The organism is Bradyrhizobium sp. FW305-F6, from assembly GCF_058782905.1.
In genome coordinates, this window is record NZ_JBYSYD010000002.1 from 1504628 (window position 1) to 1614935 (window position 110308).

A 110308-nucleotide genomic window follows, 5' to 3' on the forward strand; every position below is an offset into this window, starting at 1 on the left:
GTCATGATCACGCACGATCTCGACGAGGCGGTCACGCTCGCCAGCCGCGTCATCGTTCTGTCGTCGCCCCCCAGCCACATCCTGCTCGAAGAAGTGATCGACATTCCCTATCCGCGCGACGTCTTCGAGCTGCGGCAATCGAGCCAATTCACCGCTCACATCCAGCGCGTCTGGAAGGTGCTCGGCAACCAGTTCAGGGCGGCAGCATGAGCAGCGACCAGGTGCAGATCGCCGGCCCGGAGATTTCCGCAGGCCGCGCGTCCAGGACGCAGCCGCGGCGGCGTTCGGCCGGCGGCTTGCGGATCACGCTCACGCAAGTGCTGATCCTGGCGGTAGCGCTCGGATTGTGGGAAGCGCTGACGCGCATCACCTGGTTCCAGCAGAATACGATCTTTGACCCGTTCTTCATCAGCCGACCTTCGCTGATCGGCGCACGCATCTGGCAGTGGATGCAGCCGGGCAAGAACGCCATCTGGCCCCATCTGGCGTCGACGCTCTATGCCACCGGCTTGGGTCTGCTGGTCGGCACGGCGTCCGGCTTCGCCGTCGGCGTGATGCTCGCCCAGAGCCGGTTCTGGGCCAAGGTGCTCAACCCCTTCATCGTCTCGATGAACTCGATGCCGCGCATCGCCTTCGTGCCGTTGATCACGATGCTGTTTGGCCTCGGTCTTGCCTCGAAGGTCGTGACCGCGTGGTTCATGGTGTTCTTCCTCGTCTTCTTCAACACCTACAAGGGCGCGAACAGCGTCGAGCAGGAACTGGTGAATTTCTGCCGGACGCTCGGCGGCCGGCGGTCGCAGATCCTGTGGCGCGTGCGCATTCCGACGGCTGCGGCATGGACCTTCGCAGCGCTGCCCAACGCGATCAGCTTTGCGCTGATCGGCGTGGTGCTTGCCGAGTTCGTGGGTTCGACGACCGGCGTCGGCTATCTCCTGACGACGGCGCTGGCGACGCTCAATGCGACCGACATGTTCGCCTCGATCGTCATCCTGAGCCTGGTCGGCGTGGGTCTCGTATATCTGATCAGCGCGATCGAGCGACGACTGCTGCATTGGTCCTCCGAATTCCGCAACGATTGAGGCGCGCATGCCGAGCAGCAATTTCGTCAAGACGGCTTGCCCGCACGACTGTCCGAGCGCCTGCGCGCTGGAAGTGGAGCGCTTGTCCCCGACCCGCATCGGACGCGTCCGCGGCAGCGCCGAGAACAGCTATACGTCGGCCGTCTGCTGCACCAAGGTGTCGCGCTATGCCGACCGCGTGCATCATCCCGACCGGCTGGCGCAGCCGATGCGGCGCGTGGGCGCCAAGGGATCGGGTGATTTTGCGCCGATCAGCTGGGATGACGCGCTCGACGAGATTGCGGACCGGTTCACCCGCGCGACACAGAGCCATGGATCCGAATCCGTCTGGCCCTATCATTCGGGTGGCAATATGGGCGTCATCCAGCGCTGGGGGCTCGACCGGCTGCGGCACGCCTTCCGCTATTCGCGTCAGCAGACCACCATCTGCGTGACGCCGGCGGAGTCGGGCTGGAAGGCCGGCATCGGCGAATTGCGCGGCTGCGACCCGCGCGAGATGGTCGATGCCGATCTGATCCTGATGTGGGGCGGCAATCCCGTCTCCACCCAGGTCAATGCGATGACTCACATCGCGCGCGCACGCAAGCGCGGTGCGAAGCTGATCGTGGTGGACGTCTATCGGACGCCGACCATCGCTGCGGCGGATATCGCCGTCATCGTCCGCCCCGGCACCGATGCCGCCCTCGCGCTCGGCATGATGCACGTCCTCTTGAAGGAAGGATTTGCTGATGAGGCCTATCTCGCGGGGCTGACAGATTTCGACGAGGACGTGAGGCGTCACATCGAGAGCTGGCCGCCGGAGCGGGCGGCGCAGGTGACGGGCGTCGACGTCGCGCAGATCGTCGAGATCGCACGGCTTTACGGACAGACCAAGCGCAGCTTCCTGCGCCTCGGCTTCGGCTTCACCCGCTCGCGCAACGGCGCCGCCAGCATGCACGCGGTGTCCTGCCTGCCGGCGATCACGGGTGCCTGGCAGCACAAGGGCGGCGGCGCGTTCTTTCTCGCGCTCGACAATTGGCGCCTCGACACGACGTTGGCGCATGGTCTCGACATGCGCGATCCCGACACGCGCATTCTCGACCAATCGCGCATCGGCGCCATCCTGACCGGCGACCCGGTCGCCCTCAAGGGCGGGCCGCCGGTCGCCGCGATGATCATGCAGAATGCCAACTCGGCCAATGTGGCCCCGGATAGCCGCAAGGTGGCCCAGGGGCTCGGCCGGGAAGACCTGTTCCTTTGCGTGCACGAGCAGTTCATGACGCCGACGGCGCGCTATGCCGATATCCTGCTGCCTGCGGCGATGTTTCTCGAAGCGGACGACATCTACTACGGCCTCGGGCACACCTACATCACCGCGGGCCCCCGCGTTCTCGACCGCTATCGCGAGAGCTGGACCAATCACGAGGTGGTCTGTGGCATCGCGCGGCGGCTGGGATCCGATCATCCGAGCTTTCGCATGAGCGCGTTCGAGCTGATCGACAAGACGCTCACTGCGTCGGGACGGGGAACGGCGGCGGAGGCCTTCGGCACCGGCTGGGTGGAATGCGCCGAACCGTTCGACGACGCTCATTTCACCCATCGTTTCGCGACCGCGGACGGCAAATTCCATTTCAAGCCGGATTGGGCCGGGATCGGCCCGTACGGTCACGGCATGCGACCCTTGCCCGACTTCATGGAGAACTATGAAGTTGCCGACAGCGAGCACCCGTTCCGTCTCGTTGCTCCGCCGGCGCGGACCTTCCTCAACACCACCTTCACGGAAATCGAGAGCTCACGGAAGCGCGAAGGCGCGCCTCACGTGATCATCCATCCCGAAGACGCCGCGCGCCAAGGCGTGGCCGATGCCGACATCGTGCAGATCGGCAATCGCCGCGGCCGGCTCGAACTGCCGGCGAAGATCGACCAAAGCGCTCGTCCCGGCGTCGTGATCGTCGAGGGAATCTGGCCGAATGCGGATTTCTCGGGAGGCCTTGGCGTCAACCAGCTGATTGGCGACGATCCGGTCCCGCCAAACGGCGGCAGCGCCTTCCATGACACCGCGGTCTGGATGCGTCGGCCGGGTCAGGATGCGGTGATCGGAAATAGCTGAAGAACCGCGCCGCGGACATCCGGGCCGAAACCTGAGCTGCACACCGGCCTGCGTTCCACCGGCGGCTTGGCTACGCAGCTCGGTTGTGAGAGCCGTGGTGCCCAGGGGCGGGCAACGAAAACTTATTAATTTCTGACACGTAGCATAAAGTCGGACACCTGCTCGTCACATTGATCTTCATAGCATTTTTGGGCCGTTGTCCCACCAGCACACTATCGCGAGATCAAAACTGGCGGGGGCCAAATCGTCTCCAAAATTTCCACCAATTTCACCGCCTAGCCCACTGCTACAATGGCGATTTTGCGCTGCAAGTTAAAGATAATTTGCCGGGCAACAGATGTGCCCGCGATGCGCCACGAACGCTGACATCCCGCTCATTCGCCTCCAGATTGCTGCATTGACAATATACATCTTTTTAAAGCAGATTACCATACTCGCGCAAAACGGGAGGCATAAATGGCCGACAACAAAAAGTCTCTGAAAATCGCTAACACCCAAGAACTAACTAAAGAGAAGATTGCGGAAATCAGTAAGATACTTGCGGACATTGAAGCAGGAAAAATCAAACCATCCCTGTTCAGCTTGCACGTCAAGGTTTGATATGCCGAACGCAGGCGCGAGGGACTGGTCAAGCCACATCGACTACACCTCGCGCTTGTTTATTTTCAAGGTTGCGAACTTTTGCAATATCAATTGCTCATATTGTTACATGTACAATATGGGAGACCGATCATTCGAAAATCGACCTCCTACAATGTCAAGGGCGGTTGCAGAAGCCGCAATACATCGAATTTACGAATACTGCCTAGCGCACAACATTTCTGAAGTCGTAATTACGCTGCATGGCGGCGAACCTCTTTTGGTGAAGCGGTCCTGGTATCTCTGGTTTTTTGCTATGGCCAAAGAAACGTTCGGGGACCTCGTGAATGTCGATTTTGCGTTGCAGACGAATGGGCTTTTGCTCACGGATGAGTGGATAGATTTCCTCATTGAGCATGAAGTCGGCTTCGGGATCAGCATTGATGGCCCAGCGCACATCAACGATAAATTCCGCGTCGATCATAAGGGTAGAGGGACCTATGAGCGAGCCGAAGGCGGAATTAAACGTTGCGCGGGTCGGCGTGATTTAGCGGGAAAGTGGGGAATTCTCGCAGTGGCAAACCCAGCCTATTCGTCAGTCGAAATTTTCGATCATTTACGACAACTAGGTGTAAGTAGGTTTGATTTTCTGCTGCCAGATTACAATCACGACGCTCCCCCGCCGTGGAATGCTCAACAACTGACTGACTTTTATACCCGGCTATTCGATCATTGGTATCGTCAGAACGACCCCGGTGTTCGAGTGAGATTTTTCGAAGCCATCATCAAAGGCCTGCTTGGTCAACCGCCGGGCATAGATGCCCTTGGCGTTCATCCAGTTTCAGAAATTGTGATCGAAACGGATGGGGGATTAGAACCCCTAGACGTGCTCCGCACCTGCGCGAATGGTTTCACTAATCAGGGGCTTAATGTTTTGAGCAATACAATAGACGACCTCCGCAACACTGAGGTTTTCCGGCTCGGTCTGCTCAACCAGAATGATTTGCCTCAGACCTGCAAGGATTGTGAAGCTTATGAAACTTGCGGAGGAGGGTATTTACCTCATCGATATGGCCGTCACACGCAATTCAAGAATGAGAGTATCCACTGCGAGACACTTTTGAGCCTCATTCGATATATTCACGCAGTGGTCTCAGACGATTTCGCGCGCGCAAACTTGCTGTAAGGGAGCAAAGATGGATGTGCATTTGTGCGCAAAAAAAAACGGCAATCTAGTCTCAGTTTGGGACGTTGAAACCCTGAGAGTTGCAGCGGCCAATCTTCCTATCAGCCATCGCAACATTGAGGAATTTGACCTCCAAACAATGAACTTCTTCGCATCGTACGACGATGCTAACTTGAAATCTTTTATCGATCATATGTGTCGTATTGATGCCGCAGACGTCAGGACCCCCCTCATACTTTCTTCGAACGGCGACATCTTTGACGGTATGCATAGATTGGTAAAAGCGTGCCGATTGCAAATGGCGGAAATTGCGATCGTACAATTTAGAACCGATCCTCCCCCGCTTCGAATTATCGAGGTGTAATCGCAAAAATGGCTGCAGATTTCCGGCGTGCACAGCGGCATGCATTTCAAGGTTACGGTGACAGTGCACTCAACTGTGATTTTGCGGCCGCTCGAGCTGAAGCCAAGGCTGCGACCCATCACTATAATTTGCCTGCCCTCGCCGCGCTCGGCCGCTACCTTCGATTCTCGGGCAAGCGGCCGAGCCGGCCGATCGAACTGGCCAACGAGAGAGAGGGGACCCAAGGGCGGAATCGAACCATCCGGCTTCGCCCTTCGGGCTACGCCGGGACGAGCTCTCGCTCGGGGGGTCTTTGGGTTACGGAAGCACCGAAATTAAATGGTGCCCAGGGGCGGAATCGAACCACCGACACTGCGATTTTCAGTCGCATGCTCTACCAACTGAGCTACCTGGGCGTGCTCCAACAGAGGGGCCAAAGCCCATCGAGCGGGCGGTTTATAGTGGGCTCGGGGCGGCCTGTCCACCCGGCTTCGCCAAGAGGCTTCGCCGGGCGCGGCCCGGCTGTGCACAAGGTGGGGTGGCCCGGGTGCGACTGGCCGATTTGGCCTGCAAACGATTGGAATTATTTGTCTATTCTACGTCGTCGGTGTCGTCGTCGCGGCCGGGGATGACGTAGGAGCCCTTCAGCCAGCGGTTCAGGTCGACGTCGCGGCAGCGGGACGAGCAGAACGGGCGGGTCTTTTCCGACTGCGGCTTGCCGCAAATCGGGCATGCCTTCGGCGGGCCGGCGGACTTTTCGACTTGGTCATTCATGAGGTCGGCAGCTTACACGGGGTGAACGGCTTCAAGCGCCTGTCGGCTAACGGGTTCCCGGAGCGGCGGCGTAGGGAGCCGGTGGGGCCGCTTCTACTATGCATGGGGTTGTTTTCGCGGTTTTGTTCGGGCCGCGGCCTTCGGCTCACACGGTGGTGGTGTTGAGCCAGCCGAAGCGGATCGGGAAGCCCTCGCCGCCGAGCAGCGTCGTGGTCTCGTAGAGCGGCAGGCCGACGACGTTGGTGTAGGAGCCCACCATCTTCACCACGAACGAGCCGGCGATGCCCTGCACGGCGTAGCCCCCGGCTTTGCCGCGCCATTCGCCGGAGCCGATATAGGCCTGGATGTCGTCCTCCGAGAGGCGCTTGAAGCGGACGCGGGTCTCGACCAGGCGCTGGCGGAAGGCCTCGCGCGGCGTGACCAGGCAGATCGCGGTGTAGACGCGGTGGTTGCGGCCCGACAGCAACCGCAGGCACTGCGCGGCCTCGTCCACGAGGTTGGCCTTGGGCAGGATGCGGCGGCCCACCGCCACCACCGTGTCGGCAGCGAGGATGAAGGCGCCGCGCAGCTCGTCGTCGAGCTGCACCGATTTGAGCGCGGCATCCGCCTTGGCCCGCGCGAGGCGGTTGGCGCAGGCGCGCGGCAGCTCGCCCCGTCGCGGCGTCTCGTCGACGTCGGCCGGCCGGAGCGCATCCGGCTCGATGCCGGCCTGGTTGAGCAGCGAAAGGCGCCGCGGCGAACCGGAGGCAAGTACGAATTTGGGGCGGCCGAGCATCAGGTGATTTGGGGGATGGCAGCAGGGGTGAATTGCGCGCGGAACCTATCGGAAGGGGGCTGATTTCACAACCCGGGAACCCGAGGTTTGGTGATTCGAGGCTTCGGCATGGAAGTGCCTGCATCCTGTGACGCCGGTGTAACGGGCGCCGCATGCTACCCGCTCGCCGCGCCCGTCTTGGCGAACCGACGGCGGATGCGCATCAACAGCTGGTCGCAGACCTCGCGGTAAGCGGCGAGCTTCTGGTCGCGGCTGCCTTCGATGGTGGTGGGATCCTGCGTCGGCCAATATTCGACGTCGGCGGCGAGCGTGCGGGTCAGCTCCAGAGCCTTGTGATGCGCCTCGGGCGAGAGCGTGATGATGAGGTCGAAGTTCAGTCCCTCCCAGTCCTCCAGCTCCTCGAAGGTCTGCGGCTTGTGGCCCGAGATGTCCTGGCCGAGCTCGGCCATCACGGCGACTGCGAACGGATCGAGCTCGCCCTTCCTGTTGCCGGCCGACTTCACGTAGAGGCCCTGCGGAAACATGTGCAGCAACAGGCTCTCGGCCATCGGCGAGCGCACGCTGTTCATCGCACAGGCGAACAGCACCGATTGTGGATCGCGTGCGCGTGGCGGACCCGCCATCGCGCTCAGCCTCTTTTGATAGAGGGCATGGCCTTGTCGGAAAACCGCTGCACACTTTTCCGGGCCATGCCCTAACCCTTCCAATGCAGGACGGTGATGAGCGTGAACAGCCGGCGCGAGGTCTCGAAATCGACCCGCACCTTGCCCTTCAGCCGCTCCTGCAGCGTGCGCGATCCCTCGTCGTGGATGCCGCGGCGGCCCATGTCGATGGCCTCGATCTTGTCCGGCGTCGCGGTGCGGATCGCCTGGTAATAGCTGTCGCAGATCATGAAATAGTCCTTCACGATCCGCCGGAACGGCGTCAGCGACAGCAGATGCGCGACGACCGGCGTGCCGTCCTCGCGGCGGATGTCGAACATCAGCCGGTTGCCGGTGATGCCGATATGCAGCGTGAACGGGCCCTTCCCCTCCGCGCCCTCGGGCGCGAACAGGTTTTGCTCGATCAGATCGTAGATCGCGATCGCCCGCTCGTGCTCGATATCGGGACCGGAACGGCCGATCGATTCCTCGTCGAGCGTGATGCCGACGATGCGGTTGGCCGTGTCGTCCTGAGCGGGCGGCTTTGTCATGACAGGTTGAGGCGCAATCCAATCGAGCGCGAATGGGCGTCCAGCCCCTCCGCCTTGCCGAGCGTCATCGCGGCAGGTCCCAGCGCACGCAATTGCTCGGGGCCGCATTTCAGGATCGAGGTACGCTTGATGAAGTCGTGCACCGACAGGCCTGAGGAGAACCGCGCCGAGCGCGCCGTCGGCAGCACGTGGTTGGAGCCGCCGACATAATCGCCGATCGCCTCGGGCGTATGAGGGCCAAGGAAAACCGCGCCGGCATTGCGTATCTTCGCGGCGAGTGCGTCGGGATCGCCGGTCATGATCTCGAGATGCTCGGCCGCGATGGAATCCGCCAGCGGGATCGCCTCGTCGAGGTTTTTCACCATGATAATGGCGCCGAAATCGGCCCAGGAGCTGCCTGCGATCGCCGCGCGCGGCAGCGTCTTCAGCTGCGCTTCGACCGCCTTCTCGACGTCGGCGGCAAGGCGCGCCGAGTCCGTGATCAGGATCGACTGCGCGCTGGAATCGTGCTCGGCCTGCGCCAAGAGGTCGGCGGCGATCCAGTCGGCGTTGCCGGTGTCGTCGGCGATGACGAGCACCTCGGAGGGGCCGGCGATCATGTCGATCCCGACCTTGCCGAACACCAGCCTCTTCGCCGCGGCGACATAGGCGTTGCCAGGCCCGACGATCTTGGCGACCGGCGCGATCGTCGCGGTGCCGTGCGCCAGCGCGGCGATCGCCTGCGCGCCGCCGACCCGGTAGATCTCGGTGACGCCACCGAGATGCGCGGCGGCCAGCACCAGCGGATTGAGCTTGCCGTCCGGCGAGGGGACCACCATCACGAGCCGCGACACGCCGGCGACTCTTGCCGGCACGGCGTTCATCAGCACCGAGGATGGATAGGCGGCCGTGCCGCCGGGCACATAGAGGCCGGCGGATTCGATCGCGGTGTAGCGCCAGCCGAGCTCGACGCCGAGCGGGTCGGTGAAGCGCTCGTCCTTCGGCAGCTGGCGGCGGTGATAGGTCTCGATCCGGTCGCGCGCGAACGCGAGCGCATCGAGCGTCGCAGGCTCGCAGGCCTTGACCGCAGCTTCGATCTCGGCGGCGGTGACGCGCAAGGAGGATGCGCTCAACGTCAGCCGGTCGAACTTGGCCGTCGCCTCGAGCAGGGCGGCATCGCCGCGCCTGGCGACGTCATCGACGATCGCGCGTGCGGCCGCCTCGACGTCGGCCGAAGCCTCGCGCTTGGCTGCGAGGAAGGCGGCGAATCGCTGGTCGAAATCGGCGCTGCTGCGGTCGAGGCGAACGGGCATGTTTCGCTTGGCTTCCGGCTGGTCTTGAGGGGCGGATCGGCGCACCCGGTCCCCTGCTCAATGGCGCGGCGGGGAAGCGGCGTCAACCCTCGGAAGGTGCCGGTCCAGCGACGGCCAGGCCGGATTTGGATCGGCATACCGGCCACTTCACCCCTCCGCCTCAAGTCCCGTTCCCAGCGCGTCGGCCCCGAGGTCGGTCAGCTCGCACTCCAGGCACTCCACATCCAGGCGGATGGCACCGCCCTGGGCGAACAAAAGCAGGGCGCTGCCGCCGGGCTCCTCGTGGCGCCCTTCCTGGGGGTGAAACTCAATGCCGACGAGGTCCAGCACCTTGTCCGGCGCATCAAGATCGATGTTGCGCGCCTTGCAGGCGAGCACACGGTCGAAACGAAGCGCGGCGACCAGCCGCCGTGGCTCTGCCTCGCCCTCCAATGTCTGCTCCCAGTCCAGCCGGCTCATGCCGACCACGAGCCGCTTCTCGCTCTGCCGCCAGATGATGTCCGACGCCACGACTCGGGCGTCCTGGACATGGGTCGAGATCACGGCGAGATCGTCGGCATCGAGCGCGATCAGTTTGAGCTGGGGCGACATCGCCGGCGCTTCTCCTGGTGGGGACGGGACTCAACGCGCGCGAGCCCCGAAATTTCCACCAAGTTAAGCCCTGGCCCATCTTGCCGCTACGCTGCGAGCGACCCTTTCCCACAACAAGGGAGGTTCAGGCCTGAAGCGCTCACTCCTTGAAGAACGCCAGGAGATCGGCATTGATGGTCTCGGCGTGCGTGGTCGGCATGCCGTGCGGAAAACCCTTGTAGGTCTTCAGGACGCCTTTCTTGAGCAGCTTGGCCGAGAGCGGGGCGGAATCGGCGTAAGGCACGATCTGGTCGTCGTCGCCGTGCATCACCAGCACGGGCACGTTGATCTTCTTGAGATCCTCGGTGAAATCGGTTTGCGAGAACGCGACGATGCCGTCGTAATGCGCTTTCGCACCGCCCATCATGCCCTGGCGCCACCAGTTCTGGATCACCGCTTCCGACGGCGTCGCGCCGGGGCGGTTGTAGCCGTAGAACGGGCCGGCGGGGAGGTCGCGATAGAACTGCGTGCGGCTGGCCGCAAGCTGCTTCTGGAGATCGTCGAACACGCTCTTCGGCAAGCCGCCGGGATTGGCCGCGGTCTGCACCATCAGCGGCGGCACCGCCGAAAGGATCGCGGCCTTGGCGACCCGGCTCTCGCCGTGACGGGCGATGTAGTGCACGACCTCGCCGCCACCGGTGGAATGGCCGACATGAATCGCGTTCTTGAGGTCGAGATGCGCGGTGAGCGCGGCGAGATCGTCGGCGTAATGATCCATGTCGTGGCCGTCGGCGACCTGCGCCGAGCGGCCGTGGCCGCGGCGGTCATGGGCGATGACGCGGTAGCCGCGCGTGACGAAGAACAACATCTGCGCGTCCCAGTCGTCCGCCGACAGCGGCCAGCCATGGCTGAAAACGATCGGCTGGCCGGCGCCCCAGTCTTTGTAGAAGATATCGACGCCGTCTTTGGTGGTGATGGTGGGCATTGGGGGGCTCCTCTTCAAGTTCGAGTCATTCCGGGGCGCGCGTTGGCGCGGACCCGGAATCTGGGGATTGCTAAATCGAGATTCCGGGCTGCCCCGGAATGACGAGGGGGTGCCGATCAGGCAAACGCCATGGGCTTGTACCTGCGCCAGGCGCCGATGGTGAGCACGACGAAGAACACCAGCACGACGCCCTGCACGACCGCGAACACCGGGCCCGACGGCGGCGCCGGCGGCACGGCGGGCGCGAGCGCGGCGAGCGCCGGCACTTTCAGGAACGACTGGATCACCAGCACGAAGACGTTGAAATACAGCGAGATCATCGCGGTCACGATGTAGACCGGGCGCCAGACGCCTTTGAGCTTCATGCCATAGAGCGCAAGGCAGGCGACCGCGAGCAGCACCAGCGAGATGATGCCGATGATGTGCGAGGGCAGCAGCTCCTTGAATGGAAACAGGAAGCCGGTGGCGCTGGTGAGAATGGTGAACAGCAGGAAGATCGCAGTGAGGCCGGGCATGGGCTTCGAGCCGAGCAGGCCAAACATCACGACGAGGCCGGCAACGATGGCAATCAGGCTGATGATGACATGGATCAGCGTAAGAGCAGGCAGGCTCAATCCAAGGACCACGACATTTCTCCTCGTCTCTCCATCAGATGCGAAGGATGGTATTACGGTCCTCATCGGATTGCCACATGCGTTGTCGTCACATGCACGAGCAAAGCCATGCGCCATCGTGCAAATCGACAACGCGCATGGCTGAATCTTTTGCACCGCTGTCACAAACGACGGCAGGTTTTCGACGAAAGTTGAATCGAACCTCACACGTTCTTGGTGTCGAAGATCAGGATGTCGGCGCCGCCGCTGGCGAATTTCGGCACGTCCGCGCCGGTCGCCTTGCCTTCCTCGCTGCCAAAGGCGGCCTGAATGTCCGCCACGCTGTCGAAGGTGAGAATGGCGACGAGGTGGATGCCGGAAGGACCTGCGGGAGATGCGACCGGCCCCTTGCTGACGGCGTAGTTCTTCAAGCCGGGAAGTTTCTTCGCGAGCGGAATGTGCGTCTCGGCATAGTGCTTGTCGAATGCGGCAGCGTCCTTGGGTGTCTTGTAGAGCACGACGATTTCGGCCATTTGGTCCTCCCGTGAAAATTTGTTGTGTTTGGATCCTCATGGTGAGGAGGCGCGTGAGCGCCCCTGCGGACGACGCTTGCGCATCGCCGCGCGAACCATGAAGGCCCGGGTCGTCGGTCCGGGCCTTTATCCTTCGAGGCACGCGCCAAGGCGCGCTCCTCAGGATGAGGGGATAGTCTGCAGGATATGGCGCAATGGCAAGTCCCATTCGACTTGCCTTTCTCTTGTCTTGTCCTTGACTAAAGCGCCGGTTTTGCGGCGTCGCCGAGGTAGCCGTGCAGGGCGGCCACCACCTGCGCGCCCTCGCCGATGGCGCCCCCGACGCGCTTGACCGAGCCGGAGCGGACGTCGCCGACGGCGTAGACGCCGGGCACGGAGGTTTCCAGCGGCGCCACCAGCTTGCCCTGGTTCTGCTCGGACTGCGCGCCCGTCACGACGAAGCCGCCGCGATCGAGCGTGACGCCGCAACCGTCGAGCCAGGAGGTGGCGGGATCGGCGCCCACGAACAGAAAGAGATTGCGGATGTCGGCGCAATCCACATCGTCCGACAGCCGGCTCTTCCAGTGGATACGGCGCAGCAGCGAAGCCTCGTCGCCTTCGAGCGCCGTGATCTCGGTGTTGAACATCAATTCGATGTTCGGCGTCGCTTCGATGCGCTCGATGAGATAGCGCGACATGCTGGCGCCCAAGCCGCCGCCGCGGATGATCATCAGCACGCGCTTCGCGTGCCCCGACAGGAACACGGCCGCCTGCCCTGCCGAATTGCCGGCACCGACCAGCGCGACTTCCTCGCCGGCGCAGAGCCGCGCCTCGACGGGCGAAGCCCAGTACCAGACGCCGCGTCCCTCGAACTTGTCGAGGTTGGCGATATCAGGCCGCCGATAGCGCGCGCCGCTCGCGACCACCACTGCGCGCGAGCGCAGGGCATCGCAGCCATCGAGCGCCACCGAAAACGCGCCGTCCTTGCGCGTGCAGTCGAGCGCCTTCACCGTCACCGGAATCATGATGTCGGCACCGAATTTCTGCGCCTGGGTGAAGGCGCGCGCGGTGAGCGCCTGGCCGGAAATGCCGGTTGGGAAGCCCAGATAGTTCTCGATGCGCGCGCTGGCGCCGGCCTGGCCGCCGAAAGCGCGGGTGTCGAGCACGGCGACGGAAAGCCCTTCGGACGCCGCATACACCGCGGTCGCGAGCCCGGCGGGACCACAGCCGACGACGGCGACGTCGTAAATGCGCCCATCCTTGGTGCCGCCGATCATGCCGATGGCGCGTGCCAGCTCGGTCTCGTTCGGATTGCGCAGCACCGACCCGTCGGTGGTGACGACCAGCGGCCAGTCTTCGGGCTTCGGCGAATAGCGCGCGATCAATTCGGCCCCGTCGCGCTCGCGATCGGGATCGAGCAGATGGTACGGCTGTCCGTTGCGGGTGAGGAACCCCTGCAAGCGCACCACGCCGGCGGAGTTCGACGGTCCGATCAGCACGGGGCCGCCGGCGCCGTCCTGGATCAGATTGACCCGGCGCAGGATCAGCGCCCTCATGATGCGCTCGCCGAGCTCGGCCTCGGCAACCAGCAGCGCGCGCAGCCGGTCCGGCGGCAGCAGCAGCGTCTCGACATCGCCCTCGGCGCGCCCGTCGACCAGCGCCGGCCGGCCGGAGAGCTGGCTGAGTTCGGCCAGGAATTGCCCCGGCCCCTGGTCGATCACCGGGGTGACGTGACCAAGCCCGTCGCGCTGGGTGATGGCGACGTGCCCCTTCAGCACGACGAACATGCCGGGCCCGGGCTTGCCGGTCTCGAACAGCAGCTCGCCATCCCGAAAGGTGCGGATTTCGCCGAAGTGCCTGATCCGCTCGATCTCGGCGGGGGTCAGCGCCGGAAAGGTCTGTTCGGGTCGGGTGAACCGCAGCATCTGTGCGTCACGGTCTGTTCGTTGCGTTTCGTCCTGCCCGATTGCCACTGCATGCACTCCAAATTCCTGGCCGCCGTCCCTCAACCAGAGGTCTTGCCGGCGGCCCCCTCATTTAGGGAACCATCGTCGTTCTGCGAGGGGTCGGTGATCGCGGCGCGTTCCCGCGCCTGCACCTTCCGCCGCTTCAGGTTCTCGCGCAGCGCCGATTTCAGGCGGTCGTCCCGGGACGCCTTCGCTGGCCTCGCACTCTTGTCGGTCTCGTCAGCCATCCCGGCTCCATCACGGCAATCGGCAGCAGAATGCCATCGAACTGTGGCAGCTCAAGAGGGGGACGCGACGCGATCGTGCGAAACGCGAAATCGCGCAAGTCGGGCGTCGCGCACAACTGGCCAGCTGGCCGGGGATACTGGCCCCCGAATCCGCAGAAACTCGGTACGCGCGAAAACCGGCATTTTGGCCCCGATATCGACCCAAATTTCTGGTTTTGACACGGCTTGCAAGCTTGCACCGGAGGGGGGCTTGTGGCAGATATCGGCCCGCTTGGTACGCCCTCGGGCGCCCGATTCTTCACCAGCACATGCTGCCGTAGCTCAGTGGTAGAGCACTCCATTGGTAATGGAGAGGTCGACAGTTCAATCCTGTCTGGCAGCACCAGCCCTCCCCTAATGTAGCGAGCCCTCCACCCGGCAGCGAGCCCGCAACATCCACGGATGCGATCGTGATCACACGTTCCCTGCCCTATGAAGGACTGCTCCACGAGATCGTCGAGCATCATGGCGTGCTCTATCTTGGCGGCATCGTCCCTGAGAATACCGGGCTCGACATGGCCGGGCAGGCCGAGGATGTGCTGCGCCAATTGAAGACCCTGCTCGAGGGAGCCGGCTCCGATCTCTCTTGCGTTCTGCAGGTGACCATCTTCATGGCCGATCTCGCCGACAAGCCCGCGTTCAACCAGGTGTGGAAGCGCACCTTCACCGCAGACAATCTGCCGGCGCGTGCCGCGATTGGCGTTGCGGATCTCGGCCCGGGCGTCAAGCTGGAGCTGACGGCGATCGCCGCACGCCGCTGATAAGGGCGACATCGGGAAGGCGAGAAAGCTCGGTCGGTTTGGGTCGCGAGACTGCGCGGTCATTCCTGTGTTCACACATGAAACAGCGTTCCCGCGGCGCAAAGCGTCCGGGTTTTGCTGTTTTCCTTGACTCTCTTTCTGTGAAGAGAGCGCAGGGAAGGCCGGGTGCCGGCTGGCACCCACGATCCGCTGCGCTCAGGTATTTGCACACGCAAATGCGCAGGCGGACAACAGGTGGGCCGGAGAACACCCGACCTTCCCTGCGCGATGGGTTGACGGCTTATGCGCGCTCTCCCCGGAGCCGAGTTCGTTCTGGCCTCCGTCGCCTCGCGAATTGGCGATGTTCCGAGACCCGGTTGGGCCCCGACGCATCTCCGCAAGGCTTGACCGTAGCAACGACGGTCAGGACGACGCGCTTTCGCCGTACGCAGCTTCCGGCTCTGCCAAGAGGCCTCGCCGGATGTTGGCGCCGTCCGTCCGCACGCTGTTGGACCTCACGAGGTTCATCTCGCCCTGGTCCCGCCTCGCATGCCCGACGCAGCCGCGTCCACCGCACCCCCGCCCACGTTCGTTGCGACGTACGATCGCCCCTCTCCTTGGGCCGGGATGCGCGACAGGTACCGCAATTCCGAATTTCGGTAAAGTGGAATATTTCCGCGGGCGGGGATTGACAGGGGAGCCGCGCGGAGGGGGTGTTTTGCCCGACAGGCCAGTAGCGTTGCGGCCGACATCAGCTTGCGGTCCGCGCCTTCTTGAAAATTGCGCTCACACGGCACGTTGACCCCGCATTTCTTGGTGATAGTCTTTTCGCTCGCGACATGTCCGGGAGGACACAATGGGATGGTTCGACCGCCTGTTTGGAAGGATGTCGGAGCCGACGACCCCTTTCCTTGCGAGATTTCGGCGCAAATCAAAAGCACCCACCGATCCTGATCTTCTGAAAATCGCCAAGGACCGGAAGGGGAGTGTGTCCCGCAGAGCCGTCAGGGACGAGTATAACCGGCTGGTCCTCGAGAAGTACGCGCACGACAAGTCGTGATCGCCAGGGTCCGTCGAGGGATCTCGACTAGCCCGTAGGATCAGTAGAGAGAAGCGAAACCCATCGGCTCCCTTCGAGCCACGCACATGATGGGTTTCGCTACTGAGCGCGCGCCTCGTCCTTCGAGACGCCCGCCATTGGCGGGCGTCTCGAAGGATGCCACAGGCGAGATCGCTCCCATATGCGATTGCGCGGCTATCATACGCGATCAATTGTCGTTATCCGCCGCGTGTCTCGCGAAGCGATCGTCTGCCCGGCGCAGCCGGCGGCACAGTTCGCGATTGATGTTCTGCAGGACGATCACGTAGGCGTGGATGTCGGCCTTGTAGCAGGCATAGAGCTTTTGGGCCGTCAGCTCGTACAGCACCGTCGGCGCCTCCGCGACGACCGTGGCCGAACGGTTCTGCATTTCGATCAGCGTCATCTCGCCGAAGAAGTCCCCCGGCTGCAGAACGGAAATCGGGATGACGCCGCCTGCCTTGGTCCGTTTGCTCACCGCGAGCCGGCCGGACTTGACGATGAACATCGAGCGCCCCGGCTCGCCCTCGGCCACGACGGTCGCGTTGGCATCGAAGCCGCGCTCGACCAGCATCGAGATCAAGAGGTCGAGGCTCGCCTCCGAAAGACCGCCGAAGAACGGCGTCGCGAGCAGGAACGCTTTCAGATCGGGAGCCGTGACCGTCATGATGCGAAATTACGCGCCGTCGCGGACTGCGGCAAGCAGCTCGTGGCCACCAGGCTACTGCTGCGCTGGACTCTCCCCGCGCAGCGTCCTTCGCTTTCGCCAAACCTGCAGATCGACCATGGCCTTCACGGTCGCCGCGAGGGCGGCTGCGCACAGCACGGCTTTCGAAACTGTCTCCATCGTCCCCTCGATCAGGAGGCAATGGACCACGCTACCGACCACGATGACGATCGCCAACGGCATGTGAATGATGCGCCAGGTTCGCAGGCGCAGTCCCAACCGCCGACGCAGCAGAGCCAGCAGCGCGACGATGAAGAGGGCCCACATCGCCGTCACCCCGTAGGGAGTGAACGGCGTCGGCGAGGCGTAAGTCAGGGCGTCGATCATGTCGGGCGGGCTGGTGAACCAGAGGCCGGCGACGTGGATCACCACCGCCGCCACCAGCGCGCCGCCGATCCAGTGATGGACACGCCTGCCGCGATAGGCCGACAGGCCCGGCAGGTAGCCGCCGACCAGCAAAGGCTGAACCAGCACGAGGCCGAGCGCGACGATCCCGGCAAAACCGGCGAGGATGTAGACCGGACCGCGCCATGCGAGCTGCTCGCTCGTCGCCGCAAGCGCGACCGGCACGCCAATGGCCAAAGCCAGGGCGACCCAGATCAGGATCACCCGCGCCGATCTCCACCCCGTCATTCGCAGGTCCGGTCAGGCCGGCTGAAGCACGAAGTGCGCTTCGAGACTGGTTTCCTTGGCGCTCCGCATCACCGGCCGCAGGAACACGGTCTTGAACTCACCGCTGTCATAGGCGAGGTGGCCGTGCGGCTGGCCGAAGATGGGAATGATCTGCGGCATCTCGAGCCGGAACTTGCCGTCCTTGTCGGTGAGGGTGGCGCCATGACTGTGCGGCTCGTGCTCCTGCCCTTCAACCGTGTGCGCCCAGATCTGGATGCGCTGCCCGGCGAGCGGAGCGCCGTCGCCGGCGCGGCGGACGGTGCCGCTCATCCAGAAGCCGCCCTTGCCGATCCGCTCCACGACCGCCGCGCCCTTGCGGTAATTGTTCGCCCCGCCCGACATCGTTTCGGTCGGCGCGAGGCCAGCCGCACGCGCCGGCACCAGCAATCCGGACACGCCCGATGCCAGGACCCCGGTTGCGAGGACGGAGCCGCCAGCGGCGAGCAGGCTCCGGCGGTTGATTTCGACCCTGCTCATCTCGGTTCCTCCTGGCGGCCATGCCGTTCGTCCGCAAACTACAACAACACATGCGGAACGCCCAATTGGAAGGAAGGGCGCCAGAGGCCGCAATAACAGTGTTGTGACCGTGGTGGTGCCAATCGAGCAACCCCGGACGGTGCGCTGCGCCGCCAATATCCCGATTACGCGGCGGGTCGTGCAGCGCTCCCGCCATTGACATCCTATATGTGAGGCACCGCGCGCCGTGCGCCCCTCTCGGATGCCCTCACATGATCCCCTTCTCCCTCCTCGACCTCGCACCCATCCGCCAGGGCGGCGATGCGGCTGAGGCGTTTCGCAACTCGCTCGATCTCGCGCAGCATGCGGAGACATGGGGCTACAAACGGTTCTGGCTCGCCGAGCATCACAACATGACGGGAATCGCCAGCGCGGCGACGGCGGTGGTGATCGGTCATATCGCGGGCGGGACGAAGACGATCCGGGTCGGGTCCGGCGGGATCATGCTGCCGAACCATTCGCCGCTCGTCATCGCCGAGCAGTTCGGCACGCTGGAATCACTTTATCCGGGACGGATCGATCTCGGGCTCGGCCGCGCGCCGGGCACCGACCAGTTCACCGCGCGGGCGTTGCGGCGCGACCTCGCCACCAGTTCCGAGAACTTCCCGCACGACGTCCTGGAATTGCAGGCTCTGCTCGGCGACGTGCAGCCGAACCAGGCGATCCGCGCCGTGCCCGGCATGGGCACCAAGGTGCCGCTGTGGATTTTGGGATCGAGCACCTTCGGCGCGCAGCTCGCGGCGATGCTGGGGCTGCCGTTCGCTTTCGCCTCGCATTTCGCGCCGCAGATGATGCTGCCGGCGCTGCGCGAATACCGCGCCCGGTTCGAGCCTTCTGCGCAGCTCGACAAGCCCCATGCGATGGTCGGCGTCAACGTGTTCGCGGCCGACAGCGATGAGGAGGCGCGAAGGATGTTTTCCTCGCTGCAGCAACAGTTCATCAACCTGCGCCGCGGCACGCCGGGTCCGCTGCCGCCGCCGACTGGCGACATGGACGCGCTGTGGTCGCCGGCAGAGAAGGCCGGCGTCGCCCAGTCGCTGTCCTGCTCAGCGGTGGGGACGCCCGATATGGTGGAAGCGAAGCTGAAGGCGCTGATTGCAGAGACCGGCGCGGACGAATTGATGACGACCGGGCAGATCTACGACCACGCCGCGCGGCTGCGCTCGTTCGAGATCGCAGCCGAGGTGCGGGAGAGGCTGGCGAAGCAGCCGGTGGTGTGAGGCACAATCGTTGCGGCGAAGGAGGTGCGCTCCCTCCCCCGCTTGCGGGGGAGGGCTGGGGAGAGGGTGTCTCCGCAATGAGACAGTCCCCAAGAGGAGAGAGCCCTCACCCCGACCCTCTCCCGCAAGCGCTATCGGATTCACACATCTCGAAAAGAGAATCTTCTTCAATGAGTTAGCTGAAGGCCGATATTGGGCACTCACATGCGACGGAACCGAAGCGAGTGACTCGAATGACTCGCATTTCCGGATTGGCGGGCAGAAGGCTCCGACAGAGATGTGTGAACATAGTAGCCCGCAAGCGGGAGAGGGAGCGCACTGTGCGCTTGGCGAGGAGCTCAGCCCAATTCTTTCATGGCCTAATCCGCAAAGCCGAACAGCTTGGCGGGATTGTGCACCAGGATCTTCTCGAGCTCGGCCTGATCGGGCGCGTAGCGGTACATCAGTTCCAGCAGGTCGGCATCGTTCGGCGGCTGCTTGACCGAGACCGGATGCGGCCAGTCGCTGGCCCAGACACAACGGTCGACAGCGGCCTCGATATAGGCGCGCGCGATCGGGATGACGTCGTCATAGGGCGCGCCGGTCTTCGAGGTCTTCTCGCCGAGCGAGAGCATGACCCAGAAATTACCCTTAGCCAGCAGCTCCAGCATCTTGCGCAGGTTCGGATCGGCCTTGCCGGCTTCGGGATCGGGGCGCGCCATGTGGTCGATCAGCACGGGGACGTCGAGGTTTTCGTACTTGGCGACGCTCGACATGATGCCGTCCTTCTCCGGCTGGATCTTGACGTACCAGCCGAGCTCGCGGATGCGGGCGATGGCACGGGCGAAATCGGCGTCGGACAGCACGGCGCCGAGCTCCTGGCGGAAGCTGAAGCGCGCACCGCGCACGCCTGCGTCGTGCAGCGTGGCGAGATAGGAATCGCTGGCTTCGGCAAACACCAGCGCGTTGGCGCAGCCGCGATAGTTCGGGCCCATGGCTTTGAGCCCGTCGAGCACGACGGCGTGGTCGGCGCCGTAGGTGGTGGTCTGCACGATGATGCCACGCTCGATGCCGAGCGCCTTGTGCATGCGCAGTGCCGCTTCCCAGGTCGCGGTCGGCATCCGATAGGCCGCGCCGGGACGCTCCGGATATTTCTCGATCGGACCCAGCACGTGAAACTGGCTGTCGACGGTCTTGGGCGGCGGTGCCTTGCTCGGCCGGCGCGGATTGGGATCGAACGGCAGATAGGTCGGCATGCGCGAAAACTCCTTTAGTCGATCACGGCGGTGAAATCGCACTGCACCAGCGCGCCGCCATCCATGTTGTCCATCGGCAGCGCGTGGCGCGCGGGGCGCGAATGCTCGTCCGGAAACATCTTCAGCCACTCGACGTTGACGGGGCCGCGATTGCCGCGGTCCTTCAGCCACACCGTCATCTTGATGATGTCGTCAGTCGTGCCCCCGGCAGCCTCCACCGTCGCCTTCATATGCGCGAACATGTTGGCGCATTGCGCATCGAGGCTCTCGGGCATCGCATTGGTCGCGGGGTCGCGGCCGAGGATGACGCCCGACATCACGAGATTTCCGATGCGGCAGGCGTTCGGGATCGGATTGACGTGCTTGAAGCCGCCGATATGGATGCTCTTGCGCCGCGTTTGACCGGTCATGGTTCGCTCCCTGCTTGTTGTTGCTTCAGACGAACTGGCACGACACCGAGCCGAAGGCACCGTAGTCGGCGTGGAAGGTGTCGCCGCGGCGGATGTCGACCGGGCGCGTGAACGAGCCCGCCAGCACGACCTCGCCGGCGGCCAGATGCTCGTCATGCGGCGCGAGGCGGTTGGCGAGCCAGGCGATGCCGTTGGCGGGATGGTTGAGCACGCCGGCGGCAAGCCCGGTTTCCTCGACCTCGCCGTTGCGGAACAGCAGCGCGCCGATCCAGCGCAGGTCCGCATCCATCGGGCGGATCGGCCGGCCGCCGAGCACCAGCGCGGCATTGGCCGCGTTGTCCGAGATCGTGTCCATGACTTTGCGCGCCTTGCCCGTCTCCGGATCGACGCGGTGCATGCGCGTCTCCAGGATTTCTAGCGCGGGCGTGACGTAGTCGGTGGCGTTGAGCACGTCGAAGATGGTGCAGTCGGGACCGCGCAGCGGGGCTTTCAGCACGAAGGCGAGCTCGACCTCGATGCGCGGCGCGTGAAAGCGGTCGAACGGAACGGGCGTCGCGTCGGCATAGAACATGTCGGCGAACAGCACGCCGTAATCGGGCTCGCTGATGCCGACCGCGTTCTGCATCGCCTTCGAGGTCAGGCCGATCTTGTGCCCCTTGATGACACGGCCGCGGCCGAGCTGGAGCCTGGTCCAGGCGCGCTGCACCGCATAGGCGTCCTCGATGCTGAAGTCGGGGTACTCCTTCGTGAACATCGGGATCAGCGATTTCGTGCGCTCGGCTTCGTCGAGGCGCGCGGCAAGGCGTTCGATCGTCGCAGCATCCAGCATGGTCTATTGCTCCGCGGCCACGGTGTTACGGAGCACGCCGATGCGGCTCGACTCGACCTCGACCACGTCGCCGGCTTTCAGCCAGCGCGGCGGGTCGAAGCGCGCGCCCGCCCCGGTCGGCGTGCCGGTCACGATCATGTCGCCGGGCTTCAGGGTCGCGAAGGTGGAGAGATAGGCGATCAGGACATCGAACGGGAACATCAGCCGCTCGGTCGTATCCTGCTGCCGCACCTCGCCGTTGACGCGCGTGACGATGTCGTGCGGGCCACGCGGGTCGAGCTCGTCGGCCGTCACGATCCACGGGCCGATGCTGCCGGAGCGATCGAAATTCTTGCCTTGCGTGACGTTGAACTTGCCGTGGCGCAGCCAGTCGCGGATCGTGCCTTCGTTGCACAGCGTCATGCCGAAGATGTGCGACCACGCCTTCTCCCGCGGGATGTGGCGGCCGCCCTGCCCGATCACGATGACGAGCTCGCCTTCATAGTCGAGCTGGTCCGAAACCTTGGGCTTCTCGATCGGTTGGCCGGAGCCGGTCATCGAGGACATGCTGCGCACGAACAGGCTGGGATATTTGGGCAGGTCCGAACTGTCTTTATATTCGGCGTTGCGCTCGGCGTAGTTGACGCCGATGCACCAGAGCTTTTCCGGCGCCAGCACCGGCGGCAGCAGGACGAGCCGGTCCAGCGCATGGTCCGGCTTCTGCCCGGCGACGGCTTCCTGCGCATCCGCGAGCGCGTTGGCCGCGATCAGCGCCTTCACGTCTGAATAATCACGGCCGATGCGCCTGGTGAGATCGACCACGCCGCCGTCCACGGCCGCGCCATAGCGCGCCTCGCCGTCCAGGAGATAGCTCAGCAGTCGCATTGTATTTCCTCCGATGATCTTGGGCGGCAGCCGGCGAAGAGGCCCGCGCGCTCAGTCTTTCGATTTGGGAGTCTGGAAGACGGTGTTGAGCGTCACGATCTCGCCGAGGCGGGCGTAACGCGGGCCGCCGATGCGCGCGATCGGGTCGAGCGCTTTCGTCTCGACCTTGCCGTCATTGACGAGGCCGTCGCGCAAATGGAACATCACGACCTCGCCGACGATGAGCCGGCTCTTGGCGTCGCCGAATTCGAGGCACTGGCGGAAGCGGCACTCCATCGCGACGGGTGCGGCGGCGAGCCGGCGCACCTTGACGAGATCGCAGGGCAGCGTTTCGAGCCCGAGATGCTCGACCTCGCTGATTTCAGGCGGATGCTCGACAGAGCTGTCGTGCACCGCATTCATCAGCGGCGTATCGGCGATGTGGATCACGTACTCCTCGGTATCGAGGATGTTGTGCGCGGTGTCCTTGTAATCAGCGCCCTTGCGGCCGACGCTGATGGCCAGCATCGGCGGCTTCTGCGAGACGAAGGTGAAGGCGCTGAACGGGGCGAGGTTGAGCACGCCCTTGGCTGACAGGCTCGTGACCCACGCGATCGGGCGCGGCACCACGATGCCGGTCATCAGGCGGTAGATGCGCTCGGCACCGAGTTCGGCGGGATCGATCCGCATCGATCAATCCGCCCTGATGTTGGCCTTGCGCACCACCGGAATCCACTTGGCGTCCTCGCGTTCGAGATATGCCCTGAATTCAGCCGGTGTCATCGGCGTGGCCTCGCCGCCGAGCTTCTCGAACTTCTCGGCAATGGCGGGGTCCTTCAGGATCGCGACCAGCGTCTCGTTAAGCTTGTCGACAATGGGCGCCGGCGTGCCTGCGGGCGCGAACAGGCCGGTGAAGGTCTGGCCGTCGAAATCCTTGTAGCCGAGCTCGGCGAAGGTCGGCACATCAGGCAGCGACTTCAGCCGGTGCGGGCTGGTCACGGCCAGCGCGCGGAACAGGCCGGCCTTGATGTGCTGGAGGCTGACCGTGAGCTGGTCGAAGGCGAACTGCACCTGGCCGCCGAGCAGATCGTTGATCGCGGGCGCATTGCCGCGATAGTGCGCGGTGACCCATTGCAGCCCGAGATTGGACTGCATCAGCTCGCTGAGAAGATGGTTGGTGGTGCCGGGGCCGGGCGAGGCCATGGTCAGCTTGCCGGGCTCGCGCTTGGCGAGATCGAGGAATTCCTTGAGGGTCGTCGCCTGCACCGACGGATGCACCTCGAGCACCAGCGGCGTCATCGAGATGGTCGAGATCGGCAGGAAATCCTTCTTCCAATTATAGGCCTCGCGCTTGTTGATCTCGGTCGCGAACAGCACCGGACCGTTGGCGCCGACGAACAGCGTGTAGCCGTCGGGGGCCGATTTCGCGAAGGCTTCGCCCGCGATCATGCCGCCGGCGCCGGCCTTGTTCTCGATGATGAAGGGCTGGCCGAGCTTTTCCTGCAGCTTGTCGGCGACGATGCGCGCCGCGCTGTCGACATTGCCGCCCGCGGGATAGGGCACGATCAGCTTGACGTTGCGCGCCGGCCATTCCTGGCCCGATGCGGGGCCGGCCAGCATTGCAGTGACGGCAGCTATGGCAATCCAGATTAATCTCATGTTAACCTCCCGGCGACGCTACGAACTCAGTTCGAATGCCCGACGTCTCGCATGGCATTCCGTTTGGGCCGCAATCTCCAGATGCGCGCTTGCCCTGTCGAGGGAATTGTGGCGTTCTTGTCCATAATATGGACAAGAGGCGTTCACCGAAATCCACTCCAGGCGCCGAGGAACCGCGCCCGGGCGCGCAGGCGATCCGGCGCGCGCTGGCGGTGTTGCGCATCCTTGCCGCAGGCCGCGAGGACGGTGTGCCATTGGCCGAGGTGGTCCGCACGACCGGCCTCAAGCGCCCGACCGTGCATCGCATCGTGCACGTGCTGATCGAGGAAGGCATCGTCGAGCGGCACGCGCGGACCGGCCGCTACGCCATCGGCAACCAGGTGCCGGAGCTGGCGCTGGCACGGCCGCGGCCCTCGCGGCTTATGGTCGCCGCAAATCCGTCGCTGCAGCGCGCGTCCGCCGAGATCGGCGACACGCTGTTCCTGACGGTGCGCACCGGCAACGATACGCTGTGTGTCGATCGCCGGATCGGCATCTATCCGATCCAGGTGCTGTCGATCGAGGTCGGCGCGCGCCGGCCGCTCGGCGTCTCCAGCGCCGGCGTTGCCATCCTCGCCGCGATGCCGGCGCAGGAGGCGCGAAAGATCGTTACGGCCAACGAAAAGAGGTTCGAGGCCTACCGGACCGATGTGGCGACGGTGCTGGGCGAGATCAGCGCCGCGCGGCGTCTCGGATACGGCATGAGAGAGATCGGCCTGGTGCAGGGCACCAAATCCATCTCGACCTGGATCAAGACCCCCGACGGGCAGCCGGCCGCAGCGATGACCGTCTCCGCGGTGCGGACGCGGCTCGGACCGAGGCGCGAGCAGGAGGTCGCGGAGATCCTGCTGCGGGAGGCGCGGAATATCGAGCAGGCGATCGGGGGATAAGGCGGGGGCGGCGCCGGTTCTTCGCCTCTCCCGCTTGCGGGAGAGGCCGACGCACCCCGGGCGACGCGAAGCATCGTCCCGAGCGCGGCGGGTGGAGGTGTCTCGCCGCACGGGGGCGTCCTCTGTTCACCTCGATGATCCCAGCGCGGAGACACCCTCTCCCCAACCCTCCCCCGCAAGCGGGGCAGGGAGCGCACCGTCATCGGCGCTGTCAATGGCTGACTTCATGCGCGATCTTATGGCACAACGCGCCATCGTCGATGGACCAACGAGGCCCCGCATGCCCGCGCCGAAACCGCCTGCCTTTGAGACCCTGAGCCTGCATGCCGGCCAGCATCCGGATCCCGCAACAGGCGCTCGCGCCGTGCCGATCTACCAGACCACGTCCTACGTGTTCCAGGATTCCGACCACGCCGCGGCGCTGTTCAACCTGGAGCGCGCCGGCCACATCTATACGCGCATCTCCAACCCCACCACGGGCGTGCTGGAGGAGCGGCTCGCGGCACTGGAAGGCGGCGTCGGTGCGATCTGCACGGCGAGCGGCATGGCGGCGCTGCATCTTGCCATCGCGACGCTGCTCAATGCCGGCGACCACATCGTGGCGTCGAGCTCGCTGTATGGCGGCACCATCAACCTGCTCGCGCATACCCTGCCGCGCTTCGGCATCACCACCAGTTTCGTCAAGCCGCGCGACCTCGACGCGTTCCGCGCAGCGATCCGGCCGAACACGCGGCTGGTGATCGGCGAGACCATCGGCAATCCCGGGCTGGAGGTGCTCGACATCCCGAAGGTCGCGGCGATCGCCCATGACGCGAAGATCCCGCTCTTGATCGACAACACCTTCGCCACTCCCTATCTCAGCCGTCCGATCGAGCTCGGCGCCGACATCGTGATGCATTCGGCGACCAAATGGATCGGCGGCCACGGCATCGCGATCGGCGGCGCCATCGTCGACGGCGGCCGTTTCGACTGGCGTTCATCAGGCAAGTTCGCCGTGCTGACCGAGCCCTATGGCGGCTATCACGGCATCGTTTTCGACGAGCAGTTCGGCACGGCCGCCTTCATCATGCGCGCCCGGACCGAGGGCCTGCGCGATTTCGGGGCTTGCCTGTCACCGACCAACGCATTCCAGCTGCTTCAGGGCATCGAGACGCTGCCCGTGCGCATGGACCGTCACATGCAGAACACGCATCTGTTGCTGGAGGCGCTGAAATCCAACAAGGCGGTCGACTGGGTGCTGCATCCCTCGCTGGAGACGCATACGGACTATCAGCTCGCCAAGCAGCTCTTGCCGCGCGGCGCCGGCTCGATCGTCTCCTTCGGCATCAAGGGCGGGCGGCCTGCGGGCCGCAAGTTCATCGAGAGCTTGCGCATGATCAGCCATCTCGCCAATGTCGGCGATGCCAAGACGCTGGTGATCCACCCGGCCTCGACCACGCATCAGCAGATGGACGCGGAGCAGCTCAAGGCCGCGGGTATCGGCGAGGAGCTGGTGCGGCTATCGGTCGGCATCGAGACGGCAAGCGACATCATCGACGATCTCGCGCAGGCCCTGCGCATCTCGCAAAAGGTCTGACGCCATGAAGCTTTCCGTCAACGGCACTGAAGTGCTCGCCGCAACCGGCGGCCGGGACTTCGACAAGTCTCTGCCCGCGGTCGTCTTCATCCACGGCGCCGGCTTCGACCATTCGACCTGGGCGCTGCACACGCGCTGGTTTGCGCATCACGGCTTTGCAGTCCTGGCGCCCGACCTGCCCGGTCACGGCCGCTCCGCCGGACCCTCGCTCGGCAGCATCGCCGAGATGGCCGACTGGACGGCGGCACTGCTCAATGCGGCAGGCGCCGCGAAGGCGCATTTGATCGGCCACTCCATGGGCTCACTGATCTCGCTGGAGACCGCCGCGCGGCATCCCGACAAGGTCTCCGCGCTGAGCCTGATCGGCACCGCCGCGACCATGACGGTCGGCCCGGATCTGCTCAAAGCAGCAGAGGCCAATTCGCAGGATGCCAACGACATGGTCTCGATCTGGGGCCTCGGCTTCAACGCCGAGCTCGGCGGCAGCCTCGCGCCGGGCCTGTGGATGCATGGCGGCGCCCAGGCCGTGCTGAAGTCGTGCGAGCCGGGCGTGCTGTTCAGGGATCTGTCCGCGTGCAACTCCTATACGAATGCGCTTGCCGCCGCGGCAAGCGTGAAGGTGCCGACGACCCTGATCCTCGGCGAGCGGGACATGATGACGCCGGCCAAGGCCGGCAAGGCGCTCGCCGCCGCGATCCCGCATGCAAAGACTGTCGTGGTGCGAGGGGCCGGCCACATGATCATGGCCGAGCGGCCGGACGAGCTGCTGGCGGCGTTGAGAGCCTGAGGGATTCGGAGGAAGACCGCTTCGACGGCGTTCTTCCTCGCGTTTGCTTCATGAGCCCGGCGTCCACTTCCAGACGATGTCGGAGACGTTGACCGGCTTCGGGATCAAGCCGAGCTTTGCGAAGCGATCGGCGACTGCCTGCTGGTTCCTGACCATCTCGGCGTCGAGCGGCACCACGCGATAGTTGGAGCGGGCGACGAAGCGCCTGATGGCCTCGATGTCGACGCCGGTCGCTGCCGCTTGCGCCTTGGCCACCTCCTCATGGTGCGAGTCGGCCCAGACGCCTTCGGACGCAAAGGCCGCGTTGAGCTTCGCAACGAGCGACGGATACTTGTCCACGAAGTCCGAACCGGCGATGTAGAACGCGTTCGGCTTGTGCACATCCTTGTCGAAGGCGATGACGCGGGCGTTTTCCTTCAACTCGGCGAGCGCGAGGTACGGATCCCAGATCGACCAGGCGTCGACCGAGCCCTTGACGAAGGCCGCCGTCGCGTCCGCCGGCGCGAGCGGTGCCGGCGTAATGTCGGACCAGGACAGGCCGGCCTTCTCGAGCGAGGCGACCAGGAGATTGTGCGCGCTCGATCCCTTGCCGAAGGCGACACGCTTGCCCTTGAGATCGGCCAGCGTCTTGATCGGCGAGTCCTTCGGCACGATGATCGCCTGGGTGTTGCCGTCCGACTTCACCGCGGCGACATAGCGGATCTTGGCACCGCCGGCCTGCGCAAAGATCGGCGGCGTATCGCCAACGAAGCCGAAATCGACGCTGCCGACATTGATGGCCTCGAGCAGCGGCGGGCCGAACTGGAAATCGATCCACTTGATCTCGACCCCCAGCGGCTTGAAGGCGTTTTCGAGCGTCTGGCGCTGGCGTACCGCCGGGAAGAAGCCGCCCTTCTGGGTGCCGATGCGAATCTCTGCGGGCTTGTCCTCGGCGCGCACGGGTGAACCCGCTGCACTTGCCAGCAGCAGAGCGCCGGCGATGACGTGTCGTCGCGTGATCATTTGCGAAGTCCTTTCGGTCTGCTGGTACTCAGATTGAGAGAAGGTGCCGGCGCTCCGCCAACACGGCGCGTGCGGCGCGTTCGGCGTCGCGGGCCGAGCGGAACTGACGGCCTTCGAGGCTGTCGAACAGGCGCTCGGATGAGAAGAAGCGGAAGCCGCGCTCGTCGCTGGCGATGATGCCGGCAGTACGGTCGTGCACTTCGATGATGTAGGCTTTCGGCATGGCTGCTCGTTCGCCGAACGGGTCGGCGCTCCTGTCAAGAGATTGCGATCGGGACTTTTGGCTCGGCAATCAGCAGCAACAACAGGCGCCGGTCGCGGCCGAGACGCAGCGACGCATCATGCGCTTGCGCATGTCGCTTCTCACTCGCTGGTCATTGGATGTCATGCGGCGGCTCTCGGCTCGACGATGCAGTTTCGATGTTTCGAATATCGAGGGATTGGCCTGTTCGGTCAATGAAATGGCTATCCATATTTGGCCCGGTCGCGTGCGCGCACTTCTCCGCGTGCGAGCCGCTGCAGACGAAATCATCTCGCGATGATGTCAACGCGCAGGGAACCATAGCGTGGTACCGTTGCCCCGAGAGACGCAAAAGAAAGTACGGAGGACGGTATGACGGATGTTCTGAAGGGACGCACGGCGCTGGTCACCGGCGGATCGCGCGGAATTGGCGCTGCCGTCTGTCGCGCGCTGGCCGAAGCAGGCGCGGCGGTGGCGATCAATTGCCGCGAGAGAATTGGCCAAGCTGAAGAGCTTGCAGGCGAGATCGTCAAGCAGGGCGGCCGCGCCATCGTGGTCGCCGCCGATGTCTCGCAGCGCGAAGCTGTGGCCGGAATGGTGGAGCGCGTCACGGCCGGGCTCGGGCCGATCGATATCCTGGTCAACAATGCCGGCATTGCGATCACGCGCGGCGTCGACGATCTCACCGAGGACGATTTCGACCGCACCATCCTCGTCAACCTGAAATCGGCGTTCCTGTGCACACAAGCGGTGCTGCCATCGATGCGCGTGCGGACATGGGGCCGCATCGTCAACATCTCCTCCGGCGCCGCGCGCGGGGCGGGTTCGATTGGCCCGCACTACAATGCCTCAAAGGCCGGCATGGAGGGTCTCACGCGAGGTTATGCGGCGCGGTTGGTGAAAGAGGGCATCACCGTCAACGCGGTGGCGCCGTCATTGATCGAGACCGACATGATGAGCGGCCAGCCGGCGCTCGTCAGCCGCATCCCGCTCGGCCGCTTCGGCACGGCGGATGAGGTGGCGAAGGCCGTGATGCTGCTGGTCGACAACGCCTACATGACTGGACAGACCATCGCGCTGAGCGGCGGGATGTCGTTTAATTAGAGCGCGTGGCGCCGCGGCGCACCTTCATCCAAGCTCGGGGAATGCTGTAGGGTGGGCAAAGCGAAGCGTGCCCACCATTGTGTGTGACTGGTGAGAACTCGTGGGCAGGGCGCAAATGCGCCTTTGCCCACCCTACGAATCTTCTCCCTTGTGGGGAGGGGTGGAGTTCACCACATCGTTGCCGCCGCGCGGTCGGGCCAGATGCGATCGTATTCTGCGCCGCCGACCTTGTTGTCGCTCATCTCGGCGAGGATCTGGCCGGGTGTCGGCAGCGTCCTGGGGTCGACGCGCTTTTCGGGATTCCAAAGGTCGGAGCGGACGATGGCGCGGGCGCATTGGAAGTAGATTTCATCGACGTTCATCACCATGACGCTGCGCGGGGCCTTGCCTTCGACCTTGAACGAGGTCAGCAGCGCCGGATCAACCGACAGATGCGCGCGACCATTGGCCCGCACCGCATTGCCCGAACCGGGGATCAGGAACATCAGCGACACACGGGGGTCGCGCACGATGTTGCGCAGGGAATCCACCCGGTTGTTGCCGCGGCGGTCCGGCAGCATCAGCGTCTTGGGATCGTGAATGCGGACGAAGCCGGGCAGGTCGCCGCGCGGCGAGCAATCGATGCCTTCCGGCCCGATGGTGGCGAGCGCGGCGAACGGCGCCTTCTCGATGAAGATGCGATAGAGCGGGGTGACATGGTCGGCGACTTTCACGGTCGAGGCGTCATTGGTGGCGCCATAGATGGCTTCCAGCTGTTCGACCGTCTCGATCACCGTCATTCCGCTCTCCTTGTGGTACGGCTGCTAGTCGTGCCAGCCTTCATTCCTGATCACGCGCACCAGCTGGCGGCCGTGATAGTCCGCACTGCCCGCATTGAGGATGGTGACGTCGGCATTGGCCGAAGCGTCGTCGACACTGCGCGCAAGGCGATCGGTGATATTGCCGTCGCTATGCCGGGCGCGCGCGGCAAGCCGCTGCGCCAGCACGTCCGGCGGTGCCGTGATCGCGACCACCACGACATTGGCATAGGCCCGGCGCAAGGCGGCGATCACGGTGCGTGAAACGTTGACGACGACCGCGCGACCCGCGCGAATGTCGTCGTTTATCTCGGTCGGCAGCGCATAGGCGTGTCCATGCGCCTCCCAGTGTACGGCGAAATCGCCGTGATCGCGCGCGCGGCGGAATTCGTCCTCGTTCACCGCGATATTGTCTTCATCGGCTGACGACGCGCGGGTCACGATGCGGCGGGGGAAGACGATGTCGGGATCGTCGATGCAGGCCGTTTGCGCCAGACGCAGCAGCGTGTCCTTGCCGGCGCCGCTGGGACCGACCACGAGCACGAGCCGGCCGGGGCCGATCGCAACCGCCTCTTCCCGCGCCGTGGTGGCCATCTCGCTCATGCGACGCGGTGTCCTTCGCGCCACACGCTGCGCACGACGGGAACGTGGCCGGCGACATGCACGCGGATCAGGTCGGCGCGCTTGCCTGTCGCGATCTCGCCGCGGTCGGTGAGGCCGACGGCCTCGGCGGGGGCCTTGGTCACGGTGCGAACCGCGGCCGGAAGGCTGATCGCGGGCACATGCTCGGGCAATTGCAGCGCGGCCATCAAGAGGCTGGACGGGATGTAGTCCGACGACAGGATGTCGAGCAGGCCTTCGTGCGCAAGATCGACCGCGGCGATGTTGCCGGAATGCGAGCCGCCGCGCACCACGTTCGGCGCGCCCATGAGGATGTCGATGCCGGCCTGGTGCAGGCTGCGCGCGGCTTCCAGCGTGGTGGGGAATTCCGCCACCGAGACACGGTCGCGCACGGCGTCCGCGACGTTCTCCTCCGTGGTGTCGTCGTGGCTGGCCAGCGGGATGTTGTACAGATGCGCCAGAGCCACAATCTCGCGCATGTTGGCCGCCGCATATTTCTTCTGATACTCGAACCGTCTTGCGAACAGCTCGTCGAGTTCGGCATCGGTCTTGCCGCCGCCCTTGCCGCGATAATAGTCGCGCAGCTTCACTTCGTCGCGGAACTGGCGCTGGCCCGGCGTGTGGTCCATCAGCGACATCAGCTTGACGTCGGGGCGGTCGATCAGCTCCTTGGCCTCCTCGACCACGCTCGGCATCGGGATTTCGCAGCGCAGGTGCAGGAAGTGATCGGCGCGCAGCAGGCTGGCCTCGCGCGCCGTGGTGATCGCGGCGGCGAGAACGCCGGCGCGGCCGTCGACCTCCTCGGCGCCGTCCTCGCGCCAGACCCGGAGCGAATCGAACACCGTGGTGATGCCCGAGGTCGCAAGCTGGCCGTCATAGGAGATGACGGCGGCGACAGGATTCCAGAACACCTTCGGGCGCGGCACGTAATGCGCTTCGAGATGGTCGGTGTGGAGCTCGATCAGGCCCGGCATGATCAGATCGCCGCCGGCGTCCTCCGCGCCGGCAGGTGCCCTGCCTTCGCCGAACTCGGCAATGCGGCCTTCGGCAACAGCGAGCCAGCCCTGCTCGATCACCCGGTCGGCCAGCACGATCCTGGCGTTGGCGATCACGGCTTCTTTCGGCTTGGCATTCATTTCCTTGTCCTTCAGGCCGCGGCGGCAAAGCTGGTGACGTCGACGACGCGGTCGGCAATCAGATGCCGGATTTCGTCGTCATGGACAATGGCGACCATGGCGACGCCCTGGCGCTTTTTCTCGGCGACCAGCTCGACCACCACGGCGCGATTGGCGGCATCCAGCGAGGCGGTCGGCTCGTCCAGCAGCAGGATCGGCAGCTCCGAGATGAAGCCACGCGCGATGTTCACGCGCTGCTGCTCGCCGCCCGAGAACGTCGCGGGCGGAAGCTGCCAGAGACGCTCGGGAATGTTGAGACAGCGCAGCAGCTCGCCGGCGCGGGCCTGCGCGTCGGCCCGGCTCATGCCGTTGACGATCAGCGGCTCGGCGACGACGTCGATGGTGGCAACGCGCGGCACCGCCCGCAGGAACTGGCTGACATAGCCGATCGTAGCACGCCGCACGTTGAGCACTTCGCGCGGCTCGGCGGTGGCGAGGTCGATCACCGTGCCGCGATGGCGGATGCCGATGCGGCCGCTGTCGCAGCGGTAATTGCCGAAGATCATCTTCAGGATCGACGATTTGCCGGCGCCCGAGGGTCCCGATAGCACGACACACTCGCCCGGATTGACCTGGAAGGTCACGCCGCACACGACCGGCAGCTCGATGCCGCCCTGTAGGTGCATCGTAAAGGTCTTCTTGGCGTCGGCGACGTCGATCATGGCGGTCATCGAAAAGCTCATCTTGAAAGGTTCATGGCGGCAGAATCGAGGAGACGAGGAGTTGCGTGTAGGGCTCGCGCGGGTCGTCGAGCACCTGGTCGGTGAGACCGGTCTCGATGACACGGCCGCCCTTCATGACCATTACCCGGTGCGACAACAGGCGTGCGACCGCGAGATCGTGGGTGACGATGACGACGGCGAGATGCAGCTCGGCGACCAGGCTGCGCAGGAGATCGAGCAGGCGCGCCTGCACCGACACGTCGAGGCCGCCGGTCGGCTCGTCCATGAACACCAGACGCGGCTCGGTGACCAGGTTGCGGGCGATCTGAAGGCGCTGACGCATGCCGCCGGAATAGGTGCGCGGCGCATCGTCGATGCGCGCGACATCGATCTCGACGCGGGTGAGCCAGTCGGAGGCGGTGTCGCGGATGCGGCCGTAGTGATTCCAGCCCACCGCCATCAGCCGCTCGCCGACATTGGCCCCGGCCGAGACCGCCATGCGCAGGCCCTGCGCGGGGTCCTGATGCACGAAACCCCAATCGGTGCGAAACAAGAAGCGCCGCTCGGCTTCACCGAGCGTCGTGAGATCGCGGGTGACGCCATCGCGCATCCGATAGGACACACGACCTGCGCTCGGTGCGAGCTGGCCCGACAACATCTGCAGGAGCGTCGACTTGCCCGAGCCCGACTCCCCGACGATCGCGAGCACCTCTCCGGGATAGAGCTCGAAGGACACGTCGCGGCAAGCATGGATGCGGCCGAAGGACTTGCTGAGCGAATTTGCGATCAACAGCGGCTCGTCGTTCTCAACCGGATTCTGCTCAGCCATTCGCGCCCTCCTGCGCCTTCTCCTTGTACGGCGCGGCGCTCTGGCTGCCGTGATGGCCGGCGGCTTGCCGGCCCTCGCAGTAATCGGTGTCGGAGCAGACGAACATGCGGCTGCCCTTGTCGTCGGTGACGATCTCGTCGAGATAGGAATTTTCCGTCCCGCACAACGCGCAAGGGGCGTTGGAGCGGTACGGCTCGAACGGATGGTCCTCGAAATCGAGCGATACCACCTGCGTGTATGGCGGGATCGCATAGATGCGCTTTTCGCGGCCTGCGCCGAACAATTGCAGCGCGGGACAATTGTCCATTTTGGGATTGTCGAATTTCGGCGTCGGCGACGGATCCATCACATAGCGCGCGTTGACTTTCACCGGATAGGCATAGGCGGTCGCGATGTGGCCGAAGCGGGCGATGTCCTCGTAGAGCTTCACATGCATCAGGCCGTATTCGGCGAGCGCGTGCATGCGCCGCGTCTCGGTCTCGCGCGGCTCGAGGAAGCGCAGCGGCTCCGGGATCGGCACCTGATAGACCAGCACCTGGCTCTCGTTCAGCGCCGTCTCCGGGATCCGGTGCCGGGTCTGGATCACGGTTGCCTCGTCCGTCGCCGTCGTCGTCGCGACGCCGGCGGTTTTCGCGAAGAACTTGCGGATCGAGATCGCGTTGGTGGTGTCGTCGGAGCCCTGGTCGATTACCTTGAGCACGTCGGCGGGACCGAGGATCGCGGCCGTGACCTGCACGCCGCCGGTGCCCCAGCCATAGGGCATCGGCATCTCGCGGCTGGCGAACGGCACCTGATAGCCGGGGATCGCGATCGCTTTCAGGATCGCGCGGCGGATCATCCGCTTGGTCTGCTCGTCGAGATAGGCAAAATTGTAGGTTGGCGCGTTCATTCCGCGGCTTCCTTCATGGCGTCGGGCGCATTGGCATCCGCAAACTCCTGTCGCAGCTTGCGGAGCAGGCCGAGCTCGGACTGGAAGTCGACATAGTGCGGCAGCTTCAAGTGCTCGACGAAACCGGTCGCCTGGACGTTGTCGGAATGCGACATCACGAACTCCTCGTCCTGCGCGGGAGCCAGCGCCTCCTCGCCGAGCTCGCGGGCTCGCAATGCGCGATCGACCAGCGCCATCGACATGGTCTTGCGCTCGCTCTGGCCGAAGGCGAGTCCATAGCCGCGCGTGAAGCACGGCGCCTCGGTGGCGGAGCCCTTGAACTGGTTGACCATCTGGCACTCGGTGAGCTCGATGGCGCCGAGCGGCACGGCGAAGCCTGCGTCCTCCGCGAAGAACTCGACCTCCACCTCGCCGAAGCGGATCTCGCCGGCGAAGGGATGGTTGCGGCCATAGCCGCGCTGGGTGGAATAGCCCATCGCGAGCAGAAAGCCCTCGTCGCCGCGCGCGAGATTTTGTAGGCGCAGGTCGCGCTCGGCGGGGAAGTTCAGCGGCTCGCGGGTGAGATCGCCAATGCCGGCGCCGTCCTCCGCCTGCGGCGAGGATTCGATCAGCCCGTCGCGCCCGAGAATGTCGGTCACGCGCGGCGTTGGCGCGGTGGGCGCTTCAGCCGTCGCCGGCGCGTCGGGAACGAAGCCTTCCGCGAGCGCGGGGTCGAGCAGGCGATGGGTATAATCGAAGGTAGGCCCGAGGATCTGACCGCCGGGAATGTCCTTGAAGGTGGAGGACACCCGCCGCTCCACGCGCATCGCGCCGGTGTCGACCGGCTCGCTGGCGCCGAAACGCGGCAGCGTGGCGCGGAAGGCGCGAACCAGTAAGATCGCCTCGATCAGGTCACCGCGGGCCTGCTTGATCGCAAGCGCCGCGAGCTCGCGATCGTAGAGCGAGCCTTCGCTCATGACGCGGTCGACGGCGAGGCCGAGCTGCTCCGAGATCTGGTCGAGCGTGACCTCCGGAACGCTGCGGTCGCCACGCCGCTTATGCGCGAGCAGGCGATGGGCGTTGTCGATGGCGCGTTCGCCGCCCTTGACTGCGACATACATGCTTTCAGCTTCCCTTGCTCACGATGCGCGTGGTGCGCGGGATCGCGACCACGGCGTCATCGGCGACCAGGACCACGTCGATGCCGCGCGGAAACAGCGCCTCGTTGACATGCAGGCGCTCGAACAGGTCGAACGGCTTGAACGACGCCAGCAGCGCCGCGACACCGTCGATGCCGGGGCCGCGCAGCTCGAAGCTCCGGCCGGAGGCGAGGCTGTCGACCTGAATGATCAGCGTTGTCGAGCGGTCCGGATATTCGCTGGTGCCGAGCGCGAAGCGATCGAGCGCAGGCAGCGCACCACCGTCGCCAATGAGCGCGAATGAAGCGATCGACGAATCCTGCACGACCGGCGCGCCAGTGTGGAACTTGAGCCACTTCGTCACGTCCGCGCTCTCCGCCATCCGCGCGTCGAGCCAGATTGGCGTGTCGTGGTCGAACAGCGTCAGCGCGATCGCGGCGGTGCCCCGCATCATCGTATCAGGCGTACCCGGCATCGGCACGATGCGCTGGACCGAGCCCGGCCGCGCCATCGCGTCCATGACCGAGCGAAAGGTCGATTGCGCCGACAACACCTTGTCGGCGAAACCCGGCGGCAGTTCCGCAATCGTGGTCATGATCTCACCCCTCACCGCGCACCATGGTGTAGAAATCAACCTTCGTCGCGGCGGTTTCCGCCGCCGCCCGTTCACGGCGAATCATAAGCTGCTCGCGCAACGGCGCGATAACGCCGCGCTCGACGGCGGCGCTGAAATCGCCGGACTGCACCAGCGCGTCGCACAGCGCGATCAGCCGCGCCTTCTCGCCGTCCCGCCCGAGCGTGTAGCCGAAGCCGACCTCGCCGCTGGCAAGCCGCACCGCCGCGCGCGACACCGTGGCCTCACCGAGATTGAACGGCGCGCCGTCGCCGCCGACCCGGCCGCGCAGCATGACGAGGCCGTTCTCGGGCTGACGCAGATCCTGATGCTCCGGCAAGGGCAGGTCCAAGGCCAAGTCGCGGAGGCGGGCAGCGATCTCGCCCGCCTCCGCGTGCGCCAGCACGGCCATCGCGGCCTTGCGCTGGGCTTTCTGGTTATTGTGCTGAGCCACCTGATTCACCGAACTTGCCGCACCGAAGTTGTCTATGATAATAGACAACTTCATACGAGCACGCCATGACTGTTTCGTGACAAATCCGTGATTTCTGGGCTAGGCTGACCGGCGATATGAGCATGCAAGACACTGCATCGTCCGGCGTGGCGCTATGGCGCCTCGTTGCCGACGGCATCGAGCGCGGCATCGCGGACGGCCGCTTTGCGGCCGGTGACAAGCTGCCTGGCGAGATGGAGATCGCCGAAACCTATCGCGTCAACCGGCACACCGTGCGGCGCGCACTGGCAGCCCTTGCAGAGCGCGGCCTGGTGCGGGCCGAACGCGGCAGCGGAACCTATGTCGAGGCGCAAAAGCTCGCCTATCCCTTGCGCTCGCGCACACGCTTTTCCGAGATCGTCGGCGCCGAGGGCCGCGAGCCGCATGGCCGGCTGATCGAGGCGACCGAGGACGTCGCGACGCGCGAGCTCGCGCGGGAGCTGGGACTGAAGACCGGCGCGCCCCTGGTGCGGATCGAGGCGATCCGCCTCGCCGATCGCACGCCGATCTGCGTCTCCACCACCTGGCTGTCGGCGGAGCGGTTTCCGGACGCCGGCGCCGTGTTCGCCGCGACGCGCTCCATGACCAAGCTGCTCGAGCATTATGGCGTGCGCGACTACCGCCGCGGCGCGACCCGGATCACCGCCGGCATCGTCGACGCGACCGACGCGGCGCGGCTGGACCTGCCACTGGGCCGGCCGATCCTGGTGGTCGACGCCACCGATCTGGATCTCGACGGCAAGCCGCTGGTGACCAAGCATTCGCGGTTCGCGGCGGAGCGGGTGGAGTTTCTGGTGGAATCATAGGGACCCTCTCCAAGAAACCGGAGCCGTAGGGTGGGCACGCTGCGCTTTGCCAACCCTACGAGACCTACGATCAGGCCACCGCCCTTCGCCCGATGATCGCGAAGCGCAGCTTGCCGGAAATCCAGTCGATCGACGATACCGTTATCAGGATCAGCAGGATCAGAAACGAGACCTTCTGCCATTCCAGCACCCGGATCTGTTCGGCGAGCTGGAGGCCGATGCCGCCGGCGCCGACGATGCCGATGATGGTGGCCGATCGCGTATTCGACTCGAAATAGTAGAGCACCTGGCTCAGCAAGACCGGGAATACCTGCGGCAGCAATCCGAACCGGACGCTGTGGAGATGGTTGCCGCCCGATGATCGAACGCCTTCCGCGGGGTTCTTGTCGGCGACCTCGATCGCTTCCGAGAACAGCTTGCCGAACGTTCCGAAATCGCTGCAGATCACGGCCAGGATGCCGGCAAACGGCCCCAGCCCCACAACGCCGACCCAGATCAGGGCCCAGATCAGGGTATCGACTCCACGAATGGTATCGAGACCACGGCGCGTCAAGACGTGGATGATCCGGTTTGCTACCACGTTGCGCGCCGCCAGCAGGGATACCGGCAGCGCAAGCAGCGCGCCGCCCAGCGTGCCGAGAAATGCGATCGACACCGTCTCTCCGAGCGCATGCAGATATTTCAGGACCTCCGCCCAAGAACCGGGGTTGGGCGGCAACATGAGCTGGACGAATTCGCCCAGCCTGACCATGCCTTGGGAGAGCCGGTTAAAGGGAATATCGAGCTGGACGATCCCGAGCAGGAACAGCCCGACCGCACCGCCGACCAGTATTGCGATCCTTCCCCGCTGCCACCAATCGGTCCGGAAGACGTCGGGATACCGTTCGGCAATGCCGGCCCGGTTTTCAAAACTGAAGGAGCTCATCGGGTGCTTCCCTCCAGCCCCAGCAGGCGGTGTCGCAACTGTTCCGTCAGGAAGTCGATCAGCATGACGGTAAGGACGATGAGCAGCAGGATGGCACTGACGTCGGTGTAGTAGAACTTGCGGACCGCCTCGATCAGATCCTGGCCGATCCCGCCGGCGCCGACGAAGCCCATCACGGCAGCGCCGCGCACGTTGATCTCGAACCTGAGCAAGGCATAGCTCACGAAGTTCGAGAGGACCTGAGGCAACGCGCCGAACCGAACGACCTGAACCCAGCTGCCCCCGCTTGCCGCCACCCCTTCGACCGGCTTGCTGTCGATATTCTCGACAACCTCGGCGAATTGCTTGCCCAACGCTCCAGCGGTATGGATTGCAATCGCCAGAACACCCGGCAGCGGCCCGAGACCAAAGGCCAGCACGAAGATCAGGGCAAACACGATCTCCGGCACGGTCCTGAAAAATTCCAGAACGCGCCGGGTGACGAAAACAGTCGTTCCTGATTTCACGAGATTGGCCGAGGCGAGGAAGCAAAGTGCGAAGCCGCACAGCGCACCCGAGAGGGTGCCCATATAGGCGATCAGCAACGTATCCCCGAGAAGCCGTGCCCAGCGCCGCAATCCCCAGAGCCAGTCCGCCAAATCGCTCCATGCGGTCGCGAACGAAAATTTGGGTGCGATGCTGATGAAATAGGCCGGGAAGCGCCAGAAGTTCTCGACGAAATTTCCGAGACTGACCTCGCCCATCCAGCCCGCTGCAATGGCAACGGCGATCAGGACGGCGGCACCGAGCCACACGCGCCGGCGCTTGGCGGCAATTGCAGCCGCATAACGATCGGCAAGCTCACGCAGCCTGGCTTCTGGAAATTCGGGAACTGCTGTTCGCATGGGATGTTCGGAAGAGGCGACGGGCAGATCTTGCGATCTGCCCGCCTTGTCCAACACTTCGTTTCCCTCAGGATTTCTGCTTGCGAATGCTGTCGACAAACTTGGTCAATTCGATCACGGCCTCATACGCCTTGTGGTCGACCTCGACATAGGGCAACTGCTTCCCCTCGTAGATCTTGTCGAAAGCGGCCTTGTCCTTCACCGAAATTTCCAGCACGGCTTTCTTGATCGCCGCCTTGAGGTCGTCAGGCAGGCTGCTGAGATAAGCCATCGGCGAGTTCACAATCTGCTCGGACTTCATGATGATCTTGAAATCCGCGGCCTTGGCCATGCCCTTCCGTTCCATCCGGAGCAGGTTCGATTCCTTCTCGTCGTTCCACCAGTTGAACGCCGCTTCGCAGGTGCCCTGGGAGAGCCCGATCACCGCGTTTTCATGGCTCCCCGAGTAGACCACCTTGGCGAAGAACTTTTCCGGGTCGATGCCCATCTTGTTCATCGCGAAACGCGGCACGTTGTTGCCAGAAGTCGAATTAGGATCGACGAGGCAGAGGTTCTTGCCTTGCAGGTCCTTGATGTCCTTGTAGCTCGAATCGCTTTTGACATAGAGAACCGAGTAATAGCCTTTGGTGCCGTCGCCGTTCACCTCGATCGCGAAAGGTTCGACCTTCGCGCCAATGATGTAGGCACGCGCGTAGGATGCCGGGCCGTACATCGCGATGTGAATGTTTCCTGCACGCTGACCTTCGATCACCGCGGCGTAGTCGTTGGCAATCCGCAGCGTGACCTTGGTTCCGAGCTCGCGGGACAGGTACTCCGTCAGAGGCGTCCAGCGGTTGGTGGTGCCGGAAGCATTCTCGTCGGGGACTTTTGCGAAGATCAACTCAGGATATTTTGCCTTCCAGTCTTGAGCCGCAGCGGCGGAAACTGAGAATGCCAAGGCCGCCGCAGCGGCAACGATCGTACGACGGTCTATCATGACGTCTCCCATTTCAAGGTTATGAACTGTCGAGTTCCGGCTCTACGCTAGGATCAAATTCAAAGAAGCAGCGATCAGGCCGCGGCAACCGTGCCGAGGGCAGGAACTGCCGCTCCGACCGATCCATTCCCGGGCGCAACATCCATGACTTCATTCGCCTCGAGATCGTACAGCTCGCGCGCGATATGATCGGTCAAGGCCGCCGGCGCGCCGTCGAACACGACCCGCCCCGCGGCCATCCCGATCAGGCGATCGCAATAGCTGCGGGCCAGATCGAGCGAATGCAGGTTGCAGAGCACCGTGATACCGAAGTGCTTGTTGATGCGCAGAAGCGCATCCATCACGATCTTGGTGTTGCGGGGATCGAGCGAGGCGATCGGCTCGTCGGCAAGGATAATGTCGGGCTGCTGAACCAACGCCCGCGCGATCGCCACGCGCTGCTGCTGACCGCCTGAGAGCTGGTCGGCGCGCTGGGCCGCGATGGCAGCCATGTCGAACTGCTCGAGCGCCGACATTGCGATGGCCTTGTCTTCTTCGGGCCAAAGCTGCAGCAGCGACCGCCATGTCGGCACCATCGACAGCCTTCCCATCAGGACGTTGGTGAGCACATCGAGCCGGCCGACCAGGTTGAATTGCTGGAAGATCATCGCCGAGCGCGCCCGCCACTGCCGCAGCTCCTTGCCGCGCAGCGCGGTGACGTCGGTGCCGTCGAACAGGATGCGCCCTCCGCTCGGCGTCACCAGCCGGTTGATGGACCGCAGCAGCGTCGACTTGCCGGCACCGGATCGCCCGATCACACCGACGAAGCCGCCGGGGGAAACTTGAAAGGAGGCGTCGTCCACGGCGGCTTTTGCGCCGAAACGACACGTCAGACCATCCACCACCAGCATGCAGGGCTCCAGATTGGCAGGAGCCAACCGCTAACCCCCATGCTTGACACTTGTGTGACAGCGACGTTGCGCTGCCGCAAACCTGCACGCCTCGTCCCCTGTCATCTCTTTGTCATGACATCGTCGTCAAGCCGCTTGAAGAGGGACGCCCGTCCTCACGCACCGGATGCAACATGGTTGCCAAAGCCCTTTCGGTTCAGCCGACCATCGATCCTTCGGCGAAGCTGCACGAGACCAGGTTAGGCGCGTATACCGAGGTCGGCGCACGCACGATCCTGCACGAAGTGGCCATGGGCGATTACTCCTATGTCGTCAACGATTCGCAGATCACCTACACGACCATCGGGAAGTTCTGCTCGATCGCGGCGATGACGCGGATCAATCCCGGCAACCATCCGATGCAACGCGCGACCCAGGCGCATTTCACCTACCGCTCCAGCGCCTATTTCGAAGGCGAGAGCGACGACGCCGCGTTCTTCGACTGGCGGCGCCAGCATCACATCCATATCGGCCACGACGTCTGGATCGGCCACGGCGCGATCGTGCTGCCGGGCCGCAACATCGGCACCGGCGCGGTGATCGCCGCCGGCGCCATCGTCACCAAGGACGTGCCGGCCTACACCATCGTCGCCGGCAATCCAGCCCGCATCGTGCGGCGGCGGTTCTCGGAGGAGATCGCGGGGCGTCTGGCCAAGCTCGCCTGGTGGGACTGGGATCACGACAAATTGCGCCAGGCGCTGCCCGATTTCCGCACGCTCGGGATTGAAGATTTTCTTGCGACATACGAAGCACAAGCGAGCTCTCTCACCAATCCTTCGGCCAGCAAACGAAGCGCGCTCGCGTGACAGACATATTCCTCGAAGGCGGACGGGCCCTGATCGGCACCGAGTTCGTCGAGACTTCGCTTCTCGTGTCGGGAGCGGAGATTGCGCAGCTCGATGGCTCTCGCGGCCGTGCGCGGCTAGCGATCGATGCCCGTGACCTGCTGGTGCTGCCGGGCATCGTCGACCTGCATGGCGATGCCTTCGAACGGCAGATGATGCCGCGCGCCGGCGTCGACTTTCCGATCGACGTCGCGCTGGCGGACAGCGACCGCCAGGCCATTAGCAACGGCATCACCACCGTGTTTCACGCCACGACCTGTTCGTGGGAGCCGGGCCTGCGCAGCGCCGACAATGCGCGTGGCCTGATGGAGGCGATCGAGCGGCAGCGTCCGCAATTCGCCGCCGACACCCGCTTCCACCTGCGCCACGAAACCTACAATCTCGACGCCGAGCCTGAAATCAGCCGGTGGCTTGCCGAGGGCCGCGTCGACCTGTTCGCCTTCAACGACCACATGGACGGCACCGTCGCCGACATGGCCAAGCCCCGCAAGCGCAATCGCATGGTGGAGCGGACCGGATTGTCGAGCGAGGCGTTCGACCGCCTGGTCGAGCGCGTGGTTTCGCGCGCCGACGAGGTGCCGGCTTCGGTATCGCGGCTGGCTGCAGTCGCCCGCGCCGCGGAGGTGCGGATGCTTTCGCATGACGATGCGACACCGGCGATGCGCCGGGAGTTTCGCGAGCTCGGCGCCGACATCGCGGAGTTTCCGATCAACGAAGAGACGGCGAAGGCCGCTGCAGAGGCCGGCGATGCCATCGTTTACGGCGCTCCGAACGTCGTGCGCGGCGGCAGCCACACCGGCTGGACCAAGGCATCGGACATGATCGCCAAGGGCCTCTGCTCGGTGCTGGCGTCGGACTACTACTATCCCGCCCAGCTGCTCGCCGCGTTCCGGCTCGCCGCCGACGGCGTGTTGCCGCTGGCTCGGGCCTGGGACCTGGTCTCCGCCGGCCCGGCGCGCGCGACCGGCCTTGCCGATCGCGGCATGCTCGCGCAAGGACGCCGCGCCGACATTCTCCTCGTGGACGCCAGCGTGCGGCTGCGTCCGCGGCTGATCGCGGTGATCTCGGGCGGTAGGCTGGTGCATCTCACCGATGCGACACGGCTGCTCGCTGCCGTAGCGGCGCCTCGCGGGGCTGTCGTCGCGGCTTGAATTGGTTATGCTTCGGCGATGACAAGCTTTCCCCGCTACGCGATTTATTTCGCCGCAGGCAGCGGCAGTGCCCTCTCCCGCTTCGGCGCCGAGCTGCTCGGTTACGATGCCTATTCGGGCGAAGAGGTTTCGTTTCCGCAGCCCGCAATGGAAGTCGCGCCGGACTGGCGCGACATCACCACCGATCCCCGCAAATACGGCTTTCACGCCACGCTGAAGGCGCCCATCGCACTGGCGCCGGGCAGGACCGAAGCAGAGCTGATAGCGGCCTGTGCGGCATTTGCCGGCAAGACGCGGCTGCGTCCGTTGATCCGCCCGGTCGTTGATTCCATCAGCGGCTTCATCGCCGTCATTCCGGCCGAGCCGGTCGATGCGCTGCAAGAGCTCGCCGCCGATTGCGTCCGCGCATTCGACTCCTTTCGCGCCGCGCTGACGGCGGAGGACCGCGCGCGGCGCAGGCCGGAGCGGCTGAGCGAGCGGCAGCGCGACTATCTCGACCGCTGGGGCTATCCTTACGTGATGGAGGAATTCCGCTTCCACATGACGCTGACGGGACGGCTGGATACGGAACGGCGCGGACCGATCCTTCAGATGCTGCGGATGAGGTTTGCGGCGCTGCCGATCGAGACGCTCGAGATCGATCGGATCGCGTTGTTTCGGCAGGATGACGCGAAGGCGCGGTTTCGCATCATCGGCGAGTGGACGCTGGCTCGCTAGCCGGGATCGCGCAACACACTCAACCTCCGTAGGGTGGGCAAAGGCGCGGAGCGCCGTGCCCACCACCTCTATCGACGGAGACAGATGGTGGGCACGCTGCGCTTTGCCCACCCTACGAAAGCGCGTCTGTCCCCTATTTCCCCCACCGCAGCGCCAGCGCGTCCCTTTCCTTGGCGAGCTCGAGCAATCCAGCGCGCGTTGCCGGATGCAGCGGCTGCAGCGGATGGCGCACCGCCTCCGACTTGATCACGCCGCCGGCCTGCATCATCACCTTGCAGGCGATCAGGCCGCATTGGCGGTTCTCGTAATTGATCAGCGGCAGCCAGCGCTCATAGGCGGCCTTCGCCTCCTCGCGCTTGCCTGCGAAATAGGGATCGATGATCTGGCGGATGCCATCGGGATAGCCGCCGCCGGTCATGGCGCCGGTGGCGCCGGCATCGAGATCGGCGAGCAGCGTGATCGCCTCCTCGCCGTCCCAGGGACCCTCGATGTCCTTTCCGCCGGCCTCGATCAAGCTGCGCAGCTTGGCGGCGGCACCGGGCACCTCGATCTTGAAATAGCGGATGTTGGAAAACTCGCGCGACAGCCGCGCCAGCAGATCGACCGAGAGCGGCGTGCCGGCAACCGGCGCATCCTGGATCATGATGGGAATGTCGATTGCGCCGGAGAGCACCTTGAAGAATTCGACGATGCCCTTCTCGGGGACCCGAAAGGTCGCGCCGTGATAGGGCGGCATCACCATCACCATGGCGGCGCCCGCCGCTTCGGCCTGCTTGCTGCGCGCCGCACACACGGCCGAGCTGAAATGCGTGGTGGTGACGATCACGGGAACCCGGCCGGCCACATGCTCCAGCACCGCATGCATCACCGTCTCGCGCTCGGCATCGGTGAGCACGAACTGCTCGGAGAAATTGGCGAGGATGCAGAGGCCATGCGAGCCGGCATCGATCATGAAATCGATGCAGCGGCGCTGGCCTTCGAGGTCGAGCTCGCCGCGCTCGTCGAAGATGGTGGGCGCGACCGGGAACACGCCTCGATAGGGGCGCTGAGCCTTAGGTGCGGTGACCGGCATCGAAACTCTCCATCCCTGATATGTCTTACGTCTGGCGCCGCGCTCGCGGGAGCGAGGCGGCCCAGATGTAGCCAACGCGCGGATCGGCGGCAATGCCCGCGCGAGGCAGGATTAAGAGAGGAAGGAATCAGGCCGTCTTCACCGCGCCCAGGAAGCCTTCGACCGCGACACGGAGACGATCGGCGTCCGCCGACATTTTCTTGACGGACTCCGACAGCACCGTGCCGGCGTTGCCGGTCTCCTGGTTGAGCCGGGCGACGCTGCCGATGGTGTCGGTGACCTCGCGGGTGCCCTGAGCGGCCTGCTGGAAGTTGCGCGAAATCTCGGTGGTGGCCGCGCGCTGCTGCTCCACCGCGGCGGCAATCGCGGTCATCTTCTCGTCGATGCCGCTGATGGCGCCGCCGATCGAACGGATGGCGGCGACGGCCTGGCCGGTGGCGCCCTGGATCTCTTCGACCTGGCGCGAGATCTCTTCCGTCGCCGTTGCGGTCTGAGACGCGAGGCTCTTGACCTCGCCGGCCACCACGGCGAAACCACGGCCGGCTTCTCCGGCACGCGCCGCTTCGATCGTGGCGTTCAAGGCCAGCAGGTTGGTCTGGGCGGCGATGGCGTTGATCATCTTCACGACCTCGCCGATGCGGCTTGCGGTCTGGTCGAGTATCTCGACCGTCGCGTTGGTCTGCTCGGCCTGCGCGACGGCCTCGCGGGCCTCGCGCGCGCTGGATTGCACCTGGGCGGAGATCTCGCCGACGGACGCGGACAGTTCCTCGGTCGCGGCAGCGATGGTCTCGAGATTGTTGGTAGCCTGCTCGGCGGCGGAGGAGACCGCGGCGGTCTGGCTGCTCGATTCCGTGACCAGCGAGCGCACGCCGCTCGCGGTCGCATCGAGTTCCCGCGTCGAGGCCGCAACACTCTGGATCACCGCCTGCACGGTGTCGTCGAAGCTGCGGCAAGCCGCATCGACAGTGCCGGAACGGGCAAGCTGCAGCGCCTGCTGCGATTCGCGTTCCTGGCCAAGGCGTTCCGCGGTTGCCGCGCTCTCCCGCAGGCTTTCGAGCGCGGCAGCCATGGTGCCGAACTCGTCGGGATGCCGGGATTGCGGCACCGGCGTCGCATAATCGCGCGCGCTGATGCGGGCGATGGCGTCGAGGATCGCGCGCACCGGGCGCATCAAGCGGTTGCGCACCACGAACACGCCGGCGAGGGTCACGGCCAGTGCGAGCAGGAAGCCGAAGGACTGCATAATGAGATTCGTGAGGGCCTTGGCCTGAAGCGCCTCCGCGTGCGCAATCGACAGGTCGAGCGCCTTGCTCGCGACCGCGACGATGGACGCGAACGGAGCCTGGCACAATGCGTTCCATTCCGAGGCCGGCATCGCCGGACGACCGCTGCCATCCAGGTTCCTGGTGATATCGCCGATCTGCTTGAGGGCTCCATCGGTCTTGGCGCGCGCTTCCTTGGCCGTGTTGACGAGGTCCGGCGCCACGTCAGGCGCAGCCAGCAGTTCCTCCATGCCGGTCCAGCCGGCGTTGACGATGCCGTTCCAGCCCGCGACGGTCTGCTTCTGGGTCTCATCGAGCGGCTTCGAGCTGTTGATGTTCGGGCGCAGCGTCGAGCACTGGATGCCGTAGCGGTCGCGCACCTGCCAGGCGAGGCGGCGGGCCTGGATCATGCGGGCGATGTAGGGATCGTTCATCCAGGCGCGGTTCGACACCGCGGTGGACGCGAGATTGGCGGTGTCGATCACCTTGGTGACGGAATCGTACCAGGGTGCGGTTCGCTCCACCTTGCGCTCGGCGCGCGGCAGCTTGGCCTCGTCGTAGAATAACTGGAATTTCGGCGCGGTTTCGTTCCAACGTTGCTTCAGCGTTGCTGCGAGTTCGTCGCGCCGGGCGAAATCGATAGTGGAGAGCGCGGCGGCGATGGCGTCGAAGCCGGCCTGCTCGGCCTTCTCGACAACGCCGAGCTTGGCGCGCGGATCGTCCTCGCCGAGCAGCGCGCTCTGGGCATCGCCGCGATTGCTGCGCAGGGCGACCACACCATGGAAGATCGACTTGTCGGCATTCGCCAGCCGTTCAGTCTCCAGGCTGTCGCTGTAGCGGTTGAAGGCACCGCCCATCTGGATCGCCGTGCTGGTCAACGCGCCGGCGGCCAGCAGGGTCATCAGGACCAGGAGGAGCGTGCTTACCGAATTCTTAAAAATGGACATGGGTCGGGGGACCTAACTCTCGGGAAAGGCCACCTTGCACCGCGACATGCCAAAGTTCCGTTAAGGTTTTCGTTGAATCCGAGCGATCCAGCCTGCACCCATTCCGGGCCGCCTATCCAACCCTGGTAAAATCCGGCGGCCGGCGCTCGGCGAAGGCGGTAAACGCCTCGCGCGCCTCGGCGGTGCGTAGGCGCTGCGCGAACTGCTCGCCTTCGGCTTGCATCTGCGCGACCAGCACCTCGCCGTTGCGCATCAGCTTCTTGGTCGCGGCGAGGGCGCCGGCCGGCTGGCTGGCAAGGCGCTGCGCCAGGGCGAGCGCTTCGGCATCGAGCCTGTCGAGCGGCACGACACGGTTGGCGAGGCCCCATTCCAGCGCCGATTTGGCCGGGACGGTTTCGCCGAGCGCGAACATCTCGTAGGCGCGGGCGTGGCCGATGCGCGCAGGCATCAATAGGCTGGAGGCCGCTTCCGGCACCAGGGCGAGGCTGACGAACGGCGTCGACAGTTGCGCATTGTCGGCAAGCACGACGAGGTCGCAATGCAGCAGCATCGTGGTGCCGACACCGACCGCGCGGCCCTGCACAGCGGCGACCAGCGGCCGGGTGCAGCGCGCCAGCGACTGGATGAAGCGCACGACGTTGCGGCTGCCTTCCGACTTGCCGGCTGCGACGGCGGCGAACTCGCCGACGTCGTTGCCGGCGGTGAACATGTCGCCCTCGCCGCGGATCAGGATCACCCGCGCCGACGGATCGAACTCGGCGGATTCGATCGCATCCGCCAGCTTGCCGTACATCGCATCGGTCAGCGCGTTCTTCTTGTCGGGACGCGCCATTGTCAGCGTGAGAATTCCACCCTTGTTCTCGATCCGGACGTGCTCGGTCATTCGTCTGCTCCGTGTTATTCGTCTGAACTTCTTGGAAACTTGTCCTGAATGCTCGTCAGCCAGCGCGCGACGATGTCGATCTCCGCAGCCGTGAATCCTTCCGTCAGCGCCGCATTGACTTCCGCCGCGCCTGCTTTCGCCTGCGCCAGCGCGGTCCGCCCCTTCGGCGTCAGCCAGATGCGGAAGGCGCGGCCATCCTCGCGGTCGGTCCGCCGCTCGACCAGCCTCGCCGCAGCGCTGCGATCGACGAGGCCGGAGATTCCGGCCGGCCCCAGATCGAGGGCCGCGCCCGCCTCGCCGATCAACACGCCGTCCTGCCTGCCGAGGACGAACAGCAGCCCGGCCTGCGCCGGCGTCACCTCGCTCTCGGGCCGCGCCGCCATCCAGCGCTGCAGGCGGCGATGTGCGACACTCAGCAGGTAGATCAGCCGATGGTGCCTTGCGCCGGCCTCTTTATTTCGCATACGAAATAGATAGCCGGACACGAGGCGGCTGTCAAACGCGCGTTTTCCTACCGCGCGCAGGTAAAGCTGGACGCCTCCGCTACCGGGCCGCTCTTGTGGCGCGGCCAGGAAGGCCAGCGGCACAACGGCAGCGCACGCAGTGTCGCGAACGACGGCGCCTCGACCTTCTGTTCGCTGACTTCGAGATCACCCGGCGCCTTGCCGTTCTCGACCCAGTCGACCAGCACGCTCAGCATGTCGACATTGGCCGGCGCGCCGGAGCCGACATGGTCGACGCCCGGCGCGGTGTAGAGCCGCGCGAACTCGGCCGTTTCGGCCTTCCCCATCTTGCGCTCGACGCTCTCGAAATAGCGAATGCCGGCATAGGGGCTCTGGGCGTAGTCGGCCATGTGCTCGAGCATGATCAGCCGGCCCCCCCGCGCGCGGAAACGGCTGAGATCTGGATCGGTCGAATCCATCAGTTTCGACACTTCGAGCAGCCGCGCCTTGTGCTCTTCCACCTTGTAGGTGGTGACATCGAGCCTGGGATCGCGGGCGAACACGTATTGAATGCCGCCGGCGCCGTAGATCCAGGCGATGCCGTTGTTCGGCGCGGGCGGCTGTGCTGGCGGCGCGGTCCCGAGCCACCACGCGACCCAGCCGCCGGTCGGGCCAATCGCGGGGATGTCCTCGCCGGAGACGCCCCAACCCGGATAGTCGTCGAGACCGTTGGCGAGCGCGAAGGGGAATTTGTAGATGGCGTGCAGCGTGTTGATCGCCTTGATCTGGGGATCGGTGAGACAGTGATCTCCGCTCTGGCCCGCCGCGCAGCGCAGCGTCTCGACCTTGAATGCCGTCTTGCACGCGACGGGATCCGCGACCAGCGCGTCGTCGGAGCCGTCGGCCTTGTCGCAAGCCGCGCGCACGGCATCGCCGACCAGCTTCACCTGCGCCGGATTGATCCAGCCCTCGCCCATGGTCACCAGGCCCGAGCGCGTGCCGGCGTGTTGCAAGCCGACCCAGTTGATCACGGGCACGCGGGCGAAGATGCCGTCGAAATCGTCGGGGTAGCGCTGCGCCATGGTAAGGCCTTCGCGGCCGCCTTCGGACGAGCCCATGAAGTACATTCTCTCCGGCTTCCTGCCGTAGGCGCGCTCCATCAGCGCAACCGCCGCATCGCGCACCTTCTTGTAGGCGCGATGAGCGAAATTCTCGAACGCCTCGTCGTTCAGCGCGAAGACCTGCGGCGGCTCGCCCTGCTTGGTCTCGTGGCCGGAGTCGGTGCCGTAGGTGACGAACCCTCGCGCGAGCGGCGAGGGCTTGTCGAAGGGATAGGCCGGCGGCAGCGCCAGGCCGGTGATCAGCACGCCGTTGAAGCCGCCGCCGCCATATTGCAGCGAACGGCCGTTCCATTCGACCGGAAGGTTGACCTGGAACTTGATCGGCGGTGCCCTGGGATCGGTGGGGTCGATGTGTCCGAGCACCTTGCAGAAGCGCGGATTGGCCGGCGTGATGCGCCCGGACGGCGTCGGCCCACGCTCGGCCACGGCGAGGGGCGACGGCGCCTGCAACGTCGCGGCGTCGATCTTCATGGCATCAGCGCCGCCGATGAGACTCTTGCAGACGGTCTCGGCGTCTTCCGCCAGCGTCGCCGCCGTGGCGCAATGCGCCCCCAGCAAGGCCGCCGCGCCGACAGGCAATGCGTAGAGCTTCGCACGCAGTTGCGCCATCATTTCCTCCTGTTTCTATTGTTGTTTGCTCAGGAGGCCGCATTGAAGTCGACCGCCGGCCGGCCGTCAATGATGCGCTAAAGCGCGATGAGATTTGGATGAATCGTCATCGCGCTTTAGGTTGTTGTTTGTGCATGATCTTTCCGGAAAACCGCTTCGCACTTCTCCGGATCATGCTCTAATGCTCGAACACCAGTCTCGCGCCGACCGTCCCCTCGAGGCTGCGGATCTGCTGGAGCAGCTCGCTGGAGTCATGGCCGCCGAGATCGGCGTCGAGCACGACGTAGCCGAGGTCGCCCGCCGTCTCCAGATATTGCGCGGCGATGTTGATATCGCGCTGGAGGAAGACCTCGTTCAGCCGCCTCAGCATGCCCGGCACGTTGCGATGGACATGGCTGAAGCGCGCACCGGAAGGACGAAGATGCAGTTGCACTTCGGGGAAATTCACCGCGCCCATTGTCGATCCCGTGACGAAATAGTCGACCAGCTTGCGCGCGACCTCGCCGCCGATCCGCTCCTGCGCCTCCTCGGTCGAACCGCCGATATGAGGCGTGAGGATCACGTTCTCGAGACCCTGCAGCGGACTGTTGAAGCGATCCGCGTTCGAGGACGGTTCGACCGGAAACACGTCGACGGCCGCACCGGCGAGATGACCCTCGCGCAAGGCGCGCGCCAGCGCATCGAGATCGACCACGGTGCCGCGGCTGTTGTTGATCAGGAACGAGCCAGGCTTCATCGCCCGCAGCTGCTTCTCGCCGATCATGCCCGCGGTCTCCGGCGTCTCCGGCACGTGCAGGCTGACGACGTCGCTCTGCGCCAGCAGCTCGTCCAGCCTCTCGACCGGCTCGGTGTTGCCGTGACGGAGCTTGTCGGTGCGGTCGAAATAGATCACGCGCATGCCCATGGCTTCGGCAAGGGTCGAGAGCTGCGAGCCGATATTGCCGTAGCCGACGATGCCGAGCGTGCGGCCGCGCACCTCGCGGCTGCCGGTCGCCGACTTGTCCCAGCCGCCCGCATGGGCCGACACCGAGCGCGGAAAGATTCGCCGCAGCAGCATCACGATCTCGCCGATCGCGAGCTCGGCGACGCTGCGGGTGTTGGAGAACGGCGCGTTGAAAACGGGAACACCGCGCTTGCGCGCGGCCAGCAGGTCGACCTGGTTGGTGCCGACGCTGAAGCAGCCGACCGCGAGGAGCTGATTGGCGCTCCCAAGCACTTCGTCGGTGATCTGGGTGCGCGAGCGGATGCCGAGCAGCGATACGCCCTCGAGCGCGCGCCGCAGATCCGCGCCGTCCAGCGCCTTGGGCAGCCGCTCGACATTGGTGAAACCGGCGCTCCTGAATAGGTCCAGGGCACTGTCGTTGACGCCTTCGAGCAGCAGCGCCTTCGCGCTTCGCTCGGGGCTTTGGCCTGAGGCGGACATCATGTCTCCAAAAATGGCGGCTTTGCCTGAGGCTCATAGACCGCCGAGGAGGGCCAGCACAATAGGGGCTGATACGGAGATGGCAGGCGAAGCCCTGCTTGGTATCCCAGCGGCTCCGCCTTCGTCTCAAATCACGTAAAAACCGTGCGTGCCGTCGCGGCGGAGCTGCTCGACGAGGCCATATTCCCAATCGAGATAGGCTTGCATCGCCTTCTCCGCGACGTCGGTGCCTTCATAGGGCCGGCGGTAGCGGTGGGCCGGATCGGGCTTAGGCAGCACGTGCGGCGAGCCGATCTCCAGCGCGCCGTCATAGCCGCCTTCCAGCACATAAACCTCCCAGCCCATCTGCGCCAGCCACGACGCCGTCATGTCGGCACGCACGTCCTTGTCGTCGGTCAGGAGAATGCGCGCGCCTCGCACGGGTGCGGCCATGTCGGTCTCCTGGACCAGCTGGCCGCCGGGATAGTGACGAAAGCCCCGGATGTGGCCGGCGGCATAGTCTTCGGCGTCCCGCACGTCGAAGCGATAGAGCGTGCGATCGGTCTGCGCGAGCAGCGCCGCCATCTCGCGCGTGCCGATGTGGCGAACGCCCGCGCGATAGGCAACATCGCGCGCATTGGCAGGACCGCCCTCGAACGGTCCGATCGCGCCGCGCCTGTCGGCGCCGTGGTCGAGCGCGTGCTTGGCCAGCGTCCAGCCGATGGTACCGTTGCGCAGCGCGCGCACCTTGTTCGGCACGCCGGCATTGATCAGCGACTGGGTGCCGATGATGGAGCGGGTGCGGCCGGCGCAGTTGACGATGATGGTGGTCTCGGGATCGGGCGCGGCCTGCCCTGCCCGCAGCACCAGCTCGGCGCCGGGCACGCTCACCGAGCCCGGGATGTTCATGGTCGCATATTCGTCGAAACGGCGGACGTCGAGGATGGCGATGTTGGCCTTGTCCGCGATGAGCCTGGCCACTTCGTCGGCGCTGAGCGAGGGCGTGCGGCGGCGCGACTCGACCAGCTCGCCGAACGCCTTCGAATAGGAGTTGACGTCTTCGAACACCTCGAACCCTGCATCGCGCCACGCCTTCAGCCCACCGTCGAGTGCGCTGACATTGGAGTAGCCAAGTGCAGCCAGACGTTCGGCGCCAGTCGCGACCAGCCCCTCGCCGTCATCATAGAGCACGATCGCAACGTCCTTGCGAGGTAGCCTGACCTCGGCCTCTGCCGCGATGCGGTCCACCGCCATGTTGGCGGCGAACAGCGGATGGCCGGTGGCGAAGGCGGCCTCGTATCTGGGATCGAGCAGCGCAATTTCTTCGCGCAGCAGCAGGGCGCGGCGGATATCGGCGGGGCTGATGGTGGGAAGCTTCATGGCATGGACCCTGGGTAGGACAGGCCATGGGCTTTTGAACGATTGAGAGCGCGTTGGCTAGCCTTCTCGGCTTACTCGCCCGGTAAGAGCCGCCCGAGCGGCGGCTGTGCCGGGCGCCGCAACCTGCGGCGCGACAGATAGAGCAGGATTCCGGTGACCGAGAACAAGGGCATCAAGATCGCGGCAATCATGAACACCAGCTTGCCCGGCCATCCCAGGATTGCGCCGCGATGGATGTCGTAGATGGCCGCGATGATCTTCTCGCCAAAGGTCTTGTCGGCGTAGCGCTCGGCGGAGACCTTTTGCCCGGTGACGGCATCGATGCGGAATTCATCGCGCGTGGTCTCGAGCAAGGACGCCTTGCCCCACGACCGGATGCGGATCGTCGTGCCCTGCGTCGGCAGCGTCAGCAACGCCTTGGAGAAACGGTCGCCCTCCTCGCGCTGGAACGTCATCCAGGCCTGATCGAATCCGATCGGCGGCGCCGGCTCGGAGCTCGCCGTACGCGGCGGCTTCGCCGGCATCCTGGGCTGCATCTTCGCGCCGCCGGCGTGCGGACGTGCGAGAAGCCAAGTCACGCCGTCCTTGTACCATTCGAAGGAGAAGAACAGCCCGGTGAGCGTCATCGCCAGATAGACCGGCAGGACCCAGGTGCCGATCACGGCATGCAACGACCGGTGCAGTCCGCGGCCGCTGAGCCCGAGATTCGGCTTCAGCCAGATCTTCACGCTGCCGCCCCGGCGCGGCCAGCGCAGCACGAGGCCCGAAACCAGCATGACGATGAGGCCGAGTGCGATCGATCCGGTAATCGGGCGTCCCCAGCCCTTGCCGTCGCCGGGAATGAGCAGCCAGCGATGCAGCCGGCGCACGGTCGCGAAGAACGCCTCGCCACGCGGCGAACCCAGCACGCGCGCGTCGTAAGGATCGACATAGAGCGAAGCCGGCCTTCCGCCGTTGTCGTCTCGCGCGAAGCGGACATGGGCCGCTGCCGCAGGATCGCTCGACAGCGTGACGGCCGAAACCTTGCCGAGATCCTGCGCCGCCTTCAGACGCGCGACCAACACGTCCGGCGTCAGCGCCGGGATTTGACGTGGTGGGACCTGCATGATCCCGGCATTGAGTTGATCGACGATCTCGTCCTCGAAACTCATGATCGCGCCGGTCAGCGCGATCAGGGCGAGCACCAGCGCGAGGACCAGGCCCGCAATGGAATGGACCTGGAATAGGACGGCCTTGACGGTATGTCCCAGCCGTGCCGCCATGGCTAGAATTTCACGGTAGCTGACAGCGAGACGCGCCGCGCATCGCCGATGGCGACGTTGAGATTGTTGACGGCGGAGGAGTAATAGACGGTATCGAACAGGTTCTTGACATTGAACTGATAGATCACCGGCGTGCTCTGGTATTGCATCTCGTAGGTTGCGAAGATGTCGGCAACCACATAGGACGGCAAGAAGAAGCTATTGATGGCATCGCCGGGTCGGTCGCCGACATAGCGCGCGCCACCGCCGAGGCGGAGCTGGCCGGGCAATGCGGTGCCGAAGTCGTAGACCAGGTAGAGCGATGCAGTGTTCAAGGCGACGTTTTGCAGTTTCTTGCCGAGCAGCGTCAGGTCCTCGGACGTCGTGACGCGGGCATCCGTATAGCCATAGCTTCCGATCAAGGCCCAGCTGTCGGTGAGCCTGCCGGTGACGTCCAGCTCGACGCCGCGCGAGTGGGCGCGGCCGACGGTGTGGAGCTCCACGATGCCGGCGCTGTTGGTCTTCGTCGTCTGCACGTTTCTCTTGTCGAGATCGTAGAACGCCAACGTGCCGGAGATGCGCTTGTTCAGATCGAACTTTACACCGGTCTCGTATGAGACACCTTCCTCGGGCGCGACCCGGGAGTCGATCACGACGCCGATCGGCGCAATGGTCGAATTCGGCTTCAGTGACTCGGTATAGCTGGCATAGAGCGAGATTTGGTCGGTCAGCTTGAAGATGGCGCCGCCGAGCGGAAGCACCTTGTCCTGGGACACGTTGGTGTTGGTGTTGAACGGCTTTCCGCGTCCGGCGATCTGCTCATAGTCCATGTAACGCGCGCCGCCGACCAGAGCAAAACGCTCGGTCAGATGCAGCGTGTCCTGGACGAACAGCGACCACTGGCCGAGCTTGTCGGTCTGGGCGCTGTCGGGGTTCGAAGCGGTCGTGCCCGGCCCAATGAGGCCGTAGACGGGATTGTAGACATTGAAGACGGGCGTTGCCTGCCGGATCAGGACATCGCGGTAGATCGTGCGATACTGGCCGTCGCCGCCGAACACCACGTCGTTACGCATGTTGCCGAGCCAGAAACTGCCGGAAATGTAGGACGTTCCGTAGCTGACGTTACTGAGCGAACTTCCCGTGCCATCGTTGCTGCGCGTCTCGGCGCCGGTCGTGAAGTTGATGCCGGTGATACGGAGCTGGTTGGCGCTGAAGGTTTCGGTGTTGTAGCTATAGCCTGCGTGGAGCTTCCAATCCTGGTTGAAGCGGTGCTCGATCGAGGCCTGCATCAGGTCTGAGGTGCCCCAAGTGTTGTTGAAGGGCTCATCCAGCCGGCGTGTCGCGGGCACCGCGAGCGGCGCCTTTGTCACCGGGTTGAACGCGGTGCCACGATCGAACGGGTAGATGAACTCGCGATGCTCGTAGTTGAGCTGCACCGTCGTGTCCTGGCCGTACCAGGCCAGCGACGGCGCAATCAGCATCTCGCGGTGACGGCCGAAATTGCGCCAGTAATCCTCGCTGACGCCATAGCCGATGAAGCGATAGGCGAGGCCTTGATCGCCGATCGGACCGGTGATGTCGAGCAGGCCGTCGGCGCCGGTCTTGGAGGCGCTGAAGGCGGAGCCGAGCAACGTGACGGAGCCGTGCTGATAAAGTTCCGGCCGCTTGCTGATGGTGTTGACGATGCCGCCGGGATCCATGATGCCGTAGAGCAGCGAGGCTGGCCCCTTCAGAACCTCGACGCTTTCCACGGCGGGATTGAGGCTGCGGCCCTGCACCAGCGGCATGCCGTTGCGCATGATCGAGCCGTCGCGATTGTCGCCGAAGCCGCGGCGGATCACGGCGTCTTGGCTGCCCGCGAGCGTGTTGGTCTGGGTGATGCCGGAGACATTGATGAGGGCATCGTCGATGTTGCGGGGAAGTTGGTCTTTCAACACCTGCTCGGGCACGACGTTGACGGCCTGCGAGGTGTCGAGCGGCGAGGCGCCGCTGCGCAGCGTGGTCGAACTCGGCATCGCGCGATAACCGAGCTTTGCGGCTTGTTGGGCGGCGGCTTCCGCCGCTGCGCGTTCCGCAGGCGTCGGCGCTGCGGGCGCGGTGTTTCGATTGCGCCGGCGCGCAGCGATCTGCGCGCGGCGTGTTGACTGGTCCGATGCCCGCGCCGGCCTGGACCGCTGCGCCGGCGCTTCGACCGTCACCGGCGGCAACGCCGATTGCGCTTGCGCGGACGTCATGTTGGAGGGACATTCAGCGAGCAGCACCGCCGCTCCGATGAGAAGACCGGCACTGCTCTTGCCGGCACGATGACGGTGGCCGCTGCCGCGCTGGCCACCCACGAAGGCACGCACTTTTATTCCACTTCAAGTCAAGAACGCAGAAGTGTGCGCCTGTAACAGTGGCTACGAGCGAAGAGAACCGCAGCCGAGCTTGAATCGCTCTAGTATTGAATCGTTCTAAGTGTCGAACGGCGCCGAACGTCAATCTCCGATTGGATCTAGCCGCGATCACGGCACGCTGTGTGGGAATTTGCGGAAGCGTGCCGCGAGCGTGCGCGATCTCACGCGATGGCAGGCGCGATCAACTGCTCCAGCTTTCGCTTGTAGGCGATGCCGTCGGACGAGGCGCGAAGCGGCGGACGCACGCGCAGCCAGCCAGCATCCCCCGTCTGCGCCGCCAGGATCGCCTTCAAGGTCGCGACCAAGGACGGCGTCTTGACCACGATGTCGGCCGCGGCCTGCATGCGCGCCTCGGCGTCCTTGCCATCGAGCATGTCCTTGACCAGCTCGGGCGCGATGTTGGCCATGCCGCAGATCGTTCCTGCGCCGCCCGCGGCGATGGCACGGGCGATGTCGGCTTCGTTGCCGACGGTGACGGCAAGCTCGGGCACGGCTGCGCGGAATGCCTGAAACTGCTTGAAGTCGCCGCTCGAGTCCTTCAAGCCGGCGACCTGCTTGCCGTAGCGCTTCCGCAAGTTCGCGGCGACCGTCGCCGGGATCGCGACGCCCGACACTTGCGGGATGTGATAGAGCGAGGCGCGCAGCCGTTCGTCGGCGACACCATCGATGATCGCGGCAAAGGCATCCTCGATGCCTTCGGCCGTGATGCTGCGGTCGAAATAGGGCGGCAGCAGCAGGACGTGGCGCAGACCGAAACCAAGCACGGCGCGCGTCAGCGCGATGCTGTCGCTGATGGCGGGAAAGCCGCCGCCGATGCCCATGCGTTCCGGTGCGATACCTGCCTCGAGCAAGGCTTCGATGGTCGCGACGCGTTCACTGACATTGAACGAGGTGCCCTCGCCGGTGGTGCCGAACAGCACGACGCCGTCGACGCCCTTGCCAAACAACTGCTTGGCGTGAGCGGCGAGCTTTGCCGAGTCCACGCTGCCGTCGCTCGCCAGCGGCGTCGCCGACGCCACCCAGAACCCGCGAATTGCCTCCATCATCCCATCGGCCTTTCTGCTGCCACCCAACCAAGCCTTTGATTCCGAGGAGTCTTAAGGCTGGGCTTTAATCATTGTTTTTACTTTACTTTCCATCTTGTACCTTACATACAAGGCAGAGGCAAATTCTTTTCACCCTTGCGGCGCGCATGAGGCGCAGCTGGTTTCGGAGGAGGTCTGGCATGGACATCGCGGCTCCCGTCGCACGCGCTGACCAAGTGCTCGTTGCACTTCGCGAAAGGCTCGGCGCCGCCGCGGTGCTCACAGGCGCCGATGTGCCGGCGCGCAATTGCAACGACTGGAGCGCGAGCCTGCCGCAGACGCCGCTCGCGGTGATCAGGCCAGCCGATGCGCAAGGCGTGGCCGCTGCGATTGCAGCCTGCCGGCAGGCGCGGCTTCCATTCGTGCCGCAGGGCGGACTGACCGGCCTGTGCCGCGGCGCTTCGCCCGAAGCCGGCTGGGTCGCGATCTCGCTCGAGCGCATGACCGGCATCGAGGAGATCGACCCTGCTTCCGCAACCATGACGGTGAAGGCGGGCACGCCGCTGGAGACGATCCAGAAGGCCGCGGACGAGGCCGGCTTCTTCTTCCCGCTCGACCTCGGCTCGCGCGGCTCCTGCGCCATCGGCGGCAATCTCTCGACCAATGCCGGCGGCAACCGCGTGATCCGCTACGGCATGACCCGCGAGCTGGTGCTCGGCCTCGAGGTGGTGCTGCCCGACGGCACCATCATCACCAGCCTCAACAAGCTGATGAAGAACAACGCCGGCTACGATCTGAAGCATCTCTTCATCGGCTCGGAAGGCACGCTCGGCATCATCACCCGCGTGGTAATCAAGCTGTTTCCGAAGCCGCGCTCGACCATGGCCGCACTGTGCGCGCTGAAGGATTACGATGCCGTGCTCGGGCTGCTCGCCGCCGCGCGCTCGGGGCTCGGGCCGCTGCTGTCGGCGTTCGAGGTGATGTGGCCGGATTACTGGGACGTGATCACGAATCGCGCCGGAGTGAAGCCGCCGGTCGCGCCAGGTCATGGGCTCTACGTGCTGGTGGAAGCACAAGGGACCGACGAGAGCGTCGACGCGCCGCGCTTCCAGAGCTGGCTCGAGGAGCTGATGGAGCGCGGGCTGCTCGCCGATGCGGCCGTCGCGCAATCGCTGGCGCAGACGCAGGCCTTCTGGCGCGTGCGCGACATCTGCGCCGAGTTCGGCCAGGTGCTGGGGCCGCACATCTCCTACGACATCGGCCTTGCGGTCAAGCGGATGGACGAATTCGTCACGCGCTGCAAGGCGGCGCTGGCCTCGGGCATCGAGGGCTGCGAGAGCGTCTATTACGGCCATATCGGCGACGGCAACCTGCATCTCGTCTCCTGGGTCACCGGCCTCTCCGTCGCGCAGCAGCCGAAGGACGAGATGGACGCGATCATCTACGGCCTGGTCCGCGACATGGGCGGCAGCGTCTCCGCCGAGCACGGCATCGGCACCTTGAAGAAGCAGTGGCTGGGCTATGCCCGGAGCGAGGCCGAGATCGCGCTGATGCGCACCCTGAAGGCGGCGCTCGATCCCGATCAGCTGCTCAACCCCGGCAAGGTGGTCTGAGCCCGCCATGCGATCGCTCAAGCTCGATGCGCCGAAATCGCTGTCGCAGCGGGTGATGCAGCGGCTGCGCCAGGCCATCATCGACGGCGAGTTCGCGCTTGGCGCGGCCATCTCCGAGGAGATGGTGGCGAGCGCCTTCGGGGTCAGCCGCACGCCGGTGCGCGAGGCGATGGGCCAGCTGCAGGCGCAAGGCCTCGTCGTGATCCGGCCGCAGGTCGGCAGCTTCGTGTTCACGCCGAGCGCCGAGGACATCGATGCGCTCTGCACCTTTCGCATCGCGCTGGAGCCCAAGGCGGCCGAGCTCGCCTTCCGTCACGATCGCGACAGTGCGATTGCGGCGATGAGCGCGGCAATCGCGGCGATGGAGCCGGCGGTGACGACACAGGACAATATCGCCTATGGCCGCGCCGACGCCGCCTTTCACGAGGCGCTGTTCGCCCATTGCGGCAATCGCTATCTCGCCGAATCCTATCAGCTCGTCTCCGGCCGCGTCGCCGCGCTCCGCACCAATCTGACGTCGCCGATCGACGTGCGCACCCGCACGTCCTTCGACGAGCATCGCGAGCTGCTCGATCTGTTCGCAAGCGGCGAGCTCGCCGCCTTCGAAGCGCTGATGACCACACACATCACCAATTCGGGCAGGGTCTATGCCAAGGCGCTGAAGGTGGATTGAACGCCGTCACGGCTTCTCCTTCGCGCCAGGCCTGTCCAAGAAATCCAGCGCCGTGTTGATCTGCTCAAGCTGGTGCTCGATCTTGTCGCGATCCTCGGCCGCCGGCGCCTTCTCGAGCTGTTCCACGAGCTTCTGCTTTCGCAACAGCAAGTTCTCTATGACCGTACTCACAGCTTCCCCATCGCCAGAGGTCACATCACGAACGCCGGAACGATGGAGGCGCGCGCGACCCGGGCCCGGGTCGAACCCTCGACCAGAATGTTCGCGGAGCCAGGTTGGTTCCTGAGCTCCAATGGGCTGTCGACGAGGACGGAACCCTAAGTTCGGTACCGCCACACCGATCGGTTGAATTCGCCGGCTATGGGGCCTATGCGTAGGCGCCATGGACATCCAGATGATCACCGCCGACAGGCCCCTGATGGCCCGGGCGCAGCCGCGCAAGCCGGCGCCGTTCCTGCCCATGAGCCGCGCCGAGATGGATGCGCTCGGCTGGGACGCCTGCGACATCGTGCTGGTGACGGGGGATGCCTATGTCGACCATCCGAGCTTCGGCATGGCGATCATCGGCCGCCTGCTGGAGGCGCAGGGGTTCCGCGTCGGCATCATCTCGCAGCCGGACTGGCACTCGGCCGAGCCGTTCAAGGCGTTAGGCAAGCCAAAAGTTTTCTTCGGCGTCACCGGCGGCAACATGGACTCCATGGTGAACCGCTACACTGCGGACCGGCGCATCCGCAGCGACGACGCCTATACGGCCGGCGGCGAAGGCGGCAGGCGACCGGACCGCTGCACCGTGGTTTATGCCCAGCGCTGCCGCGAGGCGTTCAAGGACGTGCCGATCGTGCTCGGCGGCATCGAGGCCTCGCTGCGCCGGATCGCGCATTACGACTACTGGTCCGACAAGGTGCGCCGCTCGGTGCTGGCCGACGCCAAGGCGGACCTCTTGCTCTACGGCAACGCCGAGCGCGCCGTGGTCGAGGTGGCGCAGCGGCTTGCCGCAGGCGAGGCGCCGCGCGCGCTCGACGACATCAGGGGCGTCGCGCTGTTCCGCAAGGTCCCTGCGGACTACACCGAGCTGCACGCCGACGATCTCGATTCCGCCGACGAGGGCGCCTCGCGCGAGAAGGGGCCGACCGTGATCCGCCTGCCGTCGCTCGAGCAGGTCGAGCACGACAAGGAAGCCTATGCCCGCGCCTCGCGCGTGCTGCACCGGGAGAGCAATCCCGGCAATGCGCGGCCGCTGGTGCAGCGCCATGGCGACCGCGATCTCTGGCTCAACCCGCCGCCGATCCCGCTCACCACCGAAGAGATGGACGCGGTCTACGATCTGCCTTACGCACGCGCCCCGCATCCGTCCTATGGCGATGCGCGCATACCCGCCTGGGAGATGATCCGCTTCTCGGTGACGATCATGCGCGGCTGCTTCGGCGGCTGCACCTTCTGCTCGATCACCGAGCACGAGGGGCGCATCATCCAGAGCCGCTCGGAAGGATCGATCCTGCGCGAGATCGAGCGCATCCGCGACAAGACGCCCGGCTTCACTGGCGTCATCTCCGACATCGGCGGCCCCACCGCCAACATGTACCGGATGGCGTGCAAGGACCCGAAGGTCGAGGCGGCATGCCGGCGGCCGTCCTGCGTCTTCCCGGAGATCTGCCCGAACCTCAACACCTCGCATGACGACCTGATCCGGCTCTATCGCAAGGTGCGCGAGACCAAGGGCATCAAGAAGGTGATGGTCGCCTCCGGCGTGCGCTACGACCTCGCGGTCGAGAGCCCCGAATACATCAAGGAGCTCGTCACCCATCATGTCGGCGGCTACCTCAAGATCGCGCCCGAGCATACCGAGCGCGGCCCGCTCGACAAGATGATGAAGCCGGGCATCGGCGCCTACGACAAGTTCAAGCGGATGTTCGATCAAGCCGCCGAGCAGGCCGGCAAGAAATACTATCTCATCCCCTATTTCATCGCGGCGCATCCGGGCACGACCGACGAGGACATGATGAACCTCGCGCTGTGGCTGAAGAAGAACCGCTACCGCGCCGACCAGGTGCAGACCTTCCTGCCCTCGCCGATGGCGACGGCGACCGCGATGTACCACACCGGCGTCAATCCGCTGCGCGGCGTGCGCCACGGCGGCAGCGACAAGGTCGAGGCGATCAAGGGCCTGCGCCAGCGCCGCCTGCACAAGGCCTTCCTGCGCTATCACGACCCCGACAATTGGCCGGTGCTGCGCGAAGCACTGATCGAGATGGGCCGCCGCGACCTGATCGGCTCGCAGCCGCATCAGCTCGTCCCCGCGCATCAGCCGCCCGGCACCGGCAAGGCCGCCGGCACCAAGCGCCCAATGCGGCCCGGAGGCAGGACGCAGCGGTTCACGACCAAGGGCCTGCGGGTGATGAAGTAGCGGGAGCCGGATTCGGGCGCGGGTCGGTGGCGCTTTCGCGCCTGCCGAACAAAAGCGCGAAAACAACCCCATGCACAGTAGGCGGGGGTAGCAAGATCAACGGCTTACGAGCGCGATGCGATTGGCGAGACCTTCGAACCGCAAATCGAGCATGATCTGCCCCGGAAAATCGCCGATTTCCGTTTTTACGAAAATTTCGCTTGATCGTCGGGCAAACCAGGCGTATGATGCCATTATCGCGGAACGTGGATGAAGCGAACCCGTCTTGCTCATCCGGATCGACCCCTTGAGCTCACCCCGCGGCGTCCGAATCCCCGGCTAGGCTTGCTGGCTCGCGATGAGCCGAAACTCCGCGCCTGGCCTTGTTCTTCGTTTCAACGCCAAGGCAAGCTCCGCGTAACGAAGCGAGCAATTAGAGACGTTCTAACAATCGATCCAGAAGCGATTAGATCGCCGCTGCAAAGATCGATGCGCGTTGCAGCTTGGCGTCATCGAACTCGTGACAAATCGTCGCGATGATGGCGCAAACGCTGCTGCTGCGCACCGAACTATAGAAGTTCTAATTTCGCTGCGTTGCTTCCGATCTTTCAATTCCATAGCAGACGATCTGCTGAGTAATTGGGGGCGTTGGTGAGCAACATTCAGAACTACAAGAGCCGCATGCTTGTCGGAGCGGCCATCGGTGCCTTTTCGCTCGGTCTGACGGGCGCTGCTGTGACGGAGAGCCGCGCGCAGAGTTCCGCACCGCAGGCGTTGCCGCCGGTGACGGTCGACGCGCCTCAGCAGCGCGCACGCGTCACGCGCAGCAGCGCGCGGCCGCGCGGTAACGTCCAGCGCGCTGGACGCGATGTGTCGAGGCAAGCTGCGCAAGCTCCATCGAATGCTCCCGTTACCACAATGGGAAGCACGCGGACGCTCGGCGCTCCGGCGCCTGCCTACGCTGGAGGTCAAGTTGCCCAGGGCGGAACTCTCGGCCTGCTTGGCAACGTGAGCGTCATGAACACGCCCTTCAGTGTCGTCAACTACACCTCGCAATTGATCGAGGATCAGCAGGCACGGACGGCGGCGGATACGCTGATCAACGACTCCTCGGTTCGTCTCACCACCGGCCCTAACGGGTTCGACGACACCTTCCAGATTCGCGGTTTCCCGGTGAACGCGACGGACGTCGGCTTGAACGGACTTTACGGCCTGGTGTCCTCCAGTCGCGTTCCCGCCCAGATCATCGAACGCATCGAGTTGCTGAAGGGGCCCGGCGCACTCATCAACGGCATCGCTCCCGGCGGCACGGTTGGCGGCGCCATCAACATCCTCACCAAACGCGCCGGAGAAATTCCCTTCACGCGGGTGACGCCGTTCTTCATGAGCGCCGGCCATTATGGCCTGCACGTCGAGACCAGCCAGCGCTATGGCGAGAACAAGGAGTGGGGCGTCCGCTTCAACGGCGTGGGCCGCAATGGCGAAGCCACGATCGACAACGGCAACTGGAGGGGTGGTCTCGGTGCGCTGGGCGTCGACTATCGCGGCGAGCGCCTGCGCTGGACCGTCGATGCCATCTCGCAGAACGACGATACCGAGAACTTCCGTCCGCAGATCGGCATTCGAACGACGGTACCGTTCATTCCGGCTCCGCCGGACCCGCGCAGCACCTGGTACCCCGGAACATTGCTGAAGCAGCGGGACAATACCATTGCCACGGCGGTCGAGTATGACATCTCCCAAGCGATCACGGCCTATGCAGGCATCGGCTACCGCGAAGGCGAGAATTACCAGACCTTCCCCGACTCCCGCGTCACCGGCTTCCCAAGCGGGGCGGACGCCCTCGGCAATTTCCGTCTGATCAACGCCTATTACGATTCCTACAGCAAGACGACCAGCGGCAATGCCGGCATTCGGTCGCGCTTCGACGTGGGGCCGGTCACGCACAGGGTGAACTTCGCCTTCACCGGCTACTTCCAGGAAAACGGCAACGCCTATGTTGCCAACACGCCGGCGCAGTCGGTGCCGTCGAACATCTACAATCCGGCCCCGCTGCCGGTGGTCACCGGCGCGCGTCTCCCGCCACGGCTGGCCAACGAGATCCTGCTGCGCAGCTTCGCGCTTGCCGACACCATGTCGGTGCTGGATGAGAGGGTCCTGCTCACGCTGGGCGCCCGCCATCAGCGGGTCGAGCAGGATGCGTTCAGCACCGCGACGGGGCTCAAGACCAGCGACTATGGCGCGGAAGCCGTGACGCCCCTGGCCGGGGTCGTCGTCAAGCCGCTGCAGAACGTCTCGCTCTACGCGAACTACGCCGAAGGCCTCAGCCAAGGCGTCATCGTTCCCGCCGGCTTTGCCAATACCGGGTCGATCCTCGCGCCCTACAAGTCCAAGCAGCAGGAAGCCGGCGTCAAGGTGGACTGGGGCACCATCACCACGACGGCAGCCGTGTTCCAGATTGCGCGGCCGAGCCTGGTCACCACTGCCGCCAACGTCCGCGCCTACGACGGCGAACAGCGCAACCGCGGTCTTGAACTCTCGGCCTATGGCCTTCTGCTGCCCGGCCTGCGCGGCATGGCGGGCGTTACGTTCCTGCGTCCGGAGCTGACCAATCCGGCCACGGCCTCAGAGCGCGGCAATGATGCCGCCGGTGTGCCGAACGTGACATTCTCGGGTTCCCTCGACTGGGATGCACCGTGGGTGACAGGCCTCGCATTCAACGGGCGCGTGATCCACACCGGTAGCTCCTACCTGACGAATGCCAACCTGGCGTGGCAGCGTTTCTCCAGCTGGACCCGGTATGACATCGGTGCGCGTTACGCGACCGTCCTGAACGGCCGCCCCGTCACGTTCCGTGCCAATGTCGAAAACCTGTTCGACAAGCGATACTGGCTGACCAGCGGCGGTTTCCAGACCGTTGGCGCCGGCCGCACCTTCCTGCTGTCGGCGGCGTTCGATCTCTGACCGAACGTCCCCGATGGCCGCAGCAAGAGCATCCGCAGACGGATGATTTGCTGCCGCCGAGCGTCGTAACTTCGTCGGATCGCCGGGGCCTCGCGCGCCCGGCGATCTCATGTCAAATTCGGGTTTTGTTTCGGGTGCCTGTCATGATCAAGCGTTTCGCCGTCTCCATTGTCCTGCTTGCAGCAGTGTTGCCTGCGCAGGCGCACCAGATCTGGATCGAGCAGGCCGACGGCCAGAACGCGATCGTTCGCTTCGGCGAATACGGCGAGAACCTTCGCGAGGTCTCGCCGGGCCTTCTCGACAAATTCGGCAAAGTGACGGGCAGGCTGATCTCGACCAGGGGTGAGCAGAAGTCCGATGCGACCAAGACCGGCAAGGGCTTCACGCTGCCGTTCGCGGCCGCCGCAGGCGAGGCCATCGTGGCGGAGGACGCCAGCTATCCGCTCTATGTCTGGAAACAGCCGGGCAAGGACGTCAACAACTGGTTCTATCCGGCGGCCCGCTACATCACCAGCTTTGCCGCGCAGCAGCCGAAGCTCGTGTTCGATCTCGTGCCGACCGGCCAGGAAGGCCAGTTCAAGCTGGTCTTCAAGGACCAGCCCAAGGCCAAGACAAAGGTCACGCTGGTGACGGAGTCGGGCTGGCAGAAGGAAGGCCACACCGACGAGCAGGGCCTCGTGACATTCGATATGCCCTGGCAGGGCGTCTATGTGGTCGAGGCCAGCTTCAATGACCGCAATGGCGGCGAACGCACTGGGACGAACGGCACCGAGAAGTACGATGCGGTGAGCTATTCCACGACCGTAACCTTCGTGAACGCCAAAGGCCTCGCGCCGATTCCGGCCGGGCCCCCTGCAACGCCCGGCAAATGAACGCTTTGATCCGACAGGTCCGGTCGACCGGGCCGCTGATGTCCCGCATCATTGCGGCGGTGTTCGGCGGCTATGCATTGGCAGCGCTCGCGAGCGTGGCCGTGCTGGCACTGCCAATCAGCAAGCCGCAGGCCGTGCTCACGGGCATGCTGGCCAGCTTTGCCATCTACGCAGGTGCCGTGATCTGGGTCTTTGCCGCGCGCAGCGCCTGGAGGTCATGGGCGGGCTTGATCGTCGCGGCGGCGATGCTGGCGCCGCTGGCATGGTCTGTTGGCTGAGGAGCGGCGCGTGAAAGCCGACAAGGAAGCGCAGACGGCGGGCCGCGGTATCCGCCAAAGCATGTCCGGTCTGCACACCTGGGCGGGCCTGCTGCTCGGCTGGGTGCTTTATGCAATGTTCCTGACGGGCACGGTGTCCTACTTCAAGGACGAGCTTTCGCAGTGGACGCGGCCGGAATTGGCGCGGCTGTCGCAAGTTCCTGATCAGGCCGCAGTGGCGCAGCGGGTTGCCGATGAACTCGGCAACGTCGCCGCCGGAAGTTCGCAGTGGAGCATCCGGCTGCCGGATGGCCGCAGCAACAGCGTCTATGCGTTCTGGCGGACGCGTGGCCAGGGCCAGCGTGCGTTCGGCGAAGCCAATTTCGATCCCGCGACCGGTCAGAAAGTCTCCGCGCGCGAGACGCAGGGCGGCGAGTTCTTCTTCCGCTTCCACTTCCAGCTTCACTACCTGCCCGTGGTGTGGGGTCGATGGATCGCCGGCATCGCCGCGATGTTCATGCTTGTCGCCATCATCAGCGGCGTCATCACCCACAAGAAGATCTTCGTCGATTTCTTCACCTTCCGCTGGGGCAAGGGCCAGCGCTCGTGGCTGGAGGCGCACAACGCGCTGTCAGTGTTCGGATTGCCGTTCCATTTCATGATCACCTATACCGGCTTGGTGACACTGATGGCGCTCTACATGCCCTGGGGCGAGAACGCGGCGTTCAAGACGCCGGCCGAGCGCCAGCAGATGACTGCGGAGCTCAGCGTCTTCATCCAGCCCGGCAAGCCCAGCGGGCAGAAGGCTCCGCTGGCGTCGGTCGAAGACATGGTGCGGCACGCGCAGGAGCGCTGGGGCATGGGTAATGTCGGACGCGTGACCTTCGTTCATCCCGGCGACGCCGCCGCACGCGTGGCGGTGTCGCGCGGAGACGCGGGCCGTGTTTCGATGAGCCCACAATACATGGAGTTCGAAGGCATCACCGGCAAATTGCTGAACGTCCGCGACAGCGTCGGCGCCGCCGCCGAAACCCGGGGAGTGCTCTACGCGCTCCATCTCGGGCGCTTCAGCGACACCCAAACGCGATGGCTGTATTTTTTCGTCAGTTTCATGGGCACGGCCATGGTGGGCACCGGCCTCGTGATGTGGACAGTCAAGCGGCGCAGCCGGCTGCGCGATCCGGAGCGCCCGCATTTCGGCTTCCGCCTCGTCGAACGCCTGAACATCGCGAGCGTTGCCGGCCTGTCTATCGCGATGACGGCATTCCTGTGGGCCAACCGCCTCCTGCCGCACCCGATGGAAGCCCGCGCCGACTGGGAGATCCATGCATTCTTTGCAGTCTGGACTCTGACGCTGCTGCACGCCCTGCTGCGTCCGGCCAAGACGGCCTGGATCGAGCAATTATGGGCGGCGGCTGCGCTGCTATTCCTGTTGCCCGTCCTCAACGCGCTGACGACGCAGCGGCCGCTGTGGCACAGCCTGGCGCAAGGCGACTGGGTGTTCGCCGGCATCGACATCATGTGCTGGGCGCTCGCGCTGCTCCACGTCGTCCTGGCCGTTCGCACCGCCAGGAATCAGGCCGTCCGGCAGTCGAACCGCAAGCCGAAATCGCAGGTGCCGATCGCCATTGCGTCGAGCGGTGCGGCAGAATGATCCATCTAGTCGCTCTTGCGCTTTGCCTCGCGGGCTTTGGAGCGCTGGCTTTCGCCACGCACCGCCAGCAGCGCGATATTTTCGGAAAGGCGCTGCCGCCCGTGACGACCCATTGCCTGCGGGCCGCTGGCGCGAGCGTCCTGCTGCTTGCGCTCGCCAATCTCGTGACCGCAAGAAGCTGGGGCATGGGTCTCGTGATGTTCAGCGGTCACACCACGATGGCTGCCGCCATCGTGTTTTGTGCGCTGATCGGGTGGGGCAGACTAGTTGCGCGCACACCGCGCAAGCGGCAGCGCGCCGCCGGTGACCTTCAAACCTGATCGCATCATGCTTTAGATGTCGAGCACGACCTCGCCCGACACGGCATCGGTCATCCCGCGGCCGTTGCCCTGGTCCTCGAGCATCTGGCCGTTGCACAATGGGTGGTCAACGAAGGCGTGAGCAGAGGCCTCGACGGCAGCCTGCGTTCGACACCGATTCCTACCACCAGTTCTCGACCGACTTTTACCTGCGGCGAGACGCCATGCAATGGTTTGGGATCAGTATACGACGGACGAAGCGGAGCGCGCAGAGGCGACCGCGTCGCCGCTGCGCGCCTCGGTGGATCAGTTGGCTGGGCTCCCGCACGCCCCTTCACCACATTTAAACCTTAAGATTCTACGAAGAGTGGTCACCCACGAGGCCGCAGAACCATGCCAACCGCCTTCGTACAGAAGCCATCCGTGGCCTTCCGGCAATGAAGGCCTGGCAGACCAGCTGCATTGTGGCTGTTCTCGCATCCGCGGGAGTCTGTCTGACTGCCGCTAACAGACCGGCCGCGACGTTGCCGGATCTCATGTCGGAAGCGACAGCGAGCATACCGGCTGCGGGGCGCATGGCGCCTTCCGCGAACCTGGTGACGGAGGCCATGTACGCAGAGGCATCCGCCAGACTTGCGGCAGCGCTTCGGGCGGAAAGAGCAGAGCTGGGCTCGGTGACGTCGGCCGGTTCGGCGCCGCTACGCACCGAAACCGAGATCGTCGATGAACCCGCCGCGCCGAAATTGGCGTCGTTGGGACAGGATGTCGTCCAATCGCTGCCGCCGGAACGCGATCCGTCGAGCGGTGCTCCGAAAGCGGCGGCGACGCAGGATTTCCGTCATCTGATCTACTACCTCTGGTCCGAACTGCCGCCCGCCGAGAAACCGGCGGAGATCGTCTTGCGTGCGTTGAAGGACATTCCGGTGGGGACACCGACCGAGGAGATCAAGCGCGCTGCCGATGCGTTTGGTCTCGATGTCAATTTCATGATGGCGGTTGCCAAGATCGAATCCGGTTTCAACCCCAATCAACGCACCGGGTCGTATATCGGGCTGTTCCAGCTGAGCCATTACGAGTTCGGGAAGTTCGGCTTCGGGGAGATCCGCAGTCCGCGGGATAACGCCGTTGCGGCCGCCTACAAGATCATCACCGAAGGCGTCCAGTTCGAGTGGATCACGCGCCGCAAGCCGGACATGAGCGATCTCTACCTGATCCATCAGCAGGGCTGGGAAGGCGCTGCCGAGCACATCAGCAAGCCCGCTCGCCTCGCCTGGAAATCGATGTGCGCCAGCAGCGAAGGCAAGGAAAAGGGTGAGAGGTGGTGCAAACGCGCGATCTGGGGCAATACGCTTCCGGCCTTCAAGCGCAGCTGGAAATCGGTGGACAACGTGACGTCAGAAGCGTTCGTCGGCATGTGGCGCGGCCGGGTCGCCGAATTCTACGGGAAGTATGTGGCGACGGCTGCGGCGGCGGCAAGCCAATAACTTCGTCGGCAGCGCCGCGCCACGCTTGTTGCCTATAGCTCGCAGATCGGCAGAGCGCCAGCGAACCCATCAACCCTCCGCCTGTGGCGAGGCATGATGGGTTTCGCCATCGCAGGCCGGCGCTCGCCTGCTACAGCGCGAGCACGGCCTCGCCCGACACGGCATCCGTGACGCCGCGGCCGTTGCGGGCCGGCCATCTGGCCTTCCCGTCCCGGTGCGCGTCGACGAAGGCGGCTTCCGCGCCGGGCTTCACCTTGATCTTCACCACGCCTTATCCGTGGTACCGCTCCAGCAAGCTCCTCTCCACCTTGCAGATGTAGGTGTACTTCGGATTGACCACCTGCGTGCAGCGGGCTTCTGCGATCTGGCCCAGCAGCATGTAGCCTTCGGGCGCCGGAATCTTCCAGTCGTCCTCCATCCAATAGACCATCTCCTCGAACGCGATCCGCATCGCGTCTTCGAGCGGGCGAGCGCAGCCCAGCGTGCAGATGTGGGTCGCGGTCTCGATGCGCGGATGATTCAGCCTCGCGGGGGCCTTGGCCAGCGAGACCTCGACGGTGAGATTGGCCGCGATCTCGATCGCGCCCATTCCGTTGCATTCGCCGTCGCCCTGGATGGCGTGACAGTCGCCCAGGAAGAGATGCGCGCCGTCCTTGTTGACGCGGAAGAAGATGCTGTTGCCCGTGGTGATCTCCTGGACGTCCATGTTGCCGCCATGCGTCCCGTTGTCGACGGTGAGAACCGCTCCGTGCACAGGGGCGACACCGGCCACGCCGATCATCGGCTTGACCGGCAGGCGCAGATGCTCGTTCCAGTGCACGTGGCCGTCCTTGACCTCGACAACGCGTGTCTGGATGCCGAATTCCTTGCGCCTGACCCAATCGGGAAACATCCCAATGCCCGGCCAGAGCGCCGTGAAGCCGAGCTTGTCCAGTTCCATGTTCACGACATCGAGACGCAGCATGTCGCCCGGCTTTGCGCCGCGCACCTCGATCGGTCCGGTGGCACCGTTGACGAACGGCATCGTCACGTCGGCTTCGGTCAATTGCTGTCCGAGATGACGTATGGTGCCGTCATTGGCATTGATGGCGCATTCCACCACGAAGGTTTCGCCGGGCTCGACGCTTGCGATGAACTTGTCGTCGCCGGACAGCGCGTATTTGATGTTGCCGGCCTTGCTGATGCGCTTGGACATGGTCTCTCCCCTGGACATTTTGCGGATGTGGCAGTTGCGGAACTCAGGCCTGTCGGCGCCAAGGCATCAGCAGCCGTTCGATCTTGCCGACCAGCCAGGTGAGAACCAGCGCGAGCACGATCGTCACGACCAGCGCAGCAAAGACCTTGGGGATGATGTAGAGCGATCCGGCTTTGAAGATGGCGTGTCCCAGCCCCTCGGACGACGACATGAACTCGCCGACGATGGCCCCGATCAGAGCGAAGCCGACCGTCAGCTTCAGCCCTGCGAAGATATCGGTGAGCGAGGCCGGGATCACGAGCTTCCGGAAGATCTGGAATTTCGAGGCGCCCAGCGTCTTCATCAGATAGATCTGGTCGCCGTCGACGCCGACGGCTCCCTTGTAGGACGTCACCAGCGCGACGATCACCACCGACAGGGTCGACATTGCAACTTTCGAGACCAGCCCGGTGCCGAACCAGATGATCACGATGGGCGCGAGCGCGATGATGGGAATCGAGCCGAGCGCGATGACGAACGGTTCGACCACCCGGGACACGAAGCGCGAATACCAGAGCGACAAGCCGAGCAGGGTACCGACCAGGTTACCCATGAAGAAGCCGAGCAGCGTCTCCATGCCGGTGACCGCCGCATCACGCCACAGGCTGCCGTCCTGCGCCATCTGCATCAGGAAGCCCGCGATCGCCGACGGCGATCCGAACATGAAGGCGGCCGGGCTGCCCTTCGGCGTGGCGCGTTCCCACAGGACGAGAAGAGCGATCAGAATGAGAATTTGAGTCGCCAGCACGGCGATGCCGAAGCGCGCGCGCTTCCACTTTGCACGGGCCACCGGCGACGGAACGCTTCCGGCAGGCTTCGACGCGTCAACCATGCTGGTCTCGATATCCGTCGTCATTGGATCGCAACGTCGAGATCGGCCCAGATGCGCCGGACGTAGCGGCTGAAATCCGGGTTTTCGCGCAGCGAGATGACGTCGGCGCGATCGGAGCCGAGCTCGATCTCGTAAACCGCCTTCACCGCGGTCGGCCGCCGCGTCAGCACGATGACGCGATCCGCGATCGAAACCGCCTCCTCGATGTCGTGGGTGATGAGCAGCATCGAGCGCCCGCCTTTGCGGACCAGACTGACCATGTCGCTCTCGATGAGCAGCTTGGTCTGGAAATCGAGTGCGGCGAAGGGCTCGTCCAGGAGCAGCACGTCGGGATCATTCACCAGCGTGCGCGCCAACGCGACCCGCTGCCGCATACCGCCAGACAACGTCGCGGGATAGTGGTCGGCAAACCCATGCAGGCCAAGCTGGTCGAGCATGGCCCGGCTGCGGTCTTCGGCCTCGACGGCAGGAACACCCCGGATCTCCAGGCCCAGCATGGTGTTGGCGAGCGCCGTGCGCCACGGGAACAGGAGATCCTTTTGAAGCATGTAGCCGACGTTCTGGGGCTGACCAACGACCTGCCGACCGTGCCAGCGGATGCGGCCGGCATCGGGCGCCAGCAGACCACAGAGCGTGTTGAGCAATGTGGTCTTGCCGCAACCGGAAGGACCGACGATGCTGATGATCTCACCCTTGCGCAGTGTCAGGCTGAGATCGGCAATCACCGGCACGACCTGCCCGTTGAAGTCGTAGCTTTTCGCGACGTGCTCGACGACGAGCGGGAGAGCGGTGCCGTTCACGGCCTCGCCCTCACCAGGCCTTGAATGTGTGGCAGCCTCAACGCTCATTTCAGGCTGGCAATCGCCTTTTCGGCAAACGAGTTGTCGATGATCTGATCGAACGGGACTGATCCCTTGGCATTGCCGAGGTAGATCTGCATGTCCATCAGGTTCTTCCACTGATCCTGCTTGGTAATGACCGATTGCGCCGGGATGAGATATTTCAGCTCGGCGTCGATCGCCTTGTCGACGACGTCGCCGGGAAGATCGGGGAATTCCTTGCGGGCGACTTCCTTGGCGAAGGCGGGATCGGCGTAGGTCTTGCGCGAGGCCTCCTCGAAGGACGTGACCAACGCCTGCACCATGGCAGGGTCCTTCTGGAGCGTCGAGGGCAGCACCATGATGCCGGTATTGCAGAACGGCCCGACATAGTTCGAGAAGTCGAACACGACCTTGGCGCCTTGAGCCTCTGCGGCGGCGACGCTCGGTTGATAGGCGACCGCCATGTCGGCCTGCCCGGCCAGCATCGCCGCGATCTCGGTGCCCGGATTGACTGGAACGATGGTCGCGTCGGTGCCGAGCTTCAGGCCGGCTTTCTCCAGCATCCGCTTGGTGACGCTGAAATTGGTGTTGGGCTCGGGCGACGTGACGATCTTGAGACCCTTGAACTCCTTCGGGTCGGTGATCGGCTTGAGCGTCTTGGACACGCCGAAATAATGCGCGCGCTGCACGACCGTACCGACCACGACGCCGGGGCCCCCGTTCTCGCGGGAGATCTGCGCCATGGTCGCATCGCCAATCGCGAAATCCGCGGAGCCGCCGAGCACGGCCGCAAAGGTCTGGGTGTCGCCGCCGGCGGCGGTCACCTTCATGTCGAGACCGTTCTTCTTGAAGATGCCGGCATGCATGCCGACGTAGAGGTTGATGTAGCCCAGATTGTGCACGGCCTCGCTGAAGCGAACGGTCTTGAGCTCGGCGGCAGAGGCCATGCGGGATCCGAGCAGCGGCGCGGCGCCGATTCCGGCGGCGGCAACGGACGAGGCGGCAAGGAAGGTGCGGCGGCTGAGCGCGCGGCTGCTCGGCGCAGCGGGACGAACACGGTCGGTCATGGCGCTGACTTCTCCAGGGAAATGCTGACGGGGCGGCTAAAAGACTAGGCGCCGACCCGTCCGCATCAAGCCGAAATAAGCGACGCGATTTGCTTGCGATTTGGCGCGGCTCCTCAATATGTCGCGCCATTGACGCAGAGTGCCGGTGCATGGCCTGAAGACGCGGCTTTGCTGCCTGCCGCCGCGTCGCGCTGCCGAATTCAGCACCGCCTGCGAACGGTTTTCGTCATTTCTGACATTTTGACTGCACAAAAGATTTGCAGGCCGCGTAGCGTATAGCCACGCCGTCAGCGACCGCCGCTCGCGACTACGGGTTCACGCGCACCGACGAGAAGCGGCCAGTCAAGGCCCCACCGCATTTTTCGGCCGCGATGCGGCTCGCCCGGGTCGGCTCGCGCGGCATCGCCGGGGATTGCAAAGGAACCTCGTCCTTCCTGGCGCCGCCCTCCGCCTTGCGCAGAAGCTCGAAGAGATTATTGACCAGCCCACGCAAACGCAGATTTTCCGATTTGAGATCGTTCATCCGCTGGACGGCGGGAACATCGAGCGTGCCGAAGTTGCGACGCCACCGGTAGAAGGTACGCTCCGTGATGCCGGCGGCCTTGCAGATTTCTGCAATGGACACCCCGGAACTCGCCTCGGCGAGGAGATGAATGATCTCACTCTCGGTGAATCGGGATCGCCTCATCGTTCTCTCCATCGGCCCGTCATTTGCAGAGGCTTGAACGCCGGCCCCGCGCCGGGCCTGAGGCCAGTATAACCAAAGGATCGCCGGCGCCTAGAATATCCGAGAACGATTTTGCCGGTCGCAGCCGTGGCGATCCGGGCGAGTTGCTCTTGGAGCCCAAAACCGCCCGAACAGCTACGCCTGGAGTTGTCCAATGCAGCGCCGACACGAGATACCCGCGACGCCCGAAAACATGGTGTGGGGCTATTTGGACTGCAGCACGCCGCCTGTGCTCGAGGTCAGTTCCGGCGACAGCGTGACATTGCACAGCTTCCCGGCCGGAGGAAAGGAAACGCTGCCGGACGATCGGTCTTTGATCCCCGAAGACTATCTGCTCGCCCTGAATACCATGCAGCCCGGGCCGGGGCCTCACTTCATCACCGGGCCCGTCTATGTGCACGGTGCCAATGTCGGCGATACGCTCCAGGTCGACATCCTCGACGTGAAGGTGCGCCAGGACTGGGGCTTCGTGTCGGTCCTTCCTCTGCTCGGAACGCTGCCGGACGAGTTCACGGATTATGAAACGATCCATCCCAGGATCGACCGCAAGCGCGACGTCTGCATCATGCCGTGGGGCACGGAGATCCCGCTCGCTCCCTTTTTCGGCATCATCGCCACTGCCCCGCCACCGAGCTGGGGCCGCTGCGGCTCCCCCGTCCCGCGCGCGTTCGGCGGCAACATGGACAACAAGGAGCTGCGGGCCGGCACGACGCTGTATCTGCCGGTGTTCAACGAGGGGGCATTGTTTTTCGCCGGCGACGGCCACGGCGTGCAGGGCGACGGCGAAGTCTGCATTACCGCGCTCGAGACCGGCGTGACCGGGACGTTCCGCCTGACCGTGCGCAAGGACATGGACATCAAATGGCCCTTTGCCGAGAGCGCGACGCATCTCATGTCGATCGGCCTCGACGAGGATCTCGACGATGCCGCCAAGCAAGCGGTCCGGGAAATGGTCAAGCATGTCTGCGCACGGACGAACCGAACGCGCAACGAGGCTTACATGTTGTGTTCGCTGGCCGGCAATCTGCGTGTCACGCAACTCGTCGACGGCAACAAGGGCATCCATATGCTGTTGCCGAAGGCGCTGCTGTAGCGGCCCGCCCAGGCACCGAAGTCAATCTTCGAGCACGGCTATCGCCAGTGGCCTCGCCCTGCGTCGCCAGGGGCTTGACCTTCGCTCAGATATGTAACATGTAAAGTTACATGAAACGCGACAGCCGCCTGTCCGGCGTGCTCCATGTGCTGCTGCACATGGCGCAGCAGCCTGGGCCCTTCACGTCCGAGACTCTGGCCAAAGCGATGGACACCAACCCCGTCGTGATCCGGCGCATCATGGCCGGGCTGCGCGAGCTTGATTACGTGCGCTCCGAGAAGGGGCATGGCGGCGGCTGGACGCTCGCCTGCGACCTCTCGAAGGTGACGCTGCGCGACGTCTATGCCGCGCTCGGCAGCCCGTCGTTGCTGGCGATGGGCAACCGGACGGAGTCGCCCGGCTGCCTCGTCGAGCAGGCCGTCAATGCCGCGCTCGACCAGGCCTTTCACGATGCTGAGGCGCTTCTGCTGCGGCGCCTCGGCGAGGTGACGTTGGCGATGCTGGGCGAGGACCTGCGCAAGCGGCTCGGGTCTCGCAAGATCCAGGACATCAGCGCGCATCGCGCGTGAACAGTTCCAGTCACAGGACACCATCATGACCGACATTCAAACTGCATTCTCTGATCCGCAATTCGTGGCGAGATACACAGATGGGCCGCGGCGCTTCGTGCCGGGGTATGAGTCCATGCAGGCCATGGCGGCAATTCTTCTGGCCGAGCGCGCGCGCGACGATGCGCAGATCCTTGTCCTTGGCGCCGGCGGCGGTTTGGAACTGAGGACGTTTGCGCTGGCGCATCCCACCTGGCGCTTCGACGGCGTCGACCCGTCCGCGGCGATGCTGGCGTTGGCCGGGCAGACCCTGGGAGAGTTGGCCCCGCGTGCACGCCTTCACGAAGGCTATATCGAAGATGCCCCGGAAGGACCGTTCGACGGGGCCACCTGCCTCTTGACCCTGCACTTCGTCGATGTCGCCGAACGCCGCCGCATTGCATCCGAGGTTCGCCGCCGCCTGAAGCCGGGCGCACCGTTCGTGATCGCGCATCTGAGCGCGCCGGACGGCGATGAGGAGCGCCCGCGATGGCTGTCGCGGTACTCCGCATTCCTGGCAGCCTCCGGCGTCGAATCCGAGCAGGCGGCGGCTGCCAAGAATGCCGTCACCAACCATCTGCGTATTCTGGCACCCGCGCAGGACGAGGCGATCCTGCGCGAGGCCGGCTTTTCCGACCCGACGCTGTTCTATGCCGGATTCGCCTTCCGCGGCTGGGTGGCCTACGCCTGAGCGCACGCGAAACGGCGCGCGGGCGTCACCGATCCACCGGCAGGCCCGGACCGAGATGGTAGCGGCTGGAGAAGAACACCAGCGGCGTGGTGTCGCGATGATCGCAGGCCGACACTTCCGCAATGATCAGCGTGTGGTCGCTGACGTCGATTTGACGTGTCACCTCGCATGCGAACCAGGCGATGCAGCCCTTCAGACGCGGCAGGCCGTCGACGATGTCGTAGTCCGGCGTGGCGCCGGTGTTCGGCTGGCTCGCGAAGTGCCGTGAGAGGTCCCGGCCATGGTCGGGCAGGACGTTGACGCAATAACGCCCGGTCGCCGAGATCGCGCGATGCATGCGGCCGGGCATGACCGAGACCAGCACGGTCGGCGGCGACAGGCTGACGGTGACGAAGCTGTTCGCCGTCATGCCGCAGACACGGCCGTGCTCGTCGAGCGCGGTCAGCACCGCGACACCGGTGGCAAAGCGCGAGGCCGCCTCGCGGAAGGAGGCAGGATTGGCGCGCTGCATGTCGCCTCCCGCTCGCATCGCTCTCACGCAATGGCCCTGACCGGCTCAGGCGGCGCCGACATCCGCTCGATCCAGGCGTGGATGCGCTGCGGCGAGGAGATGCGGTCCCATTGCCGGTCCGGGTAGTTGAAATTCTCGGTGAATTCGTTCGCCAGCGCCGGATTCTGGCTCATCGCGCCGATCAGCATGCCGAGCGCTTCGCTCGGCGGCTGCAGCATCACGTTGGTCCAGCGCGAGGCCGCCAGCACGCGATCCTGCCGCTTCAGGTCGATCGTCTCGCACAGGCGCGCGTCGAGCGCGTCGGCGTTGACGATCTCCTCGCCGAGCACGAAGGCCGCGTAGGAGGCGACGTTGGCGCCCTGCCCCATCATGGGATCGACGACGGCATGGACGTCGCCGAGCGCGATCGCGCATTTGCCGTCGTCGAACTCGACCACCGTGTTGCGCACCGTCGGCACCACGCCGCCTTGCAGCAGATCCTGCGGCTGCGCGAGATCGAAGCGCGCGGTATCGATGCGGTCGTAAGTGGTCGGGTGATGCCTCTCCAGCTTGCCCAGCAATACGTTCAGGAAGTGCTTCGGGTTGTCGTCGTAGCTCAGCGCCGCGAGTTCCTCCATGTCGCCGCCGGGCACGTTCTCCATCAGCAGCGCATTGGCGATGCCTCCGAAGGTGACGGTCGGGATGACGATCATCTCGCCATGCCCGGGAGAGACCGACAGCGTGACGTTCATGGGGTCGGGCTGCCGCACGCCGGTATAGAGCCCGACGCAGAGCCGCCGTTGCGGCTGCGAATAGGGCGTGTGCTCGGGCCGATAAGAGAAGAGCTGACCGAGCGGGCCCTTGCCGGTCGAGACGACCAGCAGATCGAACCGCGCCACCAGGGGACGGATATCGCGCTCCTCGATGCGCCGATACTCGATCCTGCCGCCGCGATCGGTGAAGTCCTGCATCAAGGCCGGCAGATAGATCCGGTAGTCGACCGCGCGGCTCGGCTTGGAGAAATCGCCCCGAAAGCTCAGAGGCTGCGGAAAATTGAAGACGTGGTCGTGGTAGTAGTAGTGGTCTTTCCGATCGGGCCAGTGATTGACGCCGAGATAGTCCTCGCGCGCGAGCGTCACGTGGTGATGCGCGACCGTGTTGAGCAGCCGCATGTCGCGGTAGTCCTCGGGCGGACGGTCGGTGATGACCGTGGCGTCCACGCCATGCTTTTGCAGGTAGAGCGCGAGATGCAGGCCGGCGATACCGGCGCCGACGATTCCGACGTTGCGTGCCACGTGACTCCCTCCCGATTGCTTGTTTTGAGGGAACCTAGCGGCCCGACATGTTGCCCGCCATGGAATATATGGGATATCATTTATTCCGGACCGGAATGAATCATGGACCGTATCGATTGCCTGCGCGCATTCGTTCGCACCCTCGAGGGCGGCAGCTTCTCGGCGGCGGCCCAGGAGCTCGGCCTCGGCCAGCCCGCCATCAGCAAGCGCATCGCGATGCTGGAGAGCGAATTCGGCACGCAGCTGTTCTTGCGCACGACGCGCACGCTCAAGCCGACCGCCGAAGCCCATCGCATTTACGATCTCGCGCGGCAAATCCTCGATAGCTTCGACATGGCGCGCTCGAGCGTCGAGCAGGCAGCGCCGCGTCCCAGCGGCACGCTCCGGATCGGGGTGCCGTCCTCGTTCGGGCGGCGCTACATGATGCCTGTCATTGCCGAATATGTGCGGCACTATCCGGAGGTCCGGATCGACATCCGCTTCAGCGAGCGTTTCGTCAATCTGGTCGAGGAAGGCATCGAGCTGGCGCTGCGGATCGGAAAGCTGGAAGCCAGCACGCTGGTTGCCCGCCGGCTCGGCACCGTGCAGCGCTATCTCGTCGCAACGCCGACCTATCTGCACGGCCGTCCGTTGCCGCGCACGCCCGACGATCTCGGCTCGCACCAATGCATCGTCTATTCACGGCTGTCACCGGCCCAGCAATGGGCCTTCGACTCCGAGCATGGCCGTCACGTCGCGTTCATCAACGGACCCATTCATGTCGACGATGCAGACGCGATGCAGGAGGCGACGATGCATCATCTCGGCATCGCGATCCTGCCCGAATGGAATGCCGCCGCCGGCCTGCGCAGCGGAGAACTCGAGCATGTGCTGCCCGACTACAGCATCGCCGCGCTTCCGCTGCATGCGGTCTATCCGGAGACGCAGTGGATGTCGCTGCGTGCGCGCAGCTTCCTGGACCTGCTGGTCGCGCGCGCCGACCATTTTTCGCCAGCGTGGCCGCGTAGCGCAGCACCGGATGAGACACTCCGCTGAACGCGATGCTGCGACGTATCGCCACGCATAGCCCGGTCATTAACTTTTTCAGAGAAATGGAATTTCCAAATTCCGATCGGGAAATGGGCCTCGTCGCCTGAATCAAGGCGACTGCTTACTTTTCCCGGTGGCTGGATGCCCGGTCGGGATCAACAATCTGATGTGGATCAAATTGGCGACCGTACTATCACGGTCCGCTCTCTTAACGGCCGCCGGGTTCCCAAGGCGTAAAATGACGCATGCATTTTTTTCGGGAGCCGGCAGGTGGTGAAACTCAATCGCATTGGAAACAAGCTCGGCGCTGCGGGATTGCTGGGCATCCTGCTGGCCGGGGGAATGCTCGCCAACCAGATGATCTCCGAGGCCTCGATCACCCGCGCGAACGAGCGGGCGACGGTCCAGTCGACCATCGCCGAGCACACGCTCGAGGCCAATGTGGCGCTCCGCAGGATGCAGCTTTCGGTCCGCGACGTACGCTTGTCGTCGACCGCACCGGACGTTGAAAAGCACGCCAAGACGCTCAACGATGCCTACGAGAGGATCAAGAAGGAGCTTGGGATTTCCATCTCGCTCATGGTCCGCCCCGAGAACAAGGCGAGGCTGGAGCGCGTCGCCGGGCTGGCGGACCAATACGCCAAGGCAGCATCGGACCTTGCCGAAACCCAGCTCAAGATCTTCCAGATCACCGGCAAGCGCGCCGAATTTACCGCCCATTGGAGCAAGACCTTCGACGGCGCAATGTCCTCGCCGGCTCTGGCCGCGGCGCCAAACCGTCCGGAGCTCGAGAAGCTGCTCTGGGAAGCCGATTCCATGTTCAATGCCATGCGCGCCGCGACTTGGCGGTTCGCAGCGACCGGGGACGAGAACCAAAAGCGCACGATCGAGATGCGGAGCGCCGCGATGACGAGCGCGCTTGGGCGGGCGGCGAAGGTCGCCTCGGATTCCAAGGAACTGTCGTCGCTGATCGCAGCGTTGTCCGCTGACGCCAAGGCTAATGGCGCCGCAACCGCGGAGGCCACAAAACTCGAGGCGGTCAAGAAGGATCTGGTCGAGGTACAAACACTGCCCCGCGCGAACCAGGCGATCGAGCTGATGCGCGAGGCGGTGGACGTGGCGGAAAAACGCGCCACCGAGAGCCAGGCTGAGGCGGCTGCGCAGCTCAGCCAGAGCAACCGGATTTCGTTCGCCGCTTCCGTGGCCGTCATCCTGTCCTTGATCGGCGCCGTCATCTTCACCTTCGTCGGCGTTGCTCGCCCGCTGAGCCTGTTGAATGGGGCCTTGGGCCGGCTGGCAGGCGGCGAGCTGAACGTCGAGATTCCCGGCGCCAATCGTGGCGACGAGGTCGGCGATATTGCCAAGACCGTCGTGGTCATCGGCCAGAACGCCGAACAGAAGGCGCGTGAAGAGGCCGCAGCCCAGGCCGAGCAGGAGCGCAGGGCGGCGCAACAGCGCAAAGCCGACATGGTCAAGATGGCCGACGACTTCGAAGGCGCAGTCGGCGAAATCGTCGATACCGTCTCGTCGGCTTCGACAGAGCTCGAGGCCTCCGCGAGCACGCTCACGGCCACCGCGGAGAGGGCACAGGAGCTGACGACCGCGGTCGCGGCGGCCTCGGAGGAAGCATCGACCAACGTCCAGTCCGTCGCCTCCGCGACCGAAGAGCTGACGAGCTCGGTGGTCGAGATCAGCCGCCAGGTGCAGGAATCGGCGCGCATCGCCAACGATGCGGTCGGCCAGGCCCGAAGGACGAATGAGCAGGTGGCAGACCTGTCCCGTGCCGCAGCGCGCATCGGCGATGTGGTCGAGCTCATCAACACCATCGCGGGGCAGACCAACCTGTTGGCGCTGAACGCGACGATCGAGGCCGCCCGGGCCGGTGAGGCCGGACGTGGGTTTGCAGTCGTGGCGTCCGAGGTCAAGGCACTCGCCGAGCAAACGGCAAAGGCGACCGGCGAGATCGGCCAACACATCGACGGCATCCAGCGCGCGACGCAGGAGTCCGTCGGTGCGATCAAGGAGATCAGCGGAACCATCGAGAAGCTCTCGGAGATTTCCGCCACGATCGCCTCGGCTGTCGAGGAGCAGGGTGCCGCAACCCAGGAAATCTCGCGCAACGTTCAGCAGGCCGCGCAGGGCACGCAGGAGGTCTCCTCGAACATCACCGACGTTCAACGCGGCGCGAGCGAAACCGGCTCGGCATCCAGCCAGGTGTTCTCTGCGGCGCGGTCGCTGTCGAGCGACAGCAACCGGTTGAAAATGGAAGTCGGCAAGTTCCTGGATACAGTGAGATCGGCATGAATGGGTGAACCGGCCCGCGTCACCGCGAGCCGGACTTCATGAGAGATTCATTCGGAGGGAGCACCGTGGGAGATCTGGTACCGTTTCGCTCGGATGTCGGACCTCGCGAGCCGCGCGCTGGACCGCTGGGCGCCGCCATCGAGGTATTGAACACGAACAAGAAGCTCGCGCTCGCGATTCAAGAAGCGGCCGACCGTTTCCTGCAACTGGAAGAGGCGATGAGTTCCGCAGGCGACTCCCACGAACGATCCATTGCCGAGAGGGTCAGGGCGCAGGATTCGGATCGCATGCTCGTTTCGATGCGTGAACTTCTCAATACCATTACGGAGTACGCCGAGGGCGTACGCCACAAATTGGACGAGCCCCAGCAGATTTCGCGGCAGGGATATTCAGCGGATCTCAGCGAGTGACCTCAATGCGCAGAATCTTTTTCAGCGAGAAGCAGAAATGACCGTGTCGATGAACGAGTTGGTGGCAAGCTTTCGGAAGATGGCCGACGATGCCGAGCGACGCGCACGAGCGAGCGGCGTCGATCGACTGACCCAGGCCAATCTCATCGATGCAGCCGCAAAGTGCCACTGGCTGGCAGGTGAAGCGTCTGCGTTGTGCAGCAAGCTGGGCCAGGTCCCGGCGGCTTGCGACACATGCCTGGAGAAATGCCTCAGCCGGCAGGGAAGCCTCTTGTCTCCGGAGATGACCGAGGACGGCGGACCGTATCACTGGACTTCGGCGATATCCGGTCCTGATGGCCTGCGTTGGCTGAGAACGACCGGTCCGACCAGGTCCGGCTTGTGATCGCAGCGGCATTCCGACGTTAACCCTGTCAGCAGATGATTGCGGCCGGGCCGGCCGCCGCCGGCAAAGTTGCCTCATTGGCATGGAGAATTTTCAGCAGCACGAACCTCTGCCGGAGGCGAAGTATGCTGAGAATGGCGTTGTTGGGCCTCCTCATCCTGTTGAGCGCAGGCGTGCTGTCGGCAATGGAACTGAGCGCTCCACCCCGTCGCGCGGTCGCGATGGTCCCGCCGCCGGCCGAGCAGAGCGCGAGCATTCCGCTTTCGCAGGAGACGCTGGCGAAGGCAGATCGCCTGGACGTTGCCGCGGTTGACGGCGCAACGCCGACGCAAGCAGTTTCGGCCGATATCCTGGTTGCTCGGCAGGAAGCGCATGCCGGTTCACCCACGCCAGCGCCGGCGCCGACGGTCCGTCCGCGAAGCAAACCGAAGCCGATCGCGAGGACCGCTCCCCCCAAGCAGAAGCCGGCGGAGATTGTGGTCAAGCGGACCGCCCATGTGCAGCGTGCAAAGACTGCCGGCGGGACCGAGCAATGTCGGCTCAAGGCGTTCGGCGGCTTGCTCAAGGCCCTGAATATGACCGGCTGCGAAATCTGAGGCCGCCTCCACGGCGTGCAGGTGGAGGTCGAACGACCTGACGGCGTATTGCGATCCCCGGCCAGATTCTCTCGGGAGCGCTGAGCGCGTGCGCCTTGCCCGCATATTTCCCGCAGTCGATGTCTCGCAAACTCGTCCGATCGGCCATATGTTGCCCGCATGAAAAAGATTGGATTCCTCTCCTTCGGGCACTGGACGCCCTCGCCGCAATCGCAGACGCGCTCTGCGGCCGACACGCTGCTGCAATCGATCGAGCTGGCGGTCGCGGCGGAGCAACTCGGGGCCGACGGCGCCTATTTCCGCGTGCATCACTTTGCGCGCCAGCTCGCCTCGCCGTTTCCGCTGCTCGCGGCCGTCGGCGCCAGGACCAGCCGGATCGAGATCGGCACGGCCGTGATCGACATGCGCTACGAGAACCCGCTCTACATGGTGGAGGACGCCGGCAGCGCCGATCTCATCGCCGGCGGACGGCTGCAGCTCGGCATCAGCCGCGGCTCGCCGGAGCAGGTGATCGACGGCTGGCGCTATTTCGGCTATCGCCCGGCCGAAGGCGCGAGCGATGCCGACATGGGCCGGCGCCATGCGGAGGTCTTCCTCGACCTCTTGCGCGGCGAAGGTTTCGCCGAACCCAATCCGCAGCCGATGTTTCCGAATCCGCCGGGGCTGCTGCGCCTCGAGCCGCATGCGCAGGGGCTGCGCGAACGGATATGGTGGGGCGCCGGCTCGAACGCGACCGCGGTGTGGGCGGCCAAGCTCGGCATGAATCTGCAGAGCTCGACCCTGAAGAACGACGAGACCGGCGAGGCCTTTCACGTGCAGCAGGCGGCACAGATCCGCAGCTTTCGCGCGGCATGGAAAGAGGCCGGCCACGCGCGAGAGCCCCGCGTCTCCGTCAGCCGCAGCATCTTCGCGCTGATGGACGACCGTGACCGCGCCTATTTCGGTGGCGAGCGCGGCGGCGAAGACCAGATCGGCTTCATCGATCCGCGCACGCGCGCGATCTTCGGGCGGAGCTATGCGGCCGAGCCCGATGTGCTGATCGAACAGTTGCGCCAGGACGAGGCGATCACTGAAGCCGATACGCTGCTACTGACGATCCCGAACCAGCTCGGGGTCGACTATTGCGCGCACGCGATCGAGGCGATCCTGAAGCACGTCGCGCCGGCGCTGGGGTGGCGGTGAGGAAGAAAGGACTGGTCACACCATCGAGCCGGCTTGATCCGTCGGTCGCATTCTCCTCTCCGCCAGTCGAGCGCTTCGAAATAAAACGGGAAAAAGTGGCAAAAGTTCCGTGTTCCGCGGAACGGCCAGGCTGATGACGAGTTCATCGCAGCGCCGCATCCAGCGGCGAAGGAAAATGCGATGAAGAAGCTCATGCTGATTTCGACCGCCGCTCTGCTCGTCGCGACGAGCGCGATGGCGCAAACCACGGTGACCACGACGACCGGTGCGGGCCACGGCGCTGCCGTGCAGATCGAACCGGAGTATCGCACCAAGATCCGGACCTACGTCACCGAGCGTAAGATCCGGCCGGTCGAAACGCGCGAAAAGATCGTTGTCGGCTCAGCAGTGCCGCGCGAGGTCGAGCTTGCGACCGTTCCGAGCGACTGGGGTCCCTCGCTCACCAAGTACCGCTACGTCTATTCGGGCGACCGCGTGATGCTGGTCGATCCCCAGACCCGCATGGTCGTCCAAGAGGTGGACTGACTCTACGCCAAGGCGGGCCGTTCATTGCGGCCCGCCTGCGCAAGGCTTTCGGTCCACTTCGCGGTAACCCCTGATGCCCATCATTCGATATTTCGTGTTTGCCGGCGCGTTCGCCGTGGCCCTGCTGTTTGCGCTCGATCGAACTCTTCCGCCGCTTGCGACGCCGTCCGCGACACCAGGTGTCGACCGGACGGTCATTCGTATCCGCTCCGCACGCACACTGCCCGAGAAGATCGTCCTGGACACGTCCACTAGCTTCGCCGCTGCGGCTGCGTCGCAGCGGATCGCCGGCGAGGCGCCGCACCATTCCGCGCGCGATGCCTTGGCGATGGCCGAAACACCATAGGCGCGCAGCCCCGAGGGCGCGCCGCAAATGAACACGCAATGAACGATCGACACGAGCGCCGCCGCCGCGGTGCGCGTTGCGGAATTGCATGAAGCAGCACTCGCGCATCAACACGTCGGTAAAGAGGAACGTTTCCCTGGATTGCCACTTTATCCCGAGCCTGATTGGCGCTCTGTTTTTGGAAACCCACTGGAGGAAACCGATATGAGAATCCTGAAGCTTTCTGCGGCTGCGGCCGCGCTGTTGGCCGGCACGGCACTCGCCGTTGCGCAATCGAGCTCGACGGTCGGCACCGGCGGTTCGTCGGCCGGCGGCGGCACCAGCAACTCGACCGTCGGCACCGGCGGCTCCTCGGCTGGCGGCAGCGGCTCAGGCTCTGCCTCGACGCTCGGAACCGGCGGCTCGTCGGCCGGCGGCGGCACCAGCAGTTCGACGGTCGGCACCGGTGGCTCTGCAGCGGGGAGCGGTTCCGGCAGCGGCTCGGCTTCGACGCTCGGCACCGGTGGATCCTCGGCCGGCGACGGCAAGAGCTCGTCCAGCGTCGGCACCGGCGGCTCCGCGGCGGGCTCCGGCTCGAACTCCGCGTCGACGGTGGGCACCGGCGGCTCGTCAGCCGGTGACGGCAAGAGCGGCTCAACCGTCGGCGCCGCCGGCTCATCGGCCGGTCATGCCAGCGACAGAGGCATGGAGAAGGGCAAGGGCCATAACAAGGACGAGATGAAGAAGAGCAAGGACTAATGCCTGGACCGGGAGCGGCAGCGATGCCGCTCCTTCGTCTTTGTTGGAGGAGAACGCGCATGAACAGATCGATCATTGCGATCGCAGCGCTGGCCCTGCTGGGCAGCGCGGCTCAGGCAGCAACCATGGAAAAGACCGGCAAGACCGCATCCGGAGAAACCTGCAAGGTCACGGTCGAGAAGCATGCGGACGGCAGCATCACCGCGGCCGGCTCGTCGCATTCGGGCACAACCGGATCCGCCTCGTCGAGCGGCGCCCTGTCGAGCTCGAGTTCGGCTGGCGGATCATCGGTGAATGTGCAGGCAGGCGGCGGCAGCGTATCGAGCTCCTCGTCGACGGCGGGTGGCCCCGGCTCCACCAGCGCCAGCACCATCACCGTCAACGGCTGCACAATTTCGACCTCGTCACCCTAGCTTCGTGGAGGATTGGACATGAGAACTTTGCTCACGACCGCGGTGGTCGCGCTTCTCGTCGGCGCCGCTTCACCCACTCTTGCTCAAAAGAGCATCACCGGCGGCAGTGGCGGCTCGGCAACAGCCGGCGGCACTTCGGCTTCGACGGTCGGCACGGGTGGCACGTCCACCTCGCCGTCCGGCAGCACGGGTTCGTCGATCGCGGCCGGCGGCAGCGCCGCAGCGGCCAGCGGCAAGGCACAGACCGGCGTCAGCATGAACAAGGGCAACGGGCCGGTCATGAACTCCAACGCCCGGGCGCAAGCTCATGACGGCGGCACGTTCAGCCGTTCGCACACGCGGACCAAGGTCAAAGCCGGTGAAGAGGTCGGCTCGACCACCAAGACGATGTCGCATGTGCCGGGGTCGAAGCCGACCATGTCGAAGACCACAACGACGGCGCGCTAGGGCCTCATGCCATCCTTCGAGACGCCCGCTTTGGCGGGCTCCTCAGGATGAGGGCGGAATGCGCGGCAGCAGTTTCAACGGGCACTGCGCTGATCGGCCTCATCTGAGGAGGCGCGTCAGCGGAGTCTCGAACGACGAGGCGTGCAGGCAGGCCGGCGCCACAAATCTTAGGAGATAACCGGCCTGCCTGGGCAGCTTTTCGGTCTCATGACCTGCTTCAGCCACCATGCAGGCTGCGGCTGATCCGGGTGACGACGGCGTCCCACCGCTGCTTTTGGCTCGCTGGATAATTGATCAGAACGCAATGCACGAACCGCTGCGAGACATTGCAGCGGTTGTACCAGATCTTGTCGCGCTTGATGCTCGACACCACGAAGAAGGTCGGCGTGATGCGTTTGTAAATGATTCCTCGAGGGGGATTCTTCCCGGCGAGGAATTCGGCCGGCGAGAGACCTTGCTGGTTCTCGACGGCCTGCACAGTGAGGTCGGCACTGCGGTCGTAGCTGCGAAACTGCTGTCCATACCCGTCAGGCTTGCCGGCGTGCTCTGTAAAGATCGAGGCGGGAATGTCGACCGAGGTCCCGGATTCCGGGACGTGGTAGGTCCTCCAGCCGTTTGCCGAGGCAACCGAGGATGTCGCGCAGAGCGCTATGATAGCGGCAACCAGTGTCTTCATGTCGGTCTCATCAGTCGCGCGGAGCCAGTTGCAGCTCCATTAGGGCAATCCGTTGCAGATCCGCGACATTGCGTTCGCCCGCGTCGGCGGTCCGCAGGATCGACTCGGCGAGCACGTTGACATGAGATGCATGCACGGGCTCCGGCAAGCTGGCAACCGCTGCCTCCAGGGCGCTCGTCATGATGTCGATCACCTCGGGGGAAAATTCGGCGTTGGAAAAGTTCTTCATGGTGTGCGCCGGCCGCTGGATGCGGACCATGGGTCCAACGCCGGGAAAAAATGGAAGTTCCTTTGGAGGTGCGAGGCCCGGCGCAATTGTCCAGGTCAACCGGCGGGCCCAAGGAAGCCGATAGCAACATCGCGCGGCCGGCCGACGACGGCCCAAGCGTGTCGGTTAAACCGCAAGGCCCAATGCGTCACCCTCGGGTCGCGACGCGGCTGGGCCGGCGGGCACGTGATTGACGACGAGGCCGATCGGCACGGCCACGTATTTCGACAGCGCGGCGGTGACGCGGCGCATCGCGGACGAGCCGAGCTCGCCGGCACGCGCCACCAAGACGATCAGGTCCGCGTGCGCTGCCAGACCGACGGCGTCGGGCTGCAAGGCGAGATTGCCGGCGTGGACGATGATCAGGTCGAACTCCGACCTTATATCGTCCTCGGGCCGCGCATCGGCCTTGCGGCCGGCACTGAGGAGCTCGTCGATGGACTGAAGTCCGGCCGTGGTCGAGCCGTCGTGCCATTCGGTCACCGGCGGCTGGCTGCCGGCGAATTCCGGCTGAAGCCGGATCAGCACGCTCATCATGCCGCGATCGACGGCGGCGCGATTGAGTCCTCGCGCAACGGTGTTGCCGCCGGCGCTCTTGCCGACCGACAGCACCAACGCGACCTTGCAGCCGCGCACCGGCACACGGTCGATGCGTTCGAGCAGCGGCCGCAGATGGGAGCCGAGATCGAGCTCGGCCGCCGCGCTGACCGGTCTTTGCCAGACGGTGCTGATCTGCGCCCCGGGCGCCAGTTCGGGGATGCGGGCCCAGACCGGAAGGCCGGGCATCGCCTCGGCCTGGCGCAAGGCAGCGGCCGGAGGCTGGATCTGCCGGCCGGGCGCATCCTCCGCTGCGGCGGAGGCCGGCGCCTGAACGGACGCCGGCGCGTCGGTGGACCGGTTCGCCATCACCGCAACGGCGGCGGTCGACGTCAGCAGCGAACCGATCACCAATGCCGCGAGCAGCAAGGCGAGCGGCGGACGCGTCGAGCGCACCGGCGGAATGGCGAGCGAGGCGACCTTGGTCTGGGACGCCTGCAACTGGCGCTGCTCGCTGGTGGACTTGAACCGCGACAGGAACTGCTCGTAGATGTTCCTGTTGGCTTCGGCGTCGCGCTGCAGCTCTTGCAGCTTCACCAGCGCCTGGCCGTCGATCAGCATCTTGGTCTCGAAGGCCCTGAGCTGCTTTTCCAGCGCGTTCTGCTGCTCGAGCTGGGCCTCATATTCGGATTTCGCCGTTTCGATGTTCTTCTTCCGCTCGATCTCGATCTGCCGGTTGATGTCGGCGAGCTGGCTGTTGGAGATGGCGAGATCCGGATGGCGGTCGCCATACACCGCCTTCTTCTGCGCGATCTGCTCGGTCAGGGCCGAGCGCTGCGCGCGCAGCATGCCGAGCAGGTCCTGCTTCACCGGTCCTTCGACATTGGCCTTGAGGTCGCGTTGCACTTGCTCGTAGCGCGCCTTGGCCTCCTCCGTGCGCGCACGCGCAGCGGAGACCTGCTGGGTGAGATCGGTCACCCGCAATTGCTGCGTGGTGGATTCCTTGCCGGCGTTGACGATCTTGTGCTCGAGGCGGAAGGCCGCGACGGCGTCTTCCGAGGCGCGCAGGCGCTCGCTCAGCGTCTTCAGCCGGTCCTGGAGCCAGCCGGCCGCCTCGTCGGTCGCCTCGGTGCGAACGCGGCCCTGGCTGGCGACGAACGCCTCGGCGACGGCATTGGCGTAATAGGCGGCGCGATCGGGGCTGTTCGAGGTGAACGAAATCGCAATGACATAGGTGAGCCCGCGACGGTTGATCTCGAGGCGGTTGCGGAATCGTTCGAGCAGACGCGTCATGTCGGTGTAGCCGCGCGAGATGTCCTCGTCGTCGGCGATCTTGAGCTGCTCTATCAGGGGGCGCAGAAAGCCGTCCGATTTGGCGATCTCGATCTGGCTCTGCAGCGCCGCGGTGTCCTGGCCAATGCCGGGCAGCACCTCCTGGTCCGAGGTCACGCGCAACTCGCGGGGATCGAGCACGACCAGCGCCGTCGCGGCGTAGCGGACCGGAAGAACGATCAGGGCCACGACGCCAAGGGCGAACAGCGCCGCGGCCAGCGTCAGGATGCGCCGGCCATTCTCGCGCAGAAAGGCGAGCGTGCCGGAGACGGTCAGCGATCCCCCGATCAGGGCCGGCGCGGCGCCGTCAGGCACCCTCGCAGCGCGCGGCGAATCCCACGAAGCCGCTTGCTCCGTCGGGGCGATGCTTCGCGGAGATGCGCGGCTACCGGACGCCATGGGGTGAGACTCGAAATCAACTGACTGTCACAGCTCAGAGGCTTTTCACACCGTAAATATCCATGGTTAACCGGCGGTTACGGCTGGGCTCGCCCTGGGCGGTGAACGAATCGTTAGCGAGACGCGCGACGGCCTGCATGCCTCCGCAGAGCATGGTCCATCCGGTGTCCAGGATCTCGATCTCGTGGCCGCGGCGCTTCAGCCGATCAGTGCGCCGTCGCAGCAGCCTGAATCGCCTCCGACATGATCTCGAGACCGCGATCGATTTCGGTCTCGGACACCGTGAGCGGCGGCGCGATGCGGAATACGCCGCCCATGCTGGGCAATTTGACGATGTTCATGCTGAGACCGCGACGCATGGTCTCCTCCATGATCCGCGCGCCGAGTTCGAACCCCGGCGTCTTGGACTGCCGGTCGACGACGATTTCGAGACCGAGCAGAAGCCCGCGGCCCCTGACGTCGCCGACGCATTCGAACTTTTGCTGCAGCGACAGCAATCCATCCCGCAGCCGGTTGCCCCTGGCGGTTGCCTGCGCCACCAACCCGTCGCGCGCGACCACGTCGAGCACCGTGACGCCGATCGCGGCGGGCAAGGGATCGGAGACATGCGTGGTGTAGAACAGGAAGCCGCGCTCGAACGCGGTCTGCTCGATGGCCTTTGTCGTCATGACCGCGGCGAGCGGCAGGCCGGCGCCGAGCGTCTTCGACAGCGTGAGAATATCGGGCACCACACCGTCACGCTCGAAGGCAAACATGTGCCCGGTGCGGCCGATTCCGGTCTGGGCTTCGTCGAGGATCAGCAGCATGCCGCGCTGCTCGCATTTTTGTTTCAAGGCGGCGAGATAGCCGAGCGGCAGTTCCAATATGCCGCCGCTGGAGAGGATCGGCTCGGCGATGAAGGCCGCCAGATTACCGGTCGACTGGCTGTCGATCAGTGCAAACGCATCGTCCAGCTCGGTCTGCCAGTCGTTGCTGCCGTCGATGTTCCTGAAGCGCGGCCGATAGGCGTTCGGCGCGGGAATGACGAACGATCCGACCGCGGCCGGCCCATAACCGCGCCGGCCCGCGCTGTAGGTCGCCGACGCCGCCGCGCCGGTCATGCCGTGCCAGCTCTGCGCGAAGGCGACGATTTCGTGCCTGCCGGTGACGAGCTTGGCCATCCGGATCGCCGCTTCATTGGCTTCCGCGCCTGTCGTCAGCAGCTGCACGCGGTCGAGACCGGGCGCAAGCGCAGCGAGACGCTCGGCCAGCGTCACCACCGGACGCGAGAGCATGCCGCTGAAGAGATGAGCGACCGCACCCATTTGCCGTGCGACCGTGGCGACGATGTCGGGATGGGTGTGCCCGAGCACGGCGCTCATCTGTCCCGAGGTGAAGTCGAGAATGGCGCGTCCGTCGGCGTCGTAGACGAAACTGCCGGCTGCACGCTCGATGATGACGGGCTCGAAACTCGGCCCATAGCGGGTCAGATGCGTGTTGGCGGACGCCCAGAAATCGGGATCGGCATTCAAGGTCATGACAGCCACCTGCGCGTAGGGACGTCTAACCTCTAGTCAGGAATTTGACTTCAGGCTAATTGATATAATTCAATCTAGATATCAATCTTCCTGATGTCGATGCTGGATCTCATCCTTCTGAGGAATTTCGTCGTCGTGGCCCGCACCGGCTCGATCAGCCTGGCGGCCTTGCAGATTGGCCGGACACAATCCGCGCTCAGCATGCAGATGCAACGGCTGGAAGAAACGATCACGCAGCCGCTGTTTCACCGCAGCGGATCCGGCATGAGGCTGACCGCAGCCGGCGAGAAACTGCTCGCCCACGCCGAGACATTGCTGGCGCAGCACGACGAGATTCTCGCCGACATGAGCGGCGCGGGCCTCAAGGGGACGCTGAGCCTCGGCTGCCCGGAGGACTATTCGATCGCTTTCCTGCCGGCACTGCTGAAGGGATTCTGCGCGCTCCACCCCAATGTCGAGCTGCGCATGGTCTGCGCACCGACCTCCGAGCTGCGCCCGATGCTGGCGCGGCGCCAGATCGACGTGGCGCTGGTCTCGCTGTCCGATGCCGGAGCGCGCGAGGTGATTCGCGAGGAGCGCTTCGTCTGGGTCGCGAACGAGGCCGAACCGAAAATACTGACGCAAGATGTGCTGCCGCTGGCGCTGGCGGCACCGATGAGCCTGGACTACCGCGCCGCCTGCGCCGCGATGGACGCGGTCAATCGGCGCTACAGGGTCGCCTACGCGAGCAACAGCCTCGCCGGCCTGATCGCGATCGCGCGGTCGGGTCACGCGATTAGCGTCCTGACACGAACCGCCGTCCCGTTCGATCTTCACGTCGTCTCGGCCGGACTGCCCCTGCTTCCGACCATCGGCATCGCGCTCGAATTCTCGGAGGCGAAGCCCTCGCTGCTGGCGACGACGCTGGCCGAGCACGTCCGCACAGTGCTGCCCGGATTGAAGACCAAGGCAGCGATCGATTAGTGACGCCGCGCGTGCGCGGCGAGCGCAGCGCTCAGCTGATGTTCAGGAGGATCCGCCCCGACGTGCCGCTGCGCATCAGATCCAGCGCGGCGTTGATGTCGTCGAGCGCGAACTCGTGGGTCACGATGCCGCGGTAGCTCACCTTGCCGGCGTCGCTGAGGCGAACCAGGCGCGGGATGTCGCGCGCGGGCTGGCATTGACCGCCTTCCGAGCCCTTCAGCACCTTCTCGAAGTGCAGCGGCAGCGTATAGATCTCGGCCTTCTCGCGGGGCACGCCGACGAGGATGCAGCGGCCTTTCTTCGCCGTGATCTCGTAGGCAAGCTCGATCAGGGCTTTGACGCCGGTGGTCTCGACGACCTTGTCGGGGCCGTCGACTCCCGTGATGGAGCGCACCTCCGCGGCCACGTCCGTCACCGCTTCGGAGTTGATGGTGTGGGTGGCGCCGAAATCCTTCGCCATCGCCAGCTTGTTGTCGAGGCGGTCGATTGCAATGACCGGATAGGCGCCGACCATCGCGGCGAATTGCACGATGTTCAATCCGACGCCGCCGACGCCGAACACGACGACGGCCTCGCCGATGGCGATCTGCGCATCGTTGTTGACGACACCGAGCGCGGTCGTCACGGCGCAGCCGAGCAGCGGCGCGCTGGTGCGGTCGATCGTGGCGGGCACCGGCGTGACGCGATTTTCCGACACCACGGCATATTCGTTGAACGTGGTGACCCAGCCGGCATTGAGGCGCTTGCCACGCCAGGAATAGGCCGGCGTGTTGGACTGGATGCCCTTGCCCGGCCGCCAATGCATCACGACGGTGTCGCCCTGCCTGCAGGAGACGACGCCGGGCCCGGTCTCGACCACGGTCGCCAGCGCTTCGTGCCCCAACAGATGAGGCAGGAACTTGTCGACGCCCTTGACGGCGTCGATCTCGTTGATCTGCGCGCCGCAGATGCTCGACGTGTGCACGTGAACCAGCACCTGACCGTGCTCGAGTGCATCAGGCAAGTCGAACTCGTCGACGATCAGCGGCTTGCCGGATTCGACGAGAATCGCCGCCTTGGCTGTCTTGATGTCCATGGATCGCGCCCGGTCACTCGAAATAGATGAATTCGTAATCGCCGGTGTAGCCGAGCTTGCCGTACAGCCATATCCACTCCGACGTGTGCAGGATGGACTCCGCCGTCAGCGCCCAGCATTCCAGGTTGTGCAGCTCGGCGACGGTCCGGTAGGCCTCGACCATGACGTATTTGTTCTTGCCGACCCGCTCGATCTCCTTCAGCGCCGCATCGAGCTCGTAGAGCCTGAGATTGTGCAGCGTGCCGAGCGAGATGACGAGGTCGAAGCTGTCGTCGCCATAGGGATAGACGTCCTGGGCGCGATAGTTGAAGAGGTACGGCTTCACCTGCTCGTGCGAATTCGCAAGACCATGCTTCGAGATGTCGAAGCCGGTGACCTTCAGGCCCGGCAGGATCTTCTGCATCTCGTAGAGCAGAAAGCCCTTGCCGCAGCCGACGTCGAGCACGCTCGACCCATCCTTCAGGCCGTAGGTCTCGATCAGCGCCTTGGCGACGGGAGCCCAGCGCCCCTCGATGAAGCGATAGCCGCCATAGCCGAAACGGCGATCGCCGTCCCAATAATCGGCCTCGTATTCGCGCGCCTTCAGCGAGCAGCCGATCTTGTCGTCGTTCATGCGGCCCATGTAGTCGCGCTTGGTCGCGGTATGCAGCGGCGTCACGATATTCAGCAGTCGTCCCATTGAGCCCTCGGATTTCGGCGCGCATTGCAATAGTCGCGATACGGCCGGGAACCGTGAATCGCAACCTGCGGCTTTTTTCTAGCATCGGCGTCCGCGAACATCATTGTTTCAAATCAATGATGGGAACTCCCGTCGCCCCGCCGTAGGCCCTCGGCACGGACGAGTCAGCGCTGAACGAGATGTCTCGTGTTCCGCGGCGCCTTAGCCATCGTTCACTTCTGCGACTTTGTGAGGCTAGCGCCCACGCTGGGGGAACGGAGCAGGCAACCGGCCGTTGCTCCATTATCCTCAACAGCATGGAGCCAGACATGACAATCCGGAGAACTTTCGTCGTCCTCACCGCCGCTGGCGCGCTGCTCTCGACGGCTGCATCACCCGTGCTGGCGGCGCCTTTGCCGATCGCGAGTCCCGCGGCCGAGTCCGGCGTGCAGCAGGTGCAATACAGGCGCTGGCATGGACACGGACATCGCCATGGCTATCACGGGCATCGTCACCGCAATTACGGGACCGGTGCAGCCGTCATCGGCGGCCTCGCAGCGGGCGCAATTATCGGCGGTGCGATCGCCAACAGCCAGGCTCAATCCAACGCAGCGTCCTACTGTGCGCAGCGCTATCGCTCCTACGATCCCGGCTCGGGAACCTACCTCGGCAACGATGGTGTGCGCCACCCCTGCCCGTAACGTGAGTGCGGCAGCCTCCTCGCGGGGCTGCCGCGTCCAGCGCGTCTTGATTCCATGCTCGCTCGCGCTATACATCCGACCATGATGTTCATCTCCACATTCTTCCCGCTGATCTGAACGGCAGAACGTCGTTCCGGCGCAGTCGCGCCAGTGAGATCAAACGGCTGCGCTCTAGGCGCCGGCCGAACGGAGAATGTGTGAATGCCCAAGACTGAACAGGCTGGCCTGACGCCTCGTCAGGTCCAGAACTTCATCGACGACGGATTCGTCAAGATCGAGAACGCCTTCAGCAGCGACCTCGCAAGGCGGTGCAGGGAGGAGCTGTGGGCGGATATCGGCCTGTCGCCGGATCGCCCGGAGCATTGGACTCGCCCGGTGGTCCGGGTGGCCTCCAAGGCGACGCCGCCTTTCGTCGAAGCTGCCAACACGCCGCTTCTGCGCCTGGCCTATGATCAACTCGCCGGCGAAGGCCGCTGGCTCGCGCCCAGCGGGCTCGGAACCTTTCCGATCCGATTTCCGTCACCTGAAGCCCCCGGTGACGACGGCTGGCACGTGGACATGAGCTTTGGCACGGCCAACGCGGATTTCATGGAATGGCGCGCCAATGTAAAGAGCAGCGGGCGGGCGCTGCTGATGCTCTTCCTGCTCTCGGACATCGGCGCCGACGATGCGCCCACGCGGATCCGGAAAGGCTCGCATGCGACGATCGCGCGGGAGCTGCTGCCCTATGGCGAAGCAGGCGCAACGCTCCGGCAGCTCGCCGCCGAAAACTGGACGTCGACTCAGGATTGCGAGATCGAGCTGGCGACCGGCGCGGCCGGCAGCGTCTATCTGTGCCATCCATTCCTGGTTCATGCCGCGCAACCCCACCGGGGAGAGCAGCCGCGCTTCATGGCACAGCCACCGCTGCTGCCGAAGGGCGAGTTCGATCCGGCGCTGCCGCCTTCGCCGGTTCAGATCGCGATCCGGCGGGCCTGCGGGCTGACGGTATAGTCGGACGGCATCCGGGGCCGATCCCGGATCGCTCAGAGCTGATCGTGCAACGCAGAGCACTTGGGGATCGGTGCGATGTCGTCACAGCTTCCCATACACCCGCGCGGCGACGGCCTTCAGGCGCTCGACCGAACCGGACTGCGGATGCGGCTTGACCGGGGCGAACAGGATCGAAGCCTGCCTGCCGTTCTTCCAGACATAGATGGTGACGGCGTTGCCGTTGCCCTTGGTGCAGGAATGCTCGCCGAACGCTTCGCGGCCTAGCTCGGGGATCGCCACGTGCGTGCACGGCCCTGCGCGTTTCATCATGCCCATGGCGGTGTCGCGCGAGGTCGCGATCACCGCGACGGTCATCGTGTTGGCCTCGCGATCGAACATCATGCAGCTGCCCGCACCGGTGCGCTGCACCGTCAGCGTGCCCGCGTCGAGAAAGCCGTCGGCATCCGCAACCGTGAGCCACTCGCAATTGCCAAACCGCTCGCTGCTCCTGCTCACATTGGCGATGGCAACGCGCGCGGCCTCAGCGACCGGCCCAAGCAGCGCGTCGTCGGCGCGCCGGCCGATCGGATAGACGCTGATCTGGAGAATGTAATCGCCGGACAAGGCGACGACCGAAGCCTCCTGGCGCCCCGCACCGGCCGCGCTCGTTCCGCCCTGCCCTTCCTCGCCGATCGCGACCACTGAGCTCAGCTTCATGCGCTCACCTAGCGTCTTGACGAAGGTCGCGTACAATTCCCTGGCGCGGTCCTTGTCGGGATTGCGAAACACGGAGAGCATCATCGTGTCGCCGCGCCCGGCCTGGTAGATGCAGCCGCGGCCGTCCTGATTGGAAATCAGCGACCATTTCAGCGCCGGCATCGCGGCGGCGAGCTCCTTTGCGCTGATGAACGGGCAGGTTTCGGCAGCGTGCAACGGAAGCGGAGCGGTGGCGATGGCAAGCAGAGCGAGACAGGAGAACAGGCGATCAATGGTGCGCATGGAACAAGCTTACTATCGAAAATGGCGCGCATTCATGACATAGTCGAGCGCATATTTCATTGAAATTGTAATCTAAATCCACCCGCGACTGTACCGGAGCGACTGGCCCGTCAACGGACAGATGCCCTCTGAATATTTACGATGGTGCCGCAATTCCAATGATCGCAGTTTCCCGAATCGTAATTTCCCCGGTAGCATTCTCCGGGGCAAGCTCGCAAGGAGTGTGATTCATGAATGCGGTGTTGGAGGTTTATGACGAGCGGAAGCCGGGCGCCGCGCGCGAGTTGCGCCACCGGATCGAATTGCCGACTGAACGAATGACCGCCCGAGACCTCATCCGCTGCCGCATCGAGGCGGACGTGGCCATGCACAATGCGCTCGAACGCTCGCGCCTTGACGGGAAAATCACCGCCGAGCGTGGTGCTTCCGACGGATGGTTGGTCACGCCGAATCCAATCGAGCGAACCCTGAACGGACCGCGCGAGGTCTACGGTCCGGGCTCCTATCTCGACCTGATCGAGAGCGAGCGCTTGATCGCGGTCGCACTCAAGGCATTTGCGCGTAACGGTTTCTTCATGATCTTCGACGGCCGTCAGATCGTCGACCTCGACGAGGTCTTGTCGGTCGAGCACACCAGCACCGTGACTTTCCTCCGCCTCGTGCCGCTGGTCGGCGGCTGATCCGGATGCCCGAATATCCCTACGATCGGTTCGCCCATTTCCCGCCGGCGCAGGGCTTCGTTGCACGCGTGCGGAGCATCTGGTTCTCGACGCGAAATTCAGTTTCGAAAAGGATTTCGCATCTCAGAATGCGCCTGAGTGCGTGGTGGTATCGCCGAAAGCGCGAACCAATCGTAGCGTTCGATCTGCGGACTGGACAGCCCGTTCTCGCGGGCCTTCCAAACAGGGTCGACGAGCGGATCGTAAATTGGAACAGCTTGACTGAGCTCAAGGCCCGTGCCGCCGACTCTTACGAGCCGACAGGCCGTCGGCATGCCGAAATCCCGATGCTGATCTACGAAGGTGAGGAGGCCTGGGCCGAGCAACTCCCTGAGGTTATCAGGCTCATGACGTCCGAGGAATACGCCCGCCGCGTCTGCCACCTGCTGGCGACAAACCGCATTTCACACGACGAATACCGCACGCTTACGGGTTTGAGCTGGTAGCCGCGACGGTGCGCACATGCGATCCGTCCAAGGAGCGTGCCAGTCATACCATACGCTTCTTGAAGGATGATCATTCATGGCGCTGTTCGACCCGTTGAAGCCGAAGGTGCGGACTCTCGAGGATTGGTCGCCGGACACGCCTCGCGCACGCATCGACATGGACGCGTTGTTCGCCGACCTGCGCCAGTCGGGCGTGGCGACGCTCGACGGCTTCCTGAACGAGTGCCTCGACGGCGACCGGCTGCCCTTTCAGGTCGACTACCTTCGAGTATCGCGGATCGCCAACGAACTATCCGAGACCGACAGGCTGCAATTGTTCGGCCGCGGGGCGCAGATCTCGGCGATCATCACCGATATCAACCTCAAGTGGCCCGGGACGCTTCGGACGGACAAAGCTCGGTTGTGGGCTCGCCTGCTCGATTATGCCGTGCATTCAATTGTGGACACGAAGGTCCAACTCGACGACCCGACGGCCGCCGCTCTGGGACGCACCGCGCACATCAGCGCACGGATTCCCGAAGACTCGGCCACCAGAATGCATCTGCTGTACGTAGCCGAGATCCTTGCCGGCTGCACACCCGTGCCCATGAGCGACGCGCAACGCCAGGTCATCGCCGATGTTGCCGACCTGATCGAAGGCTTCGCTTGGGCTCCCCATCGTTACGCAAACGCGATCCGCGTCGTTGAGCCGTTGTATCATCGGCTTGGGCGCACATTTTCTGACGGCGTCCTGTTTCAGCGCAGAGAGCGAGCGAGAGAAACGGCGCGTTTGGCCATCGTCCATGTTTGCGAGGGGACACGTTCACCGGTCAAGGACTTGATCGAGACGCTTCATCAGCCTTCTCCGGACAGCAAGGCGCAGCAAATTCAGAATTCTCTGGCAGCGGAGATCCTGGCGTCTTCACCTTCGACAAAGGGAGAGGCCCTCGCCATGATGGCCGAGGCGAGCCGCCGCAAGGACGCGCTTGTAGCGGGCGAGGTTGGCAATTTTCCACCTTATTCGGAGTATGCCGACTACGCAGCCATTGGTCATATTACCTATCATGGATCCGGTCCATTCTCGAATCTGTTCCGCCAGTTGCTCAAGACCAAGCTCGTCACCAGCGACGCGGCGGCGGTCACCTTGCTCACCGCCATGCCCGGATTGGAAATCTTGCAGGATGTTCGCGTCATCAACGCTGTGATCGCAACGATGAAGACCGAAGCAGCTCCGCAAACCAGAGCGGCCGCCAGCGCATGCCTTGCGTGGCTCCAGGGAAAATTTCCGACCGCGGCTACGACCAAGCAAAGGTCGTTTCGCGCACAGGCCATTCCCCGCCTCAAGGCCGCGCTTCACACCACTGACGGCAAGCAGGCGACCGAAGAGCCATTACCGCCGCGTCCCGAATTGAAGGGTTGGTCCAACGCCCCTGCGTTCGAAAAAGCCCTCACGGCCTATTATGGCGACCTCAATGATCTCAGAAAATGCACCCTGCAGGACGTCGCCTTTGTCGAAGACTATCTGAAGGGCCCTGCGCAGCCCGACACGCCCTACAAGGTCACGGAAGAGACGACACAGGAAAGATTCGACGAAGAATGGGCGATCAGCCATTGGCATGCGGGGAGGCGATGGTTCTCCGGCGTGCTCCTGAATCGGATGCGGAAAGCCGCTAAGATCCCCGCAGAATTTCACGCCGCTTGGAAGGCGCTGCATGTTTGCGCCTACCAACTCGAGGGCAAGAGCACGCCTTCGGAGAAGTGGCGGAAGGCAGCCCGCCCCTCGGTGTCCAATCTGAACGCCGAACAGCGGATCGTGTTTCTGACCACGATCCTCGACGTCTTGAACCCCGAGCAGGGTTTCCCGACCGATCCGCTTGCGCGCGCGGTGATCTACATCTCGGCCGACTGGGCGCCCGATGCCGTCGGACCGATCCTGACGCGCCACGCTCAGAAGATCTGCTTCGAAACCGTTCCCGGATTGGGCATGCGCAACGAGCGCCTCGGCAACGCCTGTCTGTGGGCCCTCATTCATCTGCCCGATGGCGGGGGCGTGCGCTATCTCGCCCGGCTGCTGGCGCGCGTGAAATATCCCAAGGTGAGAAAGCGCATCGAGGCCGCACTGAACGAAGCCGCGGCAAAGGCGGGCATCACCCGGGGCGAACTCGACGAGCTATCGATCCCGACGCATGATCTCGACGCGCGCGGCACCACTGAGATCGCCGTCGGCGACGGCGCCGCGCTTCTGTCGATTACCGGCACAGCCTCGGTCGACGTTGCGTGGCGCGCGGCAAACGGGAAGATCTCCAAGTCGGTCCCGGCCAAGCTGAAGGAGAACAAGGGCGCCATCAAGTCGGTGAAGACGTTCGCCAAGGAGATCGAGGCCGACCTGTCCGTCCAGCCGCAACGCCTGCAACGGCTCTGGCTCGATGAGCGGCGCTGGCCCGCGGAGACCTGGCGGCAACGCTACGTGCAGCATCCGCTGCTCGGCGCGCTGAGCCGCCGGCTGATCTGGAACGTCCATCATGGCGACGAGCGCGTCGCCATGCTCTGGTCGGGTGAGGGCATGAGCGACGTCAGCGGCAGGCCGGTCTCGATCGATCGCGCGGAGATCACGCTCTGGCACCCGATCGGCTGCGATGTCGACGAGGTGATGGCGTGGCGAGCTAGAGTCAGTGCGCTCGGCATCGTGCAGCCGTTCAAGCAGGCGCACCGGGAAGTCTATCTCGTCACCGACGCCGAACGGCGCACCGGCGCCTATTCGAACCGTTTTGCCGGGCACATCGTCAAGCAACATCAGCTCATGGCGCTGGCCCGCCTCAATGGCTGGGTGGTGACGCATCGGATCTGGGCCGACACGCCCAACGACCAGCCGACCCACATCGTGCTGCCGCGGCAGGGCCTTGTCGCCGAATTCTGGACCGAGGGTGCCGGCGGCGATGATCCGGAGGTCACCGATTCGCAGGCCTATCTCTATCTGACGACCGATCAGCTTCGCTTCTACCGGATCGCCAATCCCGCCGAAGCCGCCTCCGCTCACGGGCCGCAACGGGTCGCAGTCGTGGATATCGCCGATATCCCGCCGCTCGCGCTATCGGAGGTGATGCGGCATTGCGACTTGTTTGTCGGCGTGGCCTCGGTGGCGAACGATCCCAACTGGGCCGATGGCGGCCGAGATGCTAATCATCCCAACCAGTGGCGTCGCACGATCGGCGCCGACTATTGGCAGACACAGGCTTTCGGCGACCTCAGCGTGATGGCGGAGACGCGTCTTGCATTCATGACTGCCCTTCTGCCGAGCCTGGCGATCGGCAAGGTCTCGCGCATCGTCGACGGCAAGTTCCTGCGCGTCGAGGGCAAGCTGGGCGCCTACAAGATCCATCTTGGCTCTGGCAACATCATGATGGAGCCAACCGACCAGTATCTGTGCATCGTCCCGGCGTTCGCCAGCGCGGACGATGTGCGCCTGCCATTCGAGGGCGACAATATGTTCTCGATCATCCTGTCGAAAGCAGCGATGCTCGCAGCCGACGATCAGATCACCGACCCCAGCATCCTGAGCCAGCTCAAACGTTGACGCGGCAATCCTATTACGCAGTTCCCGGTGCCTTCGCCCGCGTCAGGTCGTTGAGGAACTGCTCCATGAGCGGCTTGTTGCCGAACCGGCGATAAGAGCGCTCTGCCTCCAACGAAAATGTCGGTTGGGACCCTACCAAGCTTGCCATCGTCAGCTGCGCCGCTTCTATATCGCCGCGCCGCCCTTGCAGCGCAGCCTGGATCAGCAGGCAGTTGGCATCGCGCGGCGCCCTGACAAGGCATTCGGAGATCACGCTAGCCGACTCATCGCGACGATCAGCGGCGTAAAGCGCCTGACCATGCACATAGGCGTAATATTCCGGTGCCATGGGATGAAGCCGACGTGCTCGCTCGGCATTGGCAACGGCGTCAGCGTAGTCCCCGAAGCGGACTTGCGCCTTTGCCAATGCCATCATGCTGTCGGGGTCATTGGGATTCAGTTCGACGGCGCGCTTGGCGGCCTGCAAGCCGCCCGCATAATCGCCCTGCACCGCCAGCCCGAAGCTGATCACCTGATAGCCGAGCGAGAGATTGGGATCGAGGCGCACAGCCTGGCGCGCTTCGCTGAGACCCAGTTCCAGCTCATGCGCCGTCGCCCGACCATTCGACCTCCTGGCCACATCCGCGATGTAAGTGAGAGCCAAGCCCGCTCGGGCGGCGGCATAGGCCGGGTCCATTTCCAGCGCGCGCTGATACATGCCGCGTGCCTCCACAAGTGCTTCCGCATCCTGGACGCCATGCCGGTATCGATGACGAGCCCGCAGGAGAAGATCGTAAGCCTGAAGGTTGTCGGTCGGACGTTGCGCGGCAGCGATGGCTTCACTTCGGCCGATATACGGCGCGAGCTGGGCGACGATTTCCGTGGTTAGCTCGCTTTGTACGGTGAAGACGTCGGCAACCTGCCTGTCGAAGCTGCGCGACCAGAGATGCGCGCCCGATTTCACGTCGATCAGCTGCGCCGAGACGCGAAGCCGCTCTCCCTCGCGGCGCGCGCTGCCTTCCACCACGTAGGAAACGCCCAGCTTTGCCCCGAGCTTGCGCGTATCGCTTTCTTGCCCGCGCACGGCATAGGTAGAGTCGCGCGCGATGATCTGAAGCTCGGAATTCCTTGCAAGCGCCGTGGTCACATCCTCGGTCAGCCCGTCTGCGAAGTACGACTGGTCACCGCCCATGGTCGCAAAGGGCATGACCGCAACTGACGGCCGCGGGTCGGCGCGGGTCTGGTCGAAAGACAGCGCGGCCGGGAGCCGGCTGACCATCGCCGCCAGGGACAGCGGCTGGATTTGGGTGCCGATGAGCACAAGGGCTATCGCGGCGACGCCATACGACCAGCGCGCAGCGGTCCCGCGTAGAACGCGCGGGACTTTTCGCCAGCGAGACCACGAGGATTGCGCGCGTCGTACCCGGTAGACATTGAGACGCTCGGGAATGTTTTTGGCGCGCCTGCGGCCCACACGCGCAAACACCTCGCCGCGATTGCGATCTGCGGCCATGACGACAGCGCCGCTGACGAAGATGCTACCGGGATCGGCCATCGCCTCGAGCCGTGTGGCGACATTGACGCCGTCGCCGTACATATCGCCATTATCCTCGATGACGTCACCGAGGTTGATGCCTATGCGCAGCTCGAACGGGGCGTTGTCGAATCCTTGCTGGATGGCAGAGCCCGCATCGACGGCTTCGTTGACGCTGGGAAACATCGCCAGAAACCCGTCCCCGGTCATCTTGAAGATGCGGCCACCATGCTGCGCGACCGTGGGTCCGATCAGATTGTCGAAGACCGTGCGCAGCTCTTTATAGGTGGAGGCCTCGTTTTCGGCCATCATCAGGCTGTAGCTGACGATGTCGGCAGCCATGATCGCGGCGAGCTTGCGTTCCATCAACGGTTCCCCGGTCCCATGGCCAAGCACAAACTGAATTGGGGACATTCGCCCCCCAGCTTGAAACTAAACCTTCCAATCCGCATGGGGTTATCAACACACCTCATATGTGCGTGAGTAATGAGACCCGTGCGGCAGCACGCAGGCAGCGGCGCTCCGCGCATTTGGCTGATTCTGAGTTTCCCTGCGGGTTCCCGTATAGGCAGCCTTGAGCTGAGGCCGGAAAGAGCGGCTCGTCACACTTTCGGAGCGGCTTCGAGCCCGGTCCGATGCTCATCCGCACGATGGGCAGCTGCGTTCATGGCCACGGGGAGCCCGGGCGGGCTCAGCGACGGGCCGTCGTCACCGCCCCTGATATTCGGCCCAGCAATCCGCCGTCTCATAAACGCGGACCGCCCACAGCTGCGGCAGGCCTGGCTTCAGCCGGTCCCAGATCCAGATCGCGATGTTCTCGGCGGTCGGATTCTCCAAGCCCCCGACCTCGTTCAGGCAATGGTGGTCCAGCGCGCCCATGATGTCGGCGAAGCTTTTTTCGATATCGAAGAAGTCGGCGACGAAGCCGGTGTGCGGATCCACCGGTCCGTCGAGCTGGACTTCGACCCGATAGGAATGACCGTGCATCCGGTGGCACCGGTGAGTGTCGGGCACGTTGGGCAGCCGATGCGCCGCCTCGAACTTGAACGCCTGCGATATCCTCATCCAGCTCCTCACGCGGCGTGGCCCATCCGGCCTGGCCACCGGATGCTGCCTTGTCCTGACTTTCCGTCAAAGAATGGCGCGCCCGGAACGATTCGAACGTCCGACTCTCAGATTCCTAGTCTGCCATGGTTGCGAGTTGCCTTAGCTCGTCATCACCAACCTGACAAGCGCGGTTCTGCGGCGCGATTAACCATCTCGCGTCGCTCTTTGAGCCAGATGGACTTTTTGAGAGTCCCGACGGACGATTTGCTCAGATCATCATTCAGAAACCTGACGGGACGGAACGTCGAAAGGCTTCGGGGACGTCCCCGCCCGGCCACGCGTGACAGCTCTCTTAATTGCGTCGATCCGATCGCGGAGCACTCTCACCTTCGCGCTCCAGTTTGTAGAACGGCGCCTTCATCCCCGGCAGGGTGATCGTCGTGAAGCGATAATCTGGCACCGAAATAGTGCTGATCAGCGAAAACGGGCCGGTCGTGGATGGAGCCGAGTAAAGATTGTAGTCTACGCCGGGTTCAAGGATCGACGTATTGATACTGAGAACTTCGTTCACAAGCGTCGCCTGCGTACCGAAGGGTCTTGCCAGCGGATCGCCTATGAAGACGCCTTGGGACGGCTGTCGGACCGATTTCGTGTAGGCCTCAAGGGCTGTGTTGCCGAGGAAATAGTTCTTCACGAGGACTGAAGCGGCGGGAAATTTGTCTGCATATGCACAGGGCTCGGTCACCGTGCCGTAACTTGCTGCGACCCCAGCTTCGAGCCAGCGGAGTGCGCTCATTTGATTCGACCCGAACAAATCACCTCCGCCCGAGGTAAGCGAGTCCGCCAGAGCCCCAGGAATATAGGTGTTTGTGTTGAGACCTGGGACGTTCGCCAATCCCGTCTGGTAGAACAGGATATCCTTGGTGTTTTTGACTTCCGACGGCCCACCTGGTCTCGAACGGTCGTAGTAAGTCATCCTGAGTGCTTCTGGACGATTCCAGTTTTGAACAGTTGCCTGGAAGTCGGGATATCGAGGCATGCTCCTCGCATTGTCAGCGGTTCTCACGAACCAGCCGTTCCCTCTCGGAAGGCTTCGATCCGCCTTCAGGCCCTTGTCGATCGTCGCTTTTACACTCGCCGCGCTTTCACCTGCGAGCATCATGGCTGGGCGAATGCGAAAATCCGTATATGGCATTGTCGATCGTGAATCGTAATACGGATTGAGCGGGGTGCTGTCACAACTCCTGCTCGTGAGGTACTGCATATCTATTCCAAAGGCGAAGGCGCTCGTGATTGAATAATTCGTGGGGTAGTAGTTGAAACGCGCGATGCGAAACGGCTTACTCCAGGAAATCACAAACGCCTGAATTTCCGGACCTGCCTGGGCATCCACCTGCCGCTTGAGCGCCGCGAACTCCGCAGGATCAATACCGTTATTTGCAGGAAGTCCGGGAAAGATTTTGTCTTGCTCGAAACTCAAATGAATCATGTTCCGGTTGGGAAGATTTCTCACCCGCTGATAGTAGCTCGCAACCTCCACCGACTGCGGATCGTTGTCATTGATCAGGACCGCAACTTCTGAACTTTGAATGCCAGACCGCGGTACGGATAACGTCGCCACGACTGAGGAGTTTGCATCAAGCACATTCACAGATTCAGTGAGCGACGGGGTCTGTGCAGCTGCGAACGACGGCAGATGCGCGATCGCGACAAGAATAATTGGGACAAATCGTTTTCCGAAATCGCAGCCGTTCTGAATCTTTGCGACCGCGGCTGGGTCGGCAACCCCGCCGCAGCCCCCTACGCTGCCAGGTCGCACTCGCTGCGGACGCGCTGCCAAAGAAAAAAGTAAATGGACCATCCCGCCTCGTCGATTGACTTGTATACCTGATCTCCGTTCGAGATCTGACCGGATGAGCAAGCGATCTTCAATTCGAGAACTCACCGCCAACAAAGTTTGCCAGCCAACTGCAAACCACGCCCTCTCCCAAAACAGAAGAAGACGGCAAAGGCGTGAGATTTCAACGAGGCAAATGGCGCGCCCGGAACGATTCGAACGTCCGACCCTCAGATTCGTAGTCTGATGCTCTATCCAGCTGAGCTACGGGCGCGTTTTTCGCAAACAGCGCGGGCATGGACCCGCAAGCAGCCCCCGGCGGAGCCGGAGGGGTGCGAAAGAGCGCTCTGACTAACCGCTCTTGCCCCGATTGGCAAGGTCCGGAAGGGGGAGATTTTTGCGCATTTCCGCATCTCAGGTCGTCATTCCGGGCGCGACGAAGTCGCGAGCCCGGAATGACGGACGCAATGAAGATTGCCCGGCTCGGTCGGCCTCTGGCCGACCTACGCCCTCTGCCGCTCGTTGCGGATGGAGAGCAGTTCCACGGGGCGGTCGGGGATCACGATGCGGAAGGTGGCGCCGATGGTGCCTTCGACGAGGTGGATGTCGCCGCCATGGGCGCGGACCAGCTCGGCGGCAATGGCAAGGCCAAGGCCGCTGCCGCCGGGGCGACCGGAGGTCTGGAAGGCCTCGAACAGGCGTTCCCGGGTCTTCTTGGGGACCCCGGGGCCGGTGTCGGAGATCTCGAGAATGGCGACGGCGCCCTCGCGCTTGCCGGTGATCCGGATCTGCTGCGCCCCACCCTCGCCCGCCGCATGGCTTTCGAGCGCCTGGGCGGCGTTTCGGACGAGATTGAGCAGCACCCGGAACAGCTGGTCGGGATCGGCATCGACCGCGAGCCCGCGCTCGATCGCGGCGACCCAGGCGATCGAGGCGTCGGAGGCGAGACCTGCGGTCTCGCGCACCTCCATCACGACCGGCTCGATCAGGACCATGCGGCGATCGGGCGCGGCCTCCTGGGCGCGGCCATAGGACAAGGTCGACTGGCAGAAGGCGATGGCGCGCTCGAGCGAGCGCACCAGCTTGGGCGCAAAGCGCTGCACCCGCGGATCCGGCACGCTGGCCAGCTGGTCCGACAGCAGCTGGGCCGAGGCGAGCAGATTGCGCAGGTCGTGGTTGATCTTGGACACGGCAAGGCCGAGCGCGGCGAGCCGGCTCTTCTGATTCAGCATCGACATCAGGTCGCGCTGCATGTCGGACAATTCGCGCTCGGCGACCCCGATCTCGTCGCTGCGCTGGCTCGGCACGATGATGCCGGCCGAGCTCTCGGGGTTCTCGTGGAAGCCGACGAGGCTCGCGGTCAGCCGCCGCATCGGACGGACGAAGAGATAATGGAGCGCAAGATAGACGAGACCCGCGGTCAGCACGGCGATGATCAGCGCGACCACCACGAGGTTGCGGGAGAAGCGGTACATCTGCTTCCGCAATGGAAGTTCGTCGGTGACGATCTCGATGAACTGGGCATTGCCAACCCCGGGACCGACGATGCGGATGGCCTGGTTGCCGGTCTCCAGCATCATCCGGAACGAGCCGGTGATGGCTTCCCAGGCCGTCATGTCGCGCAGGTCGAGGTCATGCTCGATGGCGGCCGGAATGTTGTCGCTGGCGAGCAGCCGGCGCTGCTGACCCATCTTGATGGCGACGGCGCGGGCATTGATGCTTTTCAGGATCTCCCGCGACAGCGAATCGGGAACCATGCCGAGCGGCGCGGCATCCAGCACCAGCGCAGCGGTATTGGCCGCCGCGACACGGTCGTTCAGCCGGTTGACCCAGAAATTGGCGATGGCGGGCACGTAGAGCAGCACGGCGGCGATCATCACCAGGGGAACGGTGAGCAGCAGCAGCTTACCGGACAGCCCGAGCCCGCGCGAGTTGCGGGGCCGCGTCGCCGGCTGGTCCGGCTGATCCAGGTCCTGGATCGGCTGGCGATCTGTGGCTGCCACGAAGTTCGCCCCTGTTGGCCTTTGGCTGGTGGAGGATGCGACCGGCCCCGAGTTCGGTCAAATTACGGATCGCTAATCTGCCGAGGTGTGATGTAAGCGCTGATATCGCGAGTCGCCACCTCTAGGGTTAAAAACCCCTTGCAGACCGCGATATTCACCGGAAGCGTGCGCCTGTGCGGCGTTGACGAGAACAAGGCACTCCCTTATAAGCCGCGCCAACTGTCCGCGATGACCCGGTGTGACGCCGGGAGCGGCTCTCTTGGGGCCGAAAAGGGCCCGTTTGGGCCGCATCTTCCGGACTTTACCTTCACTTCTACAGGCAAATTGCCCGGTCAGCGGAGAAAAACCCGTGAAGCGGACTTATCAACCCAGCAAACTGGTGCGCAAGCGCCGTCACGGCTTCCGTGCCCGTCTCGCCACTGCCGGCGGCCGCAAGGTTCTCGCCGCCCGCCGCGCCCGCGGCCGCAAGCGTCTGAGCGCCTGAGCCGGACCCCCTTTTGGGATTTCATCATGGATCGGCTGAGGCAGCGGGCGGATTTCCTCGCCGTTGCCAATGGCGCGCGGGTGAATAGTCCCGCGTTCGTGCTTCAAAGCCGCTCCCGCGATGATTCCGGCCCTGCCAGGATCGGCTTCACCGTCACCAAAAAGAACGGCAACGCCCCCGAGCGAAATCGCATCCGGCGCAGGCTTCGCGAATTGGTGAAGCGGCTCGATCCGGTGTCGATCCAGCCCCATCACGATTATGTCCTGGTCGGACGAAAGGACGCGCTCTCGCGCGACTTCGCCACCATGCTCGACGATCTGCGCATAGCGTTCACGAAGCCCGCGCGGCATACGGCCAAAGCCCGCGGCCAGAGGCCAGGCCCCGCTCCCGCTGCCAGCCGCAAACCGGATTGATGACGAGACAATCGAGATGACCGACAATCGCAATACCATCCTCGCCGTCATTCTGTCGGGCCTCGTCCTGATCGCCTGGCAGTACTTCTACAACGTGCCGCAGATGGAGAAGCAGCGCGCCCAGCAGCAGGCGCAGGCCGAGCTCCAGAAGGGCACGACGCCGCAGCCGGGCGCGTCGGCGACGCCAGGCGGCGCGCCGGCAACGCCGGGCAGCGCACCGCAGCCCGGTGCGGCCCAGCCGTCGACGCCGGCCGTGAACCAGGCCCAGCCCGTCATTGCGCGTGAGACCGCCATTGCAGCGAGCCCGCGTGTCAAGATCGAGACGCCGCGCATTGCCGGAAGCATCTCCCTAAAGGGCGGCCGTATCGACGACATCGCGCTGGTACAATATCGCGAGACGGTCGACCCGAAATCGCCGCCGATCATCCTCTATTCGCCCTCGGGCACGGCGGAGCCCTATTACGCCGAGTTCGGCTGGGTTGCGGCGACAGGCGTGACGGCAAAGATGCCGGATGCGCAGACCGTCTGGCAGCAAGAGGGCAGCGGCAGCCTGACGCCGTCGACGCCGGTGGTGTTGAAATGGGACAATGGCGACGGCCTCACCTTCCGCCGCACCATCGCGGTCGACGACCATTATCTCTTCACCATCAAGGACGAGGTGAGCAATGTGGGCAATGCGCCGGTCACGCTGTACCCGTTCGCGCTGATCTCGCGCCACGGCGCGCCGCATGTCTCCGGCTACTATATCCTGCATGAAGGCCTGATCGGCTATCTCGGCGAACACAGGCTGCAGGAATATGCCTA

General features: G+C 64.5%; 115 protein-coding genes and 4 tRNA genes (2 of these 119 cut by a window edge). 50 read left to right on the plus strand and 69 right to left on the minus strand.

Translation table 11 applies throughout. From position 1 onward, the window contains the following. From AC3WLX_RS18400 to AC3WLX_RS18425, 6 genes are all read left to right on the plus strand, one after another. A protein-coding gene (locus AC3WLX_RS18400) for an ABC transporter ATP-binding protein (protein ID WP_492337002.1) crosses the window boundary here: on the plus strand, positions 1–210 show its 3' portion. 573 nt of this gene lie to the left of the window's left edge; 210 of the gene's 783 nt are visible here — the last part of the coding sequence; its start codon lies beyond the left edge, outside the window; its stop codon occupies positions 208–210. Beyond that, a complete protein-coding gene (locus AC3WLX_RS18405) occupies positions 207–1079 on the plus strand; it encodes an ABC transporter permease (protein ID WP_492337003.1) in 873 nt (290 codons plus the stop codon). The genes AC3WLX_RS18400 and AC3WLX_RS18405 overlap by 4 nt, the downstream gene beginning before the upstream one ends. A gap of 7 nt (positions 1080–1086) precedes the next feature. Then, the gene (locus tag AC3WLX_RS18410; RefSeq protein ID WP_492337004.1) at positions 1087–3168 is read left to right on the plus strand and encodes a molybdopterin-containing oxidoreductase family protein; all 2082 of its coding nucleotides are present in this window, start codon (positions 1087–1089) and stop codon (positions 3166–3168) included. A 456-nt stretch (positions 3169–3624) separates the two neighbouring features. Next, complete coding sequence (locus AC3WLX_RS18415; protein ID WP_492337005.1) at positions 3625–3768, plus strand: hypothetical protein; 144 nt, start codon at positions 3625–3627, stop codon at positions 3766–3768. Position 3769: 1 nt separating this feature from the next. Beyond that, positions 3770–4933: a radical SAM protein gene (locus AC3WLX_RS18420; protein WP_492337006.1), complete on the plus strand. Its 1164-nt coding sequence runs from the start codon at positions 3770–3772 to the stop codon at positions 4931–4933. A 10-nt stretch (positions 4934–4943) separates the two neighbouring features. After that, positions 4944–5297, plus strand: a complete 354-nt coding sequence (locus AC3WLX_RS18425; RefSeq protein ID WP_492337007.1) for a ParB N-terminal domain-containing protein — start codon at positions 4944–4946, stop codon at positions 5295–5297. A 319-nt stretch (positions 5298–5616) separates the two neighbouring features. On the opposite strand, the gene AC3WLX_RS18430 is transcribed toward AC3WLX_RS18425, so the two are convergent. The 12 genes from AC3WLX_RS18430 to AC3WLX_RS18485 form a co-directional block, all read right to left on the minus strand. Next, a tRNA-Phe gene (locus AC3WLX_RS18430) sits at positions 5617–5692 on the minus strand. Between the two features lie 175 nt (positions 5693–5867). After that, the gene (gene yacG / locus AC3WLX_RS18435; protein WP_492337008.1) at positions 5868–6050 is read right to left on the minus strand and encodes a DNA gyrase inhibitor YacG; all 183 of its coding nucleotides are present in this window, start codon (positions 6048–6050) and stop codon (positions 5868–5870) included. 145 nt (positions 6051–6195) lie between these two features. After that, positions 6196–6825: a Maf-like protein gene (locus AC3WLX_RS18440; protein ID WP_225113370.1), complete on the minus strand. Its 630-nt coding sequence runs from the start codon at positions 6823–6825 to the stop codon at positions 6196–6198. 155 nt (positions 6826–6980) lie between these two features. Continuing rightward, positions 6981–7448 (minus strand): arsenate-mycothiol transferase ArsC, encoded by a 468-nt coding sequence (locus AC3WLX_RS18445; protein ID WP_492337009.1) that lies wholly within the window; start codon positions 7446–7448, stop codon positions 6981–6983. 71 nt (positions 7449–7519) lie between these two features. After that, positions 7520–8017, minus strand: a complete 498-nt coding sequence (locus tag AC3WLX_RS18450; RefSeq protein WP_291631458.1) for a UPF0262 family protein — start codon at positions 8015–8017, stop codon at positions 7520–7522. Continuing rightward, positions 8014–9309: a histidinol dehydrogenase gene (gene hisD, locus AC3WLX_RS18455; protein WP_492337010.1), complete on the minus strand. Its 1296-nt coding sequence runs from the start codon at positions 9307–9309 to the stop codon at positions 8014–8016. The genes AC3WLX_RS18450 and hisD overlap by 4 nt, the downstream gene beginning before the upstream one ends. Before the next feature lie 147 nt (positions 9310–9456). Next, positions 9457–9900 (minus strand): DUF2948 family protein, encoded by a 444-nt coding sequence (locus tag AC3WLX_RS18460; protein ID WP_492337011.1) that lies wholly within the window; start codon positions 9898–9900, stop codon positions 9457–9459. Positions 9901–10039: 139 nt separating this feature from the next. Next, a complete protein-coding gene (locus AC3WLX_RS18465) occupies positions 10040–10864 on the minus strand; it encodes an alpha/beta fold hydrolase (RefSeq protein ID WP_492337012.1) in 825 nt (274 codons plus the stop codon). A 116-nt stretch (positions 10865–10980) separates the two neighbouring features. Next, positions 10981–11490 (minus strand): hypothetical protein, encoded by a 510-nt coding sequence (locus AC3WLX_RS18470; protein ID WP_492337013.1) that lies wholly within the window; start codon positions 11488–11490, stop codon positions 10981–10983. A 191-nt stretch (positions 11491–11681) separates the two neighbouring features. Further along, entirely contained in the window at positions 11682–11990 is a 309-nt protein-coding gene (locus AC3WLX_RS18475) for an EthD family reductase (RefSeq protein WP_492337014.1), read from the minus strand. Between the two features lie 239 nt (positions 11991–12229). Then, a complete protein-coding gene (locus tag AC3WLX_RS18480; RefSeq protein WP_492337015.1) occupies positions 12230–13894 on the minus strand; it encodes an FAD-dependent oxidoreductase in 1665 nt (554 codons plus the stop codon). Positions 13895–13974: 80 nt separating this feature from the next. Next, entirely contained in the window at positions 13975–14163 is a 189-nt protein-coding gene (locus tag AC3WLX_RS18485; RefSeq protein WP_492337016.1) for a hypothetical protein, read from the minus strand. Between the two features lie 310 nt (positions 14164–14473). Here AC3WLX_RS18485 and AC3WLX_RS18490 point away from each other — a divergent pair. Together AC3WLX_RS18490 and AC3WLX_RS18495 are read left to right on the plus strand one after the other, a co-directional pair. Then, positions 14474–14548: transfer RNA gene (locus tag AC3WLX_RS18490), tRNA-Thr, on the plus strand. Positions 14549–14612: 64 nt separating this feature from the next. Next, on the plus strand, positions 14613–14963 hold the full coding sequence (locus AC3WLX_RS18495; protein ID WP_492337017.1) for a RidA family protein: 351 nt from the start codon (positions 14613–14615) through the stop codon (positions 14961–14963). Positions 14964–16210: 1247 nt separating this feature from the next. Here the strand turns inward: AC3WLX_RS18495 and AC3WLX_RS18500 are convergent. Genes AC3WLX_RS18500 through AC3WLX_RS18510 form a run of 3 tightly spaced genes read right to left on the minus strand, consistent with a single transcriptional unit; the run spans position 16211 to position 17896 of the window. Continuing rightward, positions 16211–16687: a Crp/Fnr family transcriptional regulator gene (locus AC3WLX_RS18500; RefSeq protein WP_291623062.1), complete on the minus strand. Its 477-nt coding sequence runs from the start codon at positions 16685–16687 to the stop codon at positions 16211–16213. A gap of 54 nt (positions 16688–16741) precedes the next feature. Beyond that, complete coding sequence (locus AC3WLX_RS18505; RefSeq protein WP_492337018.1) at positions 16742–17380, minus strand: ferric reductase-like transmembrane domain-containing protein; 639 nt, start codon at positions 17378–17380, stop codon at positions 16742–16744. Positions 17381–17392: 12 nt separating this feature from the next. Continuing rightward, entirely contained in the window at positions 17393–17896 is a 504-nt protein-coding gene (locus AC3WLX_RS18510; RefSeq protein ID WP_492337019.1) for a peptidase associated/transthyretin-like domain-containing protein, read from the minus strand. A 251-nt stretch (positions 17897–18147) separates the two neighbouring features. Between AC3WLX_RS18510 and AC3WLX_RS18515 the strand changes: the two genes are divergently transcribed. Continuing rightward, the gene (locus tag AC3WLX_RS18515; protein ID WP_492337020.1) at positions 18148–19155 is read left to right on the plus strand and encodes an LLM class flavin-dependent oxidoreductase; all 1008 of its coding nucleotides are present in this window, start codon (positions 18148–18150) and stop codon (positions 19153–19155) included. A 359-nt stretch (positions 19156–19514) separates the two neighbouring features. Here the strand turns inward: AC3WLX_RS18515 and AC3WLX_RS18520 are convergent, their stop codons facing one another. The 6 genes from AC3WLX_RS18520 to AC3WLX_RS18545 are packed head-to-tail and all read right to left on the minus strand — an operon-like array spanning position 19515 to position 24131. Further along, positions 19515–20390, minus strand: coding sequence for an amidohydrolase family protein (locus tag AC3WLX_RS18520; RefSeq protein ID WP_492337021.1), 876 nt, complete (start codon positions 20388–20390; stop codon positions 19515–19517). Positions 20391–20404: 14 nt separating this feature from the next. Then, complete coding sequence (locus AC3WLX_RS18525; RefSeq protein ID WP_131871708.1) at positions 20405–20800, minus strand: RidA family protein; 396 nt, start codon at positions 20798–20800, stop codon at positions 20405–20407. A 25-nt stretch (positions 20801–20825) separates the two neighbouring features. After that, on the minus strand, positions 20826–21629 hold the full coding sequence (gene hpaH, locus AC3WLX_RS18530) for a 2-oxo-hept-4-ene-1,7-dioate hydratase (protein WP_492337022.1): 804 nt from the start codon (positions 21627–21629) through the stop codon (positions 20826–20828). Positions 21630–21632: 3 nt separating this feature from the next. Beyond that, positions 21633–22493, minus strand: a complete 861-nt coding sequence (locus AC3WLX_RS18535) for a fumarylacetoacetate hydrolase family protein (RefSeq protein WP_492337023.1) — start codon at positions 22491–22493, stop codon at positions 21633–21635. A 51-nt stretch (positions 22494–22544) separates the two neighbouring features. Next, positions 22545–23162: a flavin reductase family protein gene (locus tag AC3WLX_RS18540; protein ID WP_291623046.1), complete on the minus strand. Its 618-nt coding sequence runs from the start codon at positions 23160–23162 to the stop codon at positions 22545–22547. Between the two features lie 3 nt (positions 23163–23165). Beyond that, a complete protein-coding gene (locus tag AC3WLX_RS18545) occupies positions 23166–24131 on the minus strand; it encodes a Bug family tripartite tricarboxylate transporter substrate binding protein (RefSeq protein ID WP_291623044.1) in 966 nt (321 codons plus the stop codon). Between the two features lie 128 nt (positions 24132–24259). On the opposite strand from AC3WLX_RS18545, the gene AC3WLX_RS18550 reads away from it, so the two are divergent. From AC3WLX_RS18550 to AC3WLX_RS18560, 3 genes are all read left to right on the plus strand, one after another. Beyond that, complete coding sequence (locus tag AC3WLX_RS18550) at positions 24260–25060, plus strand: IclR family transcriptional regulator (protein WP_492337024.1); 801 nt, start codon at positions 24260–24262, stop codon at positions 25058–25060. 280 nt (positions 25061–25340) lie between these two features. After that, positions 25341–26636, plus strand: coding sequence for an O-acetylhomoserine aminocarboxypropyltransferase (locus tag AC3WLX_RS18555; protein WP_492337025.1), 1296 nt, complete (start codon positions 25341–25343; stop codon positions 26634–26636). 4 nt (positions 26637–26640) lie between these two features. Continuing rightward, complete coding sequence (locus tag AC3WLX_RS18560; protein ID WP_492337026.1) at positions 26641–27423, plus strand: alpha/beta fold hydrolase; 783 nt, start codon at positions 26641–26643, stop codon at positions 27421–27423. 48 nt (positions 27424–27471) lie between these two features. On the opposite strand, the gene AC3WLX_RS18565 is transcribed toward AC3WLX_RS18560, so the two are convergent. After that, complete coding sequence (locus AC3WLX_RS18565) at positions 27472–28425, minus strand: aliphatic sulfonate ABC transporter substrate-binding protein (RefSeq protein WP_492337027.1); 954 nt, start codon at positions 28423–28425, stop codon at positions 27472–27474. Between the two features lie 28 nt (positions 28426–28453). Further along, the gene (locus AC3WLX_RS18570) at positions 28454–28648 is read right to left on the minus strand and encodes a hypothetical protein (RefSeq protein WP_291629328.1); all 195 of its coding nucleotides are present in this window, start codon (positions 28646–28648) and stop codon (positions 28454–28456) included. Here AC3WLX_RS18570 and AC3WLX_RS18575 point away from each other — a divergent pair. Both AC3WLX_RS18575 and AC3WLX_RS18580 read left to right on the plus strand, forming a co-directional pair. Next, positions 28647–28967: a hypothetical protein gene (locus AC3WLX_RS18575; protein ID WP_492337028.1), complete on the plus strand. Its 321-nt coding sequence runs from the start codon at positions 28647–28649 to the stop codon at positions 28965–28967. The two genes, AC3WLX_RS18570 and AC3WLX_RS18575, sit on opposite strands and share 2 nt — an antisense overlap. A 71-nt stretch (positions 28968–29038) precedes the next feature. Beyond that, the gene (locus tag AC3WLX_RS18580) at positions 29039–29770 is read left to right on the plus strand and encodes an SDR family NAD(P)-dependent oxidoreductase (RefSeq protein WP_492337029.1); all 732 of its coding nucleotides are present in this window, start codon (positions 29039–29041) and stop codon (positions 29768–29770) included. A 167-nt stretch (positions 29771–29937) separates the two neighbouring features. Here AC3WLX_RS18580 and AC3WLX_RS18585 read toward each other — a convergent pair whose 3' ends face one another. From AC3WLX_RS18585 to phnG, 9 genes are read right to left on the minus strand one after another with little or no spacing between them, the layout of a single operon-like run. After that, entirely contained in the window at positions 29938–30549 is a 612-nt protein-coding gene (locus AC3WLX_RS18585; protein WP_492337030.1) for a pyridoxamine 5'-phosphate oxidase family protein, read from the minus strand. Positions 30550–30573: 24 nt separating this feature from the next. Continuing rightward, positions 30574–31170 (minus strand): phosphonate metabolism protein/1,5-bisphosphokinase (PRPP-forming) PhnN, encoded by a 597-nt coding sequence (gene phnN / locus AC3WLX_RS18590; RefSeq protein WP_492337031.1) that lies wholly within the window; start codon positions 31168–31170, stop codon positions 30574–30576. Further along, the gene (locus tag AC3WLX_RS18595; protein WP_492337032.1) at positions 31167–32324 is read right to left on the minus strand and encodes an alpha-D-ribose 1-methylphosphonate 5-triphosphate diphosphatase; all 1158 of its coding nucleotides are present in this window, start codon (positions 32322–32324) and stop codon (positions 31167–31169) included. The genes phnN and AC3WLX_RS18595 overlap by 4 nt, the downstream gene beginning before the upstream one ends. A gap of 11 nt (positions 32325–32335) precedes the next feature. Continuing rightward, positions 32336–33034 carry a phosphonate C-P lyase system protein PhnL gene (phnL, locus tag AC3WLX_RS18600; RefSeq protein ID WP_492337033.1) on the minus strand — a complete coding sequence of 233 codons (699 nt, stop codon included), beginning with the start codon at positions 33032–33034 and terminating at the stop codon, positions 32336–32338. A gap of 22 nt (positions 33035–33056) precedes the next feature. Continuing rightward, positions 33057–33854: a phosphonate C-P lyase system protein PhnK gene (gene phnK / locus AC3WLX_RS18605; RefSeq protein WP_492337034.1), complete on the minus strand. Its 798-nt coding sequence runs from the start codon at positions 33852–33854 to the stop codon at positions 33057–33059. Continuing rightward, a complete protein-coding gene (locus tag AC3WLX_RS18610) occupies positions 33847–34743 on the minus strand; it encodes an alpha-D-ribose 1-methylphosphonate 5-phosphate C-P-lyase PhnJ (RefSeq protein ID WP_492337035.1) in 897 nt (298 codons plus the stop codon). The genes phnK and AC3WLX_RS18610 overlap by 8 nt, the downstream gene beginning before the upstream one ends. Beyond that, complete coding sequence (locus tag AC3WLX_RS18615) at positions 34740–35843, minus strand: carbon-phosphorus lyase complex subunit (protein ID WP_492337036.1); 1104 nt, start codon at positions 35841–35843, stop codon at positions 34740–34742. Before AC3WLX_RS18615 ends, AC3WLX_RS18610 begins: the two co-directional genes overlap by 4 nt. 4 nt (positions 35844–35847) lie before the next feature. Further along, positions 35848–36456, minus strand: coding sequence for a phosphonate C-P lyase system protein PhnH (gene phnH, locus AC3WLX_RS18620; protein ID WP_291624517.1), 609 nt, complete (start codon positions 36454–36456; stop codon positions 35848–35850). A 4-nt stretch (positions 36457–36460) separates the two neighbouring features. After that, positions 36461–36937 (minus strand): phosphonate C-P lyase system protein PhnG, encoded by a 477-nt coding sequence (phnG, locus tag AC3WLX_RS18625; protein ID WP_291624525.1) that lies wholly within the window; start codon positions 36935–36937, stop codon positions 36461–36463. Positions 36938–37044: 107 nt separating this feature from the next. Between phnG and phnF the strand changes: the two genes are divergently transcribed. Next, positions 37045–37773, plus strand: a complete 729-nt coding sequence (phnF, locus tag AC3WLX_RS18630; RefSeq protein WP_492337037.1) for a phosphonate metabolism transcriptional regulator PhnF — start codon at positions 37045–37047, stop codon at positions 37771–37773. A gap of 70 nt (positions 37774–37843) precedes the next feature. On the opposite strand, the gene phnE (AC3WLX_RS18635) is transcribed toward phnF, so the two are convergent. The 4 genes from phnE (AC3WLX_RS18635) to phnC form a co-directional block, all read right to left on the minus strand. After that, the gene (phnE, locus tag AC3WLX_RS18635) at positions 37844–38698 is read right to left on the minus strand and encodes a phosphonate ABC transporter, permease protein PhnE (protein WP_492337038.1); all 855 of its coding nucleotides are present in this window, start codon (positions 38696–38698) and stop codon (positions 37844–37846) included. Then, positions 38695–39582, minus strand: a complete 888-nt coding sequence (gene phnE, locus AC3WLX_RS18640; RefSeq protein ID WP_291624520.1) for a phosphonate ABC transporter, permease protein PhnE — start codon at positions 39580–39582, stop codon at positions 38695–38697. Before phnE (AC3WLX_RS18640) ends, phnE (AC3WLX_RS18635) begins: the two co-directional genes overlap by 4 nt. Before the next feature lie 67 nt (positions 39583–39649). Beyond that, a complete protein-coding gene (gene phnD / locus AC3WLX_RS18645; RefSeq protein ID WP_492337039.1) occupies positions 39650–40558 on the minus strand; it encodes a phosphonate ABC transporter substrate-binding protein in 909 nt (302 codons plus the stop codon). A gap of 74 nt (positions 40559–40632) precedes the next feature. Then, on the minus strand, positions 40633–41448 hold the full coding sequence (gene phnC, locus AC3WLX_RS18650; protein WP_492337040.1) for a phosphonate ABC transporter ATP-binding protein: 816 nt from the start codon (positions 41446–41448) through the stop codon (positions 40633–40635). A gap of 173 nt (positions 41449–41621) precedes the next feature. On the opposite strand from phnC, the gene AC3WLX_RS18655 reads away from it, so the two are divergent. From AC3WLX_RS18655 to AC3WLX_RS18665, 3 genes are read left to right on the plus strand one after another with little or no spacing between them, the layout of a single operon-like run. Further along, entirely contained in the window at positions 41622–42293 is a 672-nt protein-coding gene (locus tag AC3WLX_RS18655) for a transferase hexapeptide repeat family protein (RefSeq protein ID WP_492337041.1), read from the plus strand. Then, positions 42290–43483: an alpha-D-ribose 1-methylphosphonate 5-triphosphate diphosphatase gene (locus AC3WLX_RS18660; RefSeq protein WP_492337042.1), complete on the plus strand. Its 1194-nt coding sequence runs from the start codon at positions 42290–42292 to the stop codon at positions 43481–43483. The genes AC3WLX_RS18655 and AC3WLX_RS18660 overlap by 4 nt, the downstream gene beginning before the upstream one ends. An 18-nt stretch (positions 43484–43501) precedes the next feature. Beyond that, positions 43502–44200, plus strand: coding sequence for a DUF1045 domain-containing protein (locus tag AC3WLX_RS18665; RefSeq protein WP_492337043.1), 699 nt, complete (start codon positions 43502–43504; stop codon positions 44198–44200). Between the two features lie 133 nt (positions 44201–44333). Here the strand turns inward: AC3WLX_RS18665 and AC3WLX_RS18670 are convergent, their stop codons facing one another. The 10 genes from AC3WLX_RS18670 to AC3WLX_RS18715 form a co-directional block, all read right to left on the minus strand. Further along, positions 44334–45272, minus strand: coding sequence for a dihydrodipicolinate synthase family protein (locus AC3WLX_RS18670; RefSeq protein WP_291630583.1), 939 nt, complete (start codon positions 45270–45272; stop codon positions 44334–44336). Positions 45273–45399: 127 nt separating this feature from the next. Next, positions 45400–47481, minus strand: a complete 2082-nt coding sequence (locus tag AC3WLX_RS18675) for a methyl-accepting chemotaxis protein (protein ID WP_492337044.1) — start codon at positions 47479–47481, stop codon at positions 45400–45402. A 112-nt stretch (positions 47482–47593) separates the two neighbouring features. Further along, a complete protein-coding gene (locus AC3WLX_RS18680; protein ID WP_492337045.1) occupies positions 47594–48364 on the minus strand; it encodes an enoyl-CoA hydratase in 771 nt (256 codons plus the stop codon). 14 nt (positions 48365–48378) lie between these two features. Next, a complete protein-coding gene (locus tag AC3WLX_RS18685; RefSeq protein WP_492337046.1) occupies positions 48379–48828 on the minus strand; it encodes a MarR family winged helix-turn-helix transcriptional regulator in 450 nt (149 codons plus the stop codon). Positions 48829–48875: 47 nt separating this feature from the next. After that, on the minus strand, positions 48876–50537 hold the full coding sequence (locus AC3WLX_RS18690) for a tannase/feruloyl esterase family alpha/beta hydrolase (protein ID WP_492337047.1): 1662 nt from the start codon (positions 50535–50537) through the stop codon (positions 48876–48878). A 178-nt stretch (positions 50538–50715) separates the two neighbouring features. After that, entirely contained in the window at positions 50716–51960 is a 1245-nt protein-coding gene (gene serA / locus AC3WLX_RS18695; RefSeq protein WP_492337048.1) for a phosphoglycerate dehydrogenase, read from the minus strand. 126 nt (positions 51961–52086) lie between these two features. Further along, positions 52087–53319, minus strand: coding sequence for a rhodanese-like domain-containing protein (locus AC3WLX_RS18700; protein ID WP_492337049.1), 1233 nt, complete (start codon positions 53317–53319; stop codon positions 52087–52089). Positions 53320–53390: 71 nt separating this feature from the next. Next, positions 53391–54581, minus strand: a complete 1191-nt coding sequence (locus AC3WLX_RS18705; RefSeq protein WP_492337050.1) for a PepSY-associated TM helix domain-containing protein — start codon at positions 54579–54581, stop codon at positions 53391–53393. A 2-nt stretch (positions 54582–54583) separates the two neighbouring features. After that, positions 54584–56908: a TonB-dependent siderophore receptor gene (locus AC3WLX_RS18710; protein WP_492337051.1), complete on the minus strand. Its 2325-nt coding sequence runs from the start codon at positions 56906–56908 to the stop codon at positions 54584–54586. Between the two features lie 209 nt (positions 56909–57117). Further along, positions 57118–58002 carry a dihydrodipicolinate synthase family protein gene (locus tag AC3WLX_RS18715; RefSeq protein ID WP_492337052.1) on the minus strand — a complete coding sequence of 295 codons (885 nt, stop codon included), beginning with the start codon at positions 58000–58002 and terminating at the stop codon, positions 57118–57120. 179 nt (positions 58003–58181) lie between these two features. On the opposite strand from AC3WLX_RS18715, the gene AC3WLX_RS18720 reads away from it, so the two are divergent. Together AC3WLX_RS18720 and AC3WLX_RS18725 are read left to right on the plus strand one after the other, a co-directional pair. Next, positions 58182–59594 (plus strand): FAD-binding oxidoreductase, encoded by a 1413-nt coding sequence (locus tag AC3WLX_RS18720; RefSeq protein WP_492337053.1) that lies wholly within the window; start codon positions 58182–58184, stop codon positions 59592–59594. Between the two features lie 7 nt (positions 59595–59601). Then, the gene (locus AC3WLX_RS18725; protein ID WP_492337054.1) at positions 59602–60267 is read left to right on the plus strand and encodes a GntR family transcriptional regulator; all 666 of its coding nucleotides are present in this window, start codon (positions 59602–59604) and stop codon (positions 60265–60267) included. A 6-nt stretch (positions 60268–60273) separates the two neighbouring features. On the opposite strand, the gene AC3WLX_RS18730 is transcribed toward AC3WLX_RS18725, so the two are convergent. Continuing rightward, a complete protein-coding gene (locus tag AC3WLX_RS18730) occupies positions 60274–60411 on the minus strand; it encodes a hypothetical protein (protein ID WP_492337055.1) in 138 nt (45 codons plus the stop codon). Positions 60412–60649: 238 nt separating this feature from the next. Between AC3WLX_RS18730 and AC3WLX_RS18735 the strand changes: the two genes are divergently transcribed. Then, on the plus strand, positions 60650–62671 hold the full coding sequence (locus tag AC3WLX_RS18735) for a YgiQ family radical SAM protein (protein WP_291627409.1): 2022 nt from the start codon (positions 60650–60652) through the stop codon (positions 62669–62671). 96 nt (positions 62672–62767) lie between these two features. Here the strand turns inward: AC3WLX_RS18735 and AC3WLX_RS18740 are convergent, their stop codons facing one another. Beyond that, the gene (locus AC3WLX_RS18740) at positions 62768–62944 is read right to left on the minus strand and encodes a hypothetical protein (protein WP_291627408.1); all 177 of its coding nucleotides are present in this window, start codon (positions 62942–62944) and stop codon (positions 62768–62770) included. Between the two features lie 357 nt (positions 62945–63301). Here AC3WLX_RS18740 and AC3WLX_RS18745 point away from each other — a divergent pair, with 357 nt between their 5' ends. The 6 genes from AC3WLX_RS18745 (at position 63302) to AC3WLX_RS18770 (ending at position 70180) form a co-directional block, all read left to right on the plus strand. Then, complete coding sequence (locus tag AC3WLX_RS18745) at positions 63302–65614, plus strand: TonB-dependent receptor (protein ID WP_492337056.1); 2313 nt, start codon at positions 63302–63304, stop codon at positions 65612–65614. Positions 65615–65757: 143 nt separating this feature from the next. Next, entirely contained in the window at positions 65758–66486 is a 729-nt protein-coding gene (locus AC3WLX_RS18750; RefSeq protein WP_492337057.1) for a cobalt ABC transporter substrate-binding protein, read from the plus strand. Between the two features lie 38 nt (positions 66487–66524). Beyond that, a complete protein-coding gene (locus tag AC3WLX_RS18755) occupies positions 66525–66764 on the plus strand; it encodes a DUF3649 domain-containing protein (protein WP_492337058.1) in 240 nt (79 codons plus the stop codon). A gap of 61 nt (positions 66765–66825) precedes the next feature. Then, positions 66826–68397, plus strand: coding sequence for a PepSY-associated TM helix domain-containing protein (locus AC3WLX_RS18760; RefSeq protein WP_492337319.1), 1572 nt, complete (start codon positions 66826–66828; stop codon positions 68395–68397). Continuing rightward, positions 68394–68717, plus strand: a complete 324-nt coding sequence (locus tag AC3WLX_RS18765; RefSeq protein ID WP_291630130.1) for a DUF3325 domain-containing protein — start codon at positions 68394–68396, stop codon at positions 68715–68717. The genes AC3WLX_RS18760 and AC3WLX_RS18765 overlap by 4 nt, the downstream gene beginning before the upstream one ends. A 416-nt stretch (positions 68718–69133) precedes the next feature. Next, positions 69134–70180: a transglycosylase gene (locus AC3WLX_RS18770; protein ID WP_492337059.1), complete on the plus strand. Its 1047-nt coding sequence runs from the start codon at positions 69134–69136 to the stop codon at positions 70178–70180. 130 nt (positions 70181–70310) lie between these two features. Here AC3WLX_RS18770 and AC3WLX_RS18775 read toward each other — a convergent pair whose 3' ends face one another. The 6 genes from AC3WLX_RS18775 to AC3WLX_RS18800 all read right to left on the minus strand — a co-directional run bounded on the left by AC3WLX_RS18775 (position 70311) and on the right by AC3WLX_RS18800 (position 74834). Continuing rightward, entirely contained in the window at positions 70311–70448 is a 138-nt protein-coding gene (locus tag AC3WLX_RS18775) for a hypothetical protein (RefSeq protein WP_492337060.1), read from the minus strand. A gap of 3 nt (positions 70449–70451) precedes the next feature. Continuing rightward, complete coding sequence (locus AC3WLX_RS18780; protein ID WP_492337061.1) at positions 70452–71375, minus strand: acetamidase/formamidase family protein; 924 nt, start codon at positions 71373–71375, stop codon at positions 70452–70454. Positions 71376–71418: 43 nt separating this feature from the next. Further along, positions 71419–72270 (minus strand): ABC transporter permease, encoded by an 852-nt coding sequence (locus tag AC3WLX_RS18785; RefSeq protein ID WP_492337062.1) that lies wholly within the window; start codon positions 72268–72270, stop codon positions 71419–71421. Further along, positions 72267–73094 (minus strand): ABC transporter ATP-binding protein, encoded by an 828-nt coding sequence (locus AC3WLX_RS18790; protein WP_492337063.1) that lies wholly within the window; start codon positions 73092–73094, stop codon positions 72267–72269. Before AC3WLX_RS18790 ends, AC3WLX_RS18785 begins: the two co-directional genes overlap by 4 nt. Then, a complete protein-coding gene (locus tag AC3WLX_RS18795) occupies positions 73091–74134 on the minus strand; it encodes an ABC transporter substrate-binding protein (RefSeq protein WP_492337064.1) in 1044 nt (347 codons plus the stop codon). The genes AC3WLX_RS18790 and AC3WLX_RS18795 overlap by 4 nt, the downstream gene beginning before the upstream one ends. Positions 74135–74441: 307 nt before the next feature. Continuing rightward, positions 74442–74834, minus strand: a complete 393-nt coding sequence (locus AC3WLX_RS18800) for a transposase (RefSeq protein WP_492337065.1) — start codon at positions 74832–74834, stop codon at positions 74442–74444. 181 nt (positions 74835–75015) lie between these two features. On the opposite strand from AC3WLX_RS18800, the gene AC3WLX_RS18805 reads away from it, so the two are divergent. The 3 genes from AC3WLX_RS18805 (at position 75016) to AC3WLX_RS18815 (ending at position 77232) form a co-directional block, all read left to right on the plus strand. Beyond that, positions 75016–75954, plus strand: a complete 939-nt coding sequence (locus AC3WLX_RS18805) for an acetamidase/formamidase family protein (RefSeq protein WP_492337066.1) — start codon at positions 75016–75018, stop codon at positions 75952–75954. A gap of 110 nt (positions 75955–76064) precedes the next feature. Continuing rightward, positions 76065–76523 (plus strand): Rrf2 family transcriptional regulator, encoded by a 459-nt coding sequence (locus AC3WLX_RS18810; RefSeq protein WP_492337067.1) that lies wholly within the window; start codon positions 76065–76067, stop codon positions 76521–76523. 25 nt (positions 76524–76548) lie between these two features. Next, positions 76549–77232: a class I SAM-dependent methyltransferase gene (locus AC3WLX_RS18815; RefSeq protein WP_492337068.1), complete on the plus strand. Its 684-nt coding sequence runs from the start codon at positions 76549–76551 to the stop codon at positions 77230–77232. Positions 77233–77257: 25 nt separating this feature from the next. Here AC3WLX_RS18815 and styB read toward each other — a convergent pair whose 3' ends face one another. Together styB and styA are read right to left on the minus strand one after the other, a co-directional pair. Then, positions 77258–77743, minus strand: coding sequence for a styrene monooxygenase NADH-dependent flavin reductase subunit StyB (gene styB, locus AC3WLX_RS18820; protein ID WP_492337069.1), 486 nt, complete (start codon positions 77741–77743; stop codon positions 77258–77260). Positions 77744–77766: 23 nt separating this feature from the next. Further along, positions 77767–79017, minus strand: a complete 1251-nt coding sequence (gene styA / locus AC3WLX_RS18825) for a styrene monooxygenase subunit StyA (RefSeq protein ID WP_492337070.1) — start codon at positions 79015–79017, stop codon at positions 77767–77769. Between the two features lie 102 nt (positions 79018–79119). Between styA and AC3WLX_RS18830 the strand changes: the two genes are divergently transcribed. The 11 genes from AC3WLX_RS18830 to AC3WLX_RS18880 all read left to right on the plus strand — a co-directional run bounded on the left by AC3WLX_RS18830 (position 79120) and on the right by AC3WLX_RS18880 (position 87392). Further along, the gene (locus AC3WLX_RS18830) at positions 79120–80052 is read left to right on the plus strand and encodes a LysR family transcriptional regulator (RefSeq protein ID WP_492337071.1); all 933 of its coding nucleotides are present in this window, start codon (positions 79120–79122) and stop codon (positions 80050–80052) included. A 267-nt stretch (positions 80053–80319) separates the two neighbouring features. Then, positions 80320–82350, plus strand: coding sequence for a methyl-accepting chemotaxis protein (locus tag AC3WLX_RS18835; protein ID WP_492337320.1), 2031 nt, complete (start codon positions 80320–80322; stop codon positions 82348–82350). A gap of 65 nt (positions 82351–82415) precedes the next feature. Continuing rightward, a complete protein-coding gene (locus AC3WLX_RS18840) occupies positions 82416–82760 on the plus strand; it encodes a hypothetical protein (protein ID WP_492337072.1) in 345 nt (114 codons plus the stop codon). 37 nt (positions 82761–82797) lie between these two features. Next, a complete protein-coding gene (locus tag AC3WLX_RS18845) occupies positions 82798–83145 on the plus strand; it encodes a hypothetical protein (protein WP_492337073.1) in 348 nt (115 codons plus the stop codon). Positions 83146–83270: 125 nt separating this feature from the next. Continuing rightward, positions 83271–83741 carry a hypothetical protein gene (locus AC3WLX_RS18850; RefSeq protein WP_492337074.1) on the plus strand — a complete coding sequence of 157 codons (471 nt, stop codon included), beginning with the start codon at positions 83271–83273 and terminating at the stop codon, positions 83739–83741. A 159-nt stretch (positions 83742–83900) separates the two neighbouring features. Continuing rightward, a complete protein-coding gene (locus AC3WLX_RS18855; RefSeq protein ID WP_492337075.1) occupies positions 83901–84923 on the plus strand; it encodes an LLM class flavin-dependent oxidoreductase in 1023 nt (340 codons plus the stop codon). A gap of 180 nt (positions 84924–85103) precedes the next feature. Further along, positions 85104–85448 carry a DUF1236 domain-containing protein gene (locus tag AC3WLX_RS18860; protein ID WP_492337076.1) on the plus strand — a complete coding sequence of 115 codons (345 nt, stop codon included), beginning with the start codon at positions 85104–85106 and terminating at the stop codon, positions 85446–85448. 73 nt (positions 85449–85521) lie between these two features. Continuing rightward, positions 85522–85794, plus strand: a complete 273-nt coding sequence (locus AC3WLX_RS18865; RefSeq protein WP_291619583.1) for a hypothetical protein — start codon at positions 85522–85524, stop codon at positions 85792–85794. Between the two features lie 204 nt (positions 85795–85998). Further along, complete coding sequence (locus AC3WLX_RS18870; protein ID WP_492337077.1) at positions 85999–86532, plus strand: hypothetical protein; 534 nt, start codon at positions 85999–86001, stop codon at positions 86530–86532. Positions 86533–86591: 59 nt separating this feature from the next. Beyond that, a complete protein-coding gene (locus AC3WLX_RS18875) occupies positions 86592–86945 on the plus strand; it encodes a hypothetical protein (protein WP_492337078.1) in 354 nt (117 codons plus the stop codon). 18 nt (positions 86946–86963) lie between these two features. Then, on the plus strand, positions 86964–87392 hold the full coding sequence (locus AC3WLX_RS18880) for a hypothetical protein (protein ID WP_291619579.1): 429 nt from the start codon (positions 86964–86966) through the stop codon (positions 87390–87392). Positions 87393–87609: 217 nt separating this feature from the next. On the opposite strand, the gene AC3WLX_RS18885 is transcribed toward AC3WLX_RS18880, so the two are convergent. From AC3WLX_RS18885 to AC3WLX_RS18900, 4 genes are all read right to left on the minus strand, one after another. Then, complete coding sequence (locus AC3WLX_RS18885; protein ID WP_492337079.1) at positions 87610–88068, minus strand: hypothetical protein; 459 nt, start codon at positions 88066–88068, stop codon at positions 87610–87612. 10 nt (positions 88069–88078) lie between these two features. Next, a complete protein-coding gene (locus tag AC3WLX_RS18890; protein WP_291619600.1) occupies positions 88079–88297 on the minus strand; it encodes a hypothetical protein in 219 nt (72 codons plus the stop codon). A 165-nt stretch (positions 88298–88462) separates the two neighbouring features. Then, a complete protein-coding gene (locus AC3WLX_RS18895) occupies positions 88463–90604 on the minus strand; it encodes a GumC family protein (protein ID WP_492337080.1) in 2142 nt (713 codons plus the stop codon). A 206-nt stretch (positions 90605–90810) separates the two neighbouring features. Next, complete coding sequence (locus tag AC3WLX_RS18900; RefSeq protein WP_492337081.1) at positions 90811–92121, minus strand: aspartate aminotransferase family protein; 1311 nt, start codon at positions 92119–92121, stop codon at positions 90811–90813. Positions 92122–92220: 99 nt separating this feature from the next. On the opposite strand from AC3WLX_RS18900, the gene AC3WLX_RS18905 reads away from it, so the two are divergent. Continuing rightward, positions 92221–93084 (plus strand): LysR family transcriptional regulator, encoded by an 864-nt coding sequence (locus AC3WLX_RS18905; RefSeq protein ID WP_492337082.1) that lies wholly within the window; start codon positions 92221–92223, stop codon positions 93082–93084. Positions 93085–93115: 31 nt separating this feature from the next. Here the strand turns inward: AC3WLX_RS18905 and AC3WLX_RS18910 are convergent, their stop codons facing one another. Beyond that, positions 93116–94159: a zinc-binding dehydrogenase gene (locus AC3WLX_RS18910; protein ID WP_492337083.1), complete on the minus strand. Its 1044-nt coding sequence runs from the start codon at positions 94157–94159 to the stop codon at positions 93116–93118. Positions 94160–94172: 13 nt separating this feature from the next. Then, on the minus strand, positions 94173–94838 hold the full coding sequence (locus tag AC3WLX_RS18915) for a class I SAM-dependent methyltransferase (protein WP_291619568.1): 666 nt from the start codon (positions 94836–94838) through the stop codon (positions 94173–94175). Positions 94839–95146: 308 nt separating this feature from the next. Here AC3WLX_RS18915 and AC3WLX_RS18920 point away from each other — a divergent pair, with 308 nt between their 5' ends. Together AC3WLX_RS18920 and AC3WLX_RS18925 are read left to right on the plus strand one after the other, a co-directional pair. Beyond that, complete coding sequence (locus tag AC3WLX_RS18920) at positions 95147–95518, plus strand: BA14K family protein (protein WP_291619565.1); 372 nt, start codon at positions 95147–95149, stop codon at positions 95516–95518. 201 nt (positions 95519–95719) lie between these two features. After that, positions 95720–96511 (plus strand): phytanoyl-CoA dioxygenase family protein, encoded by a 792-nt coding sequence (locus tag AC3WLX_RS18925; protein ID WP_492337084.1) that lies wholly within the window; start codon positions 95720–95722, stop codon positions 96509–96511. Positions 96512–96592: 81 nt separating this feature from the next. On the opposite strand, the gene AC3WLX_RS18930 is transcribed toward AC3WLX_RS18925, so the two are convergent. Then, a complete protein-coding gene (locus AC3WLX_RS18930; RefSeq protein WP_492337085.1) occupies positions 96593–97489 on the minus strand; it encodes a hypothetical protein in 897 nt (298 codons plus the stop codon). Between the two features lie 230 nt (positions 97490–97719). On the opposite strand from AC3WLX_RS18930, the gene AC3WLX_RS18935 reads away from it, so the two are divergent. From AC3WLX_RS18935 to AC3WLX_RS18945, 3 genes are all read left to right on the plus strand, one after another. Continuing rightward, on the plus strand, positions 97720–98169 hold the full coding sequence (locus AC3WLX_RS18935; RefSeq protein WP_291619561.1) for a hypothetical protein: 450 nt from the start codon (positions 97720–97722) through the stop codon (positions 98167–98169). 5 nt (positions 98170–98174) lie between these two features. Then, on the plus strand, positions 98175–98654 hold the full coding sequence (locus AC3WLX_RS18940) for a hypothetical protein (protein ID WP_492337086.1): 480 nt from the start codon (positions 98175–98177) through the stop codon (positions 98652–98654). Positions 98655–98730: 76 nt separating this feature from the next. Then, complete coding sequence (locus AC3WLX_RS18945; protein ID WP_492337087.1) at positions 98731–102207, plus strand: DUF4132 domain-containing protein; 3477 nt, start codon at positions 98731–98733, stop codon at positions 102205–102207. Between the two features lie 13 nt (positions 102208–102220). Here AC3WLX_RS18945 and AC3WLX_RS18950 read toward each other — a convergent pair whose 3' ends face one another. The 6 genes from AC3WLX_RS18950 to AC3WLX_RS18975 form a co-directional block, all read right to left on the minus strand. Beyond that, entirely contained in the window at positions 102221–104086 is a 1866-nt protein-coding gene (locus AC3WLX_RS18950; RefSeq protein ID WP_492337088.1) for an adenylate/guanylate cyclase domain-containing protein, read from the minus strand. Between the two features lie 342 nt (positions 104087–104428). Continuing rightward, the gene (queD, locus tag AC3WLX_RS18955) at positions 104429–104785 is read right to left on the minus strand and encodes a 6-carboxytetrahydropterin synthase QueD (RefSeq protein ID WP_492337089.1); all 357 of its coding nucleotides are present in this window, start codon (positions 104783–104785) and stop codon (positions 104429–104431) included. Positions 104786–104859: 74 nt separating this feature from the next. Beyond that, positions 104860–104956: transfer RNA gene (locus tag AC3WLX_RS18960), tRNA-OTHER, on the minus strand. Positions 104957–105119: 163 nt separating this feature from the next. Continuing rightward, positions 105120–106628 (minus strand): TIGR03790 family protein, encoded by a 1509-nt coding sequence (locus tag AC3WLX_RS18965; RefSeq protein ID WP_492337090.1) that lies wholly within the window; start codon positions 106626–106628, stop codon positions 105120–105122. A gap of 173 nt (positions 106629–106801) precedes the next feature. Beyond that, positions 106802–106878, minus strand: a tRNA-Arg gene (locus tag AC3WLX_RS18970). 229 nt (positions 106879–107107) lie between these two features. Continuing rightward, positions 107108–108607, minus strand: a complete 1500-nt coding sequence (locus tag AC3WLX_RS18975) for an ATP-binding protein (RefSeq protein WP_492337091.1) — start codon at positions 108605–108607, stop codon at positions 107108–107110. A gap of 349 nt (positions 108608–108956) precedes the next feature. On the opposite strand from AC3WLX_RS18975, the gene rpmH reads away from it, so the two are divergent. The 3 genes in view from rpmH to yidC are tightly spaced (at most 26 nt apart) and all read left to right on the plus strand, a layout consistent with a single transcriptional unit that may run on beyond the window. Continuing rightward, positions 108957–109091, plus strand: a complete 135-nt coding sequence (gene rpmH, locus AC3WLX_RS18980) for a 50S ribosomal protein L34 (protein WP_008542748.1) — start codon at positions 108957–108959, stop codon at positions 109089–109091. A gap of 26 nt (positions 109092–109117) precedes the next feature. Further along, positions 109118–109504 carry a ribonuclease P protein component gene (rnpA, locus tag AC3WLX_RS18985; RefSeq protein WP_492337092.1) on the plus strand — a complete coding sequence of 129 codons (387 nt, stop codon included), beginning with the start codon at positions 109118–109120 and terminating at the stop codon, positions 109502–109504. Positions 109505–109520: 16 nt separating this feature from the next. Further along, positions 109521–110308, plus strand: partial view of a membrane protein insertase YidC gene (yidC, locus tag AC3WLX_RS18990; RefSeq protein WP_492337093.1) — the 5' portion only. The gene runs 1084 nt beyond the window's last position; only the first 788 of its 1872 coding nucleotides appear in the window; the start codon lies at positions 109521–109523; its stop codon lies off the right edge, out of view.

Excerpts from the sequence above, each read along its gene's own strand:
- AC3WLX_RS18405 (WP_492337003.1), top strand. The coding sequence starts at position 207 with ATGAGCAGCGACCAGGTGCAGATCGCCGGCCCGGAGATTTCCGCAGGC.
- AC3WLX_RS18410 (WP_492337004.1), top strand. The coding sequence starts at position 1,087 with ATGCCGAGCAGCAATTTCGTCAAGACGGCTTGCCCGCACGACTGTCCG.
- AC3WLX_RS18415 (WP_492337005.1), top strand. The coding sequence starts at position 3,625 with ATGGCCGACAACAAAAAGTCTCTGAAAATCGCTAACACCCAAGAACTA.
- AC3WLX_RS18420 (WP_492337006.1), top strand. The coding sequence starts at position 3,770 with ATGCCGAACGCAGGCGCGAGGGACTGGTCAAGCCACATCGACTACACC.
- AC3WLX_RS18425 (WP_492337007.1), top strand. The coding sequence starts at position 4,944 with ATGGATGTGCATTTGTGCGCAAAAAAAAACGGCAATCTAGTCTCAGTT.
- yacG (WP_492337008.1), bottom strand. The coding sequence starts at position 6,050 with ATGAATGACCAAGTCGAAAAGTCCGCCGGCCCGCCGAAGGCATGCCCG.
- AC3WLX_RS18440 (WP_225113370.1), bottom strand. The coding sequence starts at position 6,825 with ATGCTCGGCCGCCCCAAATTCGTACTTGCCTCCGGTTCGCCGCGGCGC.
- AC3WLX_RS18445 (WP_492337009.1), bottom strand. The coding sequence starts at position 7,448 with ATGGCGGGTCCGCCACGCGCACGCGATCCACAATCGGTGCTGTTCGCC.
- AC3WLX_RS18450 (WP_291631458.1), bottom strand. The coding sequence starts at position 8,017 with ATGACAAAGCCGCCCGCTCAGGACGACACGGCCAACCGCATCGTCGGC.
- hisD (WP_492337010.1), bottom strand. The coding sequence starts at position 9,309 with ATGCCCGTTCGCCTCGACCGCAGCAGCGCCGATTTCGACCAGCGATTC.
- AC3WLX_RS18460 (WP_492337011.1), bottom strand. The coding sequence starts at position 9,900 with ATGTCGCCCCAGCTCAAACTGATCGCGCTCGATGCCGACGATCTCGCC.
- AC3WLX_RS18465 (WP_492337012.1), bottom strand. The coding sequence starts at position 10,864 with ATGCCCACCATCACCACCAAAGACGGCGTCGATATCTTCTACAAAGAC.
- AC3WLX_RS18475 (WP_492337014.1), bottom strand. The coding sequence starts at position 11,990 with ATGGCCGAAATCGTCGTGCTCTACAAGACACCCAAGGACGCTGCCGCA.
- AC3WLX_RS18480 (WP_492337015.1), bottom strand. The coding sequence starts at position 13,894 with ATGCTGCGGTTCACCCGACCCGAACAGACCTTTCCGGCGCTGACCCCC.
- AC3WLX_RS18485 (WP_492337016.1), bottom strand. The coding sequence starts at position 14,163 with ATGGCTGACGAGACCGACAAGAGTGCGAGGCCAGCGAAGGCGTCCCGG.
- AC3WLX_RS18500 (WP_291623062.1), bottom strand. The coding sequence starts at position 16,687 with ATGACGGTCACGGCTCCCGATCTGAAAGCGTTCCTGCTCGCGACGCCG.
- AC3WLX_RS18505 (WP_492337018.1), bottom strand. The coding sequence starts at position 17,380 with ATGACGGGGTGGAGATCGGCGCGGGTGATCCTGATCTGGGTCGCCCTG.
- AC3WLX_RS18510 (WP_492337019.1), bottom strand. The coding sequence starts at position 17,896 with ATGAGCAGGGTCGAAATCAACCGCCGGAGCCTGCTCGCCGCTGGCGGC.
- AC3WLX_RS18515 (WP_492337020.1), top strand. The coding sequence starts at position 18,148 with ATGATCCCCTTCTCCCTCCTCGACCTCGCACCCATCCGCCAGGGCGGC.
- AC3WLX_RS18520 (WP_492337021.1), bottom strand. The coding sequence starts at position 20,390 with ATGCCGACCTATCTGCCGTTCGATCCCAATCCGCGCCGGCCGAGCAAG.
- AC3WLX_RS18525 (WP_131871708.1), bottom strand. The coding sequence starts at position 20,800 with ATGACCGGTCAAACGCGGCGCAAGAGCATCCATATCGGCGGCTTCAAG.
- hpaH (WP_492337022.1), bottom strand. The coding sequence starts at position 21,629 with ATGCTGGATGCTGCGACGATCGAACGCCTTGCCGCGCGCCTCGACGAA.
- AC3WLX_RS18535 (WP_492337023.1), bottom strand. The coding sequence starts at position 22,493 with ATGCGACTGCTGAGCTATCTCCTGGACGGCGAGGCGCGCTATGGCGCG.
- AC3WLX_RS18540 (WP_291623046.1), bottom strand. The coding sequence starts at position 23,162 with ATGCGGATCGATCCCGCCGAACTCGGTGCCGAGCGCATCTACCGCCTG.
- AC3WLX_RS18545 (WP_291623044.1), bottom strand. The coding sequence starts at position 24,131 with ATGAGATTAATCTGGATTGCCATAGCTGCCGTCACTGCAATGCTGGCC.
- AC3WLX_RS18550 (WP_492337024.1), top strand. The coding sequence starts at position 24,260 with ATGGACAAGAGGCGTTCACCGAAATCCACTCCAGGCGCCGAGGAACCG.
- AC3WLX_RS18555 (WP_492337025.1), top strand. The coding sequence starts at position 25,341 with ATGCCCGCGCCGAAACCGCCTGCCTTTGAGACCCTGAGCCTGCATGCC.
- AC3WLX_RS18560 (WP_492337026.1), top strand. The coding sequence starts at position 26,641 with ATGAAGCTTTCCGTCAACGGCACTGAAGTGCTCGCCGCAACCGGCGGC.
- AC3WLX_RS18565 (WP_492337027.1), bottom strand. The coding sequence starts at position 28,425 with ATGATCACGCGACGACACGTCATCGCCGGCGCTCTGCTGCTGGCAAGT.
- AC3WLX_RS18575 (WP_492337028.1), top strand. The coding sequence starts at position 28,647 with ATGGCTGCTCGTTCGCCGAACGGGTCGGCGCTCCTGTCAAGAGATTGC.
- AC3WLX_RS18570 (WP_291629328.1), bottom strand. The coding sequence starts at position 28,648 with ATGCCGAAAGCCTACATCATCGAAGTGCACGACCGTACTGCCGGCATC.
- AC3WLX_RS18580 (WP_492337029.1), top strand. The coding sequence starts at position 29,039 with ATGACGGATGTTCTGAAGGGACGCACGGCGCTGGTCACCGGCGGATCG.
- AC3WLX_RS18585 (WP_492337030.1), bottom strand. The coding sequence starts at position 30,549 with ATGACGGTGATCGAGACGGTCGAACAGCTGGAAGCCATCTATGGCGCC.
- phnN (WP_492337031.1), bottom strand. The coding sequence starts at position 31,170 with ATGAGCGAGATGGCCACCACGGCGCGGGAAGAGGCGGTTGCGATCGGC.
- AC3WLX_RS18595 (WP_492337032.1), bottom strand. The coding sequence starts at position 32,324 with ATGAATGCCAAGCCGAAAGAAGCCGTGATCGCCAACGCCAGGATCGTG.
- phnL (WP_492337033.1), bottom strand. The coding sequence starts at position 33,034 with ATGACCGCCATGATCGACGTCGCCGACGCCAAGAAGACCTTTACGATG.
- phnK (WP_492337034.1), bottom strand. The coding sequence starts at position 33,854 with ATGGCTGAGCAGAATCCGGTTGAGAACGACGAGCCGCTGTTGATCGCA.
- AC3WLX_RS18610 (WP_492337035.1), bottom strand. The coding sequence starts at position 34,743 with ATGAACGCGCCAACCTACAATTTTGCCTATCTCGACGAGCAGACCAAG.
- AC3WLX_RS18615 (WP_492337036.1), bottom strand. The coding sequence starts at position 35,843 with ATGTATGTCGCAGTCAAGGGCGGCGAACGCGCCATCGACAACGCCCAT.
- phnH (WP_291624517.1), bottom strand. The coding sequence starts at position 36,456 with ATGACCACGATTGCGGAACTGCCGCCGGGTTTCGCCGACAAGGTGTTG.
- phnF (WP_492337037.1), top strand. The coding sequence starts at position 37,045 with ATGAGCATGCAAGACACTGCATCGTCCGGCGTGGCGCTATGGCGCCTC.
- phnE (WP_492337038.1), bottom strand. The coding sequence starts at position 38,698 with ATGAGCTCCTTCAGTTTTGAAAACCGGGCCGGCATTGCCGAACGGTAT.
- phnE (WP_291624520.1), bottom strand. The coding sequence starts at position 39,582 with ATGCGAACAGCAGTTCCCGAATTTCCAGAAGCCAGGCTGCGTGAGCTT.
- phnD (WP_492337039.1), bottom strand. The coding sequence starts at position 40,558 with ATGATAGACCGTCGTACGATCGTTGCCGCTGCGGCGGCCTTGGCATTC.
- phnC (WP_492337040.1), bottom strand. The coding sequence starts at position 41,448 with ATGCTGGTGGTGGATGGTCTGACGTGTCGTTTCGGCGCAAAAGCCGCC.
- AC3WLX_RS18655 (WP_492337041.1), top strand. The coding sequence starts at position 41,622 with ATGGTTGCCAAAGCCCTTTCGGTTCAGCCGACCATCGATCCTTCGGCG.
- AC3WLX_RS18665 (WP_492337043.1), top strand. The coding sequence starts at position 43,502 with ATGACAAGCTTTCCCCGCTACGCGATTTATTTCGCCGCAGGCAGCGGC.
- AC3WLX_RS18670 (WP_291630583.1), bottom strand. The coding sequence starts at position 45,272 with ATGCCGGTCACCGCACCTAAGGCTCAGCGCCCCTATCGAGGCGTGTTC.
- AC3WLX_RS18675 (WP_492337044.1), bottom strand. The coding sequence starts at position 47,481 with ATGTCCATTTTTAAGAATTCGGTAAGCACGCTCCTCCTGGTCCTGATG.
- AC3WLX_RS18680 (WP_492337045.1), bottom strand. The coding sequence starts at position 48,364 with ATGACCGAGCACGTCCGGATCGAGAACAAGGGTGGAATTCTCACGCTG.
- AC3WLX_RS18685 (WP_492337046.1), bottom strand. The coding sequence starts at position 48,828 with ATGCGAAATAAAGAGGCCGGCGCAAGGCACCATCGGCTGATCTACCTG.
- AC3WLX_RS18690 (WP_492337047.1), bottom strand. The coding sequence starts at position 50,537 with ATGGCGCAACTGCGTGCGAAGCTCTACGCATTGCCTGTCGGCGCGGCG.
- serA (WP_492337048.1), bottom strand. The coding sequence starts at position 51,960 with ATGTCCGCCTCAGGCCAAAGCCCCGAGCGAAGCGCGAAGGCGCTGCTG.
- AC3WLX_RS18700 (WP_492337049.1), bottom strand. The coding sequence starts at position 53,319 with ATGAAGCTTCCCACCATCAGCCCCGCCGATATCCGCCGCGCCCTGCTG.
- AC3WLX_RS18705 (WP_492337050.1), bottom strand. The coding sequence starts at position 54,581 with ATGGCGGCACGGCTGGGACATACCGTCAAGGCCGTCCTATTCCAGGTC.
- AC3WLX_RS18715 (WP_492337052.1), bottom strand. The coding sequence starts at position 58,002 with ATGATGGAGGCAATTCGCGGGTTCTGGGTGGCGTCGGCGACGCCGCTG.
- AC3WLX_RS18720 (WP_492337053.1), top strand. The coding sequence starts at position 58,182 with ATGGACATCGCGGCTCCCGTCGCACGCGCTGACCAAGTGCTCGTTGCA.
- AC3WLX_RS18725 (WP_492337054.1), top strand. The coding sequence starts at position 59,602 with ATGCGATCGCTCAAGCTCGATGCGCCGAAATCGCTGTCGCAGCGGGTG.
- AC3WLX_RS18735 (WP_291627409.1), top strand. The coding sequence starts at position 60,650 with ATGGACATCCAGATGATCACCGCCGACAGGCCCCTGATGGCCCGGGCG.
- AC3WLX_RS18740 (WP_291627408.1), bottom strand. The coding sequence starts at position 62,944 with ATGAGCAAGACGGGTTCGCTTCATCCACGTTCCGCGATAATGGCATCA.
- AC3WLX_RS18750 (WP_492337057.1), top strand. The coding sequence starts at position 65,758 with ATGATCAAGCGTTTCGCCGTCTCCATTGTCCTGCTTGCAGCAGTGTTG.
- AC3WLX_RS18755 (WP_492337058.1), top strand. The coding sequence starts at position 66,525 with ATGTCCCGCATCATTGCGGCGGTGTTCGGCGGCTATGCATTGGCAGCG.
- AC3WLX_RS18760 (WP_492337319.1), top strand. The coding sequence starts at position 66,826 with ATGTCCGGTCTGCACACCTGGGCGGGCCTGCTGCTCGGCTGGGTGCTT.
- AC3WLX_RS18765 (WP_291630130.1), top strand. The coding sequence starts at position 68,394 with ATGATCCATCTAGTCGCTCTTGCGCTTTGCCTCGCGGGCTTTGGAGCG.
- AC3WLX_RS18770 (WP_492337059.1), top strand. The coding sequence starts at position 69,134 with ATGAAGGCCTGGCAGACCAGCTGCATTGTGGCTGTTCTCGCATCCGCG.
- AC3WLX_RS18780 (WP_492337061.1), bottom strand. The coding sequence starts at position 71,375 with ATGTCCAAGCGCATCAGCAAGGCCGGCAACATCAAATACGCGCTGTCC.
- AC3WLX_RS18785 (WP_492337062.1), bottom strand. The coding sequence starts at position 72,270 with ATGACGACGGATATCGAGACCAGCATGGTTGACGCGTCGAAGCCTGCC.
- AC3WLX_RS18790 (WP_492337063.1), bottom strand. The coding sequence starts at position 73,094 with ATGAGCGTTGAGGCTGCCACACATTCAAGGCCTGGTGAGGGCGAGGCC.
- AC3WLX_RS18795 (WP_492337064.1), bottom strand. The coding sequence starts at position 74,134 with ATGACCGACCGTGTTCGTCCCGCTGCGCCGAGCAGCCGCGCGCTCAGC.
- AC3WLX_RS18800 (WP_492337065.1), bottom strand. The coding sequence starts at position 74,834 with ATGGAGAGAACGATGAGGCGATCCCGATTCACCGAGAGTGAGATCATT.
- AC3WLX_RS18805 (WP_492337066.1), top strand. The coding sequence starts at position 75,016 with ATGCAGCGCCGACACGAGATACCCGCGACGCCCGAAAACATGGTGTGG.
- AC3WLX_RS18810 (WP_492337067.1), top strand. The coding sequence starts at position 76,065 with ATGAAACGCGACAGCCGCCTGTCCGGCGTGCTCCATGTGCTGCTGCAC.
- AC3WLX_RS18815 (WP_492337068.1), top strand. The coding sequence starts at position 76,549 with ATGACCGACATTCAAACTGCATTCTCTGATCCGCAATTCGTGGCGAGA.
- styB (WP_492337069.1), bottom strand. The coding sequence starts at position 77,743 with ATGCAGCGCGCCAATCCTGCCTCCTTCCGCGAGGCGGCCTCGCGCTTT.
- AC3WLX_RS18830 (WP_492337071.1), top strand. The coding sequence starts at position 79,120 with ATGGACCGTATCGATTGCCTGCGCGCATTCGTTCGCACCCTCGAGGGC.
- AC3WLX_RS18845 (WP_492337073.1), top strand. The coding sequence starts at position 82,798 with ATGACCGTGTCGATGAACGAGTTGGTGGCAAGCTTTCGGAAGATGGCC.
- AC3WLX_RS18850 (WP_492337074.1), top strand. The coding sequence starts at position 83,271 with ATGCTGAGAATGGCGTTGTTGGGCCTCCTCATCCTGTTGAGCGCAGGC.
- AC3WLX_RS18855 (WP_492337075.1), top strand. The coding sequence starts at position 83,901 with ATGAAAAAGATTGGATTCCTCTCCTTCGGGCACTGGACGCCCTCGCCG.
- AC3WLX_RS18860 (WP_492337076.1), top strand. The coding sequence starts at position 85,104 with ATGAAGAAGCTCATGCTGATTTCGACCGCCGCTCTGCTCGTCGCGACG.
- AC3WLX_RS18865 (WP_291619583.1), top strand. The coding sequence starts at position 85,522 with ATGCCCATCATTCGATATTTCGTGTTTGCCGGCGCGTTCGCCGTGGCC.
- AC3WLX_RS18870 (WP_492337077.1), top strand. The coding sequence starts at position 85,999 with ATGAGAATCCTGAAGCTTTCTGCGGCTGCGGCCGCGCTGTTGGCCGGC.
- AC3WLX_RS18875 (WP_492337078.1), top strand. The coding sequence starts at position 86,592 with ATGAACAGATCGATCATTGCGATCGCAGCGCTGGCCCTGCTGGGCAGC.
- AC3WLX_RS18880 (WP_291619579.1), top strand. The coding sequence starts at position 86,964 with ATGAGAACTTTGCTCACGACCGCGGTGGTCGCGCTTCTCGTCGGCGCC.
- AC3WLX_RS18885 (WP_492337079.1), bottom strand. The coding sequence starts at position 88,068 with ATGAAGACACTGGTTGCCGCTATCATAGCGCTCTGCGCGACATCCTCG.
- AC3WLX_RS18890 (WP_291619600.1), bottom strand. The coding sequence starts at position 88,297 with ATGAAGAACTTTTCCAACGCCGAATTTTCCCCCGAGGTGATCGACATC.
- AC3WLX_RS18895 (WP_492337080.1), bottom strand. The coding sequence starts at position 90,604 with ATGGCGTCCGGTAGCCGCGCATCTCCGCGAAGCATCGCCCCGACGGAG.
- AC3WLX_RS18900 (WP_492337081.1), bottom strand. The coding sequence starts at position 92,121 with ATGACCTTGAATGCCGATCCCGATTTCTGGGCGTCCGCCAACACGCAT.
- AC3WLX_RS18905 (WP_492337082.1), top strand. The coding sequence starts at position 92,221 with ATGCTGGATCTCATCCTTCTGAGGAATTTCGTCGTCGTGGCCCGCACC.
- AC3WLX_RS18910 (WP_492337083.1), bottom strand. The coding sequence starts at position 94,159 with ATGGACATCAAGACAGCCAAGGCGGCGATTCTCGTCGAATCCGGCAAG.
- AC3WLX_RS18915 (WP_291619568.1), bottom strand. The coding sequence starts at position 94,838 with ATGGGACGACTGCTGAATATCGTGACGCCGCTGCATACCGCGACCAAG.
- AC3WLX_RS18920 (WP_291619565.1), top strand. The coding sequence starts at position 95,147 with ATGACAATCCGGAGAACTTTCGTCGTCCTCACCGCCGCTGGCGCGCTG.
- AC3WLX_RS18925 (WP_492337084.1), top strand. The coding sequence starts at position 95,720 with ATGCCCAAGACTGAACAGGCTGGCCTGACGCCTCGTCAGGTCCAGAAC.
- AC3WLX_RS18930 (WP_492337085.1), bottom strand. The coding sequence starts at position 97,489 with ATGCGCACCATTGATCGCCTGTTCTCCTGTCTCGCTCTGCTTGCCATC.
- AC3WLX_RS18935 (WP_291619561.1), top strand. The coding sequence starts at position 97,720 with ATGAATGCGGTGTTGGAGGTTTATGACGAGCGGAAGCCGGGCGCCGCG.
- AC3WLX_RS18940 (WP_492337086.1), top strand. The coding sequence starts at position 98,175 with ATGCCCGAATATCCCTACGATCGGTTCGCCCATTTCCCGCCGGCGCAG.
- AC3WLX_RS18945 (WP_492337087.1), top strand. The coding sequence starts at position 98,731 with ATGGCGCTGTTCGACCCGTTGAAGCCGAAGGTGCGGACTCTCGAGGAT.
- AC3WLX_RS18950 (WP_492337088.1), bottom strand. The coding sequence starts at position 104,086 with ATGGAACGCAAGCTCGCCGCGATCATGGCTGCCGACATCGTCAGCTAC.
- queD (WP_492337089.1), bottom strand. The coding sequence starts at position 104,785 with ATGAGGATATCGCAGGCGTTCAAGTTCGAGGCGGCGCATCGGCTGCCC.
- AC3WLX_RS18965 (WP_492337090.1), bottom strand. The coding sequence starts at position 106,628 with ATGGTCCATTTACTTTTTTCTTTGGCAGCGCGTCCGCAGCGAGTGCGA.
- rnpA (WP_492337092.1), top strand. The coding sequence starts at position 109,118 with ATGGATCGGCTGAGGCAGCGGGCGGATTTCCTCGCCGTTGCCAATGGC.